Source organism: Massilia sp. Root335 (assembly GCF_001425685.1).
In the GTDB taxonomy this organism is placed as follows: Bacteria; Pseudomonadota; Gammaproteobacteria; order Burkholderiales; family Burkholderiaceae_D; genus Telluria; species Telluria luteola.
In genome coordinates this window covers 128,882-218,488 of the sequence record NZ_LMCY01000043.1, presented here as the reverse complement: position 1 = coordinate 218,488, position 89,607 = coordinate 128,882, and the positions used below count along the sequence as shown (strand labels likewise).

General features: G+C 66.7%; 74 protein-coding genes, 1 other RNA gene, 1 pseudogene and 1 riboswitch (1 of these 77 running past the window's edge). Of the genes and pseudogenes, 42 read left to right on the top strand and 34 right to left on the bottom strand.

What is annotated here, in order from left to right; translation table 11 throughout:
* Positions 1-1,256, bottom strand: a 1,256-nt coding sequence (dnaX, locus tag ASC93_RS32350; protein ID WP_157202075.1) for a DNA polymerase III subunit gamma/tau, incomplete at its 3' end; no start/stop codon positions are given.
* Positions 1,257-1,351: 95 nt separating this feature from the next.
* On the opposite strand from dnaX, the gene ASC93_RS22225 reads away from it, so the two are divergent.
* Complete coding sequence (locus ASC93_RS22225) at positions 1,352-2,023, top strand: hypothetical protein (protein WP_056447566.1); 672 nt, start codon at positions 1,352-1,354, stop codon at positions 2,021-2,023.
* Between the two features lie 51 nt (positions 2,024-2,074).
* Here ASC93_RS22225 and ffs read toward each other — a convergent pair.
* An RNA gene (gene ffs / locus ASC93_RS30145) (signal recognition particle sRNA small type) lies at positions 2,075-2,173 on the bottom strand.
* A gap of 113 nt (positions 2,174-2,286) precedes the next feature.
* Positions 2,287-3,786 carry a 4-hydroxy-3-polyprenylbenzoate decarboxylase gene (gene ubiD, locus ASC93_RS22220; RefSeq protein WP_082548252.1) on the bottom strand — a complete coding sequence of 500 codons (1,500 nt, stop codon included), beginning with the start codon at positions 3,784-3,786 and terminating at the stop codon, positions 2,287-2,289.
* A 619-nt stretch (positions 3,787-4,405) separates the two neighbouring features.
* On the opposite strand from ubiD, the gene ASC93_RS22215 reads away from it, so the two are divergent.
* On the top strand, positions 4,406-5,179 hold the full coding sequence (locus tag ASC93_RS22215) for a transglycosylase SLT domain-containing protein (protein WP_056447561.1): 774 nt from the start codon (positions 4,406-4,408) through the stop codon (positions 5,177-5,179).
* Positions 5,180-5,659: 480 nt separating this feature from the next.
* On the opposite strand, the gene nusB is transcribed toward ASC93_RS22215, so the two are convergent.
* The 3 genes from nusB to ribBA form a co-directional block, all read right to left on the bottom strand.
* Complete coding sequence (gene nusB / locus ASC93_RS22210) at positions 5,660-6,130, bottom strand: transcription antitermination factor NusB (protein ID WP_056447559.1); 471 nt, start codon at positions 6,128-6,130, stop codon at positions 5,660-5,662.
* A gap of 4 nt (positions 6,131-6,134) precedes the next feature.
* Positions 6,135-6,614 (bottom strand): 6,7-dimethyl-8-ribityllumazine synthase, encoded by a 480-nt coding sequence (gene ribH, locus ASC93_RS22205; protein ID WP_056447556.1) that lies wholly within the window; start codon positions 6,612-6,614, stop codon positions 6,135-6,137.
* A gap of 77 nt (positions 6,615-6,691) precedes the next feature.
* On the bottom strand, positions 6,692-7,807 hold the full coding sequence (ribBA, locus tag ASC93_RS22200) for a bifunctional 3,4-dihydroxy-2-butanone-4-phosphate synthase/GTP cyclohydrolase II (RefSeq protein WP_056447554.1): 1,116 nt from the start codon (positions 7,805-7,807) through the stop codon (positions 6,692-6,694).
* A 246-nt stretch (positions 7,808-8,053) separates the two neighbouring features.
* Here ribBA and ASC93_RS22195 point away from each other — a divergent pair, with 246 nt between their 5' ends.
* The gene (locus tag ASC93_RS22195) at positions 8,054-10,927 is read left to right on the top strand and encodes a pitrilysin family protein (RefSeq protein ID WP_056447552.1); all 2,874 of its coding nucleotides are present in this window, start codon (positions 8,054-8,056) and stop codon (positions 10,925-10,927) included.
* Between the two features lie 131 nt (positions 10,928-11,058).
* Here ASC93_RS22195 and ASC93_RS22190 read toward each other — a convergent pair whose 3' ends face one another.
* The 11 genes from ASC93_RS22190 to glyA all read right to left on the bottom strand — a co-directional run bounded on the left by ASC93_RS22190 (position 11,059) and on the right by glyA (position 21,454).
* The gene (locus tag ASC93_RS22190) at positions 11,059-13,029 is read right to left on the bottom strand and encodes a S9 family peptidase (protein ID WP_056447550.1); all 1,971 of its coding nucleotides are present in this window, start codon (positions 13,027-13,029) and stop codon (positions 11,059-11,061) included.
* A 296-nt stretch (positions 13,030-13,325) separates the two neighbouring features.
* Positions 13,326-13,667: a hypothetical protein gene (locus ASC93_RS31075; RefSeq protein WP_157202070.1), complete on the bottom strand. Its 342-nt coding sequence runs from the start codon at positions 13,665-13,667 to the stop codon at positions 13,326-13,328.
* A gap of 670 nt (positions 13,668-14,337) precedes the next feature.
* Complete coding sequence (locus tag ASC93_RS22180; protein ID WP_056447545.1) at positions 14,338-14,976, bottom strand: riboflavin synthase; 639 nt, start codon at positions 14,974-14,976, stop codon at positions 14,338-14,340.
* 61 nt (positions 14,977-15,037) lie between these two features.
* Positions 15,038-16,156, bottom strand: coding sequence for a bifunctional diaminohydroxyphosphoribosylaminopyrimidine deaminase/5-amino-6-(5-phosphoribosylamino)uracil reductase RibD (gene ribD / locus ASC93_RS22175; protein ID WP_368854543.1), 1,119 nt, complete (start codon positions 16,154-16,156; stop codon positions 15,038-15,040).
* Positions 16,157-16,211: 55 nt separating this feature from the next.
* Entirely contained in the window at positions 16,212-16,790 is a 579-nt protein-coding gene (locus ASC93_RS22170) for a GspH/FimT family pseudopilin (RefSeq protein ID WP_229412834.1), read from the bottom strand.
* The gene (locus ASC93_RS22165) at positions 16,778-17,233 is read right to left on the bottom strand and encodes a type IV pilin protein (protein ID WP_082548251.1); all 456 of its coding nucleotides are present in this window, start codon (positions 17,231-17,233) and stop codon (positions 16,778-16,780) included. Before ASC93_RS22165 ends, ASC93_RS22170 begins: the two co-directional genes overlap by 13 nt.
* Positions 17,214-18,095, bottom strand: coding sequence for a PilX N-terminal domain-containing pilus assembly protein (locus ASC93_RS22160; RefSeq protein WP_056447541.1), 882 nt, complete (start codon positions 18,093-18,095; stop codon positions 17,214-17,216). The genes ASC93_RS22165 and ASC93_RS22160 overlap by 20 nt, the downstream gene beginning before the upstream one ends.
* Before the next feature lie 7 nt (positions 18,096-18,102).
* On the bottom strand, positions 18,103-18,999 hold the full coding sequence (locus ASC93_RS22155; RefSeq protein ID WP_229412833.1) for a PilW family protein: 897 nt from the start codon (positions 18,997-18,999) through the stop codon (positions 18,103-18,105).
* A complete protein-coding gene (pilV, locus tag ASC93_RS22150) occupies positions 18,996-19,550 on the bottom strand; it encodes a type IV pilus modification protein PilV (protein WP_056447537.1) in 555 nt (184 codons plus the stop codon). Before pilV ends, ASC93_RS22155 begins: the two co-directional genes overlap by 4 nt.
* A 127-nt stretch (positions 19,551-19,677) precedes the next feature.
* The gene (gene nrdR, locus ASC93_RS22145) at positions 19,678-20,136 is read right to left on the bottom strand and encodes a transcriptional regulator NrdR (protein ID WP_056447535.1); all 459 of its coding nucleotides are present in this window, start codon (positions 20,134-20,136) and stop codon (positions 19,678-19,680) included.
* 70 nt (positions 20,137-20,206) lie between these two features.
* On the bottom strand, positions 20,207-21,454 hold the full coding sequence (gene glyA / locus ASC93_RS22140; RefSeq protein ID WP_056447533.1) for a serine hydroxymethyltransferase: 1,248 nt from the start codon (positions 21,452-21,454) through the stop codon (positions 20,207-20,209).
* 100 nt (positions 21,455-21,554) lie between these two features.
* Positions 21,555-21,690, bottom strand: a riboswitch (ZMP/ZTP riboswitch).
* A gap of 144 nt (positions 21,691-21,834) precedes the next feature.
* On the opposite strand from glyA, the gene ASC93_RS22135 reads away from it, so the two are divergent.
* The 9 genes from ASC93_RS22135 to ASC93_RS22095 all read left to right on the top strand — a co-directional run bounded on the left by ASC93_RS22135 (position 21,835) and on the right by ASC93_RS22095 (position 29,534).
* On the top strand, positions 21,835-22,584 hold the full coding sequence (locus tag ASC93_RS22135) for an SDR family NAD(P)-dependent oxidoreductase (protein ID WP_056447531.1): 750 nt from the start codon (positions 21,835-21,837) through the stop codon (positions 22,582-22,584).
* Positions 22,585-22,900: 316 nt separating this feature from the next.
* Positions 22,901-23,305, top strand: a complete 405-nt coding sequence (gene ybgC, locus ASC93_RS22130; protein WP_056447529.1) for a tol-pal system-associated acyl-CoA thioesterase — start codon at positions 22,901-22,903, stop codon at positions 23,303-23,305.
* Positions 23,306-23,332: 27 nt separating this feature from the next.
* Complete coding sequence (gene tolQ, locus ASC93_RS22125) at positions 23,333-24,016, top strand: protein TolQ (RefSeq protein ID WP_056447527.1); 684 nt, start codon at positions 23,333-23,335, stop codon at positions 24,014-24,016.
* A gap of 20 nt (positions 24,017-24,036) precedes the next feature.
* The gene (locus ASC93_RS22120; protein WP_056447525.1) at positions 24,037-24,465 is read left to right on the top strand and encodes a biopolymer transporter ExbD; all 429 of its coding nucleotides are present in this window, start codon (positions 24,037-24,039) and stop codon (positions 24,463-24,465) included.
* 10 nt (positions 24,466-24,475) lie between these two features.
* The gene (gene tolA, locus ASC93_RS22115; protein ID WP_056447523.1) at positions 24,476-25,465 is read left to right on the top strand and encodes a cell envelope integrity protein TolA; all 990 of its coding nucleotides are present in this window, start codon (positions 24,476-24,478) and stop codon (positions 25,463-25,465) included.
* 30 nt (positions 25,466-25,495) lie between these two features.
* Positions 25,496-26,761, top strand: coding sequence for a Tol-Pal system beta propeller repeat protein TolB (tolB, locus tag ASC93_RS22110; RefSeq protein ID WP_056447521.1), 1,266 nt, complete (start codon positions 25,496-25,498; stop codon positions 26,759-26,761).
* A gap of 24 nt (positions 26,762-26,785) precedes the next feature.
* Positions 26,786-27,313 carry a peptidoglycan-associated lipoprotein Pal gene (gene pal, locus ASC93_RS22105; RefSeq protein ID WP_056447518.1) on the top strand — a complete coding sequence of 176 codons (528 nt, stop codon included), beginning with the start codon at positions 26,786-26,788 and terminating at the stop codon, positions 27,311-27,313.
* Positions 27,314-27,437: 124 nt separating this feature from the next.
* Positions 27,438-28,199 carry a tol-pal system protein YbgF gene (gene ybgF, locus ASC93_RS22100; RefSeq protein WP_056447516.1) on the top strand — a complete coding sequence of 254 codons (762 nt, stop codon included), beginning with the start codon at positions 27,438-27,440 and terminating at the stop codon, positions 28,197-28,199.
* Between the two features lie 333 nt (positions 28,200-28,532).
* Entirely contained in the window at positions 28,533-29,534 is a 1,002-nt protein-coding gene (locus ASC93_RS22095; protein WP_056447510.1) for a 5'-nucleotidase, read from the top strand.
* Here the strand turns inward: ASC93_RS22095 and pbpC are convergent.
* Complete coding sequence (gene pbpC / locus ASC93_RS22090) at positions 29,444-31,651, bottom strand: penicillin-binding protein 1C (protein ID WP_200958386.1); 2,208 nt, start codon at positions 31,649-31,651, stop codon at positions 29,444-29,446. The genes ASC93_RS22095 and pbpC overlap by 91 nt on opposite strands.
* Positions 31,652-31,658: 7 nt before the next feature.
* Positions 31,659-37,388 carry an alpha-2-macroglobulin gene (locus ASC93_RS22085; protein ID WP_056447508.1) on the bottom strand — a complete coding sequence of 1,910 codons (5,730 nt, stop codon included), beginning with the start codon at positions 37,386-37,388 and terminating at the stop codon, positions 31,659-31,661.
* Between the two features lie 204 nt (positions 37,389-37,592).
* On the opposite strand from ASC93_RS22085, the gene ASC93_RS22080 reads away from it, so the two are divergent.
* The 4 genes from ASC93_RS22080 to ASC93_RS31070 all read left to right on the top strand — a co-directional run bounded on the left by ASC93_RS22080 (position 37,593) and on the right by ASC93_RS31070 (position 41,578).
* Positions 37,593-38,993, top strand: coding sequence for an L-cystine transporter (locus ASC93_RS22080; protein ID WP_056447503.1), 1,401 nt, complete (start codon positions 37,593-37,595; stop codon positions 38,991-38,993).
* A 190-nt stretch (positions 38,994-39,183) separates the two neighbouring features.
* Entirely contained in the window at positions 39,184-39,948 is a 765-nt protein-coding gene (locus ASC93_RS22075) for a histidine phosphatase family protein (protein WP_056447648.1), read from the top strand.
* 10 nt (positions 39,949-39,958) lie between these two features.
* Complete coding sequence (locus tag ASC93_RS22070) at positions 39,959-40,936, top strand: NAD(P)H-hydrate dehydratase (RefSeq protein WP_056447501.1); 978 nt, start codon at positions 39,959-39,961, stop codon at positions 40,934-40,936.
* A 228-nt stretch (positions 40,937-41,164) separates the two neighbouring features.
* Positions 41,165-41,578, top strand: coding sequence for a hypothetical protein (locus ASC93_RS31070; protein ID WP_056447498.1), 414 nt, complete (start codon positions 41,165-41,167; stop codon positions 41,576-41,578).
* 187 nt (positions 41,579-41,765) lie between these two features.
* Here ASC93_RS31070 and ASC93_RS22060 read toward each other — a convergent pair whose 3' ends face one another.
* The 3 genes from ASC93_RS22060 to ASC93_RS22050 all read right to left on the bottom strand — a co-directional run bounded on the left by ASC93_RS22060 (position 41,766) and on the right by ASC93_RS22050 (position 47,068).
* Positions 41,766-44,966 (bottom strand): efflux RND transporter permease subunit, encoded by a 3,201-nt coding sequence (locus tag ASC93_RS22060; protein WP_056447495.1) that lies wholly within the window; start codon positions 44,964-44,966, stop codon positions 41,766-41,768.
* Positions 44,967-44,981: 15 nt separating this feature from the next.
* A complete protein-coding gene (locus ASC93_RS22055; protein ID WP_056447494.1) occupies positions 44,982-46,148 on the bottom strand; it encodes an efflux RND transporter periplasmic adaptor subunit in 1,167 nt (388 codons plus the stop codon).
* Positions 46,149-46,648: 500 nt separating this feature from the next.
* Positions 46,649-47,068 (bottom strand): divergent PAP2 family protein, encoded by a 420-nt coding sequence (locus ASC93_RS22050; protein ID WP_056447492.1) that lies wholly within the window; start codon positions 47,066-47,068, stop codon positions 46,649-46,651.
* A gap of 194 nt (positions 47,069-47,262) precedes the next feature.
* Between ASC93_RS22050 and ASC93_RS22045 the strand changes: the two genes are divergently transcribed.
* From ASC93_RS22045 to ASC93_RS22030, 4 genes are all read left to right on the top strand, one after another.
* Positions 47,263-48,303: a DUF475 domain-containing protein gene (locus ASC93_RS22045; RefSeq protein WP_056447491.1), complete on the top strand. Its 1,041-nt coding sequence runs from the start codon at positions 47,263-47,265 to the stop codon at positions 48,301-48,303.
* 40 nt (positions 48,304-48,343) lie between these two features.
* On the top strand, positions 48,344-48,919 hold the full coding sequence (locus ASC93_RS22040; protein ID WP_056447489.1) for a TerD family protein: 576 nt from the start codon (positions 48,344-48,346) through the stop codon (positions 48,917-48,919).
* A gap of 96 nt (positions 48,920-49,015) precedes the next feature.
* Positions 49,016-49,420, top strand: a complete 405-nt coding sequence (locus ASC93_RS22035) for a hypothetical protein (protein WP_056447487.1) — start codon at positions 49,016-49,018, stop codon at positions 49,418-49,420.
* A 92-nt stretch (positions 49,421-49,512) separates the two neighbouring features.
* Positions 49,513-51,015 carry a tryptophan halogenase family protein gene (locus ASC93_RS22030; RefSeq protein WP_056447485.1) on the top strand — a complete coding sequence of 501 codons (1,503 nt, stop codon included), beginning with the start codon at positions 49,513-49,515 and terminating at the stop codon, positions 51,013-51,015.
* A 147-nt stretch (positions 51,016-51,162) separates the two neighbouring features.
* On the opposite strand, the gene ASC93_RS22025 is transcribed toward ASC93_RS22030, so the two are convergent.
* Positions 51,163-53,868, bottom strand: coding sequence for a hypothetical protein (locus tag ASC93_RS22025; RefSeq protein WP_200958385.1), 2,706 nt, complete (start codon positions 53,866-53,868; stop codon positions 51,163-51,165).
* 113 nt (positions 53,869-53,981) lie between these two features.
* The gene (locus tag ASC93_RS22020; RefSeq protein ID WP_056447483.1) at positions 53,982-54,983 is read right to left on the bottom strand and encodes a serine/threonine protein kinase; all 1,002 of its coding nucleotides are present in this window, start codon (positions 54,981-54,983) and stop codon (positions 53,982-53,984) included.
* A 99-nt stretch (positions 54,984-55,082) separates the two neighbouring features.
* Here ASC93_RS22020 and ASC93_RS22015 point away from each other — a divergent pair, with 99 nt between their 5' ends.
* Positions 55,083-55,772, top strand: coding sequence for a UPF0149 family protein (locus ASC93_RS22015; protein ID WP_056447481.1), 690 nt, complete (start codon positions 55,083-55,085; stop codon positions 55,770-55,772).
* Positions 55,773-55,977: 205 nt separating this feature from the next.
* On the opposite strand, the gene ASC93_RS22010 is transcribed toward ASC93_RS22015, so the two are convergent.
* Positions 55,978-57,165 (bottom strand): HPP family protein, encoded by a 1,188-nt coding sequence (locus tag ASC93_RS22010; protein ID WP_056447644.1) that lies wholly within the window; start codon positions 57,163-57,165, stop codon positions 55,978-55,980.
* A 174-nt stretch (positions 57,166-57,339) separates the two neighbouring features.
* On the opposite strand from ASC93_RS22010, the gene ASC93_RS22005 reads away from it, so the two are divergent.
* From ASC93_RS22005 to ASC93_RS21995, 3 genes are all read left to right on the top strand, one after another.
* Positions 57,340-57,684, top strand: coding sequence for a MarR family winged helix-turn-helix transcriptional regulator (locus tag ASC93_RS22005; protein ID WP_082548264.1), 345 nt, complete (start codon positions 57,340-57,342; stop codon positions 57,682-57,684).
* A 4-nt stretch (positions 57,685-57,688) separates the two neighbouring features.
* Positions 57,689-59,473 carry a chloride channel protein gene (locus tag ASC93_RS22000; protein WP_056447477.1) on the top strand — a complete coding sequence of 595 codons (1,785 nt, stop codon included), beginning with the start codon at positions 57,689-57,691 and terminating at the stop codon, positions 59,471-59,473.
* Positions 59,474-59,578: 105 nt separating this feature from the next.
* Entirely contained in the window at positions 59,579-60,529 is a 951-nt protein-coding gene (locus ASC93_RS21995) for an MBL fold metallo-hydrolase (protein WP_056447474.1), read from the top strand.
* Positions 60,530-60,673: 144 nt separating this feature from the next.
* Here ASC93_RS21995 and ASC93_RS21990 read toward each other — a convergent pair whose 3' ends face one another.
* The gene (locus tag ASC93_RS21990) at positions 60,674-63,166 is read right to left on the bottom strand and encodes an ATP-binding protein (protein ID WP_056447471.1); all 2,493 of its coding nucleotides are present in this window, start codon (positions 63,164-63,166) and stop codon (positions 60,674-60,676) included.
* 87 nt (positions 63,167-63,253) lie between these two features.
* Positions 63,254-63,832 (bottom strand): oligoribonuclease, encoded by a 579-nt coding sequence (gene orn, locus ASC93_RS21985; protein WP_056447469.1) that lies wholly within the window; start codon positions 63,830-63,832, stop codon positions 63,254-63,256.
* 102 nt (positions 63,833-63,934) lie between these two features.
* Between orn and ASC93_RS21980 the strand changes: the two genes are divergently transcribed.
* The 5 genes from ASC93_RS21980 to ASC93_RS21960 all read left to right on the top strand — a co-directional run bounded on the left by ASC93_RS21980 (position 63,935) and on the right by ASC93_RS21960 (position 68,788).
* On the top strand, positions 63,935-65,200 hold the full coding sequence (locus tag ASC93_RS21980) for a M48 family metallopeptidase (RefSeq protein ID WP_056447467.1): 1,266 nt from the start codon (positions 63,935-63,937) through the stop codon (positions 65,198-65,200).
* Complete coding sequence (locus ASC93_RS21975) at positions 65,197-65,541, top strand: 4a-hydroxytetrahydrobiopterin dehydratase (protein WP_056447465.1); 345 nt, start codon at positions 65,197-65,199, stop codon at positions 65,539-65,541. Before ASC93_RS21980 ends, ASC93_RS21975 begins: the two co-directional genes overlap by 4 nt.
* The gene (gene rsgA / locus ASC93_RS21970) at positions 65,538-66,446 is read left to right on the top strand and encodes a ribosome small subunit-dependent GTPase A (RefSeq protein WP_056447462.1); all 909 of its coding nucleotides are present in this window, start codon (positions 65,538-65,540) and stop codon (positions 66,444-66,446) included. Before ASC93_RS21975 ends, rsgA begins: the two co-directional genes overlap by 4 nt.
* Before the next feature lie 90 nt (positions 66,447-66,536).
* Positions 66,537-67,472, top strand: a complete 936-nt coding sequence (gene argF / locus ASC93_RS21965) for an ornithine carbamoyltransferase (RefSeq protein WP_056447460.1) — start codon at positions 66,537-66,539, stop codon at positions 67,470-67,472.
* Positions 67,473-67,555: 83 nt separating this feature from the next.
* Positions 67,556-68,788 (top strand): argininosuccinate synthase, encoded by a 1,233-nt coding sequence (locus ASC93_RS21960; protein WP_056447459.1) that lies wholly within the window; start codon positions 67,556-67,558, stop codon positions 68,786-68,788.
* Positions 68,789-69,038: 250 nt separating this feature from the next.
* On the opposite strand, the gene murB is transcribed toward ASC93_RS21960, so the two are convergent.
* On the bottom strand, positions 69,039-70,064 hold the full coding sequence (gene murB / locus ASC93_RS21955; RefSeq protein ID WP_056447456.1) for a UDP-N-acetylmuramate dehydrogenase: 1,026 nt from the start codon (positions 70,062-70,064) through the stop codon (positions 69,039-69,041).
* Positions 70,065-70,161: 97 nt separating this feature from the next.
* Here murB and ASC93_RS21950 point away from each other — a divergent pair, with 97 nt between their 5' ends.
* The 3 genes from ASC93_RS21950 (at position 70,162) to ASC93_RS21940 (ending at position 74,544) form a co-directional block, all read left to right on the top strand.
* Positions 70,162-70,647, top strand: coding sequence for a YajQ family cyclic di-GMP-binding protein (locus ASC93_RS21950; protein ID WP_056447454.1), 486 nt, complete (start codon positions 70,162-70,164; stop codon positions 70,645-70,647).
* A 166-nt stretch (positions 70,648-70,813) separates the two neighbouring features.
* Positions 70,814-72,079: a nitronate monooxygenase gene (locus ASC93_RS21945; RefSeq protein WP_056447453.1), complete on the top strand. Its 1,266-nt coding sequence runs from the start codon at positions 70,814-70,816 to the stop codon at positions 72,077-72,079.
* A 71-nt stretch (positions 72,080-72,150) separates the two neighbouring features.
* Positions 72,151-74,544 carry a bifunctional diguanylate cyclase/phosphodiesterase gene (locus tag ASC93_RS21940; RefSeq protein ID WP_056447451.1) on the top strand — a complete coding sequence of 798 codons (2,394 nt, stop codon included), beginning with the start codon at positions 72,151-72,153 and terminating at the stop codon, positions 74,542-74,544.
* On the opposite strand, the gene ASC93_RS21935 is transcribed toward ASC93_RS21940, so the two are convergent.
* Positions 74,541-75,479 (bottom strand): hypothetical protein, encoded by a 939-nt coding sequence (locus ASC93_RS21935; RefSeq protein WP_056447643.1) that lies wholly within the window; start codon positions 75,477-75,479, stop codon positions 74,541-74,543. The genes ASC93_RS21940 and ASC93_RS21935 overlap by 4 nt on opposite strands.
* Positions 75,480-75,746: 267 nt before the next feature.
* On the opposite strand from ASC93_RS21935, the gene ASC93_RS21930 reads away from it, so the two are divergent.
* From ASC93_RS21930 to ASC93_RS21915, 4 genes are all read left to right on the top strand, one after another.
* Positions 75,747-77,177: a sensor histidine kinase gene (locus ASC93_RS21930; RefSeq protein WP_056447449.1), complete on the top strand. Its 1,431-nt coding sequence runs from the start codon at positions 75,747-75,749 to the stop codon at positions 77,175-77,177.
* Positions 77,178-77,255: 78 nt separating this feature from the next.
* Entirely contained in the window at positions 77,256-78,035 is a 780-nt protein-coding gene (locus ASC93_RS21925) for a LytTR family DNA-binding domain-containing protein (protein WP_056447447.1), read from the top strand.
* Positions 78,036-78,137: 102 nt separating this feature from the next.
* Positions 78,138-79,298, top strand: a complete 1,161-nt coding sequence (locus ASC93_RS21920; protein WP_082548249.1) for a PAS domain-containing sensor histidine kinase — start codon at positions 78,138-78,140, stop codon at positions 79,296-79,298.
* A 157-nt stretch (positions 79,299-79,455) separates the two neighbouring features.
* Positions 79,456-80,490, top strand: coding sequence for a porin (locus tag ASC93_RS21915; protein WP_056447445.1), 1,035 nt, complete (start codon positions 79,456-79,458; stop codon positions 80,488-80,490).
* Between the two features lie 148 nt (positions 80,491-80,638).
* Here the strand turns inward: ASC93_RS21915 and ASC93_RS21910 are convergent, their stop codons facing one another.
* From ASC93_RS21910 to ASC93_RS31065, 3 genes are all read right to left on the bottom strand, one after another.
* Complete coding sequence (locus ASC93_RS21910) at positions 80,639-81,295, bottom strand: class I SAM-dependent methyltransferase (RefSeq protein WP_056447443.1); 657 nt, start codon at positions 81,293-81,295, stop codon at positions 80,639-80,641.
* A 1-nt stretch (position 81,296) separates the two neighbouring features.
* On the bottom strand, positions 81,297-82,238 hold the full coding sequence (locus ASC93_RS21905; protein WP_056447441.1) for a CysB family HTH-type transcriptional regulator: 942 nt from the start codon (positions 82,236-82,238) through the stop codon (positions 81,297-81,299).
* A gap of 105 nt (positions 82,239-82,343) precedes the next feature.
* Positions 82,344-82,502, bottom strand: coding sequence for a hypothetical protein (locus ASC93_RS31065; protein ID WP_157202069.1), 159 nt, complete (start codon positions 82,500-82,502; stop codon positions 82,344-82,346).
* A gap of 25 nt (positions 82,503-82,527) precedes the next feature.
* Here ASC93_RS31065 and ASC93_RS21900 point away from each other — a divergent pair, with 25 nt between their 5' ends.
* From ASC93_RS21900 to cobA, 6 genes and pseudogenes are all read left to right on the top strand, one after another.
* Positions 82,528-84,216, top strand: a complete 1,689-nt coding sequence (locus tag ASC93_RS21900) for a nitrite/sulfite reductase (RefSeq protein WP_056447440.1) — start codon at positions 82,528-82,530, stop codon at positions 84,214-84,216.
* Complete coding sequence (locus ASC93_RS21895) at positions 84,209-84,787, top strand: DUF934 domain-containing protein (RefSeq protein ID WP_056447439.1); 579 nt, start codon at positions 84,209-84,211, stop codon at positions 84,785-84,787. The genes ASC93_RS21900 and ASC93_RS21895 overlap by 8 nt, the downstream gene beginning before the upstream one ends.
* A 10-nt stretch (positions 84,788-84,797) precedes the next feature.
* Positions 84,798-85,523, top strand: a pseudogene (locus ASC93_RS21890) (phosphoadenylyl-sulfate reductase); the annotation flags it as partial.
* A 36-nt stretch (positions 85,524-85,559) separates the two neighbouring features.
* The gene (gene cysD, locus ASC93_RS21885) at positions 85,560-86,498 is read left to right on the top strand and encodes a sulfate adenylyltransferase subunit CysD (protein ID WP_056447433.1); all 939 of its coding nucleotides are present in this window, start codon (positions 85,560-85,562) and stop codon (positions 86,496-86,498) included.
* Complete coding sequence (locus ASC93_RS21880; RefSeq protein ID WP_056447431.1) at positions 86,498-87,832, top strand: sulfate adenylyltransferase subunit 1; 1,335 nt, start codon at positions 86,498-86,500, stop codon at positions 87,830-87,832. The genes cysD and ASC93_RS21880 overlap by 1 nt, the downstream gene beginning before the upstream one ends.
* A 90-nt stretch (positions 87,833-87,922) precedes the next feature.
* Positions 87,923-88,642, top strand: a complete 720-nt coding sequence (gene cobA, locus ASC93_RS21875) for a uroporphyrinogen-III C-methyltransferase (protein ID WP_056447429.1) — start codon at positions 87,923-87,925, stop codon at positions 88,640-88,642.
* A gap of 100 nt (positions 88,643-88,742) precedes the next feature.
* Here the strand turns inward: cobA and ASC93_RS21870 are convergent, their stop codons facing one another.
* Both ASC93_RS21870 and ASC93_RS21865 read right to left on the bottom strand, forming a co-directional pair.
* On the bottom strand, positions 88,743-89,162 hold the full coding sequence (locus ASC93_RS21870; protein WP_056447427.1) for a hypothetical protein: 420 nt from the start codon (positions 89,160-89,162) through the stop codon (positions 88,743-88,745).
* A gap of 86 nt (positions 89,163-89,248) precedes the next feature.
* Positions 89,249-89,607, bottom strand: the 3' end of a protein-coding gene (locus ASC93_RS21865; protein ID WP_056447424.1) for a DUF4214 domain-containing protein. It continues 2,329 nt past the right edge of the window; 359 of the gene's 2,688 nt are visible here — the last part of the coding sequence; its start codon lies beyond the right edge, outside the window — the gene reads right to left on this strand; its stop codon occupies positions 89,249-89,251.

Below are 89,607 nucleotides of genomic sequence, written 5' to 3'. Positions count from 1 at the left end.
GCATGCACGGCTGCGGCTGCCGTGGGCGCCGGGCCCGGTCCTGCCGGCCGTGCGGCCGCGGGCGCCGCGGCTGCCGCCGGACGCGCCGGTGCCGCCTGCGGCATCGCCCGCGCCAGCGCGGCGGGCGCGGGCCGGGCTGCCTGGTCGGCCCCGCCCTGTCCCGGACGGAACGCCAGCATGCGCAGCAGCGTCATGGTGAAACCCGCGTACTCGTCCGGCGCGAGGCCGATCTCGTTGCGGCCGTGCACCGTGATCTGGTAATACAGCTGCACTTCCTGCGGATCGAATGCCGCCGCCAGGCGCTGGATGTCGGCCAGTTCCGGCAGGTCGTCCGGCAGCGCGGCCGGCACGGTCTGCGCCAGCGCGATCCGGTGCAGCAACGTGCCCAGGTCCTGCAGGGCGCCGTTGTACGACAGGCTGCGGCTGGCCATCTCGTCCGCGACGGCCATCAGGTCGGCGCCGTCCTCGTTGGCCAGCGCATCGAGCAGGCGGACCAGATAGGACTGGTCAAGCGCGCCCAGCATGCCCTGCACGGCGTCGAGCGTGACGGCGCCGGCCGCATACGCGATGGCCTGGTCGGTCAGCGACAGTGCGTCACGCATCGAGCCGTGCGCGCCCTGGGCCAGCAGGCGCAGCGCGGGCTGCTCGAACGTCACGCCTTCCTGGCCGAGGATGTTTTCCAGGTGGCCCACGATGTGGCCGGGCGGCATCTGCTTCAAATTGAATTGCAGGCAGCGCGACAGCACCGTCACGGGAATCTTTTGCGGGTCCGTCGTCGCGAGGATGAATTTCACGTGCTCGGGCGGTTCTTCCAGCGTCTTCAGCATCGCGTTGAAGGCGTGGTTCGTGAGCATGTGCACCTCGTCGATCATATAGACCTTGAAGCGCGCATTGCTCGGCGCGTAGACCGCCTGTTCCAGCAGCTGGGCCATCTCGTCGACGCCGCGGTTCGACGCGGCGTCCATCTCGACGTAGTCGACGAAGCGGCCGGCATCGATCGCGCGGCACGGTTCGCACTGGCCGCACGGTTCGGCCGTGATCGACCCGTTGCCGTCCGGCCCGACGCAGTTGAGCGACTTGGCCAGGATGCGCGACAGCGTGGTCTTGCCCACCCCGCGCGTGCCGGTGAACAGATAGGCGTGGTGCAGCCGTCCGGTACGCAAGGCATGGGTCAGCGCACGGACGACGTGCTCCTGGCCAACCAGCGTTTCAAAGTTCCGGGGACGGTATTTGCGGGCGAGGACTTGATAGGACATACCGCGATTTTACCGTACACCGCGGCCATCGCGGCAACATTAGACGCTCGTCCGGAATTCCCCTACACTGATGTTTTTCTTTCAATTCGGAAAAAATGAAAACATCCCTGCAGCTTCCGCTGGTCATCGCTTCCCTGCTGCTCGCGTTGCCGGGCCATGCCGCCGAACGCGAATGGATTCCGTACCGCAAACTGGTCGACGTCATCAAGCTGGACAAGTTCGATGCCCTGCCCCCGGCCGAGCGCGACAAGGTGGTGTTGTACGCCAAGCTGGTGCCGGTCAACAAGGCGATCTCGCCGCTGGATGCGGGCCTCGTCGTCGTGGACGGCGCCAGCCGGACGCCCATGCCGCTCGATGCCAGCGGACGCGCGCGCATGACGCTCAACCCCCAGTGGCTCGCGCATGACGCGCAGATCTGGACCAGCCTGCCCAAGGGCGAAAAGATGCGCATGGGTTTCGACCTGGGCGCCGTGCTGCCCGAGACGACGCAGTGGCGCTACGCGGCCGTGATGGGCGCGATCCCCCAGACCAATGCCGCGATCGGCAAGGTCGCCGGCGCGCTGAGCATGTTCGTGCCCACGATGAAATCGGTGATCTTCAAGTTCGACAAGCCGGCCCAGCTGACCATCAAGACCGCCAGCGGCGACAAGCGCTACGCCAGCGACGCCCAGCACCGTGTCAGGCTCAAGTTCGACGAGGACATGCTGAAGGAAAACCCGCTGGTGGAATGGTCGACGCGGCCGTTCGAAGCGGAAATCGACGACTGAGAACGTCGCGGCAAACAAAAACAGCTGCCGCGGCAGCTGTTTTAAAAATCAGAAGGCGAGCCTGATCTGCGGCACTTGCGGTGAACGGCTTTGGCTGCTTCGTTCCCGACCTGACCAGGTAAACCATGCCACAATGCGCAGGGGCCCGCCAGCGCTCATTATAACCGAGTGTGGGGGCGGCGGCAAACCGCGTTGCCCGGCATTGGATGATGCGTGCATACCTTATATAGACCACACACACATCCACCGGCGTCAATCCGACATCACAGCCCCAGCTGCTGCCAGATCCCATCCACCCGCGCCTTCACGTCCGGCGTCATGACGATCGGCGTCCCCCACTCCCGGTTCGTCTCGCCCGGCCACTTATTAGTAGCATCGATACCCATCTTGCTGCCCAGGCCGCTGATCGGCGACGCGAAGTCGAGGTAATCGATCGGCGTGTTGTCGACCAGGACCGTGTCGCGCGTCGGGTCCACGCGCGTCGTGATGGCCCAGATCACTTCCTTCCAGTCACGCACATCGACGTCCTCGTCCACGACGACGATGAACTTGGTATACATGAACTGGCGCAGGAAGCTCCAGACGCCGAACAGCACGCGCTTGGCGTGGCCGGCGTACTGCTTCTTCATCTGCACGACGGCCATGCGGTAGCTGCAGCCCTCGGGCGGCAGATAGAAGTCCGTGATCTCGGTGAACTGTTTCTGCAGCAGCGGCACGAACACTTCGTTCAGCGCCACGCCGAGGACGGCCGGCTCGTCCGGCGGCTTGCCCGTGTAGGTCGAGTGGTAGATCGGATCGCGCCGCATCGTGATGCGGTCGATCGTGAAGACGGGAAACCAGTCCTGCTCATTGTAATAACCGGTGTGGTCGCCATACGGACCTTCGAGCGCATGTTCGAAGCCGGACGGATGGGTCTCATCCGGATAGATATGGCCCTCCAGCACGATCTCGGCGGATGCCGGCACCCGCAGGTCGCTGCCGATCGCCTTCGTGAGCACCGTGCGCTGGCCACGCAGCAGGCCGGCGAACTGGTATTCGGACAGCGTGTCCGGCACCGGCGTCACCGCGCCGAGGATGGTGGCCGGGTCGGCGCCCAGCGCCACCGCCACCGGATATGGCTTGCCGGGGTTGGCGATGCAGTGTTCGCGGAAATCGAGCGCGCCGCCGCGGTGGGCGAGCCAGCGCATGATGACCTTGTTCGGCCCCAATACCTGCTGGCGATAGATGCCCAGGTTCTGGCGCTTCTTGTTCGGCCCCTTCGTGATCACGAGGCCCCACGTGATGAGGGGCGCGATGTCGCCCGGCCAGCAGTGCTGGATCGGCAGGCGCGCGAGGTCGACGTCCTGGCCTTCCCAGACGATTTCCTGGCACGGGGCGCCCTTCACTTCCTTGGGTGCCATGTCCCACACCGCCTTGACGAGCGAGCCGAGGTCCATGATGTCCCGGAAACCCTTGGGCGGCTCCGGCTCCTTGAGGCGCGCCAGCACGTGGCCGATCTTGCGCAGCTCGCCCACGTCGTCCGCCCCCATGCCGAGCGCCACGCGGCGCGGCGTGCCGAAGAGGTTGGCCAGGACGGGCATGGAATACGGCGCGCCGTCCGGGCCCACCGGCCGTTCGAACAGCAGCGCCGGCCCGCCGGCGCGCAGGACCCGGTCGCACACCTCCGTCATTTCAAGATTCGGTGAAATAGGCGCCGATACGCGCTTGAAGTCATCGATTTCTTGCAACTTAGCAATAAAATCCCGTAAATCAGAGTAGTTCATCGAATTTTTAATTCTTTTTTACATCTTTTGAGGTGTGCTAACAATCGGCGGCAAGTGGTTGATTTGCCAAAGAATTGATGAGCTCCAGGGCAGTCTTTAGATCTAAAAGTAATAGAACGATTGAGTGCTAGTATTGACTTGATATAAACGAGCTTCTACAATCCGGCGTACAAATTGAGACGGGCCCGTCCAGCACGTGATTTTAGCCGGTCTCATTCTTTCACGGGGTCGGGGCCCCAGCGACATTTTAGGAGTGTTTTCACTGGGCGTCTGCCCAACCAACCCCGAGACAGTTGTTAGCCACTGGGCGCCTCCACTGCAGCGCGGCCCAGCTGAAGCAAGCAATGACGGCGTTCCTCGACCGCTACGGGCGGCGACGGACGGTTTTCTGATGCACGGCATGAGTACGCTCGAACGCTGCGCCCACGCGCTGCGCCGGGACCGCTTTTTCCGCGACAAAGGAGAGACGATGATCCATCGCTTCATCGGTACGAGCGCAAGGCTCGTCCAACACATGGCCAGCCAGCCAGTCACGTGGTCTTCCGTGATCAAAGCGGCACGCGGTTTATTGACTACCGCACAACATACCCTGACCGTTTTCGGTCTTTCTGCAGTTGCAATGATTGCCCTGCTGTACAGCCGCCCCGATTTTGCGAAACGGGTGTCGGATTTCCTGAGCCCGCACCAGAGCGCACCGGCGCAGGTTGCGGCCAATGCATCGATCCAGCTCGTAGCCGCGCGCGGCGCGGACGCCGTCGAGATCGCCAACAGCGACGACAAGGCGCAGAGCCATCCGACCCGTCAGCAGAAGTACGTGACGGACTGGCTGTCGCGCCGCTACCGCGTGGCCGGCGACGCCGCCAACATGCTCGTCTCGACCGCCTACAGCACGGCGCACGAGATCAAGCTGGATCCGCTGCTGATCCTGGCCGTGATGGCCATCGAGTCGGGCCTGAATCCGTTCGCGGAAAGCCCGATGGGCGCGCAGGGCCTGATGCAGGTGATGTCCAAGGTCCACAGCGACAAGTTCGAGGAAGTCGGCGGCTCGCAGGCCGCCCTGAATCCGGTTGCCAACATCCGTGTCGGCGCCCTGATCCTGAAGGACTACGTGAACCGCACCGGCTCGGTCGAAGGCGCCCTGAAGAGCTATGTCGGCGCCGGCGCGGCCGATGACGATTCCGGCTACGGCTCCAAGGTCCTGACCGAATACAAGCGCCTGAAGCAGGTCGCCAGCGGCAAGAACGTGCCGATCTACTTCCCGCCGGCCTCGGCACCAGCGCCGAGCACGACGCTGGCCCAGAAGTCGCTCGGCGCGCCGGCCAAGCCGGACAGCGCCGCGGTCGACGCCGCCCATGGCAACAGCGAGAGCGGCGAAACGGTCGCCGGCCTCTGAGTCTTACCCTTTCCTGGTCGAAAGCCACTGTCGGCGAGAGCTGGCGGTGGCTTTCTTTTTGGCCGGCGCCACTTGCTTTGCCGTGGCATCGCTTGCTTTGGTGTGGCACCGCTTGCTTTGCTGTGGCACCGCTTGCTTTGCCGTGGCACCGCTTGCTTTGCTGTGGCACCGCTTACCCTGCCGTCGCCCACGCGAAGGCGGGGGCCCAATTTTGCTGCCGCTGCCGACACAGCCGCCATCGCGGCTCCGGCAACACCACTTGGGTCCCCGCCTTCGCGGGGACGACGTTGCATTTTGCTGCCGTTGCCGTTGTCGTTGCCGTTGCCGCTGCCGCTGCCGCTGCCGACACATTGGCCACGATGGCTCCGGTAACACCATTGCCCCCGCCTTCGCTGCAACGACGTTCTACGGCAGTCACATAAAAAAAGCCGCCCCGGTTTCCCGGGACGGCCTTCTAATATAGAGCTAGCAGGAAACTGCTCAGCGCCGCGCGTCCGCCGTCACCTCATCCGGCCGCATCTTGCCGGCCAGGCGGTCGAGCACGCCGTTCACGTACTTGTGGCCGTCGATGCCGCCGAAGGACTTGGTCAGTTCCACGGCCTCGTTGATCACGACGCGGTACGGGATCTCGATCTGGTTCTTCAGCTCGTACGCGCCGAGCAGCAGCACGGCGTGCTCGATCGGCGACAGTTCCGCGATCGGACGGTCGACGGTCGGGGCGATCACCTCGCGCAGCTCGACCGACTGGGCGATCGCACCGTGCAGCAGCTCCATGAAGTATTCGCCGTCGGCCTTGTCGAAGCCGTGCGCGCTGCGGATGTTGGTGACGACCGTAGCGGCCGGCTCATTGTTCAGCAGCCATTGATACAGCCCCTGGAGCGCGAACTCGCGCGCGCGGTGGCGCGGCGTGCGGTTCTTGTTGGGGTTGGCGTGCGCGTTCTTGTCAGTCATGGTTTTACTCTTCTTCGGCTTGCAGCTCTTCGAGGCCCAGCAGCAGGTTGGCCATCTCGACCGCGACGCGGGCCGCGTCCGTGCCCTTCTCGGCCATGCGGGCCTCGGCCTGCTCGTCGTTCTCGGTGGTCAGGACGGCGTTGGCGATCGGCATGCCGTAATCCAGACCGATGCGGGTGATGCCGGCGCCCGATTCGTTCGACACGAGTTCGAAGTGGTAGGTTTCGCCGCGGATGACGGCGCCCAGCGCGATCAGGGAATCGAACTGCTGCGTCTCGGCCATCTTCTGCAGGGCCAGCGGGATTTCCAGCGCGCCCGGGACCGTCACGTGCAGGATGTCTTCGTCGGCCACGCCGAGATGTTTCAGTTCCGCCAGGCAGGCCGACAGCAGGCCATGGCCGACGTCGGCATTGAAACGTGCCTGCACGATACCGATGCGCAAGCCTTCACCTGCCATATTGCTTTCAAAAGTTCCTACCGTCATGGCTATGCCTCTTGTTCTCTTTGCTTCGTTAATTAATGGGTCAATGTTACCGCGTTACCTATGCCGTGCGTAACGCGTCATGCCTTGATTTCACATCCGGGCTTGGCCAGATAGCCGGTCACTTCGAGGTCGAAGCCGGTCATGGACGGCATCTTGCGCGGATTGGCCAGCAGCTTCATCTTGCGCACGCCAAGCTGGCGCAGGATCTGCGCGCCGATGCCGTAGGTGCGCAGGTCCAGGTTGGCCGCGCGGCCGACCGGGCGGACCGGCTTGTCCTCGAACTGGGCGAACAGTTCGTCGGCCGTCTCGGCGCAGTCGAGCAGCACGATCACGCCCGACTCCGACGCCTTCACGGCCTGCATCGCGGCCGCCATGTTCCACGAGTGCGACGTCGAGTTACTGTCGAGCACGTCGAGAATCGATACCGGCTGGTGCACGCGCACGAGGGCCTCGCGGTCTTCCTGCGGGGCGCCGTGCACGAGCGCCAGGTGCGCCGAACCGCTCGGCTTGTCGCGGAAGGCGACCAGCTTGAACTCGCCATGCACGGTCGACAGCGCACGTTCCGCCACGCGCTCGACGAGCGTCTCGTTCTGGCTGCGATAATGGATCAGGTCGGCAATGGTGCCGATCTTGAGGCCGTGTTCCTGCGCGAATTCCAGCAGGTCCGGCAGGCGTGCCATCGTGCCGTCTTCCTTGATGATCTCGCAGATGACGGACGCCGGCGTCAGGCCCGCCATCTCGGTCAGGTCGCAGCCGGCCTCCGTGTGGCCGGCGCGCATCAGCACGCCGCCCTTGACGGCGCGCAGCGGGAAGATGTGGCCCGGCTGGACGAGGTCTTCCGGCTTCGCGTCCTTCGCCACCGCCACCTGGATGGTGCGGGCACGGTCGGCCGCCGAGATGCCGGTCGTGACGCCTTCGGCCGCCTCGATCGAGACGGTGAAGTTGGTGCCGAACGACGTGCCGTTACGGCTCGTCATCATCGGCAGTTCGAGACGGTCGCAGATCTCCTGGGACAGCGTCAGGCAGACGAGGCCGCGCGCGTGGCGGATCATGAAGTTGATCGCCTCGGGCGTGACGTGTTCGGCGGCAAGCACCAGGTCGCCTTCGTTCTCGCGGTCTTCCTCGTCGACCAAAATGACCATGCGCCCGGCGCGCAGTTCGTCAACGATTTCCTGGGTGGTGGAGATAGGCATGTGGATTCCTCGATTACGGACCGGCTGATGCGGAAATCCGCTATTTTAAAGGATTTGCCAGCCCTCGACCGTATCGCCGCCGGGCCGCCGCCCCGTCTAGAGTCCCGCTACCACTATCGCCCCATTGTTTCGTTGCATAATGACAACGAGACGCTCGATCGGCCCTGCGTTACATCATGCTCATTTACAAGTGTGACGCCGGTCGGGCAAGGTAGAATGATTTTTTCTGTGTGAGGACGTCGTCGCATGCTGATCCGTATCGCCCGTATTTCTTTCCTCGTCGCTGCCCTGCTCGTGCAGGGCCTGGCGCCGGGCGCGCCCCTGCGGCTGGACGATCCGCTGCCGATCGGGGCCCAGGTCAAGGTCGGCAAGCTCGACAATGGCCTGACCTATTACATCCAGCGCAACCGCATGCCCGAGCACAAGCTGGAACTGCGCCTCGTCGTCAAGGCCGGCTCCATCCTCGAGGACGACGACCAGCAGGGCCTGGCCCACTTCACCGAGCACATGGCCTTCAACGGCTCGCGCCACTTCAAGAAGCACGAGCTGGTCTCGTACCTGCAGTCGATCGGCGTGAAGTTCGGCGCCGACCTGAACGCCTACACGTCGTTCGACGAGACCGTCTACATCCTGCCCGTGCCGTCCGACCGCAAGGAAGACCTGGACAAGGCCTTCCTCGTGCTGGAAGACTGGGCCCACGGCCTGACGCTGACCGATGCCGACATCGACAAGGAGCGCGACATCATCCTCGAGGAAGCGCGCCTCGGCAAGGGCGCGGGCGACCGCATCCAGAAGGTGCTGATGCCCAAGATTTACAACGGCTCGCGCTACGCCGACCGCCTGCCGATCGGCCAGGAAGACGTCATCCGCAGCTTCAAGCCGGACACGCTGCGCCGCTTCTACCGCGACTGGTATCGCCCGGACCTGATGGCCGTCGTCGCGGTCGGCGACATCGCTCCGGCGAAGGCCGAGCAAATGATCCGGCGCCATTTCGCCAGTCTCAAGAACCCTGCTCACGAGCGCCCGCGCGAGTACGCGAAGATCCCGGCCCGCACGGACAACGAAGCGCTCGTCGTCACCGACAAGGAAGCGGGCCCGGCGTCGATCCTGATCCGCTACCCGGTCCGCCCGTTCCACGAGCGCGAGACGCTGCGCGGCTACCGCGAGCAACTGGTCGAAGCCCTGTTCGCCGGCATGCTCAACCAGCGCTTGCAGGAATTGTCGCAAGAGCCCTCCCCGCCCTTCATCGGCGCCAGCAGCGCGCTGTCGCGCCTGACCCCGCGCTACCGTTCCTACAATGCGATGGCCGCGCTCGGCATGAGCGGCGCCACCGTCGCCATCGACGCGCTCGTGCAGGAAAACGAGAGCGCGCGCCGCTTCGGCTTCACTGCGGCCGAACTCGACCGCATGAAAAAGACGATGATGCGCACCTACGAACGCGCCTGGAACGAGCGGGACAAGACCGATTCCGCCGTCCACGCCGCCGAATTGATGCGCAACTTCCTCGAAGGCGAATCGATCCCCGGCATCGATGCGGAATACCGCTACGTGAAGGAGCTCGCGCCCGGCATCACGCTCGATGAGATCAATGCCTACGCGGCCAAGACCATCCCGGCCGACTCCGGCAAGCTCGTGATCTACACCGGCTCGACCAAGGCCGACGGCGACGCGCCGATCCCGACCGGCGACCAGTTGCTGGCGGCCGTGGCCACTGCCGAAAAGCGCGACGTGCACCCGCACGACGAAAAGGCCGTGGCCGCGCACCTGATGGAACACCCGCCGGCACCCGGCAAGATCGTCGACGAAAGCCGCGACGCGTCGCTCGGCCTGACCCGGCTGACGCTGTCGAACGGCGTCAAGGTGATCCTCAAGCCGACCACGTTCCGCAACGACCAGGTCCTGATGAGCGCCGCCCGCTTCGGCGGCCAGAGCCTGTTCGACGACAAGGACATGTTCAACGCCCGCTACGCCGACACGATCGTCGCCGCCATGGGCCTGAAGGATTTCTCGCCGCTCGACATGCGCAAGATCCTGGCCGGCAAGGCCGCGTCCGTGAGCGCCGGCCTCGGCAACAACACGGACGTGGTCGCGGGCACGGCGGGCGCCACCGACGTCGAGACGATGCTGCAGATGGTGTGGCTCAAGTTCGCCGGCGTGCGGCGCGACGAGGATTTGTATAAATCGTTCATCGGCAAGCAGATGGAACTGGCGCGCAACCGCCTGTCGCAGCCGGGCGCCCTGTTCGGCGACACCGTGCTGGCCACGCTGTACAACAACAATCCGCGCGCACCGCGTGCGCTGCGCCCCGAAGACATCACGAAGATCGACCTCGACCGCGCCATCGCCATCTACCGCCAGCGCTTTTCCAGCGCCAAGGACCTGACGTTCATCTTCGTCGGCAGCTTCGACGTGGCCGCCATCAAGCCGCTCGTGGCCACCTACCTCGGCAGCCTGCCGACGCCGGACATCCCGACGGCCTACCGCGACCTCGGCATCCGCCCCGTGTCGGGCGTCGTCAAGCGCGAAGTCAAGAGCGGCTCGGAAGACCGCAGCACCGTGTCGCTGACCTTCACGGGCCCGACCGACGTCACGGAGCTGGAAGAACTGCGCCTGTCCGCGCTGACGGAAGTGATGAACATCCGCATCATCGACGTGCTGCGCGAGAAGCTGGGCCTGATCTACGGCGGCGGCATGGAAGGCTCGATGACGCGCATTCCGTACAGTCACTACACGATCGGCGTCACCCTGCCGACCGGCCCCGACAACGTCGACAAGGTGCTGAGCGCGACCTTCGCCGAAATCGAGCGCATGCGCACCGAGGGGCCGTCGCAGGCCGACCTGGACAAGGTCAAGACGAACTGGCTGCAAACGTATCGCAAGTCGCTGCAGGACAATACCTACTGGCTGGCCGCCCTGCAGACGTCGCTGACGGAAGGCACCGACCCGGGCACCATCCTCACGTTCGACAAGGAAGTGCAGAACCTGACCGTGGACGACGTGAAGCGCGCTGCGCAGCGTTACCTGAACACGGGGAATTATGTGCAGGTGGTGTTGAATCCGGAAGCGAAGGCCGCGGCCGCCCAGGCCAGGAACGAGGCCGGCAAGACGCCCAGGTCGTAGGGCATTCGAGGCCGGGGCCTCGAATGAAACGTGCCCGCGCGTGACGTATGTGGTACGCGAACGTCACGCATGGGCACGGGGTGCCCACCCTGCGTTTTCGTTACACCGACATCGCCATCAGCGTGCCGTGATCATTTCAGGTATTTGTTGAACCACGCGATCTCGCGCGCCCGCAGGTCGCGCTGGTTCTCCGGCTTGCGGAAGGCGTGACCCTCGCCGTCATACACGAGCAACGTGGTCGGCACGCCCATCGCCCGCAGGCCGTGCCAGAACTCGAACGACTGCGCCGGCGGGCACTCGACGTCGCGCTCCCCCACATAGACCAGCGTCGGCGTGCGCGCCGCCTTGATCGATTCGATGGGCGATGCGGCGCGGTAGATCGCCGGATCGTCGTACATCGTCGCGCCGAAAAACGGCACCATCCACTGGTCGATGCCGTTCTGGCCGTAATAGCTGATCCAGTTGGCGATGCCGGCGCCGGCCACCGCGGCCTTGAAGCGCCGGCTGTGCGTGACGCCCCACATCGTCATGAAGCCGCCGTAGGAATGGCCCGCCAGCCCGAGGCGGTTGCCGTCGATGGGCGCCTGTGCGATGGCCGCGTCGACGCCGGCCAGGATGTCGCGCCAGTCGCCGCCGCCGAAGTCGCGCTTGTTCGCGCGCGTGAACGCCGCGCCCTGGCCATAGCTGCCGCGCGGATTCGGCATGAAGACGAAATAACCTTCCTTCACCAATGCGCGCACGAGCGGGTTGCCGCTGTCGCCGCCCGACACATAACGGGGCGTCACGGCCGCCGCGGGGCCGCCGTGTACCTGCACGATCATCGGATACTTGCGGCCCGCGGCGACGTCGCGCGGGCCCACCAGCCAGCCCTGCACGTTGAAGCCTTCATTGGTCCAGCCGACGCTGCGCGCGGCCACCTGTGGCGCGAAGCCGTCGTTGTCGCGGGTGATGGGCTGCAGTTCCGGCAGGCGTCCGGCGACGATCCGCGGCGCGTGCTCGAAGTCCTCCGTCACCGATGCGGCCACGCGGCCGTCCGCGCTGAACACGAAGTGCCCGTCGCGATTGGCCGTTGCGCCCACCGGCGCCTGCCACAGCATGCGCGTCGCGCGCGCGTCCGGGTCGATCGCCGCGATGCCGGCATCGCTGCCCGCCAGCACGGAGGCGAGCAACGCCTTGCCGCGCCACGTGATGCCGTTGAAGGTGCCTTTGTAATCCGGCGTCACGTCGACCGGTTCGCCGCCTTCCAGCGGCACGGTGTAGATGTCGCCGCCGACGGAGCCGAAGTCGCTCATCAGACCACCGATGAACGCCACCGTGCGGCCGTCCGGCGACACGTGCGGCATGTTCATCTGCATCTTCGGCGCCGCGATCACGCGCAGGCGGCCGTTGGCCGCGTCGACGTGGCCCAGCGTGGCGATCCACCAGTTGTTGTCGCCATTGCCCTGCGCGCTCGTGACGACGAAGCCCTTGCCGTCCGGCGTCCAGTCGTATTCATACACGAAGGTATCGGCCGGCGACACGAGCCGGTAGTCGCCGCCGGCAGCCGGGACGATGGCGATGCGCTGCTCGTCCTCTTGCTGCGCGAGGCCGATCTCGCCGATCTGGCGCGCGCCCGCTTCGACGGCGCCCGTCAGCTTCTTCGCGCCGACCGTCGCCAGGAAGGCGACCTGGCGCCCGTCCGGCGACCAGCGCACGGTGCCGGCGACGCCTTTGACGGTGGCGAGCGGCGTCGCCCGGCCGTCACGCAACAGCACGACGGTGGCCGTGCCGGCCCTGGGGTCGGCGACGATTCCGGCCAGCGTCTTCTGGTCCGGCGACCAGGCCAGCGTCTCCAGCCGGCATTCGGCGCAATCGGACTTTTGCCACGCCGAGGCGATTTTGCCCGTGGCCGTGTCGCGCACGACGACGCGCGGCCCCGTCCGCGGTTCACCCTCCACCGCTTCGACGGCCGCGATGCGTTCGCCGCCCGGCGTCATCGCGAGCGTGCGGTAGGTGCGCATGCCGGCCGGGTCGGCCTGTGCCAGCCCCGCCGCGGCCAGCAGCGTGATCAACGCCGCCGCACGCGCGCAGGCCGCGCCATGCTTGTGGATATCCTGGGTCATCGTCTCGTCCTTGTTATCGTTGTGAATTCCAACGTAAAGACGCGCGCGAATGACCCGCCTACGCTGGAGCAAATGCCAGCGGGAAGTCTACGCCAACTGAGCCACAGTCGGTTGGACTTCCCGCGCTTCGGCCCCAATGCAAGAAAATTCTAACGATCCATGACTGAGCACTCAGGACTCACACCCAGCCTCGATAGCCTCATTGAGGATGTATTCGGCGCTGGAAATACCGCTGTCCTGAGCAACGTTGAGGAGGGCTCCCGTCACGCGAGTTCGGCACCACGCGACAAAAGCCCTTATCGTTGGCGGAATTTCACCAGGTTGATTCCACTGCCTCCACAAATCAAGCTCTCTTCAACCAGCCCACCGGGATCGACAGTGCCGCCGACGACGCGATCGCTGACCTTGATTTCCCCGCGATAACAAACCGCTTCCATGCCATCCAGGTTCACGGGATAACTCGTCTTGTTTTTAAACGTGCACTTTACCCAAGAGCCAGAAAGGCCTCCATATTCTTCACATTTCACGACGTCGATCGCAGGCTGATAGACCTGATCGATTTCAGTTTTGATATTTCCACCACACCCGCTTAAAAAAACCGCGAGCAGACAAAATATTGGCTTGGTTGATATTTTCATATTGATAAATAATGCCTGGGTTGCGAGTGCAGTTATTGTTCTCTGCGCATAATCATAATGGCATGCAGAGTTTCCCTTGGGAACATATTATTCTCGCATAACAACTAATCACGTGTGGTCAGCTGCGTTTAAAACTTGGATATTGTTGGCCTAGTGCAACGCAAGATCGCGATAGATAAGCGTGTATTACGCTGCATTTTTTTCAATCTGGCGTTTCGGTCATTAATGAATAACCAAGCCTGCGTCGGAGCCAATCTGGGTGGCGGCACGCCACACGACCAATAAGCGTTGGCGACATTCGCCGCTTTTCGTGGGCCGGCGCGAATCGCGGGCGCGACTCGGGATGTCGAGATGCCGCTTGAATTGGAAAGTATCCCAGGCGGGATATCGCGGCTACCAAAGGATGTAGAAAGTAACGACCTTGGCAAGGGATCTGCCGACAACAACGAACGCGCCCGTGCCGGTCATCCCCAGGCAGTTCGCGGCGGGCACCGCAGGGCGACTATCGGCCCAAGACTATCGGCCCTGTCGTATCGACGGCAGGGCTGTATTTTCGCCACTGCGCCTTGTGGCTTGCATCGCTTGGACCGGCTTGCGGGAAGAGATGACGGTAATTTTTTCGATACTGTATTCGTACCGTCAACAATGCCGCCAGGCTTACCGTGGATTATTACGTCCCAGGCTGATTGGACGCCGATAACATGCGCTCGACGTAGCGCGCGATGAGGTCGATTTCCAGGTTGACCTTGGCGCCGGCACGCAGGTGCTTCAGCGTCGTGACGGCGATCGTGTGCGGGATCAGGTTGATCGAGAAGCGGCAGCACGGACCGCCCGCGCCGTCGAGGTCCTCGACGCTGTTGACGGTCAGCGACACGCCGTTCACGACGACGGAGCCCTTATAGGCCAGGTATTTGCCCAGGTCGCGGGGCGCATCGACGACGAGTTTCCACGACTCGCCCACCTGCTCGAAGCTGTGCACCTCGCCGAGGCCGTCGACGTGGCCCGAGACGAGGTGGCCGCCCAGGCGCTCGGCCAGGGTCAGCGCCTTTTCCAGGTTCACTTCGCCCGGCTGGTCGAGCCCGACGGTGCGGTTGAGGCTTTCGCGCGAGACGTCGACGGCGAACGCGTCCTCCGTCTTGGCGACGACCGTCATGCAGGCGCCGTTGATGGCGATCGAGTCGCCCAGCGCGACGTCCGCCAGCGGCAGGCCGCCGGCATCGATGTCGAGGCGCACGCCCGCATCCGCGCCGTCCGCGAGCGGAGTGACCGATTTGATGCTGCCGACGGCAGCGACGATTCCGGTGAACATAAGTCTCTTCCTTTGCTTTAACTGTATCGGGCCGGGCCGCCTCGACCGGCAGCCCTTTGTCTCATCCGTGGCGGTTCGGGTCTTCGTCCGGGCGGAAGCGCGCGAGGATGCGCAGGTCCGGCCCGACCTGGGCCACGCCGTGGAAATGCAGCGGCAGCTTGTCGGCCAGGTGCGCCAGCGGCGGCAGCGCGAACATCCCCTGTCCCGGGCCGACGAGGCTGGGCGCCAGGTAGACGAGCAACTCGTCCACGCACCCTTCGCGCACGAGCGAGGCGTTCAGCTTGGAACCGGCTTCGACGTGCAGTTCGTTGATCTCGCGCCGCCCCAGCTCGCGCATCAGCGCCGGCAGGTCGACCTTGCCGGACGCGTTCGGCAGCATGATGATCTCGTGTCCCAGCGCCTGCAGCGCCGCCTCCTTCTCGGGGTTCGGCTCGGCGGCCACGATCCAGCAGGGCTCGCCCTGCAGGATGCACGCGTCCATGCCGATGTCGAGGCGGCTGTCGACGATCACGCGGCGCGGCTGCAGCGACGTGTCGATGCCGCGCACGGTCAGCTGCGGATTGTCGACCTTGATCGTGCCGATGCCGGTCAGGATCGCGCTCGCGCGCGCGCGCCACGCATGACCGTCCGCGCGCGCCTCCTGGCTCGTGATCCACTGGCTTTCGCCGTTTTCCAGTGCCGTGACGCCGTCCAGGCTGGCTGCCGTCTTGAGGCGCACCCACGGACGACCATGGCGCATGCGCGTGAAGAAGCCGATATTCAGTTCGTACGCCTGCCCGGCCAGCAGGCCCGCGCCGACTTCGATCCCGGCCGCCTCCAGCTGCGCCATGCCGCGCCCGGCCACGAGCGGATTCGGATCGACCATGGCCGCGACGACCCGGCCGAGCCCCGCCTGGATCAGCGCATTCGAGCACGGCGGCGTGCGGCCGTAGTGGCTGCACGGCTCCAGCGTCACGTAGGCGGTGGCGCCGCGCACGTCGTTGCCGCGCGCCTGGGCATCGCGCAAGGCCTGGATCTCGGCGTGGTCCTGGCCCGCGGGCTGGGTGTGGCCGGCGCCGATCACGACGCCGTCGCGCACGATCACGCAGCCGATGCGCGGGTTGGGCGCGGTGATGTACATGCCCTTCGCCGCCCATTCCAGGGCCAGCGCCATGCCGTCGGTATCGCTCTGTATCTGCACTCTTGTTTCCGGTCTCGCTACGTTGTCTTGCCGCCCGTCCAGGCCGCGCACGGCGTCAGGACGGTGCCGCGGCGCCGTCGCAACCCGCGTCGCGCGCCGGATCGCAGACACGCGCCCGGCCCAGCATATTGATTTTAATACGGCGGATGTGCCCGCCGTGAAACAGCGACACCGTTCCCCAGCGCGCCGCCGCGCTGTTGCCGTCGGCGCAACTGCGCCCCGCGCCATTGTAGGCGATATAGTACGGCGGTGCTAAGTTCGTGAAGGCGAAGTCGATGGCGATGCCCGCCGCCAACGGCCCATGCGCCGCGATCACCTCGTCCGCCCCCGGCCGGCCGTCGCCGTCGCGGTCATCGATCACGCGCCAGCCCTGGCGCCAGTCGGCACCGCGCGGATCGGCAGGCACAACCTTGACCTGCCGGCCGCGCGCGAGCGCCTGGGCCCGCGCGAGGTCGATCGCCGCGAACAAATCGCCGGCCGCCGCCTTCAACTGCTGGAACCGCACGAGGTCGCGCAGGTCGGGCGCGGCGATGGCCATCGCGATGGCGGCGACCGCCAGCACGGTGCACAGTTCGGGCAGCGACACGCCGGCCATTCGCCCGGCCGGCCGGCGCGCCGCCGTCACGGCCAGCATCGCACGCCCGTGCCTTGCGCACCCTGACGCCCGGTGCTGTCCAGCGTCAGCACGCCGCAATCGGGATCGCGGAAGCGGGCGTCCACCCGGGCCGTGCCGGGACGGGCGCGGACCTCGACGCATGCCGCGATGTCCCGGTCCGGACAGGCGCGCGCATCCAGTTCGTACGCGCTGGCGGACGCGTTGGCGCCCGACCACCACGTGAAGCCGTCCGAGCCGGGGTCGTCGGCCGAGAACCCGGCGTAGGTATTGTGCTGGACGTGGTAGCGCTCCTGCCGCTGCATGGCCTCGATCAGCGCCACCTGCCCCTCGGTGCGGCGCGTGCGCACGATGTAGCCCGCGTAGGTCGGATACGCGAGCGTGCCGAGGATGCCGACGATGGCCACGACGATCATCAGTTCGACCAAGGTGAAGCCGCCGCCGTCACGGTTGCGTATGGGCATGCAACTCGGCCCAGTTCGCGATGTCGCGCCAGCCGATGCGGCCGGCGGGGAGCTGCCGCCCTTGCGGCCGGGTTGGGGAATGGTTGCCATTGCCGTTATCGTCTCCATTGCTGTCTCCGTTGCCGTTTCCGTGACCGCCTTCGTTCGTGCCGTCGTCACCGCCCGCGTTGCCGTTGCCGTTGCCGTTGCCGTTGCCGTTGCCGTTGCCGTTGCCGTGATCGCCTCCCGGTCCGGCTGCCTGCGCCGGCGGCGGCAACCGGTACAGCGACTGCAGCACGACCCGCGTCGATGCCCGCATGCCGAAGCCGATGGCCGTGACGCGGTAAAAACTGCCCTGCTGCGCCGTGGCACCGGGCGGCGCGATCCGCTCGATGACGTAGGCCGGCAGCCGGGCCGGCAGCAAGCCGCGGCCGACCGCCAGCGCGGCACCGGTGAAGTGGCCGTAGGGCACGAGCGCCGGGTTGTCCTCGGCCGCCAGGTCCAGCGTTTGCCAGGCGGGCGGCGCCCTGGCCTGGCACAGGCCGAGATCGTCCGCGCCGCGCCCGCAGCCGTCGACGAAGGCAGCCGCGCCGCCCCGGCCGAAATGGGCGGCACGGTCCGGCGGCGCATCGGCCGAGCCGGCGATATCGTGCTCGGCATCGCGCAGGGCCGCCTCGGCCGCGGCCTGCGCCAGGTCGCGGTCGCGTTCGTTGTGCGCCGCTGCCAGCAGGACGAACGCGCCGCGCGCGACGGCCACGCCGATCACCATCGTCGCGAGCATCAGCATCAGTGCGCAGACGAGGGCCAGTCCGCGCTGCGTGTGCGACGGCTTCATGCCGGCGGCGGCAACGCGACCGTGACGGTGCGTGTACGATGGTTTCATGATGGCTTCATGACGACGGGGCCGGCAACGCGACCGTGAACATGAACAACCGCCGCTCGCGCCGCCGCAGGTCGGGCGTCATGCCGGCTTCGTCCAGCGAACTGCCCAGGTCGTCGTCCCCGGCGGCCTCCGCATAGCCGGCGCCGAGCAGGTCGTAGTGCGTGCTGCCTGGCGCCGCGCGCGTGGGCCGGCTCCCGTGCAGCAGCAGGCCGATGCGTATCGCGACGATACGTTTCCAGCGGGTCCGGCGGTTGCGCTCCGCTGCGCCCAGCCCGGCATCGAGCGCATCGACCGCGGCCGCGTTCACGTAGCGGTTGGCGACGCCGTCCGGCGGGTCGTCCGTGTCGACGCCGTACAGGACCTGGAAGCCGTCCACGCCGGTCACCAGCGCGTCCGCGCTCCAGTTGGCGGCGCCGCGGTATCTGCAGCGCAGTTCGGCCTCGCCTTCGCCGTTGCGGGCCACATAGAAGATGCTCCAGCCCTCCTCGCCCGCGGCCGCGGGAAAGCCGGCGCAGTCGACGGCGCTGCGATCGTCCGCGCCGGGAAAGCGGACGGCCAGCACGTCGCTGCCGTTGACGGCGGGCGCGAGCGGATCGGCGATGCCCGGCGTCGTGCGGGACAGCGTGCGCGCATCGAGCCCGGCCAGGCGCGCCGGCGCCGCGTCCGCCCCGGGGTCGGCCAGCGTCGCGACGTCGAACGTGCCCGCCTGGCGCACGGCGCGGCCGATGAGGTCGACGGCGAACCGTCCGCCATCCTCGACGCCGGCCGACTCGACCTGCGCCGCGTACGCGCCGTTCGCCAGCACGAGCAGGCGTCCGGCCGCGAGCACGATGCCGAGACCGATGGCCAGCGCCACCATCAGCTCGGCCAGCGTCATGCCGCCGTGACGGACGAGGCGTCTCACGGCGCCGCTCCCGCCAGCGGCACCATCAGCCTGGGCGCGCCCGTGGCCGCGTCGCCTTGCGCGCGCCAGCCGAGCTTGACGACGAGCGGCGCGCCGGCGCCGGCGTCACACGACCAGGCGGGCAACCCGGCCGCGTCCAGCGGTCCGGCATCGCGGCACACGCGGATACGGCCACCGGGGAAACCGGCCGCCACGGCCGCGGACACCTCGAACAGGTCGAAGCGCGCCAGTTCGTCGGCATCGCAGGCGGTGTCCGCATAGCACTGCGCCGATGCTGCCGGCGCGCCGCTCGCGGCGTCGTAATCGAGCTGGAGATAGGGATTGTCGGCATCCGGCAACGCCAGTGCACGGGGATTCGCGCGCATGCGCTCCGCGAGCGACCGGGCCAGCCGGGCAGCGTCGGCCAGGCGCGCGGCGTCGCGGCCGGAGCGGACCGCCAGCATCTGCAGCGCGGCCGCGCCGGCAATGCCGAGCGCCACCACGAACAGGGCGACGAGCACTTCGACGAGCGTGAACCCGGCATGCGCGCGCAATGGCGAACCCGACAGCATCGACGGCCTCCAGCCTCTTCGTTTTCGAAGCTGAAACGGTAACAGTCGAGCCCGGGCAAGCCGTGTGGTGGCTCAACCGTGAAGATGCAACTAAAAACGGGGAAAAAGGACGCGCGCGTTTGCGCGATTATTTGCGCGGCTGGCCGACTTCGGCAATCGCTTCCTGGAACTCGGCCAGGTCTTCGAAGTTCTTGTAGACGGACGCGAAGCGGATGTAGGCGATCTTGTCGAGGCGCTTGAGTTCCTGCATCACCAGTTCGCCGACATGGCCGGTATCGACTTCGCGCCGGCCGCTGGTGAGGAGTTTTTCCTCGATCGACGCGACGGCGCGGTCGATCGCCTCGGCCGCCACGGGACGCTTGCGCAAGGCCAGCATGAGGCTGCCGCGCAGCTTGGAGGAGTCGAATTCGGTGCGGCTGCCGTTCTTCTTGACGATGAACGGCATCGAGAGCTCGATGCGTTCGTAGGTGGTGAAGCGCTTGTCGCACTGGGCGCAGCGGCGCCGGCGCCGGATGGCGTCGCCTTCCTCGGATACGCGGGTATCGAGGACCTGGGTGTCGTCATGCTGACAGAACGGACATTTCATGGGCCGGCTACTGCTGGAAATACTGCTGGACATCCCGGCACGCCGCGCGGGCATGCCGGGACCGTTTTACTTACGCTTCGTAGACCGGGTATTTGTCGGTCAGTTGCTTGACTTCGGCCTTGACGCGGTCGATGGTCGCGGCGTCGTGCGGGTTGTCCAGCACGTCGGCGATCAGGTTGCCGACCTTGACGGCGTCCTCTTCCTTGAAGCCGCGCGTCGTGAACGCCGGGCTGCCCAGGCGGATGCCCGAGGTCACGAACGGCTTCTGCGGGTCGTTCGGGATGCCGTTCTTGTTGCAGGTCATGTGTGCCTGGCCCAGGATGGCTTCCGCTTCCTTGCCGGTCAGGCCCTTCGAACGCAGGTCGACGAGCATCACGTGCGACTCGGTACGGCCCGAGACGATGCGCAGGCCGCGTGCGGTCAGCGTGTCGGCAAGTGCCTTGGCGTTCTTGACGACCTGCTGCTGGTAGGCCTTGAATTCCGGCGTCAGCGCTTCCTTGAAGGCGACCGCTTTGCCGGCGATCACGTGCATCAGCGGACCGCCCTGGATGCCCGGGAAGATGGCCGAGTTGATGGCCTTCTCGTGCTCGGCCTTCATCAGGATGATGCCGCCGCGCGGACCGCGCAGCGATTTGTGCGTCGTCGACGTGACGAAGTCGGCGTGCGGCACCGGGTTCGGGTATTCGCCGGCGGCGATCAGGCCGGCGTAGTGGGCCATGTCGACCATGAAGTAGGCGCCGACTTCCTTGGCGATGCGGGCGAAGCGTTCGAAGTCGATGCGCAGGGCGAACGCGGACGCGCCGGCGATGATCAGCTTCGGCTTGTGCTCGCGGGCCAGGCGTTCCATCTGCTCGTAGTCGATGTCTTCCTGCTCGGTCAGGCCGTAGGAGATCACGTTGAACCACTTGCCCGACATGTTCAGCGCCATGCCGTGGGTCAGGTGGCCGCCTTCGGCCAGCGACATGCCCATGATCGTGTCGCCCGGCTTGAGCATCGCGAAGAACACGCCCTGGTTCGCCTGCGAGCCCGAATTCGGCTGCACGTTCGCGGCTTCGGCGCCGAACAGCTGCTTGACGCGATCGATCGCCAGTTGCTCGGCGACGTCGACGTATTCGCAGCCGCCGTAGTAGCGCTTGCCCGGATAGCCTTCGGCGTACTTGTTGGTCAGCTGCGAGCCCTGGGCCTGCATCACGGCCGGCGACGTGTAGTTTTCGGATGCGATCAGCTCGATGTGGTCCTGCTGGCGCTTGTTTTCCTTCTGAATCGCATCCCACAGATCCGGGTCAACCTTGGCGAGCGTATGATCTTTTGCAAACATGAAAAAACTCCAATCGATAAGAGAACCAGGCAACGGTCAGCGCTGAATGGGGCGGGAGCCGGAGAACGCAAGGCAGCCGCGATACAGACGCGTACCAGTCGGTGGCTGCCCAGGCGAACGGCAAGTGAAATAAATCTCACGTTCCCCGGTGGGTGCCCACCTTCGCCACGCACCGGCAGGCCGATCGCTCCTGATCGGACGGCAGCGCACGGTTTTCGCCAGTTACGTGAGATGTATGTAAATGGAACTCCCGATTGTACGGGATTGTGCGGCTGGTAAGCAAGGAAACCGATGCCGCCCTGGCAACTCTGGGATGGCCGCTGCTCCGTATGGTCATTTCGGCTACAATCCTGCAGTTACCACCCAGCCAGGCAACCATCATGATCGTTTTCATCACCGGCGCATCGGCCGGATTCGGCGCCGCCATGGCGCGCACTTTCGTCAAGAACGGCCACCAGGTGGTGCTGGCGGCGCGCCGCAAGGACCGCCTTGATGCCCTGGCCAGGGAGCTGGGAGAATCGGCCCTGCCGATCGCGATGGACGTGACCGACAAGGCGTCGATCGAGGAAGCGCTGTCGATGCTGCCGCAGTCCTGGCGCCAGATCGACGTGCTGATCAACAATGCCGGCCTGGCCCTGAACACGAAGCCGGCCCATGAAGTGCCGCTGGAAGACTGGGAAACGATGATCGCCACGAACATCAAGGGCCTCGTCACGATGACGCACGCCCTGCTGCCGGCAATGGTCGAGCGCGGCAGCGGCCTCGTCATCAACATCGGCTCCGTTGCCGGCCGCACGCCTTATCCGGGCGGGAACGTGTACGGCGCCACCAAGGCGTTCGTCGAACAGTTCACGCTGAACCTGCGCGCCGACCTCGTCGGCACCGGTGTGCGCGCCACCAACCTGGCGCCGGGCCTGTGCGGCGGGACGGAATTCTCGAACGTGCGCCTGCGGGACGACGCGGCCGCCGCGAAAGTCTACGAAGGCACGCAACCGCTGACCGCCGAGGACATCGCCGCGACCGCCTACTGGGTCGCTTCGCTGCCGCCGCACGTCAACATCAACCAGATCGAAATGATGCCGACCTGCCAGGGTTACGGCCCGCTCACCATCAAGCGCAACCCGGGCTGAAACACCGGGCCGGAAAACCGCGCCCCTTTTCAAGCAATTGCTCAAAACCGGGCTCTGACCCCGAATTGTCGGCTTGATACAGCAGCGATCGGCCGAGCGGCGAACGAATTGTTTTCTCTTTGTAACAACGGCGCCACCCGTAGTGGAAAAGTGTTACAGTTGCTGGCTTGGCATGAGCCATTGGTATCTCATACCCTGTTCGACGGCTCAGCCACCGGGCCGTCAGCCGCTTATACCCGTGTATATGTATTCTGACGCACATATGGCGGGTAAAAATGGCGTAAAATGTTTCCCATTTTCATTTATGGCAGCTGAAATGCCTTCAGTTTTCACCTGGACGGTTCGGGTCTATTACGAAGATACGGACGCCGGCGGCATCGTGTTCTACGCCAATTACCTGAAGTTCTACGAACGTGCGCGCACCGAATGGCTGCGTTCGCTCGGCATCGATCAGCACACCTTGCGCGACCAGGAAGGCGCGATCTTCGTCGTGCGCAGCGCCAGCGTCGATTATCTTGCGTCCGCGCGCCTGGACGATGAAGTGAAACTGACCTTGAGCGTGGAAAAGCTCGGCCGCGCCTCCGTGCAATTCGCCCAGCAGGCCTGGCGCGGCGACACATTGCTCTCCAGCGCCGACGTGAAAGTCGGTTGCGTCGACGCCTCAACGCTGCGCCCCCGTTCCCTTCCCGCCCCCGCCGCTGCTAAAATGCGTGCCGCCTGACAATTCATTTGACCAAACATATATCCAATGAACGCAGTCCAAGACCTCTCATTCATTGAACTGATCCGCCATGCCCACGTGGTGGTGCAGTTGCTCATGGCCCTGCTGTTCGCGGTTTCCCTCACCAGCTGGACGTATATCTTCCGCAAACTGTTCGCGATCCGCGCCGCGCGTCGCCAGACCGAGCAGTTCGAGCGCAGCTTCTGGGCCGGCGGCAACCTGCACACGCTGCACCAGAGCGCCAGCAGCCAGCGCGACCAGAGCGGCCCGCTGGCCCGCATCTTCGAGGCGGGCATGGGCGAGTTCATCAAGGGCAAGCAGGCCTCGCGCGACGCACTCGACATGGGCGCCGTGCTGGATGGCGCCCGCCGCGCGATGCGCGCCGCCTTCCACCGCGAGCTGGACCAGATGGATACGCACCTGAACTTCCTGGCGTCCGTCGGTTCGGTCTCGCCGTACATCGGTCTGCTGGGTACCGTGTGGGGCATCATGAACGCGTTCCGCGGCCTGGCGAACGTGCAACAGGCAACGCTGGCCACGGTCGCGCCCGGCATCGCCGAAGCGCTGATCGCCACCGCCATCGGCCTGTTCGCGGCCATTCCGGCCGTCGTGGCGTACAACCGCTTCACCCACGACATCGACCGCCTCGCGATCCGCTTCGAAAGCTTCGTCGAGGAATTTTCGAACATCCTGCAGCGTCAGTCGCGCTGATCGCCGCAAGAGGAGTCGACATGGCCTTCAACAGCAGTCTGCGGGGCAACCGTCGCAAGCTCAAGTCCGAGATCAACGTCGTGCCGTACATCGACGTGATGCTGGTGCTGCTCATCATTTTCATGGCGGTGCCGCCGACGCAGAACCCGAGCGAGATCAAGCTGCCCAGCGCCGAGCGCTCCACGCAGCCGCCGGACGACTATATCCAGATCGCGGTCAAGGACAAGGGCCAGCTGCAGATCGGCATCACCGGCAAGAATCCGCAACCGCTGGAAGACGTGTCGAGCCGCTCGACGCTCGTCACGCGCCTGCGCGACATCCACGCCGAGCATCCGGATTATCCGGTCTTGATAGCCGGCGACCGCGACAGCAAATACGACGACGTGATCCAGCTGATTTCCGAAGCCAAGAAGATGGGCATCACCCGCGTCGGACTGGCCACGAAGTGAAGAAGAACTGATGTCAGCAACGAAGCAGAACAGCCTCGGCAACGGCAACGGCGCGCCTTACCACGTGCCGCCTGAACCGAACCGCTGGCCGGCCATCGGCCTGGCGGTGGGCGTGCACGCCCTGTTGCTGGCCTTCCTGTGGATCGGCATCCGCTGGCAGAACAACGCGCCCGTCGCCGTCGAGGCGGAAATCTGGGACGTGACGACGCAGACCGCCGCCCCGCCGCCCCCGCCGCCCGCACCGGAGCCGGAACCGGAAACGCCGCCGCCCCAGCCCACGCCGAAAGCCGTGGAGCCGCCGCCCGCCGTCGAACAGCCGCAGCCGAAGCAGCCGGACATCGCCCTCCAACGCGAGAAGAAGCGCAAGGAAGAATTGAAACGCAAGCAGCTCGAAGACGAGCGCCAGGAGCGCGAACTTGAGCAAAAGCGCGCCGAGCAAAAGCGCGCGGACGAAAAGAAAGCGAAGGCGCTGGCCGAGAAGAAGGAACGCGAGCAGGCCGAGAAGAAAGCACAGGCCGACGCCGAAAAGAAAGAAGCCGAGAAGAAGAAAAAAGACGAAGCGGAAAAGAAAAAGAAAGAGGAAGCCGACAAGAAGAAAAAGGCCGCCGCCGAACAGAAGAAACTGGACGCCGCGCGCGCCGACGAGATGCGCCGCATCACGGGCGCTGCGGGCACGCCGACGAGTACCGGCACGGCCGAGAAATCGACGGCGCCGCGCAGCGACAAGGGTTATTCCGCGGCCATCACGGCCAAGGTGAAGGGCAATACGTCGTATGCGGGCAGCCTCGAGGAACCGGGCAATCCGACGGCGACGTTCCGCGTCGAACAGCTGCCGACCGGCGAGATCATTTCGGTCAGAAAGATCAAGAGCAGTGGCGTGCCTTCATTCGACGACGCCGTCGAAAAAGGCATCACCAAATCGTCCCCACTGCCCAAGAAGAAAGATGGTACGGTAGAGCGTTCCCTCGTGATCGAGTTCCATATGAAGGACCTGCAGTGATCGCGTTCCTTAACCATTGCTGAGAGAAACATGAAGAAACTACATACCCTGCTGTTTTCGGCCTCCCTCCTGATGGGCGTGGCCGCACATGCCCAGCTGAAAGTCGAAATCGCCGGTGTGGGCAGCAACCAGATCCCGGTCGCAGTCGCGGCGTTCGCCGATGAATCGGTGGCGCCCGAACAAGTCTCCGCGATCATCCGCGCCGACCTCGAGCGCAGCGGCGTGTTCAGGGTGATCGACGCGCACCAGCCCATTTCCGATACCGCCAACGTCGACCTGGCCGCGTTCAAGGCCAGCGGTGCCGACGCACTCGTCGTGGGGTCGGTGCAGCGCCTCGCGGACGGCCGCTTCCAGGTGCGCTATAAACTGCTCGACACCGTCAAGCAGGCGCAGCTGTCGCAACTGTCGGATGCCGTCACCGCGCGCAATACGCGCCTGGAGGCGCACCGCATCGCCGACGACGTCTACGAAAAGCTGACCGGCGTGCGCGGCATCTTCTCGACCCGCATCACGTACGTCAAGCAGGACCCGGCCGCGCACGACTACAAGCTCGTCGTGGCGGATGCGGACGGCGAAGGCGAACAGGTCGCCGCCCACGGCCGCGAACCGATCATCTCGCCGTCGTGGTCGCCGGACGGCACCAAGGTCGCCTACGTGTCGTTCGAACTGCGCAAGCCGGTGATCTACGTGCAGAACCTGGTGACGGGCCAGCGCACCGTCATCGCCAATGAAAAGGGCAATAATTCGGCGCCGGCCTGGTCGCCGGACGGCACCCGGCTGGCCCTCGCGCTCTCGAAGACCGGCAATACGCAGGTCTGGGTCGTGAACGCCGACGGCAGCGGCCTGCGCCGCGTGTCGAACAGCAACGGCATCGATACCGAGCCGCGCTTCGCGGCCGACGGCCAGACCATTTATTTCACCAGCGACCGCAGCGGCGGTCCGCAAATCTACAAAATGAACGTGAACGGCGGGCAGGCGACCCGCGTCACGTTCAATGGCAACTACAATATCAGCCCTCGTTTATCCCCGGACGGCAAGACGCTGGCGTGGATTTCGCAACGCGATGGGGGTTTTTCTCTGTATGCGATGGACCTGGCTTCCGGCCAGGAACAGCGCTTGGCCGATGGGGCCACCGAACCGAGTTTTTCGCCGAACGGCAAATACATCATGTATGCGACCAGGGGTGGCGGCCGTACCGCGCTTGCCGTGGTGTCGGTCGACGGGCGCGTCAAGCAACGCTTGACCACCCAAGCGGGAAACATTCGGGAGCCCAGCTGGGGCCCGTTTATGAAGTAAAATTTTTTGACCAGGAGAAAAACCATGCGTAATGCAAAAAGTGTAGCGTTCATCGTTGCTGCCGCGGCCCTGCTGTCGGCATGCTCGTCGACCAAGCTGCAGGAAGCCCCGAAAGTTGAAGAAAAGCCGGTCGCCCAGGCAACCCCGCCGGCTGCCGACACCCGTGAAATCCGTCCGGTCGAGACCGGCAATGTCGATCCGCTGAACGACCCGAAAGGCGTTCTGGCGAACCGCAGCGTGTACTTCGACTTCGACAGCTACGTCGTCCGCGACGACGGCAAGCCGGTCGTCGAAAACCACTCGGCTTACCTGACCAAGAACAAGCAGCGTAAAGTCCTGATCCAAGGCAACACCGACGAACGCGGCGGCACCGAGTACAACCTGGCCCTGGGCCAGAAGCGTGCCGAAGCCGTGCGCAAGTCGATGGCTGCCCTGGGCGTGTCGGACAGCCAGATGGAAGCTGTTTCGCTGGGCAAGGAAAAGCCGAAAGCAACCGGCCACGACGAAGCTGCCTGGGCTGAAAACCGCCGCGCCGACATCGTCTATCAATAAGCGGAACGCTGTCGCGGCTGTCTAGTACAGTACATTGACAGCGGGGCGGGATGCGGTGCAGACTGCATCCCGCCCCGTTTCCGTTTGGATTCCCAAGTTTTCACCGGTTTAGAAAGAGTCAAAGATGATCAAACTGTCCAAGTGCCACCTCGCGGCCATCGCCCTCGCCCTGACTGCCTGGCTGCCCCTGCAGGCGAACGCCGGCCTGCTCGACGACGATGAAGCGCGCCGGGCGATCCTGGCCCTGCAGGCCAAGGTCGACGCACTGACACGCGACCTCAATGCCCGCGTCGACACCAAGGCCGACAAATCGATCAGCGTCGACATGCTGAACCAGCACGAACAGACCATGCAGGAAATCTCGCGCCTGCGCGGCCAGGTCGAAGTCCTCGCCAACGAAATCGCCACCGCCCAGAAGAACCAGAAAGACCTGTACGCCGACCTCGACGCGCGCGTCAGGAAACTCGAACCGCACCAGGAAACCATCGACGGCCAGACCGCCGAAGTGCTGCCGACCGAAAAGAAATCCTACGACGCCGCGATGGACCTGTTCAAGTCGGGCGACTACAAGGCGGCCGCCGGCGCCCTGCAGGAATTCGTCCGCCGCTTCCCCGACTCGGCCTACGCCGCCAACGCCCAGTACTGGCTCGGCAACGCGTATTACGCCCAGCGCGACTACAAGAACGCGATCACCGCCCAGGAAGCCGTCGTCGCCAACTACGGCACGAGCGCCAAGGCGCCGGACGCCATGCTCAACATCGCCTCCAGCTACACCGAACTCAAGGACAAGAAGAACGCCAAGAAGGCCTTGCAGCAGCTCGTGTCGAAGTTCCCGGACTCCGCGGCGGCACAGGCGGCCAAGGACAGGCTGGCCGCGCTGCGCTAGGTCGTTTGACACGACCGCGGTTCGCGCCTATAATCTTGCTTCTNGTTGGTAGAGCAGCGGACTTTTAATCCGTTGGTCGCAGGTTCGAGCCCCGCACGGCCTACCAGTATTACCAGGAAGCCCACGCATTTCGGTGCGTGGGCTTTTTGCGTTCCAGTCCCTTCCTGCCCTGCCTGGATCCATTATCCGGGTCGCGGCAACGCAGTCGCCGGTCGGCTTGCCGCTCCAACGATTTGTTGCTTGAACTCAAGTAATCCTCGGTGTCGGGCACCATAATTTCCGTAGGAATAGTCCTGCCGATGTGCAGGCCCGCAACCAAGGAATCCGATCATCATGCCCCTCGACCTTTCCGATACCCTCGTGGTCGGCATCTCCGCCACCGCCCTCTTCGACCTGGCGGAAGCCGACGCCCTCTACAAGGCCCGCTACGTCAAGAATCCCCAGAGCGCGCTGGAGGAATACCGCGCCTACATGCTCGAGCGCGAGAACGAACCGCTGCGCGACGGCACCGGCATGGCCCTCGTGCGCGCCCTGCTCGGCCTGAACCGCTACGCCCAGTCGGAGACGAAGCCGCTCGTCGAAGTCGTCGTCATGTCGCGCAACAGCCCGGAGACGGGCGTGCGCGTCTTCAACAATATCCGCTCGCGCGGGCTGCCGATCTCGCGCCACGCGTTCACCGGCGGCCAGTCCGTCGTCGATTACCTCGACGCGTTCGCCGTCGACCTGTTCCTGACGACCAATGTCGAAGACGCCCAGCGCGTGATCGACGCCCAGGCCTGCGCGGCCGCGATCCTGAAGCCGCCGCCGCACGCGGCCGAAGCGCCGCCCGACGACCAGGTCCGCATCGCCTTCGACGGCGACGCCGTGCTGTTCGACGACTCCAGTGAACTCGTGTACAAGACCGAGGGCCTGGACCGCTTCCACACGATCGAGGACGAAAAGCAGAACGAGCCGATGAAGGATGGCCCGTACGCGGTCCTGCTGCGCAGGCTGGCGCGCCTGCAGGAACGGCTGCCGTTCGGCGCGGACGTGTCGCCGGTGCGCATCGCCATCGTCACGGCGCGCAGCGCGCCGGCCGAGATGCGGGTCATCAATACCCTGCGCCATTGGGGCGTGTACGTGAACGAAATCTTCTTCCTCGGCGGCGTGCCCAAGTCGAAGGTGGTCAAGGCGTTCCGCGCCCACCTGTTCTTCGACGACCAGGACCTGCACCTCGATCCGGCCGCGCGCCACGGCCGCGTGCCCTACCGTTCCGACTCGCCCCTGTTCACGCCGTTGCCGCTCGACCTGTCCGCCGATCCGCCGCTGCTGGTGGAAAAGGTCGAGGCGAGCTGACCGGGCGCCGCGCCGCGCACTTCGAACCGGGCGGCGGCGACCGCCCGGCCATCGCTCCCCACCAGTTTCAGTTCGTGCTCGCCCGGCAGCGGCGCCCACGTGGCCGCCTGCTCGGCCGGGCCGACGTCCGCATCATCCAGTTTCCAGCGCAGTCCCGCGCCGCCGTAGGCACGAAACCGCATGCGCTGCAGCGACGGCGGGATGTCCGGATCGAGTGCGATGATGCTGTCCGATGCCGGATACACGATCCGCGGCGCGCGCCGGGCCGGCGCCAGCACCTCGACCAACGGCGTCTCCGTGCCGCGCACGAACCATTCGCTGCGCTCGGGTTCCACGGCCGGCGCGAACCGCACCGTCTGGCGCACGACGCCGGGCGGCGCGGCCGGCGGCCGGCTCGGGCGGTCGCGGTGCAGGTAATCCATCACATCGCGCCACACGGGCGCCGCGCCGGACACGCCGGACACGTCCCACATCGAGCCGCCATCGAAGTTCCCGACCCACACGCCGACCGTGTAGCGGTCCGAAAAGCCCACGCACCAGTTGTCGCGCATGTCCTTGCTGGTGCCCGTCTTGACCGCGCTCCAGAAGCCCGTCGCGAGTTCGTTGGAGAGGCCGAACGTCGTGCTGCGGGCGGCGCGGTCGGACAGGATGTCGGCGACGATGAAGCTGGCGCGCGCATCCAGCACGCGCCGTTTCGCCGCTTGCCTGGCCGCTCCTGCGCGCGGCACGAACGTCACATCGTCCTGCATGCCGCCGTTGGCCAGCGTGCGGTAGGCGCCGGTCAGTTCCAGCAGGCTGACGTCGCCCGAACCGAGCGCCAGCGACCAGCCGTAGAACTCGGGCGCTTCGGTCAGGCTCGTGATGCCGAGCTGGCGCAGGCGCTCATGAAAGCGTTCCAGACCCGCCAGCATCAGCGTGCGCACGGCGGGCACGTTCAGCGACCCCGCGAGGCTCGTGCGCACGCTGGCGGCGTCGCGGTACTGGTGGTCGTAGTTCTGCGGCACGTACAGGCCGCCGACCGTCGGGATGTCGACGGGCGTGTCGTCCAGCAGCGAGGCGGCCGTGAGCTGGCCCCGCTCCAGCGCCAGCTCGTACAGGAACGGCTTCAACGTGGACCCGGCCTGGCGCAGCGCCGTCACGCCGTCGACTTCACTGGCGCCGTCGTTCGCGACGTACGCCCTCACCTCGCCGCTGGCATTGTCGATGACGATCACGGCGCCGTCGCCCACATTGCGTCCGGCCAGCTCGGCCAGCCGGCGGTGCAGCGTGGCGGCCACGTAGCGCTGCAGGCCGGCGTCGAGGGTGCTGCGCACGACGCTCCCCGGCCCCGCGCCGAGGCGGCGCACCAGCTGCGGCGTCGTGCCGGCTGCCGACGGCAGCGGCGCCGCCGTGCGCGCGAACGCGGCATCGACTTCCCATTCGATGGCCGCGCAATCCGTGCGCGGATCGAGCTCGCGCGCGAGCGCGCACGCGCGCCGCGCGACCGTCCGCGGCGGTGCCGCCGGCGCGCGCAACAGGCTCGCCAGGATCGCGGCCTCGCCCGCATCCAGCCCCGACGGCGCCTTGCCGAACAGCGCGCGCGCCGCGGCGCCGATGCCCTGCAGCTCGCCGCGGTAACTGGCCAGGTTCAGGTAGGCCTCGAGGATCTGGCGCTTGTTCCAGCCGGCCTCCAGTTCCCGCGCCGCGAGCGCCTGGTCCCATTTGCTCGCCCACGTGCGGCCCGCCGAACGCGGCGCCAGTTTCGGGTCGAGCAGGCCGGCGAGCTGCATCGTGATCGTCGAGGCGCCGCGCGTGCGCTGCACGCCGAACAGATTGTCCCAGGCGGCCTTGCCGATTGCCTGGAAGTCGATGCCGCCGTGTTCCATGAAACGCTGGTCCTCGGCCTGCAGCACGGCGCGGCCGAGCGTGGGCGAGATGTCGTCCAGCGCCACCCAGGCCAGCCGGCGGCCTTTCATGTCGACGCGCACCGTGTCGATGACCTCGCCATGCCGGTCCAGCAGGGTCGTGTCGGACGAGCGCCACGCGGCTTTCACATCCTGCGGCGTCGGCACGGCGGCGAGCGCCGGCGGCGCGGCCAGCAACAGCGGCAACAGTATCCACGCGAGGAGCGCTTTCATCGCGGCCTCACTGCACCACGACGCCCGCATTCGGCACCTCGCCGAACATCTCCGGCGCATACATGGCCTCGACCCGCGTGGGCGGCAGCGCGAAGCGGCCCGCGTTGTTCAGGCGTACCGTGTACTCGACGGTGAAGCGGCCCTTCGGCACCCATTCGTAGTACGCGCGGTAGCCGGTGTGCATGCGCTCCTCGTACGCGGGCCAGGTCCAGCCGGTGCGGCGTTCGCCGGCCGTGGCGATCTGCGAATCGCGTCCGAGGCCTGAACCGAGCACGCTGGCGCCGGCCGGGATCGGATCGTCGACGACGACCCACGTCATGTCGGATTGCGCGTCGATGTCGAGGTGGACGCGGTAGACGTCGCCGCGCGACCACGCGCCCTTGACCTTCTGCTCCACCGGCGTGACGGTGCGCGCGATGCGGTAGCCGGACGCCAGCGGCGCCGAAAGCGGCACGGCCGCCAGGCTCTGGACCGTCGCCCACGGCTTGCCGCCGCCGAGCTGGCGCAGCGTGATGGTGCCACGGCCCTCCGGCCAGCCCTGCAGCACGGTGGCCGGCGTCGGACCGGTCCAGCTGACGCCCTTCGCGCCGGCACCGGCCAGCACGAGGTTCGCATTGCCCGTCACGGGCGCGCGCTCGTAGGCTTGCGCAAAATGCTTCAGCGCGACGACGCCCCACGCGTTGGCCGGCGTGGTGTCCCAATGCCCGTGCTGCTGGCGGCCGAGCGTGCCGCGCGCGAGGCGGCCCGCGTCGGCCTTCCACGCCGGGTCGCCCTGCGTCGCCAGCAGCAGGCGGTTGGCGTTGACGTCGGCCGACGTCATGAGCCACCACCAGTCGTCCGCACGCTCCGTCGAAAAGCCCATCGTCGTGCCCTGCAGGTTCAGGCGCGCGCGCAGGATCTGGCCGGCCTGCGCCAGGCGCGCGTCGTGCTGCGGCAGCGCCGGCGTGCGCTTGAGGACGAGATACCAGTCGATGACGGCGGACGTCGGCCACAGGTTCGGCTGGACCTCGATCGACTCCAGCATGGCCGGCCGCACGCCCGCACCGCGCGACAGGGCTTCCAGCGCGGCCAGCTTGCGCACGGCCAGTTCGCCCGTCGCGCGGCCGTTCCCGCGCACGATCTTCCCTTCCACGAAGCCCGCGAGGCCCGCTTCCATGCGGCCGCGCAGCTCGTCGGGAATCGGATAGCCCGCCTCGTTCGTCAAGGACAGCACATAGGCCGTGAGCACGTCGCTGCCCTGCTCCATCGGCGCGAAATACTTGACGAGGCCATCGCCGTCGAGGTGCGCAGGCAGGGTCGCGACGACCTTGTCCCACAGCGCGCGGTCCTGCAGCGCCACGGCGCGCGACGTGCGCTGTTCGAAGCACGTGTACGGATACGCGGCCATGTAGTCGCGCACGCCCGGCAGCTCGTCGCCCAGGCGCGCCTGCAACGTGGTGCGGACGCCGCCGCGGCCCGGCAGCGCATCCGCCGGCCGCTCGACGGGCAGCGTCTGCGTGCCGTCGATCTGGATCAGGGTCGCCTGCAAGGTGCGCACCGGGACGGCGGCGGTCACCTGTTGCGTGATGCGCATGCGGTCGCCCGCGCCGCTGTCGTTGCTCGACGCGGCCACGTCCCACTGCAGCGCCGCGGCGCCGGCCGGCACCGTGTAGTCCCAGCCCGCTTCGCGCGACTCGCCCGGTGCCAGTGCGACGTCCTGGCGCGCCAGCGGCTGGCCCTTGCCGCGGTCGGCCGCGACGCTCGCGGAGAGGGCCACCGTCAGCGGCCGATCGGACGCGTTGCGCACCGTGAAGCCGGCGCGCAGGCGGTCGCCCTCGCGCACCTGCGGCGGCAGGCCGGACACGAGCATCAGGTCCTGCGACGTGCGGATGTCCGTGCGGCCCGTGCCGAACCGGCCCGCGCCGCTGCTGGCGACGGCGACAATGCGGAACGACGTCAGCGAATCGTTCAGCGGCACGTCGACGCGCGCCTCGCCGTTCGCGTCGAGGACGACCTTGCCCTTCCACAGCAGCAGCGTCTCGAACAGTTCGCGCCCGGCGCTCCGTCCGCCGCCGCCGCCGTGCGGGAACGCCTTGCGGCCGAAGTGGCGCTTGCCGACCACCTGCATCTGTGCCGTCGACGTCTCCACCTGCAGGCTCCGTTCGTGCATCATCGTGTCGAGCAGGTCCCAGCTCGTGTTGGGCATCAGCTCCAGCAGGCCGGCGTCGACGGCGGCCACGGCGACCTCGGTCCCGGCCGCGGGCCGCGTGCCGTCGGGGTCGCGCACGCGGATCGATACCTGCGCATGCTCGCGCACCTTGTAGACGGGCTTGTCGGCCGCCACGTCGACCTTGAGTTCGTGGCCGCCCCAGCCCACGCGGATCGGCGCGATGCCCAGTTTATAGGCGGGCTTGCCGAGGTCGACGAGCGCCGTCGGCTGCACGCCCGCCACGCGCCCGCGCACGACCAGGGCCGAGACGAACACGTTCGGCGCATAGCTGGCCTTCACGGGAATCGCAATCGTCTGGTCGCGCCCGGACAGGTGCCGCACGTACGTGTCGAGGATGCCTTCGCGTTCGACGGTCACGAGCACCGTCGCGCGGCGGAACGGGCTGCGCACCTGGAAGCGCGCCTGTTCGCCCGGCTCGTAGCGCTTTTGCGCCGGCAGCAGGTCGATGCGGTCGTGGTCGGCGTTCGCGAACCACTGCTCGTCATCGCCCGCCACGTAGATTTCGCGATGGGTCGCCGCCACGCGCTGCTGCGGATCGAGCGCGCGGGCGCGCAGGATCAAGTCGCCGTCGGTCGTGGCGCGCGTGTCGCACACGAGGATGCCGCGCGCGTCCGTCGTGCCGCTGCACGCCTCGCCCACGCGCTTGATTTCGCTGCTGTGTTCATACGCATAGAAGCCGCCGACGAGGCGGTGCCGGTGCGAATAGGTCGCACGCTTGAGCAGGTCGACCGTCACGGGCACGTTCGCCACCGGTTTGCCGGCGACGTCCAGCACGACGGCCTGGAATTTCAGCGCGTCGCGGCGCAGCAGCCAGCCTTCCGGCTTGATGCCGACCACCCAGGCCGACGGCCACAGCGGCACGCGCGTGGACACGGTCAGCGTCTCGCCGTTGGCGTCCTGGTACGACAGTTCGGCCAGCAGGCTTTTCGGCCGTTCGATCGCCGGCAGCTTGTCGACGACGATGCGCGCGCCGCCGGCGCGGTCCAGCAGCAAGGACTGCGTGCGCGCCACGTCCTGGCCCGGCGCGCCTTCCGATTCGTCCTCGTCGTCCTCGCCACCCCCGCCCTGGTCGACGACGCCTTCGCGCACGTCGCCCGCACCCAGCGTGAACTCGTCGTAGTCGGCGAACTGCACGCCGGTGTCCTGCACGACGCTGCGCAGTTTTACGGGCGCGAGGCCGGCCGGGCCGCCCGCGAGATAACTCACCTGCGCGTCGAGCGCGACGCTCTGCGGCGCCACCGCGGGTTGCCTGGGCCCCGCCAGCTGGGCCTTCATCGTCGGCACGCGGAACTGCTCGACGCGGAACTCGCCCGCGACCTGGCCGCCGATCAGCACATCGTACGCGCCGAGCTTCGCCTCGATGGGTATCGCCCACTCGCCCTCGGCGCTGCCGTTCGCCGCCCAGTGCAGCGCGAATTCGACCTTCTCGCCGCTGCCCTGGTGGACGAGGAAGCCGCGCGCGGGCAGCGCCGTCTTGTCCGTCCCGAGTTCCTGGGCGCGCCAGTCGCCCACTGTCGTCGGCGCGCGGTCCCGCGCGCGCACGAAGGCAAAACCCTGCTGCGTGCGGCGGCGCAGGTAATGCTTCATGTGGACGGTCTCGCCAGCGCGCAGCAAGGTCCGGTCGAACACCGTGGCGACGACCCGGCTGTCGTCGTCGCGGCTGCCGGTGGGCAGGTTGAAGCGCCACGCCTCGATGCCCTGCTGCCAGTCGGACAAGGTGAACGTGAAGTCGTCGCCGCGCGCGGCCGTCACCACGTAGACGTCGCTTTCCTTGCAGCGGGCACGGGGCAGCGCCTGGCGGATGCGCGCGATGCCGGATGCGTCGCTGGTCCCGCTCCACAGCAGCCGCGCGGCGCAGTCGCGCACTTCCACGCGCGCGCCGGCCACCGGCCGGCCCTTGTCGAGCGACGTCACCCACACGAGCGACGATTGCGCGCCCAGCTTGAAGTGCGCCGCCATGTTGGTGACGAGGGCCGCGCTGCGCACATAGGCCGTGCGCCGCTTGCCGTTCAGCGCGGCGCCCAGGCGCGGACTGGCCAGTTCGACGGCGTAGAAGCCGGGCTGGCGCAGCGGGATGCCGATCACCTCGAACGCGCGGCGGCCGTGCGGCTTCGGCAGGGTGAAGCGCTGCAGCGCGGCCGGCTCGACGCCTTTGAAAATCGACACCTTCATCTGGTCGCCATCCGGCTGGCTCGGGTGCAGGCCGCCGTGCGGACCGGCGACCTTGCGCAGCCACGCGAGCACGTCGGCCGTGCGGCCGGCATCCAGGCGCATGGCCGCGCCGTCCGTGTGCATGCGGCCGGCCAGTTGGGCCTCGACGTTGCGCACCGTGACGGGCAGCAGCCGGTCGCCGTGGGCCTCGATGATGCCGAACGGCGCCGCGAACTTGACGAGTGGCGGCTGCTCGCCGGTGCGCACCGCGAGCGGAAAGCGGCCCGCGTCGACGAGCGGGCGGCCGGCATCGTCGCGCAGGCCGGCGGGCAGGTGCAGCGTGAGGCGGGCCTGTTCCGGGAACGGCCCCGGCAGGCTGACCTGGCTGACGACGTCCGGCACCTGGTCGCCCTCCTTCTCCAGGCGCGCCGGCCAGCGTTTGCCGCCCGGTCCTTCCAGGTAGATCCGCGCCGCGTCGGCCGCGTGGACCGGCGCGCTGAAATTCACGCGCATCGGCTGGAACGGGATGCACTGTGAACGCGCGTTGACTTTCTCGCAGTTGAAGCGGGCCGTGAAATCGGCGCGGGTCTTGAACGCGAGCGTCTGGTCCTTGTCCGTCGCGATCCCGTTCGGCGCGGCCACGCCGGCGCCCCAGACGAGGGCCACTTCCGCGCTCGCGGGCAGCGTGCGGCGGCATTGCAGCACGACGATGCGGGCCAGGCGCCCGGCCTTCTCGTCGGCGCGCAGGCGGGCATCGGTGTAGGCCCCGAGGTCCTCGTCGCCCTTGTCCTCGGCCACGACCTGGCGCGCGAACCAGCGGCCGTTCTGCAACGCCTGTGCGCGCCGGTCGCCGCGCAGCAGCGTCACGGCGATCTTTTCGCTGACGCCGTCGGCGCGGCACCAGGCCTGTTTCAGGATGCTCTCGTCCGTTGCCGGGGCGGACAGCGTCAGCATGAAGGCCTGCTGCTCGTCGATGTTCTCGTCCCCTTCGCGCGGCAGGGTTTCCAGCACGGCGGGGCCGCCGGTGGCGACGCTGAACGCGCGCCGTCCCGCAAGCGGCTGGCCGGCCAGGTCGTGCACATTCGTCTTGAGCGTGAAGCGGCAACGCGTCGCGCCCGGCAGGTCGCGGTCGAAATCGTAGCTCCACGTCTGCGCATCGACCCAGCGGGCGCTGCCCGGCACGGGGCAGTCGACGTCGAACGGCGTGTCCGCGCGCAGGTCGCCGAACGCCACCATCGGCTGCGTGAAGCGCGCCACCGCCTGGCGCACGCGGCGCACCTGCCCGTCGGGCGAAAAACCGGAGACCGTGGTCTGCGCCCACGCGCCCGACCAGCAGCACAACAACACGAGGCACAGCATGCGGCGCAGGACGGCCATGGAATCTCCTGGAGATGGCGAAAGGACAACGGTTGAGTGTTGCAAACTCGGCTTGCAGTGTCAACAACATTTAACACTTTGCAACGCGACGCGCGTTGAAGGGACGGCGCCCCTCATGCAGACCCGCATGATTGGCTATAGAATGCGTTTCTTATATTTCCTGTGCGCACAAAACGCGGGCGGGCAACGCAACACGAGGACACCATGAGTCTCCCCTTGATCCTGAACCTGGCCATCGCCCTCGCGTTCTGCGGCCTGCTGTACGCGATGCAGCAACGCCACCTGTCCTTCACGAAGCGCGTGTTCACCGGCCTCGGCCTGGGGATCGCGCTCGGCGCCGCCTTCCAGGCGTTCTACGGCAACGTTTCGCCCGTCATCGGGCAGACGAATGCCTACCTCGACATCGTCGGCACCGGCTACGTCAAACTGCTGCAGATGATCATCATGCCGCTGATCATGGTCTCGATCATCCAGGCGATCCTCAAGCTGCGCGACGCCTCCTCGCTCGGCAAGATCAGCGCGCTGACGATCGGCACGCTGATGGCCACGACGGCCATCGCCGCGGCGATCGGCATCCTGATGGCCAAGCTGTACGGCTTGAGCGCCGTCGGCCTGACGTCGAGCGCGGCCGAGATCGCGCGCGGACACTATCTGGAAGGCAAACTGTCGACCGCCCAGGACGTGTCGCTGCCGACCATGATCCTGTCGTTCATTCCGGAAAACCCCTTCCTCGACATGACGGGCGCGCGCAAGACGTCGACGATCGCCGTCGTGCTGTTCTCGATCTTCATCGGCGTCTCGGCCACGGGCATCGCCGGCAAGAAGCCGGAGGTCTTCGACAAGTTCAGCGAATTCGTCCACGTCGCCCACGTGATCGTGATGCGCATGGTGACGCTCGTGCTGCGCCTCACCCCGTTCGGCGTGTTCGCGCTCATCACGCAGGTCGTCGCCAGCTCCAGCCTGCAGGACATCCTGAACCTGATCGGCTTCGTGATGGCCTCGTACAGCGCGCTGATCCTGATGTTCGGCGTGCACCTCGTGATCATCGCGGCCGTGGGCCTGCACCCGGGCCGCTACGTGAAGAAAATCTTCCCCGTGCTGGCGTTCGCGTTCACGTCGCGCACGTCGGCCGGGTCGATTCCGATGAGCGTGCAGACGCAGACCGCGCGCCTCGGCACGCCCGAAGGCATCGCCAACTTCGCCGCGTCGTTCGGCTCGATGATGGGCCAGAACGGCTGCGCGGGCATCTATCCGGCGATGCTCGCCGTGATGATCGCGCCGACCGTCGGCATCGATCCGTTCACCGCCGCGTTCCTGCTGCCGCTCATCGGCGTCGTGACGATCGGCTCCGTCGGCGTGGCCGGCGTGGGCGGCGGGGCCACGTTCGCCGCCCTCATCGTCCTGTCGGCGCTGAACCTGCCCGTCGCGCTGGCCGGCCTCCTGATTTCCATCGAACCGCTGATCGACATGGGACGCACCGCGCTCAACGTCAGCGGTGCCATCACGGCCGGCACCTTCGCCAGCCGCGTGCTCGGCCAGACCGACATGAAGGTATTCGACAGCGACGCCGAGGTCAACCTGGACAGCGAAGAACAAGTGGTGTGAAGCCCGCCGCCCGGCGGCGCCAGCCCGGCCGGGCTCGCCATGCCGCCGGCCACATTCGCGCGCTTCCCGCGCTGCCGTAAGACATCGCCTACACGGCGGTTCGGCACACATTTTCGCTGGGAATCGTGCGCGGAAATCCCGCCGAATCCGTCTATGATCGCGTCATGTCAAAATCACAAACGGTCGGATGATGGATCAGAAATGGCCACAGGAAATCTGGCTCGTCAGGCACGGACAAAGCGCCGGCAATGTCGCGCGCGATGCCGCGGAGGCAGCTTCGGGCCTCCTCATCGACATCGCCGAACGCGACGTCGACGTGCCGCTGTCCGAGCTGGGCGTGCGCCAGTCGCAGGCACTCTCGACCTGGTTCGCCGCGCTGCCGCGCGAGGCCCAGCCGAACGTCGTGCTGCATTCGCCGTACGTGCGCGCGGCCGAGACCGCCAACATCCTGATGCAGCGGCTCGACCGCGACGACCTGCTGGCCGTGCATGCCGACGAGCGCCTGCGCGAAAAGGAGTTCGGCATCCTCGACCGCCTGACCGTGCGCGGCATTGCCGAGAAATATCCCGAGCTCCATGAGCAACGCCACCACGTCGGCAAGTTCTATTTCCGCCCGCCCGGCGGCGAGAGCTGGTGCGACGTCATCCTGCGCCTGCGCAGCGTGCTCGACACGATGACGCGCGAGTACTCGCGCGAGCGCGTGCTGATCGTCGCGCACCAGGTCATCGTCAACTGCTTCCGCTACCTGCTGGAGCGGATGGACGAGGCGACGATCCTCGCGCAGGACCGCTCCGGCGACGTGCCGAACTGCTCCGTCACCTCGTACGCCTTCGACCCCACGCTGGGCAAGCGCGGCAAACTGACGGTACGCCTGGTCAACTTCGTCGCGCCGCTCGAAGACAGCGGCACGCCCGTCACGGTCGCCAAAGACCAGCCCACCGCCGCCAAGGCCTGAGGTTCCTTCCATGACGCTGCAACCCCACGCCCGCCCGCGCGACGTCGATCCCAGCCTGCTGCGCAGCTGGCCGCTGCCCGTGCCCTCGAACGACGGCGACAAGGAAGACCGCGGCCACGTGCTGATCCTCGGCGGTTCGCGCGAGATGCCGGGCGCCGTGATCCTGGCCGCCACCGCCGCCCTGCGCGCCGGCGCCGGCAAGCTGACCATCGCCACGGGGCGCAGCGTGGCGCAGCTGGTCGCGCTGGCGATCCCGGAATCGCGCGTGCTGGGCCTGGCCGAGAACGACGCCGGCGGCTTCACCGTCGAGGCCGTGGCCGCGCTCGATCCGCTGGCCGACAAGATCGGCGCCGTCCTGATCGGCCCCGGCATGCGGGACGAAGCCGCGACGGCCCGCCTCGTCCATGCGCTGCTGCCGCGCCTGGACGGGACCGACACCAAGGTGCTGCTGGATGCGGAGGCGATGGGCGCGGTCCTGCATCCGCTCGCGGGCCAGCCGCCGTTCCGCTTCGACGTGCCCGTCCTCGTGACTCCGCATGCGGGCGAAATGGCCCACCTGACGGGCATCGCCAAGGACGAGATCGGCGCCGCCCCGGACCGCCATGCGCTCGACGCCGCGCTGCGCTGGAACGCGGTGGTCGCGCTGAAGGGCGCGCGCACCGTCATCGCGGCGCCCGGCGGCGAGCGCTGGCAGCACGAAGGCGGCAACGTCGGGCTCGCCACGTCCGGCTCGGGCGACGTGCTGGCCGGCGTCATCGCCGGCCTCGCGGCGCGCGGCGCCGGGCTCGCGCAGGCGGCCGCCTGGGGTGTCGCGCTGCATGCGCGCGCGGGCGAACGCCTCGCCGAACGCTTCGGCAAACTGGGTTACCTGGCGCGGGAATTGTGCGATTGCATTCCCGCGCTGCTCGAACAGGCCGCCGGCGACCACGCCGACGCGCCGCCACGACCATCCGGCAGCTTCGCCGGGGGACTGAGGGCCGGACGATGATGATCCGGCTCTTATAAAAGGAGGGCAATCCGACGAACCGGCCGGCGCGATGCCAGTCTAATCCTGACTGTCGGATTCGTACTCCACCGGGGCCGCGTATTGCGTCGGTTCCCCGATGGTTCGCGTTTGGGCCTGCCGGTCCATCGGGAACCCAAAGCCGCCGCCGACCCTCCAGCGCCTCACCTGGAGACGGCGGTACACGATAGACGTGAACGAGGAGTAAAACAAATGAAAGCTCTTAACAACGCATCGAAAATTCTGTTCGCCGCGGCGCTGATGGCAAGCCTTGCCGCCTGCAAGAAAACGGAACCCACCAGCACGACCGGTACCGGCGACACGTCGGCCACCGCGCCGAGCAGCAGCTCGGGCACCAGCGGCACGACCGGCACCACGGCCACCGGCACGACGGGTGACACGACCGGCACGGCCACCGGCACCATGGGCGGCAGCACCGGCGCCACGGGCACCACCGGCGACACCGGCACCGGCGCAACCGGCACCGGCACGGGCGCGACCGGCACCACCGGCACGGGCACGTCCGGTACCGGTTCGTCGGGCACGTCGGGCACCTCCGGCACGACCGGCAGCGACACGTCGGGCACCTCCGGCACCGGCACGACGCCGAACTCGAACGGCCGCTGATCGCCATGGCGCATCGGCAAAGGGTCGCGCGCGGCCCTTTGCGCCATGGTGTGCCGTCGTTACGGCATGCACTGGGCGCGGCGGATGCGGCCCCAGCGCATGCCGTCCCGGCATGAAAAAAGGGCCTGCACGCGCAGGCCCTTTGACTTGACGCCGGCCGCGGCCGGCATGCATCACGTTACATCGTTCACGCCGCCGCCGGACGGCCGCGGCGGAAGGCGAAGCGGCCCGCCTTCACGATCGCGCGGAACACGAGGCGCACCGCCACCAGCGTGAGGATCGCTTCGATGAAGGTCAGCACGAAGGCCGGCACCGCAGTGAAGCGCGCCGCGCGGCGGTGGAACTTGGCGACCATGCGGTCACGGGCGATCTCGATGCTGTCGTAGAAGGTCGGGACGACCAGCAAGGTCAGCATCGTCGACGTGATCGTGCCGCCGATGATCGCGATCGCGAGCGGCTGGTAGAACTGGCCGGAATCGCCCAGGGCCAGCGCGACCGGGAACATGCCGGCGATCAGCGCGAACGTCGTCATCAGGATCGGACGCAGGCGGGCGCGGCCGGCGGCCATCAACGCTTCCTCGCGGTCCATGCCTTCCGCTTCGCGGGTGCGGGCGGCGTCGAGCAGCAGGATCGCGTTCTTCGCCACCAGACCCATCAGCATGATGATGCCGATGAAGCTCATCAGGTTCAGCGTGCCGTGCGTGAGCAGCAGCGCGAGGACGACGCCGATCAGCGACAGCGGCAGCGACAGCATCACGGAGAGCGGCGCGGTGAACGAGCCGAACTGCATCACGAGGATCAGGTACATCAGGCCGATGCCGGACACCAGCGCGATCGTCATCTGCGTGAACACCTCGGCCTGGTCCTTGCCGGCGCCGCCCAGCGACAGGCCGTAGCCCGGCGGGAAGTCCATCGACTTGGCCAGCTTCATGGCCTCGTCCGTGACTTCGCCGTTCGAGCGGCCCTCGACGTTGGCCGACACGGTGATCACGCGCTTGCCGTCCTTGTGCTCGATCGCCGACGGGCCCTTGCCCATCGTGATCTTCGCGATCTGGTCGAGCGGGACCATCGTGTTGGTGCCGGCGACGGCGATCGGCAGGCGTTCGATGTTCTCGGCGCCCACGCGGTCTTCCGGCGCCAGGCGCACGGCCACGTCGCGGGTCTCGCCGGTCGGGTCGACCCAGTCGCCGACTTCGATGCCGGCGAACGCGACGCGCAGCGCGGTGGCGGCGTCGCCGACCGAGATCCCCATCATGTTGGACAGGCCGCGGTCGAGCTCGATCTGCAGCTCGTCCTTCGGGTCCTGCTGCGACAGCGTGACGTCGACGGCGCCCTTCACCTGGCGCAGCTTGTCCATGTACGCATTCGTCAGCTCCATCAGCTTGCGCGAATCCGGACCGGTGAACTCGATCTGCACGGGCTTGCCGTTGCCGTTCAGGTCGTCCGTGACGGTGTACTCGGCGCCGACCAGGCGCGCGATCTTCTCGCGCAGCTCGACGGCGATCTCGGCCGCCGTGCGGTGGCGTTCGCTGCGCTTGCCGATGTCGACGTAGATGCGGCCGCCGGCCGAGTTGATCGAGCTGTTGGTCTCTTTCGTTTCCTTCAGCGTGCGCGCCAGCGCGGCGGCCTCTTCCATCTTCATCTTGGCATAGCCCACCGACGACGAGGCCGGGGTCCGCACTTCGATCGCGATCTGGCCGGCGTCCATCTTCGGCAGGAAGGCCGAACCGCCGAACTTGGCGTGCAGGCCGAGGGCCCCGACGAAGCTGGCGACGGCGATCAGCGCCATCCACCGGCGGTGGTGCAGCGCCCAGGCGATCACGCGGCCGTAGCGGTCGGCCTGGTGGTCGAACCAGACGTTGAATCTCGCCAGGTATTTTTCGATGCCGCGCTTCGGCGCATGGTGGTGGCCCGGCGGGTCGCCCCAGTAGGCCGACAGCATCGGGTCGAGCGTGAACGAGATGCCCAGCGACACGATTACCGAGCACGCGACGGTCAGCGCGAACGGCCGGAACCATTCACCGGAAATGCCCGGCATGAACGCGACCGGGATGAACACGGCCATGATCGAGAACGTCGTCGAGGCGACGGCCATGCCGATCTCGGCCGTGCCCTCGAGCGCGGCGGTACGGCGGTCGGAGCCCATCTCCATGTGGCGCACGATGTTTTCGCGCACCACGATGGCGTCGTCGATCAGCACGCCGATCGCCAGCGACAGGCCGAGCAGTGTCATGAAGTTCAGCGTGAAGCCGCACAGCCACACGGCGATGAACGCGGCCAGCACCGACGTCGGCAGCGACAGCGCCGTGATCAGCGTGGAACGCCAGGAATTCAGGAACGCGTACACGACGAAGATGGTCAGGATGGCGCCGAACACGAGCGATTCGATCACGTTGTTCAGGCTGCGCTGGGCATCGTCGCCGCCGTCGCGCGTCACTTCCAGGCTGGTGCCTTTCGGCAGTTCCTTGTTGATCTCCTCGACCATCGCGCGCACCTTCTTCGCGATGCCCACGGTCGACGCTTCGCGCGAGCGGATGATCGAGATGCCGACGTTGGACCTGCCGCTGCGCATCGAATAGCTGTCGATGTCGGCGAAGCCGTCCTTCACGTCGGCGACCTGGTTCAGGCGCACGATCGTGTCGCCGTTGCGCTTGACGACGATCTGCGAAAAGTCTTCCGGATGCTCGATGCGGCCGACGAGGCGGATGCCCTTCTCGTCCAGCTCGCTGCGCACCTTGCCCACCGGCGCGTTCGTGTTCTGGCGCGCCAGCGCATTCGTCACGTCGCTGACCGACACGTTGTACTCGCGCAGCTTTTGCGCATGCAGCAGTACGGACAGCTGGCGCTTGAGCGAGCCGTTCACGGTCACGTTGGCGACGCCGTCGATGGCGCGCAGGCGGTCCGCCAGCTGGTCCTCGGCGAGGCGCGAGATCTCGGCGTGCGTCTGGGTGCTGGACGACAGCGCCAGGTTCATGATCGGCTGGGCCGACGGGTCCACGCGCTGCAGGATGGGTTCCCGCATCTCGACCGGCAGCTTGTAGCGCACCGACGCGATGGCGTTGCGCACGTCGTCCGACGCTTCGATCAGGTTGCGCTTGAAGTCGAACTGCAGCACGATCGTCGCGCTGCTTTCGTTCGCATAGGAATTGACTTCGGTAACGCCGGTGATCGCCTGCATCTGCTTCTCGAGGCGCTCGAGCAGTTCGCGCTCGCTCGTCTCGGGGGACGCGCCCGGATACGGGATATTGACGACGATGATCGGGATATCGACGTCCGGGTTCTGGTTCACGCGCAGCTTGCTGAGCGCGAGCAGGCCCATGCACATCATGCCGATCACCAGCACGAGCGTGGCAATGGGCTTCTTGACACTGAAATTGGAAAGGAACATTGCGGATTCCCCGGTTTATTTGGCCGGCGCCGGGTTGCTGGCGGCGCTGGCCACCCTGGCGGCGGACAGCTCGACCTTCTGGCCGTCCTTCAGGCTGGAGTTCGGGTGGCGCAGCACGGTGTCGCCGGCGGCCAGTCCGTTCTTGACCTCGAAGCCGCCGGTGCGCGGATCGCGCGGGCCGATCGCCAGGTTGGCCCTGGACAGGGCATTGCCCTTGACCTTCCATGCATACGTCTTGTCGCCGTCACGCACGAGGGCGGACTCCGGCAGCATCAGCGCATCGGTCAGCTCGGCGTCGATATGGCCTTCCGCATACAGCCCGGCCACGCGCGGGCGCGTGTCGTTGGCGAAGCCGACCAGCACCTCGACCTGGCGCGTGACGTCGTCCGCGCTCGGATCGATGCGCTTGACGACGCCGGCGAATTTTTGATCGCCATAACCGTTTACGCGGAACATGACGGGCTGGCCGACCTTGACGGCCGCGATCTTGTCGGACGACACCTGGCCCTCGAAGCGCATGCTCGTCGGATCGATCACCTTCAGCAATTCCTTGCCGATGGCGGCCGTGTCGCCCGGCGATACCTTGCGATCCGACACGATGCCGTCGAACGGCGCGCGCACGACCGTGCGGGTCACCTGCTGCTGGGCGGCGACGAGGCGCGCACGGGCGGCCGAGACGTCGCTCTGGGCATTGTTGCGGCGCACTTCGGCGTCGTCCAGCGCCTGGGCTGACGTCATGCCGGACTGGCGCAGCGTCTTGAGACGGTCGAGGGCGCGCTGCGACTGGTCGAACGCCTGGCTGGCGGCGCGCAGGGCTTCCTGGGCCGACATCAGGCTGTCGCGGATCGAGGTCTCGTCGAGCTTGACGAGCACGTCGCCGCGCTTGACCGGATCACCATTCTCTTTCAGCACTTGCAGCACGACGGCGGATACTTCCGCGCGCAGATCGGCCTTGCGCTCCGGCTGGATCGAGCCCGTGATGACCGGGCCGTTCGCGAGCGCGCTGCTTTGAACGGTCAACATATCCTCGGGCGCGACGAGCAGCTGGACGGCCTTGCCATCCTTCTGCTTGCCGTCTGCCTGCGCGCTGGCGGCGCCGGCCTTGGCAGGGTCCTTGTCGTGTTTGCCGCACGCACTGAGTGCGGTAGCAATAGCAAGGAAGATTATAGTTTTGCGCAACATTTCTTGGTTCCCCCGAGATGGACTCGTTACCTGTGTAAAAATTAGAATGGCAAAGGCCAGCGGGCAGTATCAATGAGGCCGCCATCACCGTCAATTGACGGTTCGGCAAAGCGCGGATTTGATGGGATGAACTGCGGATAGGCGGGATGAAATGCGTTTGGCCGAGTATGAAATGTGCGACAAGACGGACGGGCGGACGTCCGGGTGGACGGTGGTGCGCGTGCAACTTGGGCTCCCGCCTGCGCGGGAGCGACGGTACTCCACTTGGGCTCCCGCCTGCGCGGGAGCGACGGTACTTCACTTGGGCTCCCGCCTGCGCGGGAGCGACGGTACTTCACTTGGGCCCCTGCCTGCGCGGGAGCGACGGTGCTTGATGATGCGGATAAACGTAGATCCGTCGTCCCCGCGCAGGCGGAGACCGAATCGAAACGTCGTCCCCGCGCAGGCGGGGACCGAATCGAAACGTCGTCCCCGCGCAGGCGGGGACCCAATTTCCGCTGTTATTTAGCGAACAGGTGATACACCAGGTTGCCCATCAAAATCCCGGTGACGATGCCCCCGCCGATCTCGACCAGCGTATGCCCCATCCGCTCGCGCAGCGTCTTGTGTTCGCCGGCCCCCGCCGCCAGCCGGTTGATCGCAGCGGCCTGGCGGCCGACGTGCTGGCGCAGGCTGTTGGCGTCGATCATCACGATGAAGCACAAGGTGACGGCCACGCCGAACGCCGGATGCCCGATGCCCTCGCGCAGCGCGATCAGGGTCGCCATGCTCGTGACGGTGGCGCTATGGTTGCTGGGAAATCCGCCATTGCCCACCAGATTGAACGCCCAGCGCCGCTGGCGCGCGCTGTTGATGAGGAATTTGATCGGACCGACCACCAGCCAGGTCAGCACCGGGGTGACCAGATAAGAAAAATCCATGCGAAATCCATTCAGACTGATATACGGGAGGCGTGCCGCCGGGCCGCATTATGGCAGATGCAATGTCACGTGAGCAATTCGACGGTGGCGCCCCATGCTTGTCAAGACGACATCCGATGCGCCCGTCAGCGCGGGAACCGAGTTAATATGCGCGCTGTGGTATTTCAGTCAATGTGCTTCCAAAGGAGTCGTGCATGCAACATTTCAGGTTGTCGTTCGTGGTCGCCGCCGTCCTGCTCGCGCTGGCCGGCTGGTGGGGCTTTTCCCACGGCGGCACCGCCGGCCTGCTCCAGGGCCTGTGGATCGCAGCGGTGCTGGGCGTGCTCGAGATCTCGCTGTCGTTCGACAACGCGGTCGTCAACGCCTCCGTCCTGCGCAACTGGAACGCGTTCTGGCAAAAGCTGTTCCTCACGGTCGGCATCGTCGTCGCCGTGTTCGGCATGCGCCTGCTGTTCCCCCTGCTGATCGTATCGGTGGCGACGGGCCTGGGCCTCATCGACGTCTGGCATATGGCGGTCAACAGCCCGGCCGAGTACGCCCGCCACCTGACGTCGCGCCACGCCGAAGTGGCCGCGTTCGGCGGCGCCTTCCTGCTGCTGGTCTTCCTCAACTTCCTGTTCGACGAGGAAAAGGAACTCCACTGGCTGGGCTGGATCGAAGAAAAAGTCGGCAAATACGGCTCGGAAGGCTTCGCTATCCTGGTCACCCTGCTGGCCGCGTTCGGTTGCATGAGCCTCGTGCCGCAGGAGCGCAAACTGTCCGTGCTGATCGCGGGCGTCGTCGGCGTGCTCGTGTATGTGGGCGTCAACTGGTTCAGCGGGCTGCTGGAGGAAGAAGAGTCCGATCCGGCCGTCGGCAAGCTGATCTCGCAGGGCAGCATCGGCGGGTTCATCTACCTGGAAGTGCTGGACGCGTCATTCAGCTTCGACGGCGTGATCGGCGCGTTCGCGATCACGAACGACGTCGTCGTGATCATGCTCGGCCTGGCCATCGGCGCGATGTTCGTGCGGTCGCTGACCGTGTTCCTCGTGCACAAGGGCACACTGGAAGAATTCGTGTTCCTCGAGCACGGCGCGCACTACGCGATCGGCATCCTGGCCCTGATCATGTTCGCCAGCGTCGAGTACGAGATTCCCGAATGGTTCACCGGCCTGTCCGGCGTGGCCTTCATCCTGGTGTCGCTGTGGTCGTCGATCCGCTACAAGAAGCGCGAAGCGCTGGAGTCGGCGACCTGAACACCCCAGGTCATATCAATATCAACAGAAAGGAAACAAGATGGCGATCAGTTTGCAGAAAGGCGGCAACGTCAACCTGTCCAAGGAAGATCCGAACCTCAAGAAGGTCATCATCGGCCTTGGCTGGGACCCGCGCGCGACGGACGGCGCCACCTTCGACCTCGACGGCAGCGCCTTCCTGCTGCGCGGCGACGGCAAGGTGCGCGGCGATACCGACTTCATCTTCTACAACAACCTCCAGTCCAGCGACGGTGCCGTCAAGCACACGGGCGACAACCGCACCGGCCAGGGCGAAGGCGACGACGAGCGCATCCTCGTCGACCTCACGCGGGTGCCGCCGGAGATCGAAAAGATCGCGTTCGCCGTCACCATCCACGAGGCCGACCAGCGCCACCAGAACTTCGGCCAGGTCGCGCGCGCCTTCATCCGCTGCCTGAACGCGGACGGCGAGCGCGAGATCGCCCGCTACGACCTGTCGGAAGACAGCTCGACGGAGACGGCGATGATCTTCGGCGAACTGTACCGCTACGGCAACGAGTGGAAATTCCGCGCCGTCGGCCAGGGTTACAACGGCGGCCTCGGCCCCCTCGCCCGCTCGTTCGGGGTGAACGCCTGAGCCTGGCCCTAAGACTGGACTAATTGACAATCCACGCGCTCGTGTCAGAATGGGCGCGCTTCGTTGCGTCCATTATTCAACCATCGCCTGCCCACCATGCCCAAGACCCTGCCGCGCCGCGCCATCGCCATCCTCGCCTCCGTCGTCATTGCCGCAGCGGCCCTGTTCGCCCTGTACACCTGGGTCGTGCTGCACTGGTCGTATTCGGAAGGCGAACGGGCCGGCTACCTGCAAAAGCTGTCGCGCAAGGGCTGGCTGTGCAAGACGTGGGAAGGCGAGATCCTGCTGTCGAGCATGCCGGGTGCGATTCCCGAGCGTTTCAACTTTACCGTGCGCGACGAGAACGTCGTGCGCCAGTTGCAGGCCGCCATGGGGCAGCGTGTACAACTGACGTACGAGCAGCACATCGGCGTACCGACCTCGTGCTTCGGCGAGACCGAATACTTCGTCGACAAGGCCGTCATCGGCGGTGCCAATCCGGTGGCGCCCAGCAATATGTAAACTGCCGCAACAGAAATGTTATACGCAAACATTTCTGTTGCCGCTCCGTCCGCCGTGTCCTACACTCCTGTAAATAAGACAGGAGACAGACTATGCAACAACACCCCATCCGCAAAGTCGTCATCGTGGGCGGTGGCACCGCCGGCTGGATGACCGCGGCCCCGCTGGCCCAGCGGCTCGGCAAGCGCTGCGAGATCGTGCTGGTGGAATCGCCGGACATCGGCACGATCGGCGTCGGCGAAGCGACGCTGCCGACGATCCGCTTCTACAACGCCGCCCTCCAGCTGGACCACGCCGATTTCATCAAGAAGACCCAGGCCACCTTCAAGCTCGGCATCGAGTTCAAGGACTGGGGGCACGTCGGCAACCGCTTCTTCCACGGTTTCGGCGACTTCGGTCCGCCCCTCAACGGGGTCGCGCCGCACCACCACTGGCTGCGCCTCGCGCGCACCTTCGACCACATGCCCGCCATGGAAAACTGGTCGATGGCCTCGGTCATGGCGCGCGAGAACAAATTCGCGATGCCGGCGGACACGCAGCCGGGCGTCACGGACGCCTTTTCGTTCGGCTTCCAGTTCGACGCGAGCCTGTACGCCAACTACCTGCGCGACTACGCGACGGCGCGCGGCGCCACGCGCGTCGAAGGCACGATCACCGGCGTCGACCAGCATCCGGAGACGGGTTTCGTCACGGCCGTGCGCCTGGCCGACGGCCGCGCCATCGACGGTGACCTGTTCATCGACTGCTCGGGCTTCCGCGGCCTGCTGATCGAAGGCACATTGAAAGCCGGTTACGAGGACTGGAGCGAGCACCTGCCCTGCAACAGCGCCCTCGCCGTCCCGTGCGCGCGCGTGGAACCGCTCACGCCCTACACCCGCTCGACGGCCAAGGGCGCGGGCTGGATCTGGCGCATCCCGCTGCAGCACCGCACCGGCAACGGCCACGTGTACAGCAACGCGTTCACGACCGACGAGAAGGCGCGCCAGGACCTGCTCGATGGCCTCGACGGCGCGGCGCTGGACGAGCCGCGCCAGCTGCGCTTCACCACCGGCAAGCGCAAGAAATCGTGGGTCAAGAACGTCGTGGCGATCGGGCTGTCGGCCGGCTTCGTCGAACCGCTGGAATCGACCAGCATCAGCCTGATCGAAACGGCCGTCGGCACCCTGATCGAACTGTGGCCGGACCGCGATTTCCGTCCCGAGCTGGCGGCCGAATTCAACCGCCTGATCGGCAGCCGCTACGAGTCGATCCGCGACTTCATCATCATGCACTACAAGCTGACGAGGCGTGACGATACCGAATTCTGGCGCTACTGCGCAAACATGACCATTCCCGATTCGCTCGCGCACCAGATCGAACTGTTCCGCGAGACGGGCCGCGTCACGATCCTCGACCGCGACAGCTTCGGCGCCCCCTCGTTCGTCTCGATGCTGATGGGTCTGGGCGTCGTGCCGGCGCGCTACGATCCGTTCGTGGACGACGTCGACATGCGCCAGCTGCATGGCCACTTCGCCGGCATGCGCGACCTCATCGCGCAGACCGTCGCGAAGATGCCGGGGCATGGGGCGTATCTGGAGAAGAACGCGAAGGCGTAAACCGGTGCCGCATGAACCGTCGCCCCTGCGCAGGCAGGGGCCCAATTTTGGGCTGAGCCGAGAACTTGGGCCCCCGCCTGCGCGGGGGCGACGTGTTGCGTCGGGGGCGGCGTGTTGCTTCGGGCGACGTGTCGAAGTAGCGGTTATTTACTCGTGATCGCGGTCGGCCCGCTGCCTGGCCACCGCGTCCGCCAGCCGCATCGCGGCCTGCACCTTCGACGGCTGCTGCGCGAACCGGCCCAGCACTTCGCGCGCCATGTCTTCCGATTCGGCGCGCTGCTTGGCCTCGGCCTGGCGCGCCTCGATCTGTTCGCGCAGCGCGGCCAGTTCCGCCACCTGGTCTTCCTGGCGCGCGGATTCCAGTTCCACCAGACGCTTCTTCGCGTCCAGCATTTCCTGCGTGGCGAGCGCCGTCTTGCGCTGCATCTCGGCCGCCAGCTGGGCGTTGGCCAGCAGCGCGCGCTGGGCGTCGCGCTTGTCGAGCGCGGCCTGGGACGCGGCCTGCTCGGCCGCTTCGCGCATGCGGGCCAGCTGCGCACGTTCCGCTTCGGCGGCGGCGCGGGCCTCGGCGGCGGCAACCGCGGCCCGTTCGGACGCCATGCGCGCCGCAGCCGCTTCGTTGGCGCGCACGTCGGCGGCCGTCTGCTGCTGTTGCGACGACAGCTTCTGCTCCAGCAGCAGCAAGGCGTCGTGCGCGGCGTCCGCGGCGGCGCGTTCGGCCGCCAGCAATTCGTCCGTCAGTTGCTGCTGGCGCCGTTCGTGGGCGGCGCGGTCGGCCTGGGCCTGGGCCAGTTCCGCCGCGCGCGCCGCCTGGACGCGCTGGGCGTCGGCGATCGCCTGTTCGTGTCCGGCCTGGCGCGCCGCGTGTTCGGCGATGGCGCGCTGCGCATCGATGGCAGCCTGGCGCTCGGCGGCGGCACGCTGTTCGTGCTCCGCCTGCGCGGCCAGCAGCGCCGCGTGTTCCTGTTCGGCGGCGGCGCGGCGCGCGTCGAATTCGGCTTCCTGCTGGGCGAGTGCTTCGCGGTGGGCCTGCAGCAGCGCCGCGTGTTCCTGTTCGGCGGCGGTGCGGCGCGCGTCGAATCCGGCCTGCTGTTCGGCCAGCGCGTCGCGGTGGGCCTGCAGTAGCGCGGCATGCTCCCGCTCGAAGGCGGCGCGGCGTGCTTCGATGTCGGCGTGCTGGGCGGCGAGCACGTCGCGCTGGGCCTGCAGGCGCGCGGCATGCTGCTCCTCCGCGGCCGCGAGGCGCGCCGCCGTTTCGGCCTGCAGCGCGGCGAGCTCGCGCTCCTGCGCTTCGAGCCGTTCGGCCAGTTGCGCGGCCTGATCCCGTTCGGCGGCGGCGCGCGCCTCGGCGGCGGCGGCCAGGGCACGCTCGGCCTCGATGCGTGCCTGCTGGCGCGCCAGCGCATCCTGCTCGACCTGCACCCGCGCCTGTTCGGCCTGCGCCAGTTCCTGCGCTTGGGCGGCGCGCTGTTCGGCCAGGCGCGCGGCTTCCTGCTCGTGTCCGGCCTGTGCGGCCTGCGCGGCCAGTTCGGCCTCGCGTGCCGCGTTCTGCGCGGCGCGCGCGGCGGCGGCGGTCGCGCTCAGGGCCGCGCGTTCCTCGGCCAGTTGGCGCTCGCGCTGCTGGGCCTCGGCATCGCGCTGCGCCGCTTCCTGCGCCATGCGGTCGGCCTCCGCGCGCAGGCTCGCCTGTTCGGCCGCCTCGCGCTCCGCGTCCAGGCGGGCGCGGCTCTGCTCCGCTTCGGCCTCTTCCGCCGCCGCGCGCGCCATCGCCACGTCGCGCAGCTTGCGGTCGGCCTCGATGCGGGCTTCCGTCGCGGCCAGGATGCGGGTTTCCGCTTCGCGCCGCGCGGCGGCGGCATCGAGCGACATCTGCTCCATTCGCTCGCGGTGGATGGCCGCGTCGCGCAATTCCTTTTCCGTCTGCAGGCGCATGCGCAGCGATTGCGCGGCCGTGCGCTCCGATTCCACCTGGGCCAGCGCGATGGCTTCGCGTTCCTGCTCGATGTGCGCGAGGGCCCGCGCTTCCTCGAGCGCGCGCGCTTCCGCGGACGCGCGCGCGAACGCGGACGCCAGCGCGACCTGGTCCGCCCGTTCGCGCTGCTGCGCCAGTTCCAGCGCCTCGCTTTCCGCCTGCGCCAGCTTCTCGGCCGTCTGGCGCGCGGCACGCTCGGCCCGTTCGCGTTCGCGCGCGAGGATCGCCACGCGGGCGTCGGCGCTGGCGCTGTGGTGCACCTCCTCGCGCGCCGCGTGCACGGCGGCCACGCGCTCGGCCGCCTGCAGGCGCGCCTGCTCGGACTGGATGGCCAGGTCGTCGGCGTCGCGCTGGGCGCGGGCGGCGATCTCGGCGTCGATGCGCGCCTGCTCCGCCGCGCGCTTGCGGGCGTCTTCCTCGGCGCGCACGCGCGCTTCGGACGCGAGGCGGATCTGGGTGTCGGATTCGACGCGGGCGCGCAGCCCGGCCGTCTCCTGGCGGACCGCTTCGAGGCGCTCGGCGGCGGCCTTGGCGGCGGCGCGCAGGGTTTCGATGCGGTCGCGGTTCGCTTCGATCGCTTCTTCCGACGCCTGCGCGTTCGCGAGCGCGGCGGCGGCCGCTTCGGCGTCGATGGCGGCCCGCTCCTCGGCCAGGCTGCGCGCCCGCGCCTCGGCGTGGGCACGGTTCTCGGCCGCCACCGCCGCCTTCGCCTCCGCCTCGACGCGCGCGATGCCTTCCTTGATCGCGCGCTGCTCCAGGTGCTCGCGCTGCGGCTCGACCTGCGGCGCCGCGTGATCCTGGGCGGCGGGCATCAGGTCGATCGTGAAATCGGCGTCGTCGTGCTTGGCGGATGGATCGGTCGGGTGGGCGCGGTCGGTCATGAATGGCTCGCTGGATGGCATGCGGGCCCGGACGAGCCCGCGCTTCGATTATGCGGCATGGCTGCGTATCGTGTCACGCCGAGCTGAATCGTAAAACGTCCGCAATTCCGGCTTTAGACGGGCCACAAGGGCGGCTCGTCCATCAGCGCCACCTGCTCGCGCAGCTCGAGGATGCGGTCTTGCCAGTAGCGCTGGGTATTAAACCAGGGAAAGGCCGCCGGGAAGGCCGGATCGTCCCAGCGCATCGCCAGCCATGCCGAGTAATGGATCAGCCGCAGCGTGCGCAGCGCTTCCACGAGGTACAGCTGGCGCGGGTCGAATTCGCAGAAATCCTCGTAGCCGGCCAGCACGTCGGCCAGCTGGTGCACCATCTCCTGGCGCTCGCCCGACAGCAGCATCCACAGGTCCTGCACGGCGGGTCCCATGCGGCTGTCGTCGAAGTCGACGAAGTGCGGACCGTCGTCCGTCCACAGCACGTTGCCCGCGTGGCAGTCGCCGTGCAGGCGCAGCAGCGGGAGCGCGCCGGCCCGGTCGTAGCAGCGCGCGACGCCGTCCAGCGCCTGGTCGAGCACGCTCGTGTACGCAGTCAGCAGCTCGGGCGGAATGAAGCCGTGGCCGATGAGCCAGGCGCGCGGTTCGCGGCCGAACGTGTCGAGGTCCAGCCGCGGGCGCTCCGCGAACGGCCGCGCCGCGCCGAGCGCGTGGATGCGGCCGATGAAGCGGCCGATCCATTCCAGCGTCGCCGGATCGGACAATTCCGGCGCGCGGCCGCCGCGGCTGGGGAAGACGGCAAAGCGGAAGCCGCCGTGCTCGTGCAGGGTGCGCCCGTCGAGGACGTCCGCCGGCACGACCGGCACTTCCTGGTCCGCCAGTTCCTGCACGAACGCATGTTCCTCGAGGATGGCGGCATCGCTCCAGCGGCCGGGCCGGTAGAACTTGACGACGACGGGCGGGCCCTCTTCGCGGCCGACGCGGTACACGCGGTTCTCGTAGCTGTTCAGCGCGAGCAGGCGGCCGTCGCCGCGCAGGCCGACGCTGTCGACGGCGTCCAGCACCATCAGCGGATCGAGCCGGGAAAACGGATGACTGCGGGGGTTGTCAGACTGATTATCCATCCCGCCATTGTAAGGCGGCCGGCCGGCACGCGCTTTTTTTCGCCGGCCGCGGGGCGAGAGGCGTTACACTGGCGGCTTCAACGCAAGGAAAACGCAACAATGCAACTCGACCAGCCCCTCTCCGAAAAAGAATTCGACGATCTCGACAACTTCCTCCTGTCCGACCGCTGTCCCGACGACGCGATGACGATGGACACGCTGCACGGCTACCTGACCGCCATCGCGATCGGCCCGGAAACCATCATGCCGGCCGAATGGCTGCCGCGCGTGTGGGGCGAGGAAGACGCCGTCGTCAAGTGGAAGAATCCGAAGGAAGAAGAGCGCATCGTCAACCTGATCATGCGCTTCATGAACGAAGTGCTCGTCACGTTCGAGGTCGCGCCCAAGGAATTCGAGCCGCTGTACGTCGAGCACGACATCGGCGGCGAGACGCTGATCGACGCCGAGGCCTGGTGCTGGGGTTTCTGGGAAGGCATGGAACTGCGGCCCGGCTCGTGGAACGAGATCTGGGACTCGGAAGCGGCCCCACTGATGCGCCCGATCTACCTGCTGGGCGCGGACGAGATCGAGGAAAGCGAACTGGCGGAAGTCGAAGACCCGAAGAAGGCGCACAAGCTGGCGCTGGACATCGAAGCCAACCTGCCGGGCATCCACCGCTTCTGGCTGCCGCGCCGCAAGGCCGCCGTCGACACGGTGCGCCGCGACGAGCCCAAGGTCGGCCGCAACGACGACTGCCCTTGCGGCAGCGGCAAGAAATACAAGAAGTGCTGCGGCGCCAACGAGGCCTGAAACCGGGGTCAGAGCCCTGATTTTGGCAATGGCCCAGTTGCATACTCCAACAACTCGACAATTCGGGGTCAGAGCCCGGTTTGCGACAATTCGGGGTCAGAGCCCGGTTTGGGTTAATGGCTTATGAACAACTCCTGAAATCCCGCCGGGTATTTCGCTTGGCCGTGCAATTTCCCAAAATCGGGCTCTGACCCCGGTTCGGCTGTCAGGCCGCTTCGGCCAGACGGCTTTCGAACAGCGCGGCCAGCAGGTCCGACTGGCTGATCACGCCCAGGAACACGGCGCGCTCGTCCACCACGGGGATGTGGTGGAAGCCCACGTTGCTCATCAGCGGCACGAGCGTGGCGATCGGTTCGGCCGCCTCGACCACGGCGACCTTCGTCGACATCAATTCACCCACCGTCGCCGCCCGTTCCGGCCGCACGCCCAGCACGTGGGCGAACAGGCCGCGCAGGCGCTCGCCCAGGGTCTGGTAATCGTCCAGGCCGGCGTGATGCAGGAAATCGCTCTGGCCGATGATGCCGGCCACGCGGCGCGCTTCGTCCAGCACCGGCAGCGCGTGCAGGTTGTGATGGCGCAGCAGGCGCCACGCTTCGTCGAGCGGCATGGCCGGCGTGGCCGTCACCACGTCCTTCGACATGATCGCGCCGCAATTCACGGTGCCGAAGCGGCGCGCGTAGGCGCGTTGTTCCGTTTGCAGCAGGATCTCTTCCAGGTCGTCGCGGCTGACGTCCAGCACCTGGCCGTAGCGCGCCAGCACGGCGTCCAGGTCCTCGGCCGTGAAGCCCAGGCGCGCCATCGGTGCCTGGTCGCGCGTCGCGTGCGCCGCCTGTTGCGCGGTGCGCAGCATGGACTTCTGGTTGTGCGGATAGCGCCGTCCGGTCAGGTTGTTGAAGACGAGCGCGGCCAGCACGATCAAGGTCGAGTTCAGGCACACGGGCAGGAACGCGAACTGGAAGCCGGCGGCATGGATGGCCGGTCCGCCGAGGACGGCCGTCAGCGCCACGGCGCCGCTGGGCGGGTGCAGGCAGCGCAGCACGAACATCACGAAGATCGCGCAGGCGCCGGCCAGCGGCGCCGCCAGCGCCGGATTGGCGACGGCCCTGGCGCAGATGATGCCGACCAGCGCGGAAATCGTATTCCCGCCGATCACCGACCACGGCTGGGCCAGCGGACTGGCCGGCACGCAAAACAACAGCACGGCCGACGCCCCCATCGGCGCGACCAGGGCCAGCGGCCCGATGCCGGAGTGCGCCGTCAGCATGTCGCTGAGGATCGCCGTCACGAACAGCCCCACGAGGGCCCCTGCCACCGCGCGCATGCGTTCGCCGCGCGGCACCGTATTCGGTTGCGGTACGAACGACCGCATCCATTCCAGACTCTTATCCAGCATCATTCCCGTCGTTTACAAAAAAAACGCAGCGCACGGCGCTGCCAAAAAGTATCACGTTATGATATATTATTTGATTCCCAAAGCCAACGCCCCAATCGCATATCCCCTGTGAAAGACGAGTTACCCCCGCTGTCCAAGACGGATTTCGCCGCATTGTCGGAATTCCGCCACCAGATGCGGCGCTACGAGCGCTTCTCCGAAAATGCCGTGCAGGCGGCCGGCATCACGCCGCTGCAATACCTGCTCCTCCTGCACATCAAGGGGTTTTCAGGACGCGAATGGGCCACCGTCGGCGAGCTGGCCGAGCGCCTGCAGGCCAAGCAGCACGGCGTGGTCGCCCTGGTGACGCGCTGTGAAGCGGGCGCGCTCGTCGAGCGCCGCACGAACGCCGCGGACCGGCGCCGCGTCGAAGTGCACCTGTTGCCGAAAGGCGAAGCACTGTTGACGCAGCTCGCCGCCGTCCACCGCGCCGAACTGCGCGCCCTGCAAGGCGTCTTTACCGTTCCTAATCTTGTATAACAATATGAAACCTGCCACGCATCCTTCCCCCCCGCGGCGCGATTTTTCAGGCGATGCCAACCTGTTGCGCATGACCGTCCTCGCCGCCCTCATCGGCGCACTCAGCACGGGCGCGGCGCACGTCCTGCTGGGACTGATCCGCTTTTTCACCGACCTGTTCTTCTACGGTAAGTTCTCGTTTGACGACATGTCGCCGGCCAACAACACGCTGGGCCTGTGGGTGATCGCCGTTCCCGTGATCGGCGGCCTCATCATCGGCCTGATCGCCCGCTACGGCAGCGAGGCGATCCGCGGCCACGGCATTCCCGAAGCGATCGAGGCGATCCTGTTCAAGCGCAGCGCCATGTCGCCCAAGGTCGCCGTGCTGAAGCCGCTGTCGTCCGGCATCGCGATCGGCAGCGGCGGCCCGTTCGGCGCCGAGGGCCCGATCATCATGACGGGCGGCGCGATCGGCTCGCTGATCGCCCAACACTTCCACCTGACGGGCGGCGAGCGCAAATCGCTGCTCGTGGCGGGCGCCGTGGCCGGCATGACGGCCGTGTTCGGCACGCCGGTGGCGGCGGTGCTGATGGCCGTCGAACTGCTGCTGTTCGAACTGCGTCCGCGCAGCCTGCTGCCGGTGGCGACGGCGTGCGCCGTGGCCGGCTTCCTGCGTCCGCTCGTGATCGGCGCCGGCGCGCTGTTCCCGCTGCAGACGGCGGCCGTGAGTCCCGTCGCCCTCGGCTCCTGCCTGGTGGCCGGCCTCGCGTGCGGCGCGCTGGCCTGGCTGATGTCGACGGCGCTGTACCGCGTCGAGGACGGCTTCCACCGCCTCCCGATCCACTGGATGTGGTGGCCGGCGCTGGGCGGCCTCGTCGTCGGCATCGGCGGCTACTTCCAGCCGCGCGCGCTGGGCGTCGGCTATGACGTCATCGGCGACCTGCTGCACAATCACCTGGCAGCGAGCGTCATCGTCGGCCTGCTGGCCGTGAAACTCGTCATCTGGCTGATCGCGCTCGGCTCCGGCACGTCCGGCGGCGTGCTGGCCCCGCTGCTGATGCTGGGCGCCGGCCTCGGCGCCGTGCTCGGCCCCTACCTGCCGGGCGCCGATCCCGCGCTGTGGCCGCTCGTGTTCATGGCCGCGACCCTGGGCGGCATGATGCGCGCGCCCGTGATGGCCGTCGTGTTCGCGTTCGAACTCACGCACGACGCCAACGCCGTGCTGCCGCTGCTGGCCGCGTCCGCCGTCGCCTACGGCTTCACGGTGCTGACGATGGGCCGCTCGATCCTGACCGAAAAGATCGCCCGCCGCGGCCACCACATCTACCGCGAATACGGCATCGACCCGCTCGAACGCCACAGCGTGGCCGAGGTGATGAGCACGGAAGTCCACCACATCGACGCCAATGCCACCATCGGCGACGTGCTGGCCACGCATTTCGGCCCGGCCCAGAAGCACCGCGGCTATCCGGTCACCCGCGGCGGCCTCGTCGTCGGCATGGTCGAACGCGACACGCTGAACGACCACGCGCCGTCGATGCTCGTCGGCGACCTGTTCGGCGTCAATCCGCCGCTCGTCGCGCTGCCCGGCGAGACGTGCCGCGCCGTCGCCACCCGCCTCGCCGTGCACGGCATCGAGCGCCTGCCGGTCGTGGCGCAGGCCAGCCACGCGCAACTGCTGGGCGTCGTCAGCCGCAGCGACCTGATCAAGGCGACGGCCACGCTGCACGAGGAAGAGCACAACCGCAGCGTCCTGCGCACGCTGCCGCTGACGCGCCGCGGCGGCGCGCAGAACGAAACAGCGGACTGAGCAAAGGCAAACCGGGAGCGCGGAGGGCAGGCAGGGCCGAGCGAGTTACTGAACAATCATGTACGATAAGCAACCCGCGTTCGCGCGTTTATCGAGGATAAGAACATGATCAAGCCGCTCAAGCACACCCTGCTCGCCGCCGCCCTCGCCGCGGCCGCCTTTACCGCCCAGGCCGCCGCACCGATGGTCAAGACCCCGGCCCCCGGTTTCTACCGCGTGATGGTGGGCGACATCGAAATCACCCCGATCAGCGACGGCACCTTCGACCTGCCGCTGGACCAGTACATGCGCGAGAAGCCCGAGGTGACGCGCGCCGTGCTGGCGAAGAACTTCCTCAAGTTGCCGGTGGAAACCTCCGACAACGCCTTCCTGATCAACACCGGCAGCAAGCTGGTGCTCGTCGACACGGGCGCCGGCACCCTGTTCGGCCCGACCGTCGGCAAGTTCGTCAACAACCTCAAGGCGGCCGGCTACAAGCCGGAGCAGATCGACGAGATCTACATCACCCACATGCACGGCGACCACGTCGGCGGCCTCGTCAGCAACGGCCAGCGCGTGTTCCCGAACGCGACCGTGCGCGCAGGCAAGCCCGACGCCGACTACTGGCTGAGCGAAGCCAACATGAACAAGGCCCCGGCCGACAAGAAAGACTTCTTCAAGGGCGCGATGGCGTCGATCAACCCGTACATCAAGGCCGGCAAGTTCAAGGCCATCGAGGCGGACGGCGAACTGGTCCCGGGCGTGTCCGCCATGGCCGAGCACGGCCACACCCCGGGCCACACGGCCTACGCGGTGGAAAGCCACGGCCAGAAGCTCGTGCTGATCGGCGACCTGATCCACCTGGCGGCCGTCCAGTTCGACAATCCGCAGGTGACCATCGCGTTCGACAGCGACGAGAAGGCCGCCTATGCGTCGCGCAAGAAAGTGTTCGACGAGGCCGCGAAGAACGGCTGGCTGATCGGCGGGGCGCACCTGCAGTTCCCGGGGCTCGGGCACCTGGCCACGCAGGGTAAGGGGTATCGCTGGATTCCCGTCAACTATACCCAGATGCGTTAACACCCGGATGCGTTAAAAAACCGATCGTCGTTCCCGCGGAGGCGGGAACCCAAGATTGTGCGCGTCGCCACGAACTTGGGCCCCCGCCTGCGCGGGGGCGACGGCCAAGGCGCGGGGCGACGGCGACCTGCGCGGAGCCGGCGGCTACTCTCGCTCCGCCTCGATCCCCGCCAGCAGCGCCGCCAGCTCGTCCATGTCGACGGGCTTCACGAGGTGATGGTCGAAGCCGGCCTCGAACGCCGCGCGGCGGTCCTGTTCCTGGCCGTAGCCCGTGACGGCCACCAGCACGATGGCGCCCGTCTGGGCGTCGGCGCGCAGGCGGCGCGCGAGTTCGTTGCCATCCATGTCCGGCAGGCCGATGTCGAGCAGCGCCACGTCCGGCCGTTGCTGGCGCGCCCGCTCGAGCGCGCGGTGCGACTCGTGTTCGACGTCGACCAGGTAGCCGCACGCTTCCAGCAGCATGCCCAGCGTGGCCGCGGCGTCGACGTTGTCGTCGACGACGAGCAGGCGCAGCGGACGCCGCGCGTCCGCCGTCCCCGCCTGCGCACCGGGCGCGGCGGCGGCCGGCGCGGCGCGCGTGGCCGATTCCATCAACGGCAGCGCCACCTCGAAGGTACTGCCCTGCCCCAGGCCGGCACTCGTGCACGCGACGGTGCCGCCGTGCAGCTCGACGAGATTCTTGACGAGGGCCAGGCCGAGGCCCAGGCCGCCCTGGGCGCGATCGACCGAACGCTGCGCCTGCGTGAACAGGTCGAACACATGCCCCGTCAGTTCCGGCTCCATGCCGATGCCCTCGTCGCGCACCGTCAGCAGCAGCCGGCCGCGGGCGCGGGCGACGACCGCCGTCACCTCGATGCGCCGGCCTTCCGGCGTGTACTTGGCCGCGTTGTTGAGCAGGTTGGCCAGCACCTGCACGAGGCGCGCCTTGTCGCCCAGCACCATGGCATCCGGATCGGCGATGTCGACGGCGAGGTGCTGGCGGCGCGTCTCGAACATGGGACGCACCTGCTCGATTGCCTCGTCGACGATGGTGCGGGCGGCAACCGGCGCGCGCGCCAGCGTCACGAGCCCGCGCGTGACGCGCGAGACGTCGAGCAGGTCGTCCACGAGGCTCGTCATGTGGCGCACCTGGCGGCCGATGATGGCGCTGCTCTGGCGCACCCGGTTCTCGTCCAGCCGGCCGATGCGCAGCAGGTCGGCGGCGGCGCTGATCGGCGCCAGCGGATTGCGCAGTTCGTGCGCCAGCATCGCGAGGAACTCGTCCTTGCGGCTGTCGGCCGCGCGCAGCTTGTCCTCGGCCGCCTTGCGCTCGGTGACGTCGCGGAAGAACGAGACGAGCCCGCCGTCGGCCGTCGGATAGGCGCGCACCTCGCACCAGATCTCGACGCCGTCCGCCGTGCGCTGGCGGTACTCCGCCGTGCCGGCCACGCGGTCGCGCATCACGCGGCGGTACATGCGCCCGGCCTCGCTGTCGATCGCTTCCGGCCAGACGTCCCAATGGTTGCGCCCGATGATGTCGCCGGCGTCCATGCGGGCGATGCGCAGGCCGGCCGGATTCATCTGCAGGACGGTCCAGCTGCGGTCGAGCAGCAGGAAGCCTTCCGCGATGGTGTCGAGGATCGTGCGGCTGCGGTCGCGCTCTTCGCGCAGCGTCGTCTGCGCGCGCGCCAGGTCGACGGCCGCCCGGATGCGCTCGGCCGTGCCGCGCGCCAGCGCCACCTCGGCGTCGGTCCAGGCATGCGGCCGGTCCAGGCCGAGCACGAGGAAGGCCTGCAGGCGCCCGTCCCTGCGCAGCGGCACGGCCAGGCAGGCGTGGATGTCCAGCGCGAGATACGTGCCCTGGCGCGTGGCCGCGCGCAGGTCGGTGCGGACGTCGGTCAGCAGCACGGTCTCGCCGGTGCGTCCGGCGCGCCCGAGTTCGGGGCCGAACGCGTCGATGGCGAACGTGTGGCCGGCCACGGCCGCGAGGCCGGGACGGTGCCAGTCGCGCGCCACGGACAGGGTGTCCAGGTTGTCGTCGACCTCGCCGTACAGCACGCGCGCCATGCCCAGCTCCAGGCCCAGCAGGGTGCAGCCCGTGCGGATGGCGTCGTCGGCACTGGCCAGCGGACGCAGCGCGTCCGCCACCGCCAGTTCGAACGCGGCGCGGCGCTCGGCCTGCACGCGGCCGGTCGTCTCGATGACGGTGCAATACAGGCCGGCCACGCGGCCGTTGCCGTCGTGCAGCGGCGAGTACGAAAACGTGAACCAGGTCTGCTCGCGAAACCCCTTGCGCTCCATCGTGAGCGGCAGGTCTTCGAAGTAGGCGGATTTATTGGACAGCGCGCGGTCGACGATCGGCACGAGGTCGGGCCAGATCTCGGACCACGCCTGCTGGAACGGCGCGTCGAACGCGGCCGGGTGCTTGTCGCCGAGGATGGGGACGTAGGCGTCGTTGTACAGGAAGCGCAGGTCGGGTCCCCACGCGATGAACATCGGGAACGCAGAGCTGACGGCCATCGACACGGCGGTGGCCAGTTCGGGCGGCCAGCCTTCCGGCGGGCCGAGCGGCGACGTGGTCCAGTCGTGCTCCCGCAGGAGACGCCGGACTTCGCTCTCTCCGCCGAGGCCGGCGGTGGTACGCAGAATGTCAGCCATGGACAATTCTCGCATACCTTGCGGCGGGGCCCATGCACGATTGCAACTTCGTGTCCGAGCCCACCAAGCCGCTTTACAGTTTGCGCATCACAGCTTGATGAAATGCTCGCGGTAGTAGCGCAGTTCCTCGATGGACTCGATGATGTCGGCCAGCGCCGTGTGCTTCTGCGCCTTCTTGAAGCCCGAGGCCAGTTCCGGCTTCCAGCGGCGGCACAATTCCTTGAGCGTCGAGACGTCCAGGTTGCGGTAGTGGAAGAAGGCTTCCAGCTTCGGCATCCCGCGCGCCATGAAGCGGCGGTCCTGGCAGATCGAATTGCCGCACATCGGCGATTTGTTCGCGGGCACCCACTGCCTCAAGAAGGCGATCAATTGCTCCTCGGCCTGGGCTTCGGTGATCGTCGACGCCTTGACGCGGTCGATCAGGCCCGAGCGGCCGTGCGTGCCCTTGTTCCAGTTGTCCATCTTGTCCAGCGTCGCGTCGCTCTGGTGCACGGCGATCACGGGACCTTCGGCCAGCACGTTCAGGTTGGCGTCCGTGACAACGGCGGCCACTTCGATGATGCGGTCGTTGTCGGGATCGAGGCCGGTCATTTCCATGTCGATCCAGACCAGGTTGAATTCGTTCGGGCGTGGGGTGGATACTTCGGTAGGGGTGGCTTGTGACATAATTCTCTCTTCGCTTAAAAGCTTTTAATCAGTCGGGGTCAGAGCACAACCGTGAAAACCGTGCTCTGACCCCGAAAAATAGGATTTTCTCACAGGCACCGCATGCTTTCATCCGCGTTTTCGGTTTTGTTCGTCGTCTTTCTCCTGCTGACCCTCGGCCTGCGTTACTTGCTGGCCCGCCGGCACATCCGTCACGTGCTGCGGCACCGCAGCCAGGTGCCGGCCGAATTCGCCGAAAGGATTCCCCTCTCCGCGCACCAGAAAGCGGCCGACTACACGATCGCCAAGACCCGCTTCGGTCTCGCCTCCGCCCTGTGGAACACGCTCGTGCTGACCGGTTTTACGTTGCTGGGCGGGCTGCAGGCCCTGTCGACGGCGCTGCTGCATGTGGCCGGTCCCGGCATGGTGTACCAGATCCTCTTGATCGTCGCGTTCGCCGTGGTCTCCGGTGCGCTCGACCTGCCGTTCTCGTACTACCGCCAGTTCGTGCTGGAGGAGCGCTTCGGCTTCAACAAGATGACGCTCGGGCTGTGGATCGCCGACGCCGTCAAGGGCGCGCTGGTCGGCGCCGCCATCGGCCTGCCGCTGCTGTGGGTCGTCCTGACCCTGATGGACAGGACGGGCGCCCTGTGGTGGCTGTACGCCTGGCTCGTGTGGAGCGGCTTCCAGCTGTTGATGATGGTGCTGTACCCGACCGTCATCGCACCGTTGTTCAACAAGTTCACGCCGCTCACGGACGACAAGCTGAAGGACCGCATCGAGGGCCTGATGACGCGCGTCGGCTTCGCCGCGAAGGGCCTGTTCGTGATGGACGGCAGCAAGCGCTCCGCCCACGGCAACGCCTATTTTTCCGGCTTCGGCGCGAACAAGCGCATCGTCTTCTTCGACACGCTGCTGGCGCGCCTGGCCCCGGCCGAGATCGAAGCCGTGCTGGCGCACGAACTGGGCCACTTCAAGCTCAAGCACATCGTCAAGCGCATCGCCGTGCTGTTCGCGCTGTCTCTCGCCTTCCTCGCCCTGCTGGGCTGGCTGAAGACGCAGGTGTGGTTCTACACGGGCCTGGGCGTGATGCCGCTGCTGGGCCAGTCGAACGACGCGATGGCGCTGCTGCTGTTCGCGCTCGTGCTCCCGGTGTTCACCTTCCCGTTCTCGCCGCTCACGTCGATCACGTCGCGCAAGCACGAGTTCGAAGCGGACGCCTTCGCCGCGAGCCACAGCGATGCGCGCGACCTCGTCTCCGCCCTCGTCAAGATGTACGAGGACAATGCGTCGACCCTGACGCCGGACCCGATCCACTCCGCGTTCTACGATTCGCATCCGCCGGCCTCGGTGCGCATCCGCCAACTGCGCCTGGCGGGGGCCGCATGAAGCTCGCCGACCGCCACTGCGTGCACGATGCCGCCGCCCTGGACGATGCGGCGATCCGGTCCTTGCTGCCTGAGGTGCCGGACTGGCGCGTAGAGTCGAACGTAAGCGGCACGTGCCTCGCGCGCGAATTCGTGTTCCGCGACTTTCACGAGACGATGGAATTCGTGAACGCCCTCGCCTTCATGATCCACCGCGAAGACCATCACCCGATTCTGACCGTCGGCTACCGCCGCTGCACCGCGGCGTGGACGACGCATTCGGCCGGCAACCGCCTGTCCGACAACGATTTCATCTGCGCGGCCAGGGCCGACGCACTGTACGCGGAACGGGCCGGCGCATGACCAAACCGAACAAGGCAAATGAGTTGACGGGCACGATCGTCGCCGCCCACGGCCGGCATTATCTGGCGGACGTCGACGGCGAATTCCTCCAGTGCGTCACGCGCGGCAAGAAGACCAACATCGCGGTGGGCGACATCGTGCACCTGAAGCGGACCTCCGCCGACCAGGCCGTCATCGAAAAGATCGCCGAGCGCACCACCTTGCTGTACCGCTCCGACCAGTACAAATCCAAGCTGCTGGCGGCGAACATCACCCGGCTGTTCATCGTCATCGCGACGGAGCCCGGCTTTGCCGACGACCTCATCTCGCGCGCCCTCGTCGCCTGCGAGGCGGCGGGCGTGGACGCCCACCTCATCCTGAACAAGGTCGACCTCGAGCCGAACCTCGCCCGCGCGCGCGAACGCGCGAGCCTGTACACGAACCTCGGCTATCCGCTGCACGAGGTGTCGGCCAAGACGCATCCCGAGGACACCGTCGCGACGCTCACGCCGCTGCTGCAGGGCCAGTCGTCGATCCTGATCGGGCAGTCGGGCATGGGCAAGTCGTCGATCGTGAACCTGCTGGTGCCGGACGCCGACATCGCCGTACGCGAAATCTCGGAAGCGCTGGACACCGGCAAGCACACGACGACCTTCACGCGCCTGTACAAGTTGCCGGCCGGCGGCACGCTGATCGACTCGCCAGGCTTCCAGGAGTTCGGCCTGTACCACCTGACGGAAGGCATGCTGGAACGCGCGTTCGTCGAGTTCAAGCCCTACCTCGGCGGCTGCAAATACTACAACTGCCGCCACCTGGCCGAACCGCAGTGCGCGGTGCTGCAAGCCGTCGCGGACGGCAAGATCGCGAAGCTGCGCCACGAGCTGTACGCGCAGCTGTTGCACGAGTCGGCGCAGACGTTGTACTGACAACTTTTCCGCTTGGCTCCGAATGCAATTTCCCGGAAAGCAAGCAAAAACGCTTATAATCCAAGAGATTATCGTATCTCAGGCACAAAAATGGCTGGCACGACTCCCACCAACATCAAGCACTTCCTGCAGTTCTCCGACTTCACCCGCGACGAATTCGAGTACCTGATCGAGCGCGCGACCGTCATCAAGCGCAAGTTCAAGAACTACGAGATCTACCACCCGCTCGTCGACCGCACGCTGGTCATGGTGTTCGAAAAGAATTCCACGCGCACGCGCCTGTCGTTCGAGGCCGGCATGCACCAGCTGGGCGGCGCCGCCATCTACCTGAACACGCGCGACAGCCAGCTGGGACGCGGCGAGCCCGTCGAGGACGCCGGCCAGGTCATGTCGCGCATGTGCGACATCATCATGGTGCGCACGTTCGGCCAGGACATCATCGAGCGCTTCGCCGCGCACTCGCGCGTGCCGGTGATCAACGGCCTGACCAACGAACACCATCCTTGCCAGGTGCTGGCCGACATCTTCACGTACTACGAGCACCGCGGCTCCATCGTCGGCAAGACGGTGGCCTGGATCGGCGACGCCAACAACATGCTGTATTCCTGGCTGCAGGCGGCCGAGGTATTCGGCTTCCACCTGAACGTGTCGACGCCGAAGGGCTACGACATCGATCCGGCACTGGTCGCCACGAACAACTACACCTTCTTCGAGAACCCATCCGACGCCTGCGCCGGCGCGCATCTGGTGAACACGGACGTGTGGACGAGCATGGGCTACGAAAAGGAAAACGCCGAGCGCCTGAAAGCGTTCGACGGCTTCATCGTCGACGAAGCGAAGATGGCGCGCGCCAGCGGCGACGCCCTGTTCATGCACTGCCTGCCCGCGCACCGCGGCGAGGAAGTGTCGGCCGGCGTCATCGACGGTCCGCAATCCGTCGTCTGGGACGAGGCCGAGAACCGCTTGCACGTGCAGAAGGCGCTGATCGAATACCTGCTGCTGGGCCGCATCGAAGACAAACACTGACACCACCCTTGAGCCTGATCGTCGGCCCGCTGAGGGCCGGCTGACCATCATCCCCCTCCACATCTGACACCACTGGAACTTCCATGAGCGACATTAAAAAAGTAGTCCTCGCCTACTCGGGCGGCCTCGACACCTCCGTCATCCTCAAATGGCTGCAGGATAACTACCAATGCGAAATCGTCACCTTCACCGCCGACCTGGGCCAGGGTGAAGAGCTGGAACCGGCGCGCGCCAAGGCGCTGAAGTTCGGCATCAAGCCGGAAAACATCTACATCGACGACGTGCGCGAAGAATTCGTGCGCGACTTCGTGTTCCCGATGTTCCGCGCCAACACCGTGTACGAAGGCGAATACCTGCTGGGCACGTCGATCGCGCGTCCGCTGATCGCCAAGCGCCTCATTGAAATCGCGAACGAAACCGGCGCCGACGCCGTGTCGCACGGCGCGACCGGCAAGGGCAACGACCAGGTCCGCTTCGAGCTGGGCGCCTATGCGCTGAAGCCGGACGTCAAGATCATCGCCCCGTGGCGCGAGTGGGACCTGCTGTCGCGCGAAAAACTGCTGAAGTACGCGGAAGACGCCGGCATCGACATCGACATGAAGCACAAGAACGGCGGTGCGCCGTACTCGATGGACGCCAACCTGCTGCACATTTCGTTCGAAGGCCGCCACCTGGAAAACCCGAGCGCGGAAGCCGAGGAATCGATGTGGCGCTGGACCGTGTCGCCGGAAGCGGCGCCGGACCAGGCCGAGTACCTGGACATCGAGTTCGAGCACGGCGACATCGTCGCCCTGAACGGCAAACCGATGACCCCGGCCGCCGTGCTGACCGAGCTGAATCGCCTCGGCGGCAAGCACGGCATCGGCCGCCTGGACCTGGTGGAAAACCGCTACGTCGGCATGAAGTCGCGCGGCTGCTACGAAACCCCGGGCGGCACGATCATGCTGCGCGCGCACCGCGCCATCGAATCGATCACGCTGGACCGCGAAGTGGCGCACCTGAAGGACGACCTGATGCCACGTTACGCATCGCTGATCTATAACGGCTACTGGTGGGCACCGGAACGCGTCGCGCTGCAGACGCTGATCGACCACACGCAGAAGAGCGTGAACGGCTGGGTGCGCGTCAAGCTGTACAAGGGCAACGTGATCGTCGTCGCGCGCGATTCGAAGACCGATTCGCTGTTCGACCAGACCATCGCCACCTTCGACGAAGACGGCGGCGCGTACAACCAGGCGGATGCGGGCGGCTTCATCAAGCTGAACGCGCTGCGCATGCGCATCGCGGCGAACGCGCGCAAGAAGCGCGGCCAATAACACGGCATCGGCCCGACAAAGCCGCCGGCCCGCGAGGGCCGGCGGCTTTTTATTTTCGCCTCCCTCAAAGCCGTCGCCCCCGCGAAGGCGGGGGCCCAGTTCCTGGCGCTGCCGCAACGCATGCCAACTTGGGGCCCCGCCCGCGCGGGGACGACGGCCTGGCGTTCGCGTCCACTCCGGATCCGAGACGACACATGCCGGCAGCCGCGGGGGGGGGGCCACGGATTGCCGGCGTCGGCTTGACGGCGCGTCAGACCAGCACGGGCTCCGGCTCCAGCCGCACGCCGAAGCGGGCCTCGACGTCGTCCTGGATGGCGCGCGCGAGCGCCATGAGCTCGGCCCCGGTCGCGCCGCCGTTGTTGACGAGCACGAGCGCCTGTTTCGGATAGACGCCCGCGCGGCCGAGGTTCCTGCCCTTCCAGCCGCAGCGGTCGATCAGCCAGCCGGCGGCCAGTTTTTCGCTGCCGTCCGGCTGGGCGTGGTGCACGAGGTCCGGCCACGTGGCCAGCAGGCGCGCGCAATGGTCGGGCGCAACGACCGGGTTCTTGAAGAAACTGCCGGCATTGCCGATCTCGGCCGGATCGGGCAGCTTGCGCCGGCGGATCGCGATGACGGCGTCGGCCACCTGGCGCGGCGTCGGCGCGTCGACGCCCTGCACCGCCTGCGCCAATTCCGCGTAGCGCACGTTGGGCGTCCACGCGCGCGGGAGCGCGAAGGTCACGTCCAGCACGACGAGTGCGCTGCCTTCCGCATGCTTGAACACGCTGTCGCGGTAGCCGAAGCGGCAGGCGGCCGCATCCATCGTCCGCGTCGTGCCGGCGGCGAAATCGAACACGGTGACGGCGTGGAAGCTGTCCTTGACTTCGGCCCCGTACGCGCCGATGTTCTGGATCGGCGAGGCGCCGACCGTCCCCGGGATCAGCGCCATGTTCTCCAGGCCGCCGAGACCCTGCGCCAGCGTCCACTCCACGAAGGCATGCCAGTTTTCGCCGGCGCTGGCGCGCACGAGGACGGCGTCCGCCGTCTCCCCGACGATCTCCTTGCCGGCCAGCGCCATGTGCAGCACGAGGGCGTCGACCTCGTCGTGCGCGATCAGCAGGTTGCTGCCGCCGCCGAGCACGAGGCGCGGCAGCGCGGCCAGCGCGGGGTCGGCCGCGACGAGCGCCAGCTGGGCCGGGTCCGTCACGCGCAGGTAGCGCCTGGCCCGCGCGGGAATGCGGAAGGTGTTGAAGGCGTCGAGGGGGACGTCGAACGATAAAGGCAGGTCGGCTGGCATGGCTGAGGCAGGAAGTGTTTGGCGCATTATAGTGGCGCGCGCGTTGTTGGTTACAATAACGCCATTCATCACTGTGCAAGACAAAGGAAAAAACACAATGCCATCGTTTGATGTGGTCTGCGAAGCAGACATGGTCGAAGTCAAGAACGCCATCGAGCAATCCAACAAGGAAATCGGCACCCGCTTCGACTTCAAGGGCAGCTCGGCCAAGGTCGAGCAGAAGGAGCGCGAGATCACCGTGTTCGGCGATTCCGACTTCCAGCTCGGCCAGGTGCGCGACGTGCTGTTGAATAAGATGACGAAGCGCAAGGTCGACGTGCGCTTCCTCGACGAAGGCAAGATCGAGAAGATCGGCGGCGACAAGGTCAAGCAGGTGCTCAAGGTGCGCAACGGCATCGAGACGGAAGACGCGAAGAAGATCACCAAGCTCATCAAGGAAAGCAAGATGAAGGTGCAGGCGTCGATCCAGGGCGAGACCGTGCGCGTGACCGGCAAGGACCGCGACACGCTGCAGGAAGCCATCGCCCTGCTGCGCAAGGACGTCAAGGACCTGCCGCTGGAATTCAACAACTTCCGCGACTGACCGCCGCCTCCGCGGGGCCGCACGACCGTGCGGCAAATGGTGCTCTCGGGCGACCCCGCGTGGGGTAGAATGCGGGGTGCGCGAACACGCCGTCCGCGGCGTTGCCATATAAACAAAGATAACAAGATCGTCCAGGGTCGAGGCCCCCGGTAGTTTAAGGATAGCAATGAAACGTGTTGATGATTTCCGCCTGCGTTTGGGCAGCAAGGAATACGTGCCCATCATGATCGGCGGAATGGGCGTGGACATTTCCACGTCGGAATTGGCGCTGGAAGCTGCGCGGCTGGGCGGTATCGGCCACATTTCCGATGCGATGGTGCCGGACGTGTCGGACCGCAAGTTCGACACCAGCTTCGTCAAGGAAAAGACCAAGCTCTACAAGTTCAACATCAACAATATGGACAAGTCGGTCGTCCAGTTCGACCTCGAACGGCTGGCCGAAGCGACCCGCCTGCACGTGGGCGCGACGATGGCGGCGAAGAAAGGCGATGGCCTGATCTTCGTGAACTGCATGGAAAAGCTGACGATGAATGCGCCGAAGGAAACGCTGCGCACGCGTCTGTCGGCGGCGCTCGACGCAGGCATCGACGGCATCACGATGTCGGCCGGCCTGCACCTGGGCTCGTTCGAACTCATCAAGGACCATCCGCGCTTCCGCGACGCCAAGCTGGGCATCATCGTCTCGTCCGTCCGCGCGCTGCAACTGTTCCTCCGCAAGGTCTCGCGCCTGAACCGCAACCCGGACTACATCATCGTCGAAGGCCCGCTGGCCGGCGGCCACCTCGGCTTCGGCATGGAAGACTGGAAGGACTACGACCTGCACACGATCATGGACGAGATCCATGCCTACCTGAAGGCCGAGCAGCTCGACATCCCCCTGATCGCGGCCGGCGGCATCTTCACCGGCAGCGACGCCGTGTCGTTCCTGGAAAAAGGCGCGGGCGGCGTGCAGGTCGCGACGCGCTTCACGGTCACCCGCGAATGCGGCCTGCCGGACACGGTCAAGCAGGAATACTTCCGCGCCAGCGAGGACGACATCATCGTCAACGGCGTCTCGCCGACGGGCTATCCGATGCGCATGCTCAAGCAGACGCCGGCGATCGGCTCGGGCATCCGCCCCGGCTGCGAATCGTACGGCTACCTGCTGGACGCAACGGGCAATTGCGCCTACATCAATTCGTACAACCGCGAAGTGCAGGCCAATCCGGGGCAGAAGAACGTGCAGGTGTTCGACAAGACCTGCCTGTGCACCCACATGCGCAACTTCAATTGCTGGACGTGCGGCGCGACGACGTACCGCCTGAAGGACACGACGCACAAGCTGTCCGACGGCACCTACCAGATCCTGTCCGCCGAACACGTGTTCAAGGATTACCAGTTCAGCGTGGACAACCAGGTGGCACTGCCGCCGCGCCAGGAAGCGGCGGCCTGACGGACTGACACGGAACGGAAGTCCCGTTCGCATGGTCCAATGCAGATCATTCGCGAAACCGGGAGCGCCGCATGTCAGACGCCGAACCGCCCAGCCGCTGCGTCTTCCTCACCGACGGGACCGGCACCATCCAGGCCTGGAACGATGCCTGTCTCGCGCTGTTCGGCGTCCCGGCCGACCAGGTCCTCGGCCGCCCCATCACGACCTTGTTCACCCCGGCCGGGCGCGACGTCTGGAGCGCGGGCTGGAGCGCCGTCGCGGGCCACGCCGAAGGGGCCGAACTGCACGTCGACCTCCACTGCGCGAACGGCCGCGTGCTGGAAGGCACGCTGACCCTCGCGCCCCAGTTCGACGGCACCGGCAAGCCGCAAGGCTGCGCCGTCGCCGTGGCCACCGGCCGCGAACGGGGCGGGACGGAAGCGGACCGGGTGGCGCGCACGCCGCTGTCCGCCATCGTCGACATGTTCCCCGGCACGTTTTACGCGATCAACCGCGACGGCCGTTTCGTGCTCTGGAACCATAACCTCGAGCGGGTCACCGAGCTGTCCCCCGACGAGCTGGGCGCCACGCGCGCGCTGGACCTGATCGACCTGGGAGAACGCCCGACCGTGTCCGCCGCCATCGACAGGATCTTCGCGACCGGTGAAGAAGCCAGGCTGGAGGTCGACTACGTCTCCAGGAGCGGCCGCGAGGTTCCCATGGTGCTGTGCGGCGCGCGGGTGCGCTGCGACGGCGGCGAATACCTGCTCGGCATGGGCGTGGACATCACCGAACGGCGCGCGCGCGAACAGCAGTTGCGCCTGCGCGAACGCGCCCTGCACGCGGCCAGCAACGGCATCGTGATCACCCGGCTGGACGGCGGCCAGAGCGTCATCGAATACGTGAACCCGGCCTTCGAGCGCATCACGGGCTACCCGGCGGCGGAGATCATGGGCACGGACCCGCGCTTCATGGCCGCGCCCGGCATGGACCTCGGCGAACGCGCCCAGCTGCGCGAGGCGATCGCGGCGCGCGTGGGCGCGAAGGTCGTGCTGCGCAACCTGCGCAAGAACGGCGAAGTGTTCTGGAACGACCTGAGCATCACGCCCGTGCAGGACGACCACAGCGTCGTCACCCACTACATCGGCGTCATCACGGACGTCACCGCCACCATGCTGCGCACGGCCCACCTGGAACACGAGGTCAACCACGACGCGCTGACGGGCCTGGCCAACCGCAACCTGCTGTGGGACCGGCTCGAACAGGCGCTGCACCTGGCCCAGCGCCACAAGTCACTGGTGGCCACCGTGCTGATCGACCTCGACAGCTTCAAGGCCATCAACGACACGTTCGGCCACGAGGCGGGCGACGTCGTGCTCAAGGTCGTGGCGCGCCGCCTGCAGGCCTCCGTGCGCGACAGCGACACGGTGGCGCGCATGTCCGGCGACGAGTTCGTGCTGATCCTCGCCAACCAGCCGTCGCTGCGCTTCACGCTGCGCATGGTCGACCGCCTGCGCCAGAGCTTCGCGATTCCCGTCGCGTTCAACAACCGCGAAATCCCCGTGGGCGCCAGCGTCGGCGTGTCGCTGTACCCGCACGACGGCAACACCGCGGCGGAGCTCGTGCGCGCGGCCGACCTCGCCATGTACCACGGCAAGGGCAGCGGCCACAACGATGTCCATTTCTTCTCGGCCGACATGAAATCGACCACGGAGGCCAAGCACCGCATCGAACTGGCCCTGCGCGACGCGCTCGACAACGACGAGCTGTTCCTGCTGTACCAGCCGCGCGTGACCGTGAACGGCAACCGGGTCGCGGGCTTCGAGGCGCTGCTGCGCTGGCGCCATCCCGACCAGGGCGTGCTGCCCCCTGCCCGCTTCCTCGCCGAAGCCGAGGAGAGCGGCGTGATCGTCCCCATCGGCCAGCGCGTGCTCGACCATGCCTGCGCCTTCGCCGCCCAGCTGCGCGCGGCGGGGTTCGAGGACGTGCCCGTCACCGTCAACGTCTCGCACCGCGAGTACTGCCAGCCCGGCTTCCTCGCCTGCCTGGCCGACCGCCTGACACGCCACCGGCTGCCGCCGCACAGCCTGCAGCTCGACCTGCGCATCGACGGGCTGATCCGCAATCCCACCCTGGGGCGGGAGTTGGCCGACCAATTGCATACGCTGGGCGTGGACCTGTCCGTCGACGGCTTCGGTGCCGGCCTCTGCGACCTCGGCTACCTGCAGCAACTGGCGGCCAGCCAGGTCAAGCTGGCGTCGGCCACGATCCAGGCGCTGATGGACGGCGGCCAGGCGGTGGCCAAGAGCCTGATCGACATCGGGCACAACCTGAACATGTCCGTGGTGGCCGAGGCCGTGGAAACCCGGCCCCAGCTGGAATTCCTGGAATCGCATGGCTGCGACCAGTTCCAGGGCGTCTGGTTCAGCGGCCCGCTGGCGGCGGAAGCGGCGCAGAAGATGCTGGAGGAACAGCTGCCGGCTTAACCCTCGCTGGTGATCCGCTTGATCAACGCGCCGAGCACATCCTCCGCCATGTCGTTCGACACCTGGCACGTGCCCGCATTCTCGTGCCCGCCGCCGCCGTATTCCAGCATCAGGGCGCCGATATTCGTCTTCGACGTGCGGTTGAGAATCGACTTGCCCGTCGCGAACACGGTGTTCTGGTTCTTGAGGCCCCACAGCACGTGGATCGAGATATTCGTTTCCGGGAACAGCGCATAGATGATGAACCGGTTGCCCGCATAGATCACGGGCTCTTCGCGCAGGTCGAGGACGACGAGGTTGCCGTGGACGCGGGCGCAGCGGCGGATCTGCGCCTTGCACTGCTCGCTGTGCTCGAAATACAGCCGGGTGCGCTCCTGCACGTCGGGCAGCTGCATGATCTGGTCGATGCCGTGGTTGCGGCAGTAATCGATCAAGTCCATCATCAGCTGGTAGTTCGAGATGCGGAAGTCGTGGAAGCGGCCCAGCCCCGTGCGGGCGTCCATCAGGAAATTCAGCAGGTTCCAGCCCGTCGGATCGAGCACTTCCTCGCGCGTGAAACGGGCCGCGTCGCCCTTGTCGACGGCGTCCATCATGTCGCGCCAGGCCGCCGGGAAGGCGCGCGTGGCGCCATAGTGGTCGTAGACGACGCGTGCGGCCGACGGCGCCTTCGGATCGATCACGTGGTTGTCGCGCTGGCCCGTGTTGCGGATCGTTTCCGACAGGTGATGGTCGAACGCCAGGTGCGCCCCGGCAACGTAAGGCAGGTTCGTCGTGATGTCGCGCGCGCTGATGGCGATTTTGCCATCCTGCATGTCTTTCGGGTGGACGAACAGGATCTCGTCGATCAGGTCCAGGTGCTTGAGGAGGACGGCGCAGACGAGGCCGTCGAAATCGCTGCGGGTAACGAGACGGTAACGCTGAAGAACGGCAGACATCGGCAAACCCCTTTCATGTCGCAAATGACGGATGGGCTGGCGCAGCCAGGACGTCGTGCATCATACCCCGCAAAATTGTCAATTAACAGTTTTTCTATACGTCATCACGGCGTCATGAACCTGTGCATTCCAGGACCCGAAACGTGCAGGCTGTCGCAAACAGGTGGTATCGCGCGCGTCCAACAACTAAAGTTGCAACATCCCAACAGTGGTCGCCCACTGTGCCAGCGGTTACACTCGGCGCACCTTTTGATAAAGATCAGCTTCATGCAAACACGGCGTTCTACTCAGCAAGCCTTCTCGAACACCCTGTCGGTGCTGTACCGTGTCTTCGATGCGGTCGCCACGTGGGTGACGCAACTCTCGTGGTGGAAATTTTTCCTGTTCGCCGCGCTGATGCTGGTTTCAGGCAAGATTCTGCAGGATGAATTGTTCTCCGGCAGCGACGAAGAGATCGCGCTCACGAACCACAAGCAGCGCGCGCCCGAGCCGACCGTGACGATCGACGACAGCGGCATCCACATCAATCCCGGCAAGAACAGCCGGCGCGGCACGATCACGATCAATCCCGAAGTCGAGGCCGCCAAGGCGGAAGCGGCGGCGAAGGCGGCGGCCGCCGCCCGTGCCGCGGCCGCCGGCAAGAGCGAGGACGCGCAGGCCAGGGCCGATGAAGCAGCTGCCGCCGCGGAAAAAGCGGCCGATGCGGCAGACCGGGCGGCCGACAGCGTAGCGCCGGCGGAACCCGCCGTACCCGCGTCGCCGGCGCCCCCCGCCCCGCCCGCGCCGGCCGCCGGCAAGGCCGGCCACCCGGTCGCGAAGACCGTGCGCGGCGCGAACGGCGAGGAAGTCCACATCGACCTGCCGCCGCAAATCGGCGAGGAATTGTCGAATGCCATCGAGGCGGCCGTCGACGACGCGGCCGAGGCCAAGGCACGCAGCTACCACAAGCAGGCGTCGACCTGGTTCACGAGCTTCGTCTGGCTCCTCATCCTCGCCCTGTTCGGCACCAAGGCGCTCGTGGGCGGCAAGAAGCGCGCGGAGGCCGAGATGCAGTCCGCGACGGCCGCCGCCGAGCGCGAGTCGATGCAGCGCCAGCTGTCCGAGGCCAAGATGCAGGCCATGCAGGCGCAAGTCGAGCCGCACTTCCTGTTCAATACGCTGGCGTCCGTCGAGCACTTGATCGAAACCAATCCGCCGCGCGCGTCCGCCATGCAGCGCACCCTGATCCAGTACCTGCGCGCCGTGCTGCCGCAGATGCGCGACAACAACCTCGTGACGAACCTGGGGCGCGAAGTCGACATGGTCAAGTCCTACCTCGACCTGCTCAAGATGCGCATGGAAGAGCGCCTGACGGTCGAGCTGCACGTGCCGGAGGGCCTGCGCAGCGCCGCGTTTCCGCCGATGATGCTGCAATCGATGGTCGAGAACGCGATCAAGCACGGCCTCGAATGCAAGCCCGAGGGCGGCCACCTGGCCGTCTCGGCGGAAGTGGTCGACAGCAGGCTGCGCGTGACGGTCGCCGACGACGGCGTGGGCTTCGGCGTCGTGCCCAGCAAGGGGACCGGCCTGGGCCTGTCGAACATCCGCGAACGCCTGAAATTGCTGCATGGCGACGGCGGCCAGCTGCACATCGCGGCCAACAGCCCGAGCGGCGTGATCGCGACCATCGAAGTGCCGTACCAGCTTGCACCCAAGTAATCATTCCGGGTATTGCTTGTACCGACAATTCGTTGAATAATCGACACTCCGCCACTCCGACACTGTCCCGACCCGACCATGCCTACCGCAATCATTGCCGATGACGAAAGACTGATGCGCGACCTGCTGCGCACCCGATTGTCCCAGGTGTGGCCCGACCTGCAGATCGTCGGCGAGGCGAAGAATGGCGACGAGGCCGTGCAACTGGTCGACGAGCTGCATCCCGACCTGACCTTCCTCGACATCCGCATGCCGGGCAAGACGGGCATGGAAGCGGCGCGCGACATCGGCGACGCCAGCCAGGTCGTGTTCGTCACCGCGTACGACCAGTACGCCGTCGAAGCGTTCGAGCGCGGCGCCGTCGACTACGTGCTGAAACCGCCCGAGCCGGAGCGCCTCAAGATCACCGTGGAGCGCCTCAAGGAACGCCTGGCGACGCCGGCGCAGGCCGCCAGCGCGTCCGTCCACGTCAGCGATACGGTCACGGCGATGCTGTCCCAGCTGGCCGAAAAGATCGCGGCACCGAAACCGAAATACCTCCAATGGATCCAGGCCAGCATCGGCCAGGACCTGCGCATGATTCCCGTCGAGGACATCCTGTTCTTCCGTTCGGACGAAAAATATACCTGCGTCCAGACCGAGAAATTCGAGGCCCTGATCCGCAAGCCCGTGCGCGACCTGGCCGACGAGCTCGATCCGGCACTCTTCTGGCAGATCCACCGGGCCACGCTCGTCAACGTCAACGCCATCGAAGGCGTCACGCGCGACATCCGCGGCCGCCACCTCGTGCTGATCAAGGGCCGCTCCGACAAGCTCGAAGTCAGCCGCAGCTTCCTGCACCTCTTCAAGCAGATGTAGGCACGCCGGCCCGATTGTCGGGCATCAAGCCGGACGTTTGCATGGCGGGTAAGGTAGATGCCGGACCCGCCCAGCGGGTCGTTTTCTATCCAGCATTCTCGAATGAAACGACCGCGCCGCCCCCGCGTTTCCGGCAGGTCCGCGGCCTGGTTCCTGACCGGGCTCGCGGCCGGCTGCTGGCTGGGAAGGCGCGCTCATGGGGAGCCCGACACCGTGCCGGCCAGCCGTCAGATCGTCAACCACGTCAGCGAAGCCATCATTTCCGCCGACCAGTCGAACACCATCGTCATGGCCAACCCGGCCGCGGCCGCGCTGTTCGGCACCAGCGTCGAGCAGATGGTGGGTAGCTCGCTGGGCCACTACATCGAAGGCCCCGCCGAGGCGGCGGGCTCCTCCACCGAACCCGTCGATTATTTCCGTCCCGGCAGCGGCCGCGCCGGCCGCCGCGCCACCGATTACACCGTCACGGGCGTGCGCGGCGACGGCGAGCGGTTTCCGATCGAGGGCTCGATCTCGCGCGCCAACGCCGGCGCGCCGTTTTATACGGTGGTCATGCGCGACGTCAGCGAACGCCGCCGCGTGCAGGAAAAGCTGAGCCGCTCGAACGACCAGCTGCGCCAGCTGTCCGCCGCCCTGCAGACCATCCGCGAAGAAGAACGCACCCACATCGCGCGCGAACTGCACGACGACCTCGGCCAGCTCCTCGCGTCGCTGCGCATGGACCTCACCCTGCTGCAACAGGCCGACGGCACGCCGGGCGACAGCCTGCGCCTGATGCACGGCATGGAAGACAACCTGCTCACCGCCATCACCTCGCTGCGCCGCATCGCCACCAACCTGCGCCCGCGCGCGCTCGACGAAGGCGGCCTGTATTTCGCCCTGCAGGGCCTGCGCGACGATTTCGTCGAACGCTACGCCATTCCCACCACCCTGCTGGCGGACGAGTCCGAGCTGCGCCTGGACGACGCGGCCAGCACCGCCATCTTCCGCATCGTGCAGGAGGCGCTGACGAACATCGCACGGCATGCGGAAGCGACGCGCGTCATGATGAACCTGTTCCGGCTGAACAGCGACCTCCTCATCACGATCCGCGACGATGGCCGCGGCATCCGCCCGGAAGACATGGAAAAGGCGGAATCCCTCGGCCTGATCGGCATGCGCGAGCGGGTCTGGGCCATGAAGGGCGAGATCACGATCGGCGCCGACGAACCGCAAGGGACGCGCATCGACATCGTGCTGCCGCTGCACGACCATCTCGTGTAACGACGCCGTCACATATTGATGACATCGCAAGTGTGGTAACGCTACAACATTTCACTGTGTCATCAAATCGACATATCGCTTCGATAAGATTCGTGCCGATCAAGCAAGTGATAACGACATCGCTTGAGTCGAACGACATCTTATTGGAGAAACCTGAATGCAAGTCAAACGCCTGGCCGCCGCCTCGGTTGCTACCCTGATCGCCGCTGCCCCGCTGTTCGCAAAAGCCCAGACCAACGTGACGCTGTACGGCGTCGTCGACGCCGCCGTCGAATCCGCCGATTCCGGCGGCCCGGAAGGCCGCCAGACCCGCGTCCAGTCGGGCGACCTGTCGGGCAGCCGCTTCGGCTTCCGCGGCACGGAAGACCTGGGCAACGGCCTCAAGGCCATCTTCAACCTGGAAGCCGGCGTCGCGGTCGACACCGGCGCGCAAGACTCGGCCGGCCTGTTCCAGCGCCGCGCCGTCGTCGGCCTGGAAGGCGCGTTCGGCACCGTGACGCTGGGCCGCGAATACTCGCCCATCGCCGCCGTCGCCGGCGCGACCGACGAATTCGGCCAGGGCTTCTACGGCAGCAACCTGTCGGGCTTCGGTTCTGGCCGCGTGACCCGCCGCCTGGCCAACTCGGTCAACTACAAGAGCGCCTCGTTCAACGGCTTCGACCTGCTGGCCGCCTACTCGGCCGGCGAAAAGGGCACCGGCCCGTCGGGCGACCTGAAGGGTATCGGCGCCGAATACAAGCTGGGCGACCTGTACCTGGGCGCCGCCTACCAGACGTACAAGCGCGTGTCGTCGGGCGACGACAAGGAATACGGTGCCGGCGTCGCGTACAAGTTCGCCGAAGTCGGCGGCCTGGAGATCAAGGCCAACTACCTGTCGGCCGATCCGGACGGCGCGAACAACAAGTTCAAGCAGTACAACCTGGGCGCCGGCTATCCGTTCGGCCCGAGCAAGGTCTATGTGAACGTGCAGCAGAACAAGCTGGAAAACGGCGCCAAGGGCAATGCCTGGGCACTGGCCTACAGCTACTCGCTGTCGAAGCGTACGAACCTGTACGCGTCGTACGCCAGCCTGAACAACAACGGCCTGGCCACGTTCGGCCTGAACTCGGGTTCGAACAGCCTCGCACCGGCCGCGACGTCGCTGGGTGCCGATCCGTCGGTGTTCACCGTGGGCATGCGCCACACGTTCTAAGCACGCCGCCATCCGCGTGGGCACAGCGTGCCCACCCTACGGCCAAGCGCGCGGCCATCCGCGTGGGCACGGGGTGCCCACCCTACGCAGAATCAAACCGTAAGGTGGGCTCCCTGAGCCCACGCGTTGCGTTTACAAACAGCAAACGTCATTTGAGCCGGCAGGTCAGCATCCAGTAATAGGTCAGCCGCTCGATCCGGATCTCGCGCACCGCGCCGCCGAGCCGCTTGCGCAGCGCGCTGTCGGCCGGATAACTCTTCGGCAGCTCGAACCGCTCGCCGTCCGGCGCCGCGACGATTTCATACGTATTGCCCTGCGCATCCGTGCGCGCAATGGTCGTGCTGCTGCCCTCGACATAAACATCGTCCAGCAGGATCAGCGTGACGTCGTGGCCGAGGCGCGCGCGCAGCCGGGCCAGCAGCGCATCCTGCTCGTCGCGCTTGAGGTGCGACCACCAGAAGCCGATGAAGACGCAGGAAAACGTGCCCAGGTCGTCCGGGAGGTCGAGGCCGTCGACGCGCCGGAACGCGACCTTGCCCTCCGGGAAGCGGCGGCGCTGCGCCCGCTCCAGCATCTCGTCGAGGATGTCGGTGGCCAGCACCCTGTCCGCCGTCGCGCCGATCACTTCGGTCCAGTAGCCGGAGCCGCAGGCCAGTTCCAGCACGGTCTGCCCGCGCACCAGTTGCGCGATGCGCTCGCGCACCTGGGACAGGTCATTGGCGCGTTCCGCCCGGGAAAGCGCCGCGTCGGCGGCCTGCGTGCTGCTCGCGTAGTAGCGCGCGACCGGATCATTCTTGCGATTCATATCAAAGCTCGTAATTGTCGCTGGTGCCGCGCATGGCCGATTCGACCATCTTGCGGTTGAGCGTGGGCGCCAGCAGTTCGATGAAAGTGTAGATGTAGCTGCGCAGGTAGGCGCCTTGCTTGACGGCCACGCGCGAGATGTTCATGCCAAACAAATGGCCGACGGGAATCGCGCGCAGGTTGCGGTCGCGCTCCTGGTCGAAGGCCATGCCGGCGATGATGCCGATGCCCATGCCCAGTTCCACATAGGTCTTGATGACGTCGGCGTCGATGGCTTCCAGCAGCACGTCCGGCTTGAGGTTGCGCAGTTCGAACGCGTGGTCGATCTTGCTGCGGCCGGCGAACGCGGCATCGTACGTGATCAGCGGGTAGCCGGCGATCTCTTCCAGCGAAATCGCCTTCGATTTCGTCAGCGGATGGTCGGGCGGCACGACGAGGACGTGTTCCCACTGGTAGCACGGCAGCGTGATCAGGCCGTCGACGGCCGCGATGGATTCCGTCGCGATGGCGAGGTCGGCCTGGTCGTTCTTGACCATCTCGGCGATCTGGCGCGGATTGCCTTGCAACAAAGACAACCTGACCTTCGGATAGCGCTGCATGAACGCCTGCACCACCTTCGGCAGCATGTAGCGCGCTTGCGTATGCGTGGTGGCGATGGTGAAGCTGCCGCTGTCCTGGGCTGCGTATTCCTTGCCGATGCGCTTGAGACTGTCGATCTCCTGCATGACCAGCTCGACCGACTGCAGGACGAGGCGGCCGGGCTCCGTCAGGCCGCGGATGCGCTTGCCATGGCGGGTGAAGATGTCGACGCCAAGCTCTTCCTCCAGCTCGATGATGGCTTTCGATACCCCGGGTTGCGACGTGAACAACGCCTTGGCGGCGTCGGTCAAATTGAAATTCTGGCGGACCGCTTCGCGCACGAAACGTAGTTGGTGTAGGTTCATTGCCCTTATCTTGTCAATCCGATCCCGCATTTTACAAGCTTGCTTATACCGCAGGCTCATATAAGCAAATAAATTCTCCGTCGTTTGGAATATAGCTGGAATTTATTAATATTCGGGATAGTTTACCGAGCTTGAAACCGTCGCGAGCGGCAGCAGTTCCGGCTGGGAAGCGCAGCTGTACTTCGGTACGGCGCGCCTCACAGGGCCAGGCGCCCCCACCAAAACTGCAACGCGCAGCAGGTTTCCCCAGAGAAGGGTCAGCATTGACCCGCTCCTAAGGATCTTGAACATGTACCGTTACGACCAATACGACCATCTCATCGTGCGTGAACGCATCGCCCAGTACCGCGACCAGGTACGGCGCCGTCTCGCCGACGAGCTGACCGAAGAAGAATTCCTGCCGCTGCGCCTGCAGAACGGCCTGTACATGCAGCGCCATGCCTACATGCTGCGCATCGCCGTCCCGTACGGCCTGCTGTCGACGGCGCAGATGCGCATGTTCGCGCACATCGCGCGCAAGTACGACCGCGGCTATGGCCACTTCACGACGCGCCAGAACATCCAGTTCAACTGGATCGAGCTGGAGCAGACGCCGGACATCCTGGCGGACCTCGCCTCCGTCGAGATGCACGCGATCCAGACGTCGGGCAATTGCATTCGTAACACTACGACGGACGAATTCGCCGGCGTCGCGGCCGACGAGCTCGTCGATGCGCGCCCGTACGCCGAGATCATCCGCCAGTGGAGCACGTTCCACCCCGAATTCATCGCCCTGCCCCGCAAGTTCAAGATCGCGATCAATGGCGCAGTGGAAGACCGCGCCGCCATCGCCGTCCACGACATCGGCCTGACGGCCGTGCGCAACGACGCGGGCGAAGTCGGCTTCAAGTTCATGGTCGGTGGCGGCCTGGGCCGTACGCCGATCATCGGCAGCGTGATCAACGATTTCGTGCCCTGGCAGCACCTGCTGACGTACACGGAAGCGATCATGCGCGTGTACAACCAGTTCGGCCGCCGCGACAACAAGTACAAGGCCCGAATCAAGATCCTCGTCAAGGCCGTGGGCGCCGAGGAATTCGCGCGCATGGTCGAGGCCGAATTCGCCGACCTCAAGGACGGTCCGGAAACGCTGACCCGCGAGGAAGTCGAGCGCGTGGCCCAGTGGTTCAATCCGAAGCCCTACCTGACCCTGCCGAACATCGATCCGCGCGCCGAGCACGCCGGTGATAAAGCCTTCGCCAACTGGCTGCAGCGCAACGTCAAGCCGCACAAGGTGCCGGGCTATGCGTCCGTCGTGCTGTCGCTCAAGAAGACCGGCGTGCCGCCGGGCGACGCGACCGCGGAACAGATCGATTTCGTGGCCGACCTGGCCGACAAGTACAGCTTCAACGAACTGCGCGTGACGCACGAGCAGAACCTCGTGCTGGCGGACGTCGAGCAATCGAAGCTGTTCGAAGTCTGGCAGCAGGCCAAGGCCCGCGGCCTCGCGACGCCGAACATCGGCCTCCTGACCGACATGATCTCGTGCCCGGGCGGCGACTATTGCTCGCTGGCGAACGCGAAATCGATCCCGATCGCGGCCGCCATCGCCGAGCGTTTCGACAACCTCGACTTCCAGCACGACATCGGCGACATCGAACTGAACATCTCCGGCTGCATCAACGCCTGCGGCCACCACCACGTGGGCCATATCGGCGTGCTGGGCGTGGACAAGGACGGTTCCGAGTGGTACCAGGTGTCGATCGGCGGCGCCCAGGGCAATGAATCGGCCATCGGCAAGATCATCGGCCCGTCGTTCTCGGCAACGCAGATGCCGGAAGTCGTCGGCCGCCTGCTGGAGGTGTACGTGAAGAACCGCGTCGACGGCGAACGCTTCGTCGACGTGGCGCAGCGCCTCGGCGTCGCGCCGTTCAAGGAACATGTGTATGCCACGCCGATCCCGGCCGGCGAACTGGTTGGGGAAGACGAATATGCCTAATTTCGAATTGCACTCGCACAAGCAGATCATCAAGCACCGCGAAGTGGTCGACGACGACTGGAGCGTCCTGAAACTCGTCGACGACGCGGCGCCCGAGGGCATCGAGGTCCCGGCCGGCAAGATCATCGTCCCCGTGAAAGTCTGGCTGGCCCAGCGCGAGCAGCTGGCTGCCCGCGCGGCGCGCAAGGAAATCGGCATCTGGTTCGCCTCCGACGAGCTGGCGCACACGGTCAAGGACGACCTGGACAAATTCGCCGTCGTCGCCGTCGACTTCCCGAAGTTCAGCGACGGGCGCGGGTATTCGATCGCCTACAACCTGCGCAAGCGTCTCGGCTACCAGGGCGAGCTGCGCGCGATCGGCGACGTGCTGCGCGACCAGCTGTTCCAGATGGTCCGCTGCGGCTTCAACGCCTATGCGACCCGTCAGGACCGCAACATCCATGACGCGCTGAAGGGCCTGACGGTCTTTTCGGAGACCTACCAGGCATCCGTCGACAACGCACTGCCGCTGTTCCGCCGCCACGCGCGCGGCGCACTGCCCGAGCACAGCGACGTCGGCGCCGGCATCTGACGAGCACACAAGGAAACCCATGAGCGACCTGAACGCGCGGGTGAACGAGACCCGTGGCATCCTGGAGCGCATTGCGCGCGAATTTTCTCCCGCCGTGTTCGCTTCCAGCCTGGCGGCCGAGGACATGGTCCTGACCGACCTGATCTTGAAGGCCGGCCTGCCGATCACCATCTTCTCGCTGGAGACCGGCCGTCTGCACAAGGAAACCGTGGCCATGATCGACAAGGTCAAGGCCCATTACGGCTACGACATCCAGGTGATGCGCCCGAAACAGGAACTGGTCGACGAGTACGTGAGCAAGAACGGCCTGAACGCGTTCTACGACAGCGTCGAGATGCGCAAGGGCTGCTGCTACGTGCGCAAGGTCGAGCCGCTGGGCCGCGCCCTCGCCGGCAACAAGGCGTGGATCACGGGCCAGCGCCGCGCGCAGTCGACGACCCGTACCGACCTGCCCGTGCAGGAAGACGACACGGCGCATGGCCTGGCCAAGTTCAATCCGCTGGCCGACTGGAGCGAAGAGAACGTGTGGGAATATATCCGCGGCAATAACGTGCCGTACAACGACCTGCACGACCGCGGCTATCCGTCGATCGGCTGCGAACCCTGCACTCGCGCGATCCAGCCGGGCGAGGACGTGCGCGCCGGCCGCTGGTGGTGGGAAAACGCCGACTCCAAGGAATGCGGCCTGCACCTCGTGGACGGCAAGCTCATCCGAATCAAATCCGTGGCCGCGTGAGCGGGCCCAACAAGACATCGACAGGCACAGTAAAACATGACGACTTTTTCCGATACGCCGCTCGCACTCAGTGATGTGAATGCGCGCCACCTCGACGCCCTCGAATCCGAAGCCATCCACATCCTGCGCGAAGTCGCTGCGGAATGCTCGAATCCCGCGCTGCTGTTCTCGGGCGGCAAGGACTCCGTGGTGCTGCTGCGCCTGGCCGAAAAGGCTTTCCGTCCGGGTAAATTCCCGTTCCCGCTGGTCCACATCGACACAGGCCACAACTTCGACGAAGTGATCGCCTTCCGCGACGCGCGCGTGGCCGAGCTGGGCGAACGCCTGATCGTCGGCTCCGTCGAGGACTCGATCAAGAAAGGCACGGTCCGCCTGCGCAACCCGCAAACGGATTCGCGCAACGCGGCCCAGGCCGTCACCCTGCTGGAAACCATCGCCGAATACGGCTTCGACGCCTGCATCGGCGGCGCCCGCCGCGACGAAGAAAAGGCGCGCGCGAAAGAGCGCATCTTCTCGTTCCGCGACGAATTCGGCCAGTGGGACCCGAAAGCCCAGCGTCCGGAACTGTGGGACCTGTATAACACCCGCGTGCACCCGGGCGAGAACATGCGCGTGTTCCCGATCTCGAACTGGACCGAGCTCGACGTCTGGCAATACATCGCCCGCGAACAGCTGGCCCTGCCGCCGATCTATTTCGCGCACGAGCGCCAGGTGATCCCGCGCAACGGCCTGCTGGTGCCGCTGACGCCGCTGACCCCGGCCCGCGACGGCGAGGAAATCGAAACCCGCACCGTGCGCTTCCGTACCGTCGGCGACATCTCGTGCACGTGCCCGGTCGCGTCCGACGCTTCGACGGTCGACGCCATCATCGCCGAGACGGCGATCACGCAGATCACCGAACGCGGCGCGACCCGCATGGACGACCAGACCTCGGAAGCCTCGATGGAAAAGCGCAAGAAACAAGGATATTTCTGATGAACGCGATGACTGAAAAATTGGACCACAACAAAGACCAGAGCGGCCAGGCCGGCCTGCTGCGCTTCATCACCGCCGGCTCCGTCGACGACGGCAAGAGCACGCTGATCGGCCGCCTGCTGTTCGACAGCAAGGGCATCTTCGCCGACCAGCTGGCCGCCGTGTCGCGCTCCAAGCACAAGCGCACCGTGGGCGACACGATCGACCTGTCGCTGCTGACGGACGGCCTGGAAGCCGAGCGCGAGCAAGGCATCACGATCGACGTCGCGTACCGCTACTTCGCCACGCCGAAGCGCAAGTTCATCATCGCCGACACGCCGGGGCACGAGCAGTACACCCGCAACATGGTGACGGGCGCGTCGACCGCTGATGCCGTCATCATCCTCGTCGACGTGTCGAAGGTGAAGCTCGGTGACGACGGTTCCGTCGAACTGCTGGTGCAGACCAAGCGCCACTCGACCCTCGCCAAGCTGCTGCAGATCGAGCACGTGATCGTCGCCGTCAACAAGATGGACCTCGTGAACTACGACCGCACCGTGTACGACCGCATCGTCGCCGAGTACCGCAAGTTCGCGGACACGCTGGGCCTGAAGGACATCACCGCGATCCCGCTGTCGGCACTGGCCGGCGACAACGTCGTCGAGCAGGGCGACAACATGCCGTGGTACGAAGGCCCGACCCTGATCGAACTGCTGGAAGGCCTGTCCGTGTACGACGAGACCCACGCCGCGCCGTTCCGCTTCCCGGTGCAGCTGGTGGCGCGCCACAACGGCCACGAAGCCAACGACTTCCGCGGCTATATGGGACGCGTCGAATCGGGCAAGGTGGCGGTGGGCGACAAGCTCCTCGTGCAACCGTCCGGCCAGGCCGCGACCGTCAAGGAAATCCTCACGTTCGACGGTCCGCTGCAGCAGGCCGTCGCCGGCCAGTCGATCACGCTGACCCTCAACGAACACGTGGACATCTCGCGCGGCGACGTGCTGGCCCCGGCCGAGCAACCGGCCACGCTGCTCAAGCAGGTGAAGGCCGAGGTGTGCTGGATGGCCGACGAACCCCTGGACGTGCGCCGCAAGTACTGGATCAAGCACGGCACCCGCCAGACGATGGCCAGGGTGAAGGCCATCGAATCGATCCTCGACGTCAACACGCAAACGCGCCATGCAGTGGACAACCCGTCCGAAGGCCTGAAGCTGAACGACATCGCGCTGATCGAGCTGGCCGTGCAGCAGCCGCTTGCCGCCGACGCGTACGACGCCATCCGCGCGACGGGCGCCTTCATCCTGATCGATGAAGTCACCCATCAGACGGTCGCCGCGGGTATGATCCGCATTTAAACGGTGGGGCCTCGATCAACCTGCTGCGCTACGGTTTCTCGAGGCCCTGATGCGCCGTAAAAGTCTTAAACTTTGTCGACAAGGGATGGCATGGCAGTGCTGGGGAAGGTTTATCTGATTGGAGCCGGTCCCGGCGCCGCTGATCTCATCACCGTGCGCGGCGCGCGCCTGCTCGGGGAGGCCGAGGTCGTGCTGTACGACGCCCTCGTCACCCCGGAGATGCTGGCCCTGTGCCCGCAGGCGGAGCTGGTCGCCGTCGGCAAGCGCTCCGGCCAGCGGTCGACGGCGCAAACCGTCATCAACGACAAACTCGTCGACTGCGCCCGGCGCTACCGGCGCGTCGTGCGCCTGAAGGGCGGCGATCCGATGCTGTTCGGCCGCGCCGACGAGGAACTGCGCGTGCTGGAGGAAGCCGGCGTCGAGGTCGAAGTGGTCCCCGGCATCACGACGGCCGTCGCCGCCGCCGCCGCGACCCGGCAGCCGCTGACGAAGCGCGGCGTGGCCCGCAGCGTCGCGTTCTTCACGTCCAGCACGGCGCCGGACCAGCCGGACCATCCCGCCCTGCCGGAAACGGACACCCTGGTCCAGTACATGGGCGGCCGCGAAGCCGCCGCCACCGCCGAGCGCCTGCTGGCCGAAGGGCGCCGTCCGGACCTGCCCGTCGTCGTCGTGGAAAACTGCAGCCGCGCCGACCAGCGCGTGCGCCGCCTCACGTTGTCGGACCTGGCGCATGGGCTCGACGTGGCACACGGTCCCGTGCTCGTCATGATCGGCGAGGCGATGGCGCACCGGCCGCACCAGACCCTCTGAAGCCTTGGTAGTGTGGGCGGCCTCGCCCACCAAACGTATGTGTCGCGGTAACGCAAGGTGGGCACGTTTCATTTGAGGCCCCCGGCCTCAAATGCCCAACCTACCGCGCCCGCGCCTCCAGCTCGGCCTCGAGCCTGAGCGCGGCCGCATGCGTGTCCACCGCGATCCGGTTCAGGCGCGCCAGCGCCGCCGCGAGCCGCGCGCCGCTCTCTCCACCGCATTCGCGCACATGCCAGAGCGCGAGGTCGCAACGCATCCGCGCCAGTTCCGCACGCAGGCCCGCCAGCATGCGGCGCAGGCTGCCGTCGGCATCGGATGGCGGAATGGCCGGCGCGTCGTTGCCGGTCAGGTGGTCCTGCATGACGGCGATGCGCGCGTGCATGCACTGCAGGCGGCGCGCCAGGCGGTCGAGGCGGCGCGCGCAGCGCAGCTCCACCCAGGCACGCGGTGCCGGTAGCAGGTTGAGTGGATGCAGCGCCGTGCGGAGACGGATGAACAGGGAGACGAGCTTGCTGGGCATGGCCGGATCGACGCCGTAACGGACATCGGAGCAGTCTCGATGCTCCGGCCGCCGGCGGTCATGATGCGCAGCAAACTTCAGTCGTATCAGCCCCAGTGCAGGTAATCGATGCCGTTCTGGATGGTGCCGATGACCTGGGCCTGGTTCTCGGCGCTCTCGCTGAAGTTGGCCAGCACGTCGGCGCGCGTCACGGACGATCCCAGCGCATGCATCCAGAAATCGGCACCCGCACTGTCGCCGGCGCGGTGCAGCACGTTCTGGTACAGCGCCTGCACGAATTGCGTATCGCTCGCGTGCGCGCCGTAGAGGTTCGCGAATTCGGCGCTGCCGGCAAAACCCGCCGCGGCCTGTGTCAGGCTCATGCCCTTGTCCATCGCGTCGATCCAGTAGCCGAGGCCCGCCTTGTCCGGCGTGCGGTCGAACGCGGCCTGGTACAGACGATAGG

Excerpts from the sequence above, each read along its gene's own strand:
- murB (WP_056447456.1), bottom strand. The coding sequence starts at position 70,064 with ATGCCAGCCGACCTGCCTTTATCGTTCGACGTCCCCCTCGACGCCTTC.
- ASC93_RS21900 (WP_056447440.1), top strand. The coding sequence starts at position 82,528 with ATGTACCGTTACGACCAATACGACCATCTCATCGTGCGTGAACGCATC.
- ASC93_RS22170 (WP_229412834.1), bottom strand. The coding sequence starts at position 16,790 with ATGCTGGCCGTGACGGCGGCGCGCCGGCCGGCCGGGCGAATGGCCGGC.
- ASC93_RS21880 (WP_056447431.1), top strand. The coding sequence starts at position 86,498 with ATGAACGCGATGACTGAAAAATTGGACCACAACAAAGACCAGAGCGGC.
- ASC93_RS21975 (WP_056447465.1), top strand. The coding sequence starts at position 65,197 with ATGAAGCTCGCCGACCGCCACTGCGTGCACGATGCCGCCGCCCTGGAC.
- ASC93_RS22000 (WP_056447477.1), top strand. The coding sequence starts at position 57,689 with ATGAAACCTGCCACGCATCCTTCCCCCCCGCGGCGCGATTTTTCAGGC.
- ASC93_RS22030 (WP_056447485.1), top strand. The coding sequence starts at position 49,513 with ATGCAACAACACCCCATCCGCAAAGTCGTCATCGTGGGCGGTGGCACC.
- ASC93_RS22035 (WP_056447487.1), top strand. The coding sequence starts at position 49,016 with ATGCCCAAGACCCTGCCGCGCCGCGCCATCGCCATCCTCGCCTCCGTC.
- tolA (WP_056447523.1), top strand. The coding sequence starts at position 24,476 with ATGTCAGCAACGAAGCAGAACAGCCTCGGCAACGGCAACGGCGCGCCT.
- ASC93_RS21960 (WP_056447459.1), top strand. The coding sequence starts at position 67,556 with ATGAGCGACATTAAAAAAGTAGTCCTCGCCTACTCGGGCGGCCTCGAC.
- ASC93_RS22015 (WP_056447481.1), top strand. The coding sequence starts at position 55,083 with ATGCAACTCGACCAGCCCCTCTCCGAAAAAGAATTCGACGATCTCGAC.
- glyA (WP_056447533.1), bottom strand. The coding sequence starts at position 21,454 with ATGTTTGCAAAAGATCATACGCTCGCCAAGGTTGACCCGGATCTGTGG.
- ASC93_RS22160 (WP_056447541.1), bottom strand. The coding sequence starts at position 18,095 with ATGAAACCATCGTACACGCACCGTCACGGTCGCGTTGCCGCCGCCGGC.
- ASC93_RS21980 (WP_056447467.1), top strand. The coding sequence starts at position 63,935 with ATGCTTTCATCCGCGTTTTCGGTTTTGTTCGTCGTCTTTCTCCTGCTG.
- ASC93_RS21910 (WP_056447443.1), bottom strand. The coding sequence starts at position 81,295 with ATGAATCGCAAGAATGATCCGGTCGCGCGCTACTACGCGAGCAGCACG.
- ASC93_RS22010 (WP_056447644.1), bottom strand. The coding sequence starts at position 57,165 with ATGCTGGATAAGAGTCTGGAATGGATGCGGTCGTTCGTACCGCAACCG.
- tolQ (WP_056447527.1), top strand. The coding sequence starts at position 23,333 with ATGAACGCAGTCCAAGACCTCTCATTCATTGAACTGATCCGCCATGCC.
- ASC93_RS31075 (WP_157202070.1), bottom strand. The coding sequence starts at position 13,667 with ATGAAAATATCAACCAAGCCAATATTTTGTCTGCTCGCGGTTTTTTTA.
- ASC93_RS21940 (WP_056447451.1), top strand. The coding sequence starts at position 72,151 with ATGTCAGACGCCGAACCGCCCAGCCGCTGCGTCTTCCTCACCGACGGG.
- pal (WP_056447518.1), top strand. The coding sequence starts at position 26,786 with ATGCGTAATGCAAAAAGTGTAGCGTTCATCGTTGCTGCCGCGGCCCTG.
- cobA (WP_056447429.1), top strand. The coding sequence starts at position 87,923 with ATGGCAGTGCTGGGGAAGGTTTATCTGATTGGAGCCGGTCCCGGCGCC.
- tolB (WP_056447521.1), top strand. The coding sequence starts at position 25,496 with ATGAAGAAACTACATACCCTGCTGTTTTCGGCCTCCCTCCTGATGGGC.
- ASC93_RS21995 (WP_056447474.1), top strand. The coding sequence starts at position 59,579 with ATGATCAAGCCGCTCAAGCACACCCTGCTCGCCGCCGCCCTCGCCGCG.
- ASC93_RS31070 (WP_056447498.1), top strand. The coding sequence starts at position 41,165 with ATGAAAGCTCTTAACAACGCATCGAAAATTCTGTTCGCCGCGGCGCTG.
- ASC93_RS22225 (WP_056447566.1), top strand. The coding sequence starts at position 1,352 with ATGAAAACATCCCTGCAGCTTCCGCTGGTCATCGCTTCCCTGCTGCTC.
- ASC93_RS22050 (WP_056447492.1), bottom strand. The coding sequence starts at position 47,068 with ATGGATTTTTCTTATCTGGTCACCCCGGTGCTGACCTGGCTGGTGGTC.
- ASC93_RS22040 (WP_056447489.1), top strand. The coding sequence starts at position 48,344 with ATGGCGATCAGTTTGCAGAAAGGCGGCAACGTCAACCTGTCCAAGGAA.
- ASC93_RS21905 (WP_056447441.1), bottom strand. The coding sequence starts at position 82,238 with ATGAACCTACACCAACTACGTTTCGTGCGCGAAGCGGTCCGCCAGAAT.
- ASC93_RS22165 (WP_082548251.1), bottom strand. The coding sequence starts at position 17,233 with ATGCCCATACGCAACCGTGACGGCGGCGGCTTCACCTTGGTCGAACTG.
- ASC93_RS22195 (WP_056447552.1), top strand. The coding sequence starts at position 8,054 with ATGCTGATCCGTATCGCCCGTATTTCTTTCCTCGTCGCTGCCCTGCTC.
- ASC93_RS22005 (WP_082548264.1), top strand. The coding sequence starts at position 57,340 with ATGCGGCGCTACGAGCGCTTCTCCGAAAATGCCGTGCAGGCGGCCGGC.
- ASC93_RS22055 (WP_056447494.1), bottom strand. The coding sequence starts at position 46,148 with ATGTTGCGCAAAACTATAATCTTCCTTGCTATTGCTACCGCACTCAGT.
- ASC93_RS21990 (WP_056447471.1), bottom strand. The coding sequence starts at position 63,166 with ATGGCTGACATTCTGCGTACCACCGCCGGCCTCGGCGGAGAGAGCGAA.
- ASC93_RS22085 (WP_056447508.1), bottom strand. The coding sequence starts at position 37,388 with ATGGCCGTCCTGCGCCGCATGCTGTGCCTCGTGTTGTTGTGCTGCTGG.
- ASC93_RS22120 (WP_056447525.1), top strand. The coding sequence starts at position 24,037 with ATGGCCTTCAACAGCAGTCTGCGGGGCAACCGTCGCAAGCTCAAGTCC.
- ASC93_RS21945 (WP_056447453.1), top strand. The coding sequence starts at position 70,814 with ATGAAACGTGTTGATGATTTCCGCCTGCGTTTGGGCAGCAAGGAATAC.
- ribH (WP_056447556.1), bottom strand. The coding sequence starts at position 6,614 with ATGACGGTAGGAACTTTTGAAAGCAATATGGCAGGTGAAGGCTTGCGC.
- ASC93_RS22215 (WP_056447561.1), top strand. The coding sequence starts at position 4,406 with ATGATTGCCCTGCTGTACAGCCGCCCCGATTTTGCGAAACGGGTGTCG.
- ASC93_RS22045 (WP_056447491.1), top strand. The coding sequence starts at position 47,263 with ATGCAACATTTCAGGTTGTCGTTCGTGGTCGCCGCCGTCCTGCTCGCG.
- ASC93_RS21920 (WP_082548249.1), top strand. The coding sequence starts at position 78,138 with ATGAAACGACCGCGCCGCCCCCGCGTTTCCGGCAGGTCCGCGGCCTGG.
- pbpC (WP_200958386.1), bottom strand. The coding sequence starts at position 31,651 with ATGAAAGCGCTCCTCGCGTGGATACTGTTGCCGCTGTTGCTGGCCGCG.
- pilV (WP_056447537.1), bottom strand. The coding sequence starts at position 19,550 with ATGCTGTCGGGTTCGCCATTGCGCGCGCATGCCGGGTTCACGCTCGTC.
- ybgF (WP_056447516.1), top strand. The coding sequence starts at position 27,438 with ATGATCAAACTGTCCAAGTGCCACCTCGCGGCCATCGCCCTCGCCCTG.
- nusB (WP_056447559.1), bottom strand. The coding sequence starts at position 6,130 with ATGACTGACAAGAACGCGCACGCCAACCCCAACAAGAACCGCACGCCG.
- ybgC (WP_056447529.1), top strand. The coding sequence starts at position 22,901 with ATGCCTTCAGTTTTCACCTGGACGGTTCGGGTCTATTACGAAGATACG.
- ubiD (WP_082548252.1), bottom strand. The coding sequence starts at position 3,786 with ATGAACTACTCTGATTTACGGGATTTTATTGCTAAGTTGCAAGAAATC.
- ASC93_RS22180 (WP_056447545.1), bottom strand. The coding sequence starts at position 14,976 with ATGTTCACCGGAATCGTCGCTGCCGTCGGCAGCATCAAATCGGTCACT.
- rsgA (WP_056447462.1), top strand. The coding sequence starts at position 65,538 with ATGACCAAACCGAACAAGGCAAATGAGTTGACGGGCACGATCGTCGCC.
- orn (WP_056447469.1), bottom strand. The coding sequence starts at position 63,832 with ATGTCACAAGCCACCCCTACCGAAGTATCCACCCCACGCCCGAACGAA.
- ASC93_RS22025 (WP_200958385.1), bottom strand. The coding sequence starts at position 53,868 with ATGACCGACCGCGCCCACCCGACCGATCCATCCGCCAAGCACGACGAC.
- cysD (WP_056447433.1), top strand. The coding sequence starts at position 85,560 with ATGACGACTTTTTCCGATACGCCGCTCGCACTCAGTGATGTGAATGCG.
- ASC93_RS22070 (WP_056447501.1), top strand. The coding sequence starts at position 39,959 with ATGACGCTGCAACCCCACGCCCGCCCGCGCGACGTCGATCCCAGCCTG.
- ASC93_RS22095 (WP_056447510.1), top strand. The coding sequence starts at position 28,533 with ATGCCCCTCGACCTTTCCGATACCCTCGTGGTCGGCATCTCCGCCACC.
- ASC93_RS22020 (WP_056447483.1), bottom strand. The coding sequence starts at position 54,983 with ATGGATAATCAGTCTGACAACCCCCGCAGTCATCCGTTTTCCCGGCTC.
- ASC93_RS21895 (WP_056447439.1), top strand. The coding sequence starts at position 84,209 with ATGCCTAATTTCGAATTGCACTCGCACAAGCAGATCATCAAGCACCGC.
- ASC93_RS31065 (WP_157202069.1), bottom strand. The coding sequence starts at position 82,502 with ATGCTGACCCTTCTCTGGGGAAACCTGCTGCGCGTTGCAGTTTTGGTG.
- ASC93_RS21870 (WP_056447427.1), bottom strand. The coding sequence starts at position 89,162 with ATGCCCAGCAAGCTCGTCTCCCTGTTCATCCGTCTCCGCACGGCGCTG.
- ribBA (WP_056447554.1), bottom strand. The coding sequence starts at position 7,807 with ATGCCTATCTCCACCACCCAGGAAATCGTTGACGAACTGCGCGCCGGG.
- ASC93_RS21930 (WP_056447449.1), top strand. The coding sequence starts at position 75,747 with ATGCAAACACGGCGTTCTACTCAGCAAGCCTTCTCGAACACCCTGTCG.
- nrdR (WP_056447535.1), bottom strand. The coding sequence starts at position 20,136 with ATGAAATGTCCGTTCTGTCAGCATGACGACACCCAGGTCCTCGATACC.
- ASC93_RS21935 (WP_056447643.1), bottom strand. The coding sequence starts at position 75,479 with ATGTCTGCCGTTCTTCAGCGTTACCGTCTCGTTACCCGCAGCGATTTC.
- ASC93_RS21950 (WP_056447454.1), top strand. The coding sequence starts at position 70,162 with ATGCCATCGTTTGATGTGGTCTGCGAAGCAGACATGGTCGAAGTCAAG.
- ASC93_RS22075 (WP_056447648.1), top strand. The coding sequence starts at position 39,184 with ATGGATCAGAAATGGCCACAGGAAATCTGGCTCGTCAGGCACGGACAA.
- ASC93_RS22080 (WP_056447503.1), top strand. The coding sequence starts at position 37,593 with ATGAGTCTCCCCTTGATCCTGAACCTGGCCATCGCCCTCGCGTTCTGC.
- argF (WP_056447460.1), top strand. The coding sequence starts at position 66,537 with ATGGCTGGCACGACTCCCACCAACATCAAGCACTTCCTGCAGTTCTCC.
- ASC93_RS22060 (WP_056447495.1), bottom strand. The coding sequence starts at position 44,966 with ATGTTCCTTTCCAATTTCAGTGTCAAGAAGCCCATTGCCACGCTCGTG.
- ASC93_RS21925 (WP_056447447.1), top strand. The coding sequence starts at position 77,256 with ATGCCTACCGCAATCATTGCCGATGACGAAAGACTGATGCGCGACCTG.
- ASC93_RS22135 (WP_056447531.1), top strand. The coding sequence starts at position 21,835 with ATGATCGTTTTCATCACCGGCGCATCGGCCGGATTCGGCGCCGCCATG.
- ASC93_RS21915 (WP_056447445.1), top strand. The coding sequence starts at position 79,456 with ATGCAAGTCAAACGCCTGGCCGCCGCCTCGGTTGCTACCCTGATCGCC.
- ASC93_RS22190 (WP_056447550.1), bottom strand. The coding sequence starts at position 13,029 with ATGACCCAGGATATCCACAAGCATGGCGCGGCCTGCGCGCGTGCGGCG.